Raw genomic sequence first — 115,343 nt, 5'->3', positions numbered from 1 at the left:
GGATTAATAAAGCTATCGAAAAAGCTCAAAAAAAGGTTGAAGCCCGAAATTTTGAAATTCGTAAAAATTTGTTAAAATACGATGATGTGATGAATGATCAGCGCAAAGTTATTTTTGAGCAGCGCATGGAAATCATGAATGCAGATGATTTAACTGAAATGATCGTTGAAATGCGGAATGAAGTAGTTGAAGATTTAGTAGAAACCTACGTTCCATCTGGAACATATTCTGAGAAATGGAATATAAAAGCTCTACAAGAAGAACTTTCTCAGCTTTTCAAGCTTGAACTTCCAATAGAAGAATGGGTAAAAGAAGATGGAATTGCTGAAGAACAAATCTTAGAACGTGTATCAGATGCTATTGTTAAACTTGAAAATGAGCGTACTGAACGTTACTCTCCAGAAATTATGGCTTATTTCCATAAAGCTGTACTGCTTGAAACCATTGATTTGTTATGGCGTGAACATCTGGTAAATTTAGACCATTTACGTTCAGTTGTTGGTTTTCGTGGTTATGCGCAACGAGATCCACTTAATGAATATAAGACGGAATCATTTGAACTTTTTCAAACCATGCTTAGAAATCTTCGCAGAAACGTTACTTCTAAACTTATGTGTTTTGAGATCATTCAGCAACCCACAGAGCCATTAATGCCTGAGCAAACAAATGCTCATAACTTTGTCTTTAATAATCAAGATAAAAAAAATAATCCCGCTTCGTGGTCACGATCACAAGAAAATAGCTTTGTTAATCCGAAAGATCGTAACCCCAACGATTCAACCACATGGGGAAAAGTTGGGCGCAATGAACGGTGCCCTTGCGGTTCAGAAAAAAAATACAAACACTGTCATGGAGCCTTCATCTAAAAAGCAAATAACTAAGATGAATAAAAAGCAAAATTATGAAAAAGAATTGCGTATTGCAGGTTTAAGGGTAACACGTCAAAGACGTGTTATTCTTGACATTTTGACTACCACAAATGATCATCCAAACGCATTTGAAATTTTTCAGCGTGCTAACAAAATAGATTCTAGTATTTCGTTATCAACTGTTTATCGAACTATGAAAATATTGGAAGGAAATGGAAAAATTTATCGTCATACCTTTAGTGGTGGACCTTCTCGTTTTGAGCAAGCAGATGGGCAACACCATGATCATCTCATTGATGTGGATACGGGACAAGTCATTGAATTTCAATCTGATATTATTGAAAATCTACAGGAAGAAATCGCTAAATCCCTTGGTTATGACATCATTCATCATCGTCTTGAAATTTACGGAAAAAAACATAATTCCTAAAATGATTATCTCATATGTATAATTAAGAAATTACTCATGCAAATCAAACTTTATAAAAATTTACCTCAAAATTTTTCAGTTTTCATTGGCAAGAGTATTTTTCTGTTTTATCACCTCCCTTATCGCACGATAGTATAATGCTATCAATTATTAACATTATAATGAAAATTAGGTCGATATTGTCATGGTTTCTTTGCCACAAGACCGTATGAAAAAACTCGAAAAGCGCTTCGAAGTCATTGAAAACCAAATGGCTGGAAGCCCCAATGCTGAAACTTATGTAAAATTAGCTTCTGAATATGCAGAATTAGAGTCAATCGTTACCTCCATAAAAATATTAAATGCTCTCTATAAAGAAAAGGAAGAGCTTAAAATCATGATCCATGATACGAATACAGATATAGAGATGCGTAATCTTGTTCAAGAAGAATTACCACTATTATGTCAAAAAATTGAACACATTGAGCAAGAACTTCAAATTCTTCTTTTACCCAAAGATGTTGCTGATGAAAAAAGTGCTATTGTTGAAATTCGAGCAGGTACGGGTGGATCAGAAGCAGCACTTTTTGCTGGAAATCTTTTCCGCATGTATGAACGTTATGCCAATACTCATAACTGGAAAGTTGAAATTATTTCTCTTAGTGATGGTGAAGTTGGTGGATATAAAGAAATTATTGCTACAATTTCAGGAAAAGGTGTATTTTCTAAGCTTAAATTTGAATCAGGTGTCCATCGCGTACAGCGTATCCCTGAGACGGAAACAAATGGACGTATCCATACATCAGCTGCTACCGTCGCAGTTCTTCCAGAAGCAGAAGAAATTGACATTGAAATTCGCCCTGAAGATATCCGTATCGACACAATGCGTGCATCAGGTGCAGGTGGACAGCACGTTAATACAACTGATTCAGCTGTTCGTATCACACATATTCCAACAGGAATTATGGTTGTACAAGCAGAAAAATCACAACATCAAAATCGAGCACGTGCACTGCAAATTTTACGCGCACGTTTATTCGATATCGAACGACAAAAAGCAGAACGTGAACGCTCAGAATCTCGTAAAAATCAGGTTGGCTCTGGTGATCGATCAGAACGTATTCGTACCTATAATTTTCCACAAGGACGTGTTACTGATCATCGTATTAATCTTACTCTATACAAGCTTGATCGCATTATGGAAGGAGATCTTGATGAGCTTATCAATGCGCTTATATCTGATCACCAAACTGCACTCCTTACTGAAATGGACAGTAATGAATGAACAATTATTCTCTCAACAGCATCATTCGAGAGACGCAAAAAAAATTGCATACTCAAGGAATTTCTGAAGCCAATCTTAACGCAAAAATACTTGTTGAATGGATAACAGGTACCAATGCATCAGACAGAATTTTACGACCAGATATACGCCTATCTTCTAAGCAAATCATACAGTTAGAAAAAGCTATCAAGAGACGTATTGCTGGTGAACCTGTTTACCGTATTATTGGAAAGCGGGAATTTTATGGTATATCCTTCGCACTATCTCAAGACACATTAGAACCACGTCCTGATACAGAAACACTGGTAGACCTTGTTTTACCACTTCTTGTACAACATGTAGAAAAATTTAAAAAAATAACACTGCTTGATATGGGAACAGGAAGTGGTGCCATTGCCATTGCAATTCTTAAAAAAATCCCCCACTCTTATGCAGTAGCTGTCGATATTTCTGAAGATGCTCTCAGAACAGCTACAAAAAATGCAGAAAATGCAGAAGTTATACATCGCTTTACACCTCTTCTCAGTGATTGGTTTGATTCTGTCACAGGTCGATTTGATTTTATTATTTCTAATCCACCCTATATTCCAGAAAAAGATATAAAAAAATTAGCAAAGGAAGTACGACTACATGATCCATTGCGTGCGCTTATCGGTGGAAAAGATGGTCTTGATTTTTATCGAAGACTTTCTCATGAAGCAGCAAACTACTTAAAAGAAAAAGGCTATATAGCTGTCGAGATTGGCTATTCTCAAGAAAAAGAAGTCTGTAACCTATTTAAAAAACATGGCTTCCAGTGCCTAGAAACACGCAGAGATCTAAGTAATATACCGCGCGCACTTCTCTTTACATACAACCCTTAAAATTCCCAATCATCATCCGTGGTAGCAACCGCCTTGCCAATGACATAGGAAGAACCAGCTCCTGAAAAGAAATCATGATTTTCATCAGCACTTGGTGATAAGGCTGCTAAAATAGCTGGATTAACACGACAAACTTCAGGTGGAAAGAGAGGTTCAAATCCCAGATTCATTAAGGCCTTATTCGCATTATAATGAAGAAAAACTTTAACATCCTCTGTTACTCCAATAGAATCATAAAGATCTTCAGTATATTTGCATTCAATATTATAAAGATCAAAGAGCAAGCTAAAAGCAAAATCTTTAATTTCTTGCTTTTTAGCTTTATCAAGCTTTGCAAACCCTAATTGAAATTTATAGCCTATATAATAACCATGTACGGCTTCATCACGGATAATAAGCCGAATTAAATCAGCTGTATTACTTAGCTTAGCGCGACTAGCCCAATACATGGGCAAATAAAAACCTGAATAAAATAAAAAGCTTTCAAGTAAAGTTGAAGCAATCTTTTTCTTTAAAGGATTACTCGCTTCATAGCGCTCAAGCACTAATCTAGCCTTTTTTTGCAAATGAATATTTTCTTCTGACCACCTAAAAGCATCATCAACCTCTGCTGTCGAACATAAAGTTGAAAAAATAGAAGAATAAGAACGTGCATGAACTGCTTCCATAAATGCAATATTCGTTAACACCGCCTCTTCATGCTCTGTTATTGCATCAGCCATAAGAGAAATCGCTCCTACGGTGTTCTGAATTGTATCCAAAAGAGTTAACCCTGTAAAAACACGGATTGTTAGCTTACGCTCCTCCTCTGTCAAGCTCGACCATGAAGGAATATCATTGGAAAGAGGAACTTTCTCTGGTAACCAAAAATTTCCAGTTAAGCGATTCCAAACTTCAAGATCTTTCTCATCATGCAATTTATTCCAATTGACAGCACAAACAATAGGATTTTTGGTTGTAATCTTTGTCATATGGGTATCTCCTACAGACTACACGAAACACAGCCATCCACCTCTGTTCCACTCAATGCCATTTGCCGCAATCGTATATAATAAATACTCTTTATACCCTTTTTCCAAGCATAAATTTGCGCACGGTTAATGTCACGTGTAGTAGCTGTATCAGAAAAAAACAGTGTTAATGAAAGGCCTTGATCAACATGTTGTGTAGCAGCAGCATAGGTATCAATAATTTTTTCAGGGCCAATCTCATAAGCATCTTGGTAAAAATTTAAATTTGTGTTATCCATATAGGGAGCAGGATAGTAGACACGTCCAATTTTTCCCTCTTTACGAATCTCAATCTTTGAGACAATTGGATGAATAGAAGATGTTGCGTGATTAATATAAGAGATAGATCCTGTAGGCGGCACTGCTTGAAGATTGCGATTATAAAGCCCGTATTTAATAACCAATTCCTTAAGTTCTTGCCAATCTTTTTGGTCGGGTATAATGATATTGTTACGTGCAAAAATCTCTTGTACAATTGAAAATTGTGGTTTCCATTCTCTTTCAATATATTTTTTAAAAAAACGACCATCTGCATAAGTTGATTTTTCAAACCCTGCAAACATTGCCTGACGTTCACGTGCAATCAAATTAGAAGCGCGTATTGCATGATACGTTACGGTATAAAAATAAATATTAGTAAAATCAATCGCTTCTGGAGATCCATAATAAATCTGTTCACGCGCCAAAAAACCATGTAAATTCATCTGTCCCAAACCAATCGCATGACTTTCAGCATTTCCTTTCGCAATAGAAGGTACACAAGTAATATTGCTCATATCAGACACAGCAGTAAGAGCACGTACAGCAATTTCCACTGTTTGCCCAAAATCACTACTTTCCATTGCTTTTGCAATATTCATGGAGCCAAGATTACAAGATATATCGCTCCCAACAGTACGATAAGTTAAATCCGTTTCTAATTCACTAGCTTCACTCACTTGCAAAATTTCTGAACATAAATTACTCATACTAATACGGCCCGCTATTGGATTGGTTCTGTTAGCGGTATCTTCAAACAAAATATACGGATAACCTGATTCAAATTGAATCTCTGCTAATGTCTGGAAAAAGACACGTGCACTTATTTTCTTTTTACGAATCTTTGCATTATCAACAAAAGATCGATAATGCTCTGTTAAAGAAATATCGCTAAAAGGTTTACCTGTAACACGCTCAATATCATAGGGTGAAAACAGGTACATATCTTCATTATTGCGTGCAAGTTCAAAAGTAATATCAGGAATAATCACACCAAGTGAAAGGGTTTTGATTCTGACCTTTTCATCAGCATTTTCACGCTTTGTATCCAAAAACTTCATAATATCTAAGTGATGCGCATGTAAATAAACAGCACCCGCACCTTGCCGTGCACCAAGTTGATTCGCATAGGAAAAAGAATCTTCCAATAGCTTCATCACAGGCAGAACACCTGAGGACTGATTTTCTATTTTCTTTATTGGTGCCCCTGCTTCTCGCAAATTAGTCAAGCAAAGTGCTACACCTCCACCACGTTTTGAAAGTTGTAAAGCCGAATTAATCGAACGACCTATCGATTCCATGTTGTCTTCAATCCGCAACAAAAAACACGATACCAATTCACCACGCTGTTTTTTTCCTGCATTTAAAAATGTTGGTGTTGCAGGTTGAAATCGTCCTGTAATAATTTCGTCTACAATACTCTCAGCAAAATCTTTATTCCCTTGTGCTAAATACAAAGCCACAATGCAAACACGATCTTCATAACGTTCAAGGTAGCGCTTTCCATCAAAAGTTTTCAGCGTGTAACTGGTATAGTACTTAAACGCACCTAAAAAAGTAGGAAAGCGAAACTTAAATGTATAAGCACGTTTAAAAAGCTTTTTAATAAAAGGAAAATCATAAAGCTCAAATAAGGCTTTTTCATAATAACCTTCCTCTATTAAGTAATCTATTTTTTCCTTGAGATTATGAAAGAAAACCGTATTTTGATTAACATGTTGAAGAAAATACTGCCGTGTTGCAAATCGATCCATATCAAATTGAATACAACCATCTTCATCATAAAGATTAAGCATTGCATTCAGCGCATGGTAATCTGTTATTTGATCCGGTTTTTTCAGTTGTTCTATACCGATTTTTTCCAAAACTTTTCCAATCCTTTTCTGACACAAATAACATCTTCATGGGTTCCACGCAGTTCAAAACGATAGAGGCAAGGTACAAAACATTTTTCAGCAATAATTTTGCTAGCCAAATTATAATTGCAACCAAAACTACGATTCCCGCCACCAATGACACCGCGAATTAAATTGCGATTCTTTATTTCGTTTAGAAAACGAATAACTGCTTTTGGTACAGCCATTCTACCTTTACCATCTGCATACGTAGGGACAGCTAGCACATAAGGCTCATCAACCAACACAGATGGATTTTTTTTATCAATCTTAAAAATCCGTTGACCAACAAGCTGAGAAACAAAATACTCCGTATTACCCGTCACACTTGAATAATAAACAATAAGTCCCATTAACTACAAAGACCACTAATTATATCTGGTCTAAAACCAGACCAATGATTTTCACCATAAACAACTACAGGAACCTGACGATATCCAAGAGATTGAACAAAACTGAATGCTTGCTCATCACAAGAAATATCAACAACATGGTAATCAATACCTTTTGCATCAAAAGCACGGCATGTAGCATCACATTGGACACAAGACGGCTTGCTATAAATAGTGATTAGCATTTTCTTCAACTTTCACAATTTTAAACAGATCAACCCTACTCTCATTCAAATAACATATAGCTTTCTGAACATAACCTAAATCTCTATATTCTTAGTCAAATAATTAAAAAATAATGACAAGAATAAATAATTCTATAACTTAAATGGCAAATTTCCCTCATTATAAAACAATCGCTTACTTGCATTGTCTTCCCTCTTTTCGCTTAAAAAAACTAACAACTTAAAATAACGCCTTAAACAGCTACTCCTTAAGTATTTTAGCTTTCCTTATTTTACGAAAAATCCAACTCACTCACTCTAAAAAGATATTTTCGGTTGGAATACTGTTCCACTTGGTATCAGCACAGTTATTTTTCTATCACATCATGGAAACAATCTAGGCACCAAGCAAAACACAATGTACCTTGTAACTCGTGCTTAATTCAGAATCGCTAATAACCTCCCCTGATGCTGTTCTTACTATCGTGTCGCTAACATTATTTGACACCTCCAACCATATCCCTAGTACTATATATAGTACTAGGGATATGGTTATATGATAGCTATCGTATACACGAACATTATTTCGTCAAGAAAAATTCAACCACTATTTTTAATTTTCCACGATCTTCTCACTAAGACTTTCATTCCTCTCTCAAGACAAATATAATTGTTTTAACATTTTATTGACATATGTAATTATATAACATTATAGTTATATAATTACATATGGATAAAATATGAAGATAGTACAGATTACATGAGTCTGCATTTTGAAAATACAACCTTAGGCTACATGAACAGAGTAGTAATAAAAAACTTTTCAGCAAGATTGATAGCTGGCTCATTAATTGCAGTAATAGGTGATAATGGTGCTGGGAAATCTACACTGCTTAAATCTATTGCTGGCTTAATTAAGCCTATTAGGGGTAAAATTATAAAGCAAAAGAGAAACCGTATTGCCTATCTTGCTCAGCAATGCGACATAGATCGAACATTTCCAATTGATGTACAAACACTCGTAAAAACAGGATTATGGTCTTTCTGTGGGTTATGGAAAAATCAGCACCCTTATCAACATAAAATCCAAGATGCACTTGAAATGGTTGGACTCACAGCACTTGCTAACCGATCACTTGATACACTATCAAGTGGACAATTACAACGCGCCCTTTTTGCACGTATCATTGTACAAGATGCTGATATCATCTTACTCGATGAACCTTTCAATGGTTTGGATAAAAATACCCAAAAAGATCTTCTTATGTTAATTGCTCATTGGAAACAGCAAGGCCGAACAATTCTTACAGCACTACATGATTTGCTTATTGTGCAAAGTTTTTTTCCCCAAATAATTCAAATTAATAAGCAAAATGCCCTTTATGGAAAAACAACACAGTTTTTTAGTGAAAGTACTCGTCGTATTATGCCAGGTTTTACATACAACTCTTTCCATATCAATTCATTAAAACAATGTTTTCCCATCAATGATTCTAACTACATTGGATCATAATACGTGTACACATTTTTTCTTGCACCTTTTGTTGATTTTCACTTTATGCAAAGCGCCCTTGTCGGTTCAATTTTTTTGTCTATCAGTGCCTGCCCTATTGGGGTATTTTTGATGCTGCGCGGAATGAGCCTAACAGGAGATGCTATATCTCACGCCATTCTTCCTGGTGTTGCCGCTGCTTTTCTCTTTTGTGGTTTTTCCCTAATATCTATGACACTTGGTGGTATTTTGGCTGGAATTATTGTTGCAGCAGCAACTACTTTAATTTCACGAAATACTATCCAAAAAGAAGATGCATCAATGACAGTGTTTTACCTTATTGCACTAGCAACAGGTGTCATTATTATTTCACTAAAAAATTCAGCGATTGAGCTGCTCCATCTCTTATTTGGTTCAGTACTTGCTATTGATACACAAACCCTTTGGCTGATTACCACTATAATGCTGATCACAGTGTGTAATCTATGCATTTTCTGGCGTGCTCTTGTAGTAGAAAGCTTTGATCCTTTATTTTTTAAATCACTCTCTCCATTGAGCAAATATGTTCATATATCATTGCTTGGACTTGTGGTGCTGAATCTGGTCGGTGGTTTTCAATCACTAGGAACATTGCTCTCTGTTGGTATTATGATGATTCCAGCTATTACTGCCCGTTTTTGGCTTTCTCGGCTGGAATCTATCTGTATACTCTCTATCTGTTTAGCAATCATTTCTAATATATGTGGTCTACTTCTTTCTTTTCATCTGTCACTTCCCTCTGGCCCTGCCATTATTATTGTTGCAGGATTCCTCTATCTTCTTTCTTGCCTCATAAGTCCACGCGGTTTTATTGTGGCATGGTTTCCCCATCTACTACACACTTCTCTCCCTACCTTCAGGAAATAATGTGCCTAAATTTATTCAACAATTTGTTTTGCTTGAAGCTTTCTTGTTGCTATTCTTTTCTCCATTTTCTGCTTCTGCACATAATAAGATTAGGGTTGTTACGAGCTTTTCCATTCTTGCGGATTTAGTAAAAAACGTAGGAAAAGATCATATTTCCATAGCTACTTTTGTCGATTCTAATGCTAGTATTCATACTTATGAACCTACCCCTCATGATGTTAAAGTTCTTAAAGATGCTCATGTTATTTTTATCAATGGACTCCATTTAGAAGGTTTCATTGACCGACTCATTACAGCAAGCGGCACAAAAGCACTTCTCGTTGAAGTTAGTACAAATATTTCATCTCTCAAAATTAAAAATCAAGGATATGATGTCAAACAACATCACCACCGCCATAGTAATATTGATCCACATGCTTGGCAAACTATCCCTAATGCCAAAATTTATGTAAAAAATATTGCTGCTACTTTCTGTAAAATTGATCAACAATCCTGCACAAGCTACAATAAAAATGCTGATATTTATATCCAAAAACTCAACGAAATACAGACAATTATTACAACACAGATTGCTACCATTCCAAAAGAAAAGCGTATTATTATCACATCTCATGATGCTTTTGGTTATTTTGCTCAAGAATATGGATTCACCATACTTGCCCCTCAAAGTGCTTCAACAGAATCTGAAGCAACAGCAGCTGATGTTGCCAAACTTATTAAACAAATTAAAACTAATAAAGCAACCGCACTTTTCATTGAAAATATCTCAAACCCTCATCTCATTAAACAAATTTCAAAAGAAACTGGTTTAAAAATTGGTGGAACATTATATTCTGATGCATTGTCGAACAAAAATGGTCCTGCTGCAACTTATCTTGATATGATGAAGCACAATGTTAATACCATCATCGATGCGATACAAAACACTAAGATACATAACTATTAGATGAAATATGAATAACTTTCCTTAAGGCTATCGTTCAAAACCCATAAGATAAATCAACAAAAAATTAAACAATACCTTCCTGAAAATTGTGAATTAAAATACTATAATTTCTCCAACTAAATAATGTTTATTATTTCTATCCTTGATCTTCCTTTTTGCTCTTAATTATTTGAAATATCTTAGTTCTTTTATAGAATATTTACTGAAATCCTGTTACTATACGATAAGCTGTTATTAAAGAGAAAACTGATGCAATTTAAACAAATTTGTTTGACCTTTTTATGCTTCCTGTTTAAATGACCGAAATATTTTTGAAACAAAGCTGTCATGGCATGTTTATGCGTAATACTATAAGGGGGAAATCTGTATTCCATCACTTCAGAAAGGGTGAACCATGAATCGTCTTTATCTTTCCATAACAACATTTATGGTCGCTATTACCGTGGCAACAACAGGTTTTTCGCAAACAAAAATCAACTTTTGGCATTCTATGAGTGGTGAATTAGGAAAACAAACTATAAATCTCATTAACGACTTTAATGCAAGTCAATCTGAATACAAAGTTGTTTCTTCATTTCGCGGTGAATATGAAGAAGGTATGATGGCGCTTATTGCGGCATTTCGTGGAAAACAGCAACCAGTTCTCGCCCAAGTTTATGAAGTTGGTACTGGAACTATGATGGCTGCAAAAAGTGCAATTTATCCAATTTATCAACTTATGGCTGATACAAAACAAGAATTCAATCCTGCAGATTATTTGCCTGCTATTCGTGACTATTACGCTGATACTCAGGGACAAATGTTGTCTATGCCATTTAATGCTTCGACACCAATCCTTTATTACAATAAAGATATCTTTAAAAAAGCAGGACTTGATCCAGAACAACCACCTAAGACATGGCAAGATGTTGAAGATTTTTCAAAAAAAATTCTTGCATCTAAAGTAGCAAGTTGTGGTTTTACAATGGCTTATGCATCTCAATGGATTGGTATAGAAAATTTTTCAGCACTGCACGATATTCCCTTCGGAACAAAAGAAAATGGTTTTATTGGTCTTGATTCGGAGCTTACCTTTAATGGGCCTTTACAAATACGTATGTGGACTGATCTTAAAAGATGGTTTGATCAAGGTATTTTTCACTATGGTGGCCCTTCTGGTGCATTAGATGCAACACCAATGTTTATGGCGCAAAATTGCGCAATTTTTATGCAATCTTCAGGATCACTTGCTGGAATTGTTTCTGAAGCTCCATTTAATGTTGGATTTGGTATGCTTCCCTACTATAATGATGTAAAAAATGCGCCACAAAATTCAATTATTGGAGGAGCTTCTATTTGGGTATTAAAAGGTCACACTCCTAAAGAATATGCAGGAGCAGCAGCTTTCCTTAAATTTCTTTCGAAAGCAGATAATCAAGCAAAGTGGCATCAAAAAACAGGTTACCTTCCAATCACAAAATCTGCTTATGAACTAAGTAAAGAACAGCACTTCTATGATAAAAATCCAGGTGCAGATATAGCTATTAAACAAATTAATCTCAATCCACCAACAGTTAACTCAAAAGGGATAAGATTTGGTAATTTACCACAGATTCGTTCTATTCTGGATCAAGAATTAGAAGCTGTTCTTAGTGGTTCTAAAACACCAAAAGCTGGATTAGATACGACAGTCCAACGTGGTAATAAACTTCTCCGTGAATTTGAAAAAACAAATAATTAAAATTTCATGATTACCATAAAAATTAAAAAGCTCGACCCAAAGATTTAATTTTTTCGGTTCCTCGTATTATTGCCCTCCCAATGCTTTTTATTAAAGAATCTAACAATGCAAGAAAAACATGTATATTTTAAAAATAGTCTACTTCCTTATTGGCTACTTTTTCCTCAGCTTGCAATAACTTTCCTATTTTTTCTACTACCCGCTGCTCAAACGATAAAACTCTCTTTCGAACGCGAAGATCCCTTTGGCTTTACAACAAAATTTATCGGCTTTGAAAATTATATAACAGTGTTTACTGATCCTACTTATATAAAATCAATATTTACAACAATAATATTTTCTATATCTGTCACTGTTGTTGCAATGGCAATATCACTTCTTTTGGCTGTCTCTGTTGATCGTGTTATCCGTACAAAAAAGGTTTATACAACGCTTTTGCTCTGGCCTTATGCAGTTGCCCCTGTATTGGCAGGTATTTTATGGTTGTTTATTTTTCATCCTGCTGTTGGAATTTTTCCTTTTCTCCTTGAAAAAATAGGTATTATGTGGAACCATCGTATTAATGGAATTCAAGCGATGATCCTCATTGTAATTGCTGCTAGTTGGCAACAAATTTCTTACAATTTTCTCTTTTTTCTTGCTAGTCTTCAATCTATTCCACGCTCTCAAATAGAATCAGCTGCAATCGACGGTGCTGGTCCCTTTAAAAGATTTTGGACTGTTGTTTTCCCACAAATTTCACCAACAACCTTTTTTCTTCTTATCATTAACATTCATTATGTCATGTTTGATACATTTGGTATTATAGATAACGTAACCTCTGGAGGACCAGCGCATGCAACAAATACGCTTATCTATAAAATTTATAATGATGGCTTTAGAAATCAAATAATTGGTGCATCCGCAGCACAATCAGCAATATTAATGCTGATGGTTATTGTCTTAACATTTATTCAATTTCGCTGGATTGAACGCCGTATTCAATATTAGGAGAAGAACCATGGTTGAAAATCGCCCTATTTTGAGATTTATGACCCATCTTATCTTAATTATCGGTATTATCACTATTTGTTTTCCAGTTTATGTCGCCATTATTGCTTCAACCCATAGTTCAGCTTCGTTTAGTACAGGAACACTTCCTCTCTTACCAGGAAAATATGCTTTAGAAAACTATACAACAATCTTTGGTGACAAGCTTGTGCAGCTCGGTCTTCCACGATTGGGACCACTTTTAATAAACTCATTCATTATGGCACTTGGTATTAGTATTGGAAAAATTATTATTTCTCTCTTCTCTGCTTATGCGATCGTCTATATGCGCTTTCCTTTTCAAAAAACTGCTTTTGCTCTTATTTTTGTTACATTGATGCTCCCTGTTGAAGTTCGTATCATCCCAACATATGCTGTAGTTGCAAAATTGGGCATGATAAACACTTATAGTGGAATGATTATTCCACTCATTGCTTCAGCAACTGCAACATTTTTGTTTCGGCAATTTTTTCTAACTATTCCTGATGAACTCTTGGAAGCTGCACGCGTTGACGGTGCAGGGCCATTTAAATTTTTTAAGGATATTCTTCTACCTCTCAGCAAAAATAATATTGCTGCTTTATTTATTATTATGTTTATATATGGATGGATACAGTATCTCTGGCCTCTTATTGTTACAACAGATCAAGATCATCAAACCATTCTCGTTATCCTAAAACAGCTTATCGTAGAATCACTTCAACATGATCCTCAATGGAATATCCTTATGGCGATATCAGTCGTTGCCATGATTCCACCTGTTCTAATTGTCATCTTTATGCAGCGGCTTTTTATCAAAGGTCTTATTGAAACGGAGAAATAACTGTGGCCATAATTCAGTTATCAAATATAAAAAAACAATACAACAACGACATTTTGATAATTAATGATTTAAACTTAACTATTGCTGATAGCGAACTTCTTGTCCTTGTTGGTCCTTCAGGATGTGGAAAATCAACCATATTACGTATTATTGCTGGACTTGAACAAGTTACCTCAGGTGATCTTTACATTGATAATGAACGTATCAATGATCGCGAACCAGCTGATCGTGACATTGCTATGGTTTTCCAAAATTATGCACTCTACCCACATATGACAGTTCGTGAAAATTTAGAATATGGCCTAAAAAACCGTAAAACTCCTAAAGAGGAAATTAAGAAGCGAATCGCACATGTTGCAAAACTTTTACAAATAGAGCCATTTCTAGATCGTAAACCACAGCAATTATCAGGAGGTCAACGACAGCGTGTTGCAATGGGACGTGCGATTGTGCGTCAACCGCGAGTCTTTCTCTTTGATGAACCACTTTCAAATCTTGATGCAAAATTGCGCGCGCAAATGTGTATTGAGATTAAAACATTGCAACGTTCTTTAGGAACAACCAGCCTCTATGTCACTCATGATCAATTAGAAGCGATGACACTGGCTGATAGAATAGTTGTCATGAATAAAGGGAATATCGAACAAATTGGAACTCCTATGGAAATTTATGACCATCCTGCAACAGTATTTGTTGCTGAATTTATTGGTTCTCCTCAGATGAATTTTCTTGATCGTCAAGTTCTAGAACAGTACTTAGGTGATTCACTTTCCTGTAATGAAAAGACCGATCTTTTAGCGTTTAGACCAGAAGCAATCCTGTTAGGTGAACATCCAGATAAAGGACCTATTTTTCATACACAAATTGAGCTTATAAAGCCTATTGGAACAGGATGTCACGTTTTAACATGTTGGAATAATACTATCTTTACTATTGAAATCAGAGAACGCCTCACAGATAATAGCTATGGACAAAAATTAAGCTTTACTGTTGCCTACAAGAATTTTCATACTTTTAACAAAGCTACAGGAAAAAGCACATAATACATAGCAAAAACTTTAAGATAACCAATTCTATTTATTAATAAATTTTCCACCACTTCTTCTCAATTTTGTAAAAATTTTTAGCTTTATTTATAAGCTAAGACTATTCTTGTATTTACCAACTCCCAATATTTGATCCTACTCTTACATTTAATAAATGATTTATTAAATACGTGTTTGATTCTTTCTAAAATCACATTTTCAATACACACACTCACCCTTTTATTGACTTATTGCTAAACAATTTTTTTGATTCAAAATAAAAATGCTTAAAACAAAGAAAATACTTCGGTACTCAAAGAGTTTAATTCAATATAAAAATGAATAGTTTATATTTAAAAATCTGTGTATCATTACAAAAATGTACAGATACCACTTCTATTTCTGTGAACGCAGTTGTAAAGCGAGATCAGGTTGATCTGTTGTGATATAATGTACCGGCATATCAAGCCAATGCGATAGCCGAGCTCTTCCATTAATTGTCCACACACCCACAGTAAAGCCAGCATCAAGCGCAAATTCAATAAAATCTCGTGAAGCAATGGAACCATTTAAGCTCAAATCAGAATATCCTAAGTGTTTCCATTCAGAAAAATGACTACATATATCATTTTCAAAGCTATCAAGACATGGGCCAGATGATATTCCTGCCTCAATAAAGGGACGAAGGCTGGTAGGATCAAAACTGATGGCAGAAACCCGTTCAGTTAAATTGCGATTTTTGATCAATGCAAGTGCTTTTTGAGATAAAATATATTCACGCTCAGCTTCACCACATGTTTTAATTTCAAGATGTAGTGCAACCTTAGTTGGTACCAAAAGGTCAAGTAACTCTTCTAATAAAGGAGGAGCTTCAGTGCTTCCTTTTACGCAAAGTTGCTTACGTATTTTATTATCAATATCATGAATATACCCCTTTTTCCCCACTAATTGTTCCAGATGAAAATCATGAAACACAACCACCTCACCACTTTTAAGAAGATGAATATCGCATTCAATTTCATCGACTCCCAACGCAATTGCATGGCGAAATGCAGAAAGTGTATTTTCAGGATAAAGATTAGCTCCACCACGATGAGCAACAATTTTTTTTTCAGACATATAAAACTTCGTACTTCTAAATTCAAAATGATATTGTCTAATACACAATCAAATAATAATTTTGAAAAATTATTATAAATATACAACAATTTTTTTGAAAAAATTACCCTCTTCTACTTATTCCCTCCAATATTAATTCTAAACAGTACTATATTCTTAATTTTTTAAATGCTTATGTTTCATTATAATCATTCCCACTCAATAGTACTAGGAGGTTTTGAAGTTACATCATACACAACACGATTAATACCCTTAACTTCATTTACAATACGTGCTGCTACCTTACTTAAAAATTCCATATTGTATGGATAAAAATCAGCAGTCATACCATCTACAGATGTTACAGCGCGAAGTGCACAAACAAATTCGTAAGTACGTCCATCTCCCATAACACCAACAGTTTGAACAGGAAGAAGAACTGCGAAAGCCTGCCAAATCTCATCATAAAGACCAGCTTTACAGATTTCATCAAGGTAAATAGCATCAGCTTCACGCAAAATTTCTAATTTTTCACGTGTAACCACACCTGGACACCGAATTGCAAGACCTGGGCCTGGAAATGGATGACGGCCAATAAACTGTTCAGGTAATCCCAACTCTCGCCCTAAAGAACGAACTTCATCCTTAAACAACTCACGCAGTGGCTCTATAAGCTTCATATTCATCTTTTCTGGTAACCCACCTACATTATGGTGGCTTTTTATAGTTACAGATTCACCAATAGCTGACACACTCTCAATAACATCTGGGTAAAGAGTTCCCTGTGCTAAAAACTCCACACCTCCTATCTTTTGAGTTTCTTTCTCAAAGACTTCAATAAAAAGATGGCCGATCATTTTACGTTTTTTCTCTGGATCTGTTTCACCTTCTAGAGCATTAATAAACATATCAGCAGCATTAACATGAATAAGCTTTATATTATAATGATCCCGAAATAATGTAAGAACTTCCTCAGCTTCATTTTTTCTCATCAACCCATGATCCACCAAAATGCATGTTAGCTGATCTCCTATTGCTTCATGAAGAAGAATAGCAACAACTGATGAATCAACACCGCCTGAAAGACCACAAATTACGCGGCTTTTTCCAATTTTTTTGCGTATTTCAGCGATTACCCGATCGCGATAAGCCGCCATTGACCAATTACTTTTAAGTCCAGCAATTTTATGAACAAAATTTTGTAATAGCTTTGCACCATCTGGTGTGTGCATAACTTCAGGATGAAACTGCACTGCGTAAAAATGGCGTTTTTCATCAGCAATAGCAGCATAGGGAGCACCTTTTGATGTTCCGATGACATGAAAACCTTTTGGTAAAACTGTTACACGATCACCATGACTCATCCATACTTGATAACAGGATCCTTTTTCCCAAACCCCACTAAATAGCGCGCTCTCTTCTTTTACTTCCAAAAAAGCACGCCCAAATTCGCGTTCATGTCCATCTTCAACTTTTCCCCCAAGCTGAACACACATAATCTGTTCTCCATAACAAATTCCAAGAATTGGAATACCAGCTTCAAAAATTTCCATTGGAGCACGCGGTGATCCATCATCAAGTGTTGAATGAGGACTGCCAGATAAAATAATAGCTTTAGGCTTCGTTTTCTTGACCCACTCTGAAGCCAATTGAAACGGGACAATTTCAGAATAAATACCCATTGCCCGCACCCGCCGCGCAATTAGTTGTGTGACTTGTGAACCAAAATCAATAATAAGAACAGTATCTAAACGTGATGTACTCATAAAAAACCAATCAATAATTACTAGGAATTAGGAAATGAGATTTATTATTCAATCTTTTTCTTTTCACAAGCAACTTAACATGAGAAAAACATTATTCTTATAACTTTCGCAATAAAAATATAAATTAATGCTTTTGTTGTAAAATAGATAAAAAAAAGCCATCTGTTTTCGTTGATGCTGGTGACAAAGTAAGTCCATAATCTGAAAATATAGGTTGCACAGTCGAAAGACTAAAATATTTTTTCCAAAGTTCTCGCATATTTATTGGATAAAACTTGGAATGTTGCTGAAGAAAATATGTAATTTGCTCTTCATTCTCATCAACAAAAAGAGAGCATGTAATATAGACTAAACGGCCACTTGGTTTAAGATAATCCAATACTGCATTCAAAATAGTACGCTGCTCTGTTTGACGCTGCTTCACCTGTTCTGGTGTCAAGCGCCATTTCGCATCCGGACGCCGCCGCCATATTCCTGTACCACTGCATGGAGCATCCAATAAAACAACATCCATCTGACCTATTAACGATTGTAATTCTTCTATATGCCCCCGTATCTGTACATTACGAACACCAGCCCGCCGAAGACGATCGAAAATGGGAGCTAAGCGAACTTTATCTAAGTCATAAGCATAAATTTGTCCCCGATTATTCATATTAGCAGCTAAAGCTAATGTTTTTCCACCAGCTCCAGCACAATAATCCAACACTTGTATATTTGTGTCCGCTTCTATAAGGTGAGCAACAATTTGAGATCCTAAATCCTGTATTTCAAAGTGCCCCTTTTTAAAAGCGGGCTCAACCTGAACATTAGGATGACGACAAAACCTTTTAATTGGAGCAATTCTTAAAGCTTGCCGAAACCATGGCAGAGGCTGAATTTTGATTTTTGCTAATTCCTTAAGTACCTTCTCTGGTGTTGCCTTTAAGTTATTCACACGCAAATCTAAAGAAGGACGTGTTGCTAATGCAGCTGCCTCAATTATCCAATTTTTAGAAAATAAAGGATATAAATGCGCTTGACACCATTGAGGAATATCCCCCCGAATATAATCGGGAGCATCGACTAATTGCCGTTCTTGCCACGATTGACGCTGCTTATCCCCTAATAATTGCGGTGCAAATCGATCTCCTTCTAGCTCGCTATCAATTTGTTCAATTGTCATTTCTCCAGTATCTAATAAGGTACCAAAAACAATGTCCTGAATATCGTCACTATCCATACGCCATTGTAAAGAATAACGTCGTCTTAAAACATCATAAACAATTGTACCAATTGTTGCGCGATCACCTGATCCAGCAAAGCGATGTGAAAGCCCCCAATCTTTTAAAGCTTCACCTACAGGACGATGCCGGATTTCTATCTCTTTTAAAACATCTATTGCAGCCTGCAAACGCCCACCTAATCGCATTTATTGCTCCCATTGAATTTTCATAAAGCTCTAAATAATTCCAGTAATGAACAAAATTATCTTTTTACTACCAATAGAATTTTTTAAAAATTATCCCAAATTTGTATTGGACACTAAATGATTCTGATCATATTTTTTGTAGTATTCAAATTTTTTATCTTGTATCCTACTTCTTCCTATTTTTTATCATTTTAACATGTATCAGATCGTATTTAGTACTAAAAAACAGGCTATTATCCTTCAAGTATTTTTGCCAGATCAGAACAAAAATCATAAAACTCTTATTACTCTACAAAATAGCTGCTTAGTAGCCTTACCTAACAAGCATTCAACATCAGATATCCCATATTCTGAAAATACTATCTCTCTTAAAGTATGAAAAAACATTTTTGCCAAAACTATGCAAATCTATCTCTTGTTGTAAAAAAACATAAGGTAACTTTTTAGAAAATATTTGGAACCACTATTTGGCATAACCGTTTTTACTATACTAGCTATTCCAGATAATTTAAAAGGAGAAAATAATGAATACTTACAATAATGGTAAAACAACTTCATCTAAAAGCCGCCACAATACAATACCCTCAAACAATGGAAAGAAATCCATCCAAGGTGATCAGGCTAACACTCGCCAACGTGCATCAAAAACAGCACGGAAAACTGTAAAAAATTAATCCTTTCAATTTTATATAATCTATAGGATTTATATAATCTCTCGGAAGAATTGGAACGTTAGTCTCCAATTCTTTTCCTTTTATACTTTTAAAATAAAAGCAAAAATGGTAATTTTTATACAAAGGTTTTTATATTTGTATAAAATGAATCGAAGCCTGTATATATCAAACAGGGCCCCGATAATTTGGACTCTCCCGCGTGATAGCAACATCATGGGTATGGCTTTCATGAAGCCCAGCGTTAGTAATACGAACAAACGTGGCTTTTTCGCGAAACTCTGCCAAATCTTTTGCCCCAACATAACCCATCGAAGCACGTAACCCACCTGCAAGCTGGTGTAAAACTGATGCTATAGGCCCCTTATATGCAACCTGACCTTCAACACCCTCAGGAACTAATTTAAGCATATCACGAACTTCATCTTGAAAATAACGGTCTGCAGATCCCCTCGCCATCGCACCAACCGATCCCATACCACGATATGCTTTAAAAGACCGCCCTTGATAAAGATAAACTTCACCAGGACTCTCCTCTGTACCTGCTAAAAGAGAACCAATCATAGCGGCAGAAGCTCCACCCGCTAAAGCTTTAGCAAAATCACCTGAAGCTTTGATTCCACCATCAGCAATCACAGGAATACCTGCTACATCAGCAATTTCTGCAGCACTCATAATGGCTGCGAGCTGAGGTACACCAACACCTGCAACAATTCGCGTTGTACAAATAGAACCAGGACCAATACCAACTTTCACTGCATCTGCACCACTATCAATCAAAGCTTGTGTTGCTTGAGGAGTAGCTACATTACCAGCAATAACGGCTGTAGAAAGTGCCATTTTTTTAATACGTTCAACTGTTTCTAACACACGCTGAGAATGCCCATGAGCTGTATCAATTACCAGCACATCAACGCCTGCATCAATTAATCGTTCAGCTCGCTCAACCCCATCATTCCCTACACTGCTTGCAGCTGCAACACGCAAACGGCCTTGAGAATCTTTGGCAGCATTTGGATTTAATTGTGCTTTTTCAATGTCTTTGACTGTCACCAAACCAACACAACGATTTTTCTCATCGACAACCAATAATTTTTCAATTCGATGATGATGTAAAAGATATTTCGCTTCATCTAGTTGGACATTTTCACGTACTGTGATTAAATTTTCATGTGTCATTAATTCATGAATTTTTTGTTTTGGATTTGATGCAAAACGCACATCTCTATTCGTTAAAATGCCAACAAGCCGTCTAGCCACCTCACCTTTAGCACCATTTTCAACAACTGGAATACCCGAAATACCGTGAGAGCGCATCAAAGCCTTTGCCTCTTCGAGTGTTGCATCTGGTCCGATTGTCACTGGATTGACGACCATACCAGATTCAAATTTTTTTACCTGACGTACTTCTTCAGCCTGCTCTGCAGGAGACATATTACGGTGGATAACACCAAGACCACCAGCCTGAGCCATAGCAATTGCTAAACGCGATTCTGTAACGGTATCCATTGCAGCAGAAAGCAACGGCAAATTCAGCTCAATATCAGCTGCAATACGCGTCTTAAGATCTACTTGGCTAGGCATGACAAGAGAATAACCAGGTTGCAAAAGCACATCATCAAAAGTCAATGCCAACGCACCCGTCCCTGTTTCAACAATTTTTGCCATAACCAAATTCCTTTAATAACAAAACACCGCAAGGAGCTCTAAATACAACTGCGGTTCTCATAAATTGTGGATTGGCGGCGAATTATGCCATGCTACAAACAAAATGAAAAGGGAAATAAAATAATTTTTAAATTTATAATTGCGATTCAATGGGTAACCAACTTATTATTTTTGCAAATACACGACGCCAAACACTACTTTCTGGCTCATAATCAATGCTACACGGTCTGTCGTTTTCGATAAAATCCCAATAAATACGATTTTTATCATCAAGACGGAGATTGTAACTCATTTCACCAGTCGTTTCCTCAGAAAAAAGTAAATCCAATCGAGCGGCAATAGGTGCACATTCAAAAAGAATACCCATTTCTGTATTCAACGAAGCTGACCGAGGGTCAAAATTTAAAGATCCAATAAAAGCAGTTTTACGATCAACTAAAAAAGCTTTGGTATGTAAACTTGCCTTACTCGATCTAAATAATCGTAATCCGTGAGTATCTCCATTCGGTTTTAATTCATAGAGCTTAACACCATTTTTTAATAATACCTTACGATACGGCACATAACCGCCATGTACAAGTGCCACATCAGTAGCTGCTAAAGAATTAGTAAGAATTTTGACATCAATACCTTTTGCAACTAATTTGCTAAAACTCTGTGTACCTATCTTTCCAGGAACAAAGTAAGGTGATGTAATTTGAACTGTTTTTTTAGCATTTATAATAACCTGTGAGAGTGCCTTCATGAGCCAATTTTCTGCATTTTTGCGTAATGCTTTTTCTGGAGGATCAGAAAGAACGACAATTTTATCTGCTAAAAATAACCGCTTTCCCATTTGAATAAAATATTCAAAACCAACATGCTTATCGATGTAATCCAGATAAATCTTTGCAGCTTTAGAATTACGAAATTCTCGTAACTTATCCTTCCAATAGCTAAGATCACTCGCAATTTTAGGAGAAATTAAAGTACGAATCGGCAAAGCTACAGCACTATTCCAAAAATCATCAAAGATGGCTTCCACCTTTTTAACTGATGGACCGATTAACATCAAATCCAAATCTCTGAAATGTGATTCTTTACCTGCATCAAAATAAGAATCTGCCAGATTCCGTCCTCCGACAAAAGCCACTCGACCATCCACAATAAAGGCCTTGTTATGCATTCTACGTGTTACAATAAGTGCCCGCAATATAATCTCTAAACCACGGCGAAACCCACCTTTACGTGACCGCCCTGGATTAAACATTCTTACTTCAATATGAGGGTGTTTATCCAGTGCAATATAAGCTGGATCACGTGCTTGAGCATTAATATCATCTAAAAGAAGACGTACTCGAACACCACGATCAGCTGCTTCCACTACTTCATTTAATAATAAGCGACCTGTTAAATCATCATCCCAAATATAATACATTAAATCAAGGCTGCGCCCTGCTTGAGCTGCTCCTATAGCACGAACACAAAACGCATCTAAATTGCTGATAATGAGTGAAAGAGCATCTTTATCAATCCCCAATCCATTTGTTTTCTCTGCTAATTTGCTCACCATACGATCAAGCTTGGTTTCATTTTTTTTTACAGTAAATGCATAAGAACACTCCCCACGAGCATTCTTAACAAAACGACCATATGTGTAGATAGCTAACATAGATGCAACAAAAAAAAATATAATAAAACCAACAATAATCTGTAACATAATTAAAGAAAATCAACTTTCCATTCTCTTAAGCTACCGCACCATCATAGATGCAAATCGCAATACTAAAATTAGCAATCTTATCTTAAATCATAAAATAGACAGAATACCATCTCCTACTTAAGAGAATATAAATACAACATAGTAAATTTTAGTGATAGCATTAAAAAGTATAAAAATTAACTCTAAAATATGAAAGCTAGTTCCGTCATCCTAAGCATAAATTTAAATAAAATTATGAAAACTTCGATAATAAAAGAGAGCTTATAATGGTTTCATTAAATGAAATTTATACTCGCTGAATTCACAAAGTCATTTTTATTAACTAAGAAATAAATGATACTCTTAAAAAAATCAATCCCCTCTGTTTTCTTTACCAAAAATCACTATCCTACGACTTCTTATGAATGGAGATTTATTTTAGATTTTACTTCTATTCTTGGCTATTTATCGCCTTTATTTCCTCTATTTTGCGATAAAGCGTAGAGCGTCCAATACGAAGACGGCGAGCAATTTCACTCATATGCCCTTTATAATGTTTAACCGCCTTCTCAATAATATCACGTTCCATATCAACAAAAGTGCGAACATGACCATCAGCACCCAAAAACTGTAACGATTCTTTTTCATAATATTCCTGAACATCTCTCTCAATGATGTTTGGATCACTCATTAATGGATTTCCCATTAATTGCGGAAAATCTCGAACAGTTAACAATGGCCCTTCACTAAGTAAAACTGCACGAAATAAGCAATTTTCGAGTTCACCCTGATTACCAGGCCAATCATATTGCATGAGCAATGAAAGAGCTGATCCTGCTAAACCATGCACATGTGAACGACCTGTTTCAGTAATAATGTGATCAATCAAACGTTGTGCAATTTCTGGAAAATCATCCCTTAATTCTCGTAAAGCAGGAACACTAATAGATAATTGGGAAAACTGTTCAAACAAACTACATAAAAAAAAGTCTTCTTTAACCAAATCTGCAAGCCGCGATGTTGAAATAGCAATGATTCGGAAAGAAGAAACTTTGTCCTTTTTAGCTTTTTCTCTATTTTGAAGATAATGTGCAAAGCGTTTTTGCTGTATAGGTTCAAGTCGATCAACATCACAAAGACAAAGTGTTCCTTTTTTAAGAGAAGAAACTAATGGTAAAAATTCTTCAAACCACTGGCGATTTTCTTCTTCTGGATCAACAATCGCTGAACATTGAAATCGAATGAAGTCTCCCCCTGATAACAAACCTTCGTGATGGATAACACGAGCTAATGTTTCACGACCAGTTCCAACTTCACCTTCTATTAAAAGATTCTGTAAAGAAGTTGCTGCTCTCTTCGATTGCTCTAAAACCACCTGCATTGCTTTACTTTTTATGTAAAGATCAGAAAATCCCAAGCTATTTTTATTTTTGCGCTGAATATAATAAACTTCACGTTCTAATGCAGAGATAAAAGCCAGAATATCTAGAGTAGTTCTCAATCGTAGCGGTGTAACTGGATAAATCCAATAATCAATAGCTCCAGCTGTTAAAGCCTTTTTGAGTAATTCTTGATTATCTTGTTGTGCTATCAAAACAACAGGAACAGAAACACCAGCAACTCTAATCATTTTAATTAAATCACTTACATTCAAATCACTCATAACGCTATCAAGGAGTGTAAGCATAATATTTTTACGTCGGTGTAAAAGATCAATCGTACGTAGGCCATTTTCTGCTTCAATGACTCGGTAACCAAGGCTTCGAAGCATAGCAGAAAGCTCTATACGCCTTCCATAATCTTCACTTGCAACAAGAATGGGACCTACCATAGCTTTAATAATCTCCTTTGAGATTATTAAGCTGCTTAATGTAAGAATTATTGTAAACCATAAGAATATATCTCACCTCTTGTGCTTCACGTACAAGCTTCATCAAGCTGTTAATAAAATACAACATTAAGGCATTTTTTTCCATTTTTTTTGCTTTTTCATTGATTTTCATCAAAATTCTCATATTGACTAATGAAATAATTTAACGATGTTATAAAAGTTAAGAAGTAAAGTAGTCCAAATTAGAGCAAAACCAATGAAACAAACCTGCCGTATTTTATGTCTTATGATCACTGCTGTAATATTAGTAGCTTGTGTCTTTTCACAATATTATGGACAAAATATACCAGCTGGAATTGACGGTGAATGGGTTGATGAGAATGGTATCATTTCTTCTTTCCGCAATGGTGCTTTTGAAACACGAGCAGCAGATACACAAGAAAAGCTATCAGAAGGTACCTATAATTACATCAGTATACAACACGTAGAAATTGAAATACACTCAATTCTCCGCGGAACAGTATCTCGAGTAAATTGTTCAATATTGTATAATTCAACACAGCTTCTTTGCACGTCACATTCAGGATCACAGTTTTTTCTTAAGAGAAAAATTTAAATCAAAATCAAAGCTGCTATAGAAACATATAGCGCATATTTATAAAAAGAGGCGAAATTTTTTCTTCTGATAAAATTCTCTTCCCTCAAATATGTAAAAATATTAATATGGTTATTTATTATTGGTGTTTGAAGCATATTATGAGATGTATAAAATAATCGTTTCTCTCCAATAGGTATCTCAATAAATTTACTCAACAACAAAAATGTTATTTTTGTTGTTGAATCTATTTTTTTACCAAACAATAAAATTTTACTTAACAGAAAAACTAATCAATTCAAGCAGCACCAATACGTAAAAGATCATGAAAATGAACGATGCCTATAGGCTTTTTATCTTCAACCACGAAAAAAGCACCGATATGATGCTCATTAATAAAAGCTATTGCAGCACCAACCAGTGTATCCGGATCAACAATTTTGGGATTTTTTGTCATCACCTCATCAACACTAAATTTTGATAAGTTAACGTGAATGTTACGTGCAAGATCACCATCAGTTACAATTCCAATTAATTCACCTTTTTGATTCACAACACCAACACACCCAAAATGTTTTTCAACCAAAATATCCATAGCTTCAGTCATTATCGTACCTTGCATAACCAAAGGAATCTTGTCACCCCAATGCATAATATCACGTACATGTTTAAGGTTTGCACCAAGAGAACCACCAGGATGATAAATTTTAAAATCTCTTGCAGTAAAGCCACGTATTTCTAAAAGAGCAACAGCTAGTGCATCTCCTATCGCTAATTGCATAATTGTTGAAGTTGTAGGAGCAAGACCATGAGGACAAGCCTCTTCTATCTTTGGCAATAATAGTACAATATCAGCTTGTCGTCCTAATATAGAATACTCACCCGATGTCATAGCAATCAGTGGAGTACGAAAACGTGCAGCATGATTTATAATTCCACTTAATTCTAAAGTCTCTCCTGACCATGATAAAGCAAGAATGACATCATCAGATCCAATCATACCAAGATCACCATGATTAGCTTCTGCAGCATGCACAAAAAAGGCAGGTGTCCCTGTTGAAGCTAAGGTTGCAGCAATTTTTGTACCTATATGACCACTCTTACCAAGACCAGTAATTACCACATGACCATTAGCATTTCTAATAGTTTGAACAGCAGCTTCAAAAGAAGAAGCAAGACTTCCCAAAAAAGCTGTTTCAAGGGCTTCAAGTCCCTGTTTTTCACTCGTAATAGTTTTCAGTGCCGATGCAACAGCACTTTGTAAAGTCAACATATGAGAAAACCGTATTGTTATAATAAAATTTGGTAAATGAAATTAAACCTGAGATCTATATCATTTCTCAACTTTAATAGTATCAAGCAAATTTTTTAATGAAGCAAAAACCTGTCCATGCATATCAACACGTCCTAAAGAAAATGCAACGTTGGCTTCAATAAAACCAGTTTTAGAACCACAATCAAAAGTAAGCCCCTCTAACTGAAAGCCAAAAAAATCCTGCTTATCTGAGAGTCTAACCATTGCATCTGTCAACTGAATTTCATTTCCTGCTCCTCGTTCATGACTAGAAAGAATATTAAAAATTTCTGGCTGTAAGATATAACGTCCACTAATGTAAAGATTCGATGGAGCTGTTTCTTTTGTTGGTTTTTCTATCATTTTTGTAATTTTAAAACCATGCGCAATCCTTTTTCCTTTGCCAACGATACCATACCTATGCACTTCTTCAGGATCACACTCTTGAACCGCAATAATATTTCCTCCACCTGTTTTTTCATAAAGACTGATCATCTCAGAAAGGCAACTTTTCTTAGCTTGCATAAGCATATCCGGTAGCAACAAAGCAAAAGGTTCTTTCCCTACTAATTCACGTGCACACCAAAGAGCATGTCCTAGTCCTAAAGGCTGCTGTTGCCGAGTAAAAGAAGTGGTACCTGGTTGAGGCTGTAAATCGCGTAAATGTTCAAGTTCCTCTCTTTTTCCACGTTCGGTAAGTGTTGTATATAATTCAATCTGTGTATCAAAATAATCTTCAATTACTGCTTTATTGCGCCCAGTAACAAAAATAAAATGCTCGATACCAGCTTCGCGTGCTTCATCTACAACATATTGAATAACTGGCTTATCAACAACAGTTAGCATTTCTTTAGGAATTGTTTTTGTTGCAGGAAGAAAACGAGTACCAAGACCAGCTACGGGAAATACTGCCTTCCGGATTTTTTGCACTCTCATTCTCCTAATTAACTATACAATTTCTCTACTTTATTTATCACACGTCTTCACTAAAATATTCAAAAAATATCTTATTATTTTATTATTTTAATTGCCATTATGATGGACAGAACAAGGATGCAATAGTAAGCTAATTTATTAGAAAGTATTTTCTCAAAGTAAATAATCTGTTCTAACTTTTCTTATTTGCTTGAAAACATAATCAATTAAACCAAATACAAAAATGAAATCGCTAAACACTACGATATTTGAATATTAATGGAAGTTGCAAAATGCAAAAAATAGAATCTAAAACTTTTCCTTCTCTCCAAAAAACCATAAATAGGAAAGTTTTTAATATTGGTTTGTCTGCTGTTCTTTCAATTTCTTTAATGTTTTTCGTATCACTTTTACATGCTGAAAATGGCTTTCAACTCTGGATTAAAGAATTTAAAAAAATAGCTCTAGCCAACAATATTTCATCATCTACATTTGATATGGCTTTTAAAACCATCAACACTATTGATCCAGAAGTTTTAAAAAGAGCAGCGTATCAACCAGAATTTGTTGATCCTTCATGGAGTTATTTTGACAACCGCGTCCACGATATTGCTGTTTTTGAAGGACAACTTCAAGCTCAAAAATGGAAAAATTGGCTTATTCAAATTGAAAAACAGTTTGGCGTTGACCGTAACATCCTTCTTGCAATTTGGTCAATAGAAAGCAACTATGGGAAAATTTTAGAAAATAAAAGCGTAATGCATGATATCATTTGCTCACTTGCAACCCTAGCCTATGCTGATCAAAAACGTGCAAAATATGCACGTACACAGCTTATTGCTGCTATGAAAATTTTACAAAGTGGTGAAATTGAGCGCTCTCAGCTAACTGGATCTTGGGCTGGTGCATTAGGACATACACAATTTATTCCAAGCAGTTACCTTGCTTATGCTATTGATATGGATGGAGACGGGCGACGCAATATCTGGACATCTGTTCCAGATGCTCTTGCCACTGCTGCTAATCTTCTTCACATGAATGGTTGGCAGTCTAACCTTCCTTGGGGAGTAGAGGTCAAATTACCAAAGGGAAAAAATCTTCCTAATGACTGGCTTTCCTTTGAACAATGGGAAAAGCTAAATGTTAAAAATGCAAACGGACATCCTTTTCCTTCACCATCTGAATTGGCAATATTGAAATATCCAGATGGTCCAGAGGGACCTATATTCTTAGTCACAAAAAACTTCTTTGTTCTTAAACGCTACAACAATGCAGATCGTTATGCTTTTGCTGTTGCTCTTCTAGCTAATTATATTGCTGGTCATCCTAAATTAGTTCAAGATTGGAAGCGGCCATTTCAGCCTCTCACTTTCAAAGAACGTAAAGAATTACAATCTCGCTTAGCTACACTTGGTTATTATAAAGGAAAAATTGATGGCAAGATCGGTACTGCCTCTAAAAAAGCAATTAAATCCTTTCAATTACACCATAACTTAGAGGAAAATGGCTATCCAAGCTATGAAGTTCTTTTTCTTCTTAGAAAACAATAATCTGGAGTAAAGTACTTGTCCTATTTTCACCCAATATACTTTACTTTCCTATTTTTCTCCACTTTTATCCTTATCGTCATACAGCAGACTCCAAGTAAGGCAGAAAATTTTTTCGAACTGTTATTTAAATATAAAAAACAAGAACAACAACCAAAAATATATAAACTACAAAAAAAAACTATCAGACCAAAACCTGCACAAAAGCTAAAAAAGGAAAATGCAAAACGTATTCTTGTTATAGGTGATTTTGTAGCTTCTGCTGCTGCTAATGAACTCAAAAATTTTTTTACTGATAATGATAATATTGTCATCATAAACAACGCTGTACCATCTTCTGGTTTGGTCCGAACTGATTATTATTCTTGGAAAAACAATACTTCTAAACTCATTGATAAAAATAAACCTGATGCTATTGTTATGATAATAGGCGCAAATGATAATCAACCAATCACAACGCCTCATGGCATTCTCAGCACATCTCAACCAGAATGGATAAATATCTACAAAAAAAAGGTTACCGAAATGGCTGAAATCCTCCATGATTCTGGAAAACCATGGATATGGATGGGTCAACCTTCCTTTGAAAATAACAATTTAACACAAAAAATGCGAATCTTTAACGAGCTTTACAAAAATGCAACAGAAGCAGCAAAAGGATATTTTATTGATATTTGGAGTGACTTTACTGACACACAGGGCCAATTTTCTTTTTCAGGCTATGATATCAATGGAAAAATAGTAAGACTCCGTACCGCTGATGGTATTAACTTTACCTCTGAAGGAAAGCAAAAACTTGCCTCTTATTTTAAAAGCAAATTAGAAATTATTTTAAATTTTCATCTGCCTTCCCATGAAAATATACATTCTACTAATACAGAGACTCTAAAACTCATACAAAAGTCCAATAATATTACACATCAACCTCCAATGAGCCTTGATGATATGGCTCAGCAAAATACCTACTTACTAGACAAAATGGATCCAAGCTTTATACAAAAATCATGGTCACCTTCAAATGGTTACCAGATAGATCGAGCTGATAATTTTTCTTTTCCATGATATTTTTAAAAATGTAGAATGCAATTCCCTACACCAACCAAGAAAAAAATGAAATAAAAAGTTACTTTTCATATAGTTGTAATTAATCGAGAAAGACTCGTGCAAATTTCAACTATAATAATAGAATATGATGGTATGGTAATAAACCATACCATCATATATTAAAGTCCGCGTTTTTTTATCATTGCTTCTGGTGAAGGCAACCGTCCCCGAAAAGCTTTATAAAGCTCTTCTGGATCACGGCTTCCTCCAGCTGAATAAATAAAACGCTTTAACCGATCAGCAAGCTCTAAATTAAAAACATCGCCTGTTTCTTCAAAAGCCTGAAAAGCATCAGCGTCAAGTACTTCCGACCACATATAAGAATAGTAACCAGCAGCATAGCCATCACCTGAAAATATATGTGTAAAATGTGAGGGACGATGACGCATAATAATTGTGTCAGGCATTTTTAGATTTTCTAATTCTTGATGCTCAAACATTATCGGATCAGTTACTGTTTTTCCTTGATGAAAAGCCATATCTACTAGAGCTGATGAAGTGAATTCAACCGTAGAAAATCCAGCATTAAATATCTGTGCTGATATAATCTTATCTATCAATGCTTGTGGCATAGGGAGTCCCGTTTTTGCATGTGTAGCATAAGATTGTAATACCTCTGGTACAGTTAACCAATGTTCATAAAGTTGAGAAGGTAATTCAACAAAATCACGCGAAACTGATGTTCCCGCTACAGATGGCCATGTTACATTAGAAAGTAAACCATGCAATGCATGCCCAAATTCATGAAAAAGCGTGCGTGCATCATCAAGCGATAAAAGAGCAATATCTCCTTTAGGTGGTTTAGCAAAATTACAAATATTATAAATGATAGGCTTTTGTTCTGCATCCAATTTATGCTGCGATTTTAAGCTACTCATCCATGCACCAGACCGTTTTGAAGAACGTGCAAAGTAATCGCCTATAAAATGTCCAAGCAAACTTCCATCAGATTTTTTAACTTCCCATAAACGCGCATCAGGATGCCAAAGTGCAACATCATTTTTTTCTTCAAACGAGATTCCAAAAAGTTTTTTTGCTACTGCAAAACCTGCTTCAATCATGCGATCAAGCTGAAAATAATATTTAATTTCAGCTTCATCAAAACAAAATTTTTCAGTACGCAGTTTTTCAGCATAATAACGCCAATCCCAAGCTGCCAAAGATTCATTGCTGTCATAATTTTTTGCAAAATTTTTCAATTCAACTTGTTCAGCAGTAGCCTTAGCTCTTGCCCGTTCCCATACAGGCATAAGCAAATTCATAACCGCGTCAACACTCTTTGCCATGGTGTTATCAAGTTTCAAATCAGCGAAAGATTTATATCCCAGCAATTTAGCTTTTTCATCTCGAAGTGCAATAATCTCTAAAATAATTGCTCGATTATCATTATCGTTATTATTTTCACCCCGTTTAGACCAAGCTTGAAATACCACTTTACGTAAATCACGACGATGAGAAAATTTCAAAAAAGGTTCAACAATGGAACGTGCCAATGTTAATGCATAAACTCCCTCATTACCCCTTTCATGAGCAATTTCTTTCATTGAAGCAATAAGATCATCAGGCAAACCAGATAAATCTCTTTGTTCTAAAAATAAAACCCACTCAGCTTCATCTCTTAAAACATGCTGGCCAAAAGTGGTACTTAAAAAAGCAAGCTTTTCATTAATTTCAATAAGCCGTTTTTTGCCTTTTTCATCAAGTTTTGCACCATTGTAAACAAATCTTCTCCACCATAAGTCAAGTACACGTGTTGTTTCACGATCATACATACCTTGCTGTGACTGTTTATAGAGCACATCCATTTTTGCGAATATCCGTGCATCCATCATAATTTTCGAAGAATAACGAGAAAGTTTCACAACAAATTCTTGTTCTAACTGCTGAATCAGTGCATTACTACAAGCACCTGAATGCAAGAAAAATATTGAACATACACAATCAAGCGCCTTACCAGAAAGCTCAAAAGGTTGCAAAAAATTCTCAAGCGTTGGTAATTCCTTTACTGTTGCAATTGCTTCTATTTCTTCTTCTGCTTCTTTAAGTGCCTGTTCAAAAGCGGGTTTAAAATCGTCGTCACTTATTAAAGAAAAATCAGGAAGCCCTGAAAATCCTTTCCAGTCCAGTATTGCTGTTTTTGCCATAATATTATATAGTTCCGTTATAAATTTAAGAGGTAATAATTACCTTCATAATACAAATTGATCATACTGTAGAATCATCTAGCCTGCTTTTAAATAGCCTTTCAAACCTATATTTTGATAAAAGAAGTATAAAAATAACTTTATCATAGGAGATAAACGAAAATCCCTACATGCCTAATGTATGAAATTGTTTATAGCCTGCGATCTGTCCTTGACTTTAGTTTAAATATTAACAATTGAAAATATAGCTGGGAGGGATTTTTTTAAGTCTTCCATAATTTTTGATTTATCTTAATCCATATATCTGGATTCATATTCTCCAACCCTTCGTAAGGTACTTTATCATGACTGAAATCAAAACAGCCTTCGACTTCAAAAGCTTTTCTCCTGAAGCTCTCGCTGAAGAATTAAAAAATCGGCATTTTGCTGATTCAATTGATATCATCAATGATCTTGATATTATGGAACGCGTAACTGTTCTCAGTCTATTGCCACTTGATTATACTATTGAACTTTTTGATAAACCAGAACTTGAACAGCCTGCAGCTATTCTTGAACTTCTTCCTGTAAATCGTTCTGTTGAAATTCTTGATGGCATGTCTGCAGACGCTGCCGCAGACGTTTTTCAAGAAATGGATAAAGAAACCCGCACACGACTTTATACTTTACTTAAACCTTTAACACGAGCCGAGCTTAAAAAACTCACCAGTTACCCCAATCATACAGCTGGTGCATTGATGACAACAGAGTTTATAGCAGTTCCAGCAAATTGGACTGTAAAAAAAACTCTAGATCATATTCGTGAAGTCGAACGAACTCGTGAAACAGTTTATACAAGTTATGTTATTGATCCCAAAACAGGCACCCTTCTCAAAGCCGTTTCACTCCGTAATCTTATTCTTTCATCATCCGACCAACAAATCCTTAATGTTCCTACGCGTGATACACCCATTACAATATCACCCTTCACAGATCATGAAGATATTGCCCGTCTTTTCCAACGCCATGATCTTCTTTCTGTACCAGTTGTTGATGAGAGTAACCATGTCATTGGTATTGTAACCGTCGATGATGTACTTGATACTATGGTTGATGAAATGAGCGAAGATGCTTATAAATTTGGTGGTATGGAAGCTCTCAATAAACCATATATGCAGATCAATTTTCTTGGAATGATGAAAAAACGTGGTGGTTGGCTTTCTTTACTCTTTGTTGGTGAAATGTTAACTGCAAGCGCTATGCAATATTTCGAAACAGAGCTTGAAAAAGCTATTATCCTTACACTATTCATTCCTCTTATTATGAGCTCAGGAGGAAATTCTGGCTCACAGGCTACATCTCTTATTATTCGTGCACTAGCTTTACGTGAGCTCACACTTAAGGATTGGTGGAAAGTTATCATTCGTGAAATTCCAACAGGAGTATCTCTTGGTCTTTTACTTGGAATTATCGGAGTTATGCGCATTGTTGTCTGGCAACAACTGGGTATATATAACTATGGTGAACATTGGATTGCTGTTTCCATGACAGTAGGTATAGCTTTAATTGGAATTGTTATGTTCGGTTCTTTATCTGGCTCTATGCTGCCTTTTATTCTCAAAGGCTTGAAATTTGATCCAGCGAGCGCTTCTGCTCCTCTTGTCGCAACTTTAGTGGATGTTATGGGTATTGTAATTTATTTTTCTGTAGCCTCGTTTATTTTGTCTGGAATCTTACTCTAACACGCAAAGAAAAAACATATATCCTGATTATGTAATCTGATATCTTTTCTCTACAAAAAGCAAATTACATTGTTTGTTTTCTTGGTATAATTACATACGAAATACCTTAATTATTAAAAGTTTTTTTCGGGAAATTTTTCTAAATCAATCAAACATTAAAAACCTTTGTAAATACTTTACCATAAAAACAGTCCCTCCTCTTCCCAAATTATAAAAAAACATGTAAAAGATTTCTCTGATAGTAAGGTAAGGGATACAAAGGCTTTACCTCAAATGAAACTTCACTGAATGAAAAGAAGATAATTTATGCAATTGCGTAACATTGCCATTATTGCCCACGTTGACCATGGGAAGACAACACTCGTAGATGAACTTCTCAAACAATCAGGAAATTTCCGCGATAACCAGCGTACCAGTGAGCGTATGATGGACTCAAATGATATTGAAAAAGAACGTGGAATTACAATCTTAGCAAAAGTAACATCTGTTGTTTGGAAAAATACTCGAATTAACATTGTTGATACACCAGGCCATGCCGATTTTGGTGGAGAAGTCGAACGTATTCTAAATATGGTAGACGGAGTAATCGTGCTTGTTGATGCAGCTGAAGGGCCAATGCCACAAACAAAGTTTGTCGTTGGAAAAGCATTAAAGGTAGGGTTACGCCCTATTGTTGCCATTAATAAAATTGATCGATCTGATGCACGTCCTGATGAAGTTATCAACGAAGTTTTTGACCTTTTCGCTGCCCTTGATGCAACAGATGAACAACTTGATTTTCCTATTCTTTATGGATCAGGCCGCGATGGATGGATGGCTGAAACTCCCGAAGGACCAAAAAATCAAGGACTGAACCCTTTGTTTGACCTAGTAACTCGCCATGTACCTTCTCCTACTGTAGCTGAAGGACCATTTCGGATGATCGGAACTATCCTTGAAGCAGATCCATTTCTTGGAAGAATTATTACGGGTCGCATTCATTCTGGCTCTATTAAACCAAATCAAAATGTAAAAGTTCTTGGACAAGATGGAAAACTCTTAGAAACTGGACGTATTTCAAAAATTTTGGCATTTCGTGGATTAGAACGACAACCTATTGAAGAAAGTATTGCTGGTGATATTGTAGCAATTGCAGGTTTACAAAAAGGTACTGTTGCTGATACTTTTTGTGATTTTTCAATCAATGAACCACTCACCGCCCAACCAATCGATCCTCCTACAGTCACTATGAGCTTTCTGGTTAATGATAGCCCCCTTGCTGGAACTGAAGGGGATAAAGTAACAAGCCGTGTCATTCGCGACCGCTTGTTTAAAGAAGCAGAAGGTAATGTAGCTCTTAAAATTGAAGAATCAGCCGATAAAGATTCTTTTTATGTTTCAGGACGAGGAGAATTACAACTTGCAGTTCTCATCGAAAATATGCGCCGTGAAGGATTTGAGCTTAGTGTTTCACGTCCACGGGTTGTTATGAAAAAAGATGAAAATGGAACAATTCTCGAACCAATCGAAGAAGTTATGATTGATGTTGATGAGGAATATTCTGGAATTGTTGTTCAAAAAATGTCTGAACGTAAAGGAGAAATGGTTGAGCTTCGTCCCTCTGGAGGTAATCGTGTACGCCTTGTCTTTTACACACCAACTCGAGGACTTATTGGATATCAGTCCGAACTTTTAACTGACACACGTGGCACAGCAATCATGAATCGCCTTTTTCATGCTTATCAACCTTATAAAGGAGATATTAGTAGTCGTGTCAATGGTGTTATGATTTCAAATGATACTGGTGACTCTGTTGCCTATGCTCTTTTTAATCTTGAAGATCGTGGACCTATGATAATCGATGCTGGTGTCAAGGTCTATCAAGGTATGATCATTGGTATACACTCACGCGATAACGATTTAGAGGTAAATGTCTTAAAAGGAAAAAAGCTAACCAATATGCGTGCTTCTGGAAAAGATGAAGCTGTGAAATTAACCCCTCCTATCAAAATGACATTAGAACGTGCCTTATCATGGATACAAGATGATGAACTTGTAGAAGTAACTCCTAAAAATATTCGTTTACGCAAACTTTATCTTGATCCAAATGAACGTAAACGTTTTGAAAAAACACGCTCATCAATTTTAACATAATTTCATAACTTCCTCAGTAAAATATTTTATTATAATCTGCTTCATCATATTCCGGAAAGGATATTTATATGAATATTAAAGAAATACCCGTTGGTAAAAATCCACCAGAAGATATCAACGTCATCATTGAAGTCCCTCTCGGTGGTCAGCCAATAAAATATGAAATGGACAAAAAATCTGGAGCGTTATTTGTTGACCGTTTTCTTTACACATCAATGGCTTATCCTGGAAATTACGGTTTTGTCCCACATACTCTTTCAGAAGACGGTGATCCAGTTGATGTTCTTATTTGTAATACCCGTCCACTCATTCCTGGTTGTGTTATCAATGTTTATCCAATCGGTGTCCTAATTATGGAAGACGATGGTGGTAAAGATGAAAAAATTATCGCTATCCCAACTTCTAAATTAACACAGCGGTATATCAATATTCATAATTATATGGATCTTCCCGAAATTACATTAAAGCAAATTGAACATTTCTTCGAACATTATAAAGATCTTGAGCCTGGAAAATGGGTCAAAATTGAAGGTTGGAATGATAAAAATTTTGCGCATGAATTGATTAAGAAAGCTATTGAACGTAATAAAAGAACATAGCTATCTTAACATAATAAAGCCTGTTTTCTTAAACAGGCTCTCACTTTTTTCTTATTTTGCATAAAGATATAATCATAAAGATTGTAATATCTTTTTTAGTTCTTCTATATATCTTGAAAAATGAAGTCGTTTATAACGTGATGCTGCGCCACTCTTAAGAGAAATATAAGAAGATGGAATTTTCCATTGTTTCGATAAAAATTTAATTAACGCTTTATTTGCTTTTCCATCTTCAGGAATAGCACGAAGACATATAACTAAATACTGCTTTCCATCATTCTTGTATTCAGCTCCTATTATCCTATCAATTGAAGCTTTGGGAATTAGGTATACCGATAGAATCAAACCACTCGTATCAACTTGATAAAGCATTCTACTCGCCTAATCTCGCATTTCTATAAGTATATACCTACATAAGCGCGCCACATAAAAGTACGAATAAAATAAATGATCATAAACACTACAATAGGCGAAATATCAATCGCTCCAAGATTTGGTAAAATTCGCCGGACACGGCCTAAAACAGGTTCTGTTATGCGATATAGAAAATCTCCTATCAAAATAACAAAGCGATTACGTGTATTTATGATATTAAATGCATAAAGCCAAGAAAAAACAACACTTGCAATTAAAATATAAATATAAATACTGAAAATTAAATCAATTATCTGAAGCAATGCATAAATCATTCTTTTTTCTTCTTTTAATCAATGGAATAGAGGAGCATATACAAGGTATTTATTAAAATAACCCTTTTTATAGAACAATTATTTTACAGTTTTATGCTTTCATACTTCCCTCTGTAAACAGAAAATACAGACATTCTAATTTCTTATCTCTATATCATAGTGAATGGTCAAACCTAATTAGAATAAAAAAATAGCCAGAAAAAATAAAAGCAATAATGAATGACCTCAGAATCTTCAGAAAACTTTAAAGAGTCTTCATATAATGATCTTGCTACTTTAACTTATAAGACTGAGTCAAAAATAACTTTCAACAAAAAACAGCCTTAAAGGCTGCCTTCACTTTATTTAAAATTACTTCTGTAAAGCAGTCAAACGGTTAAGTGCATTACTAAAACCATTTAACTGAACAAATAAATCATTTATAGTTGGCTCACCTGGTGCAGCAACTGTCATAGCCAACTTCAAATGCTTTCCAGTACGCAAAGCTGCTATAGAATTTTTGTCAAAAACTATTGGAACAATACAACCTGATGGCATACAAGTCCGAATACCGGTTTCAATAACAGCCTTTCCCTCATCTACTTGTAAACGAACTGGCTTGGAAACCAAAATACCAAAAGGAACTGTTAAATTACCAGATACAACACCATCAGTATTGAGAACAATATTCATAGCCAAAATGACACGATTCTGATCGTTAACTTCTTGACGATTCATAAAGCAAATTTTTTTTCCATCCTGTATACCGCAGTTAATACTCCACAAGCCATAAGTCTCAGTCAAAGAAGAGGCACCATTCGGTAACATAGCTGCTACAGGCTTTGTTGCAGCTGACTTTTGATCCACTGCAAATGCCGCGGAAGAAATACTCAAAAGAGTAAAAATCGCAAATAAATTGAATAACTTTTTCATTTTATATTCCAGTTCTTTATATAAAAGAGAATCACTTTTATTTTAATAATTATGTATAAATATAAAGCATCTTAAAGAAAAAACAGCTTTTTGCAATTATATAGCTTTTATAAACACCTAAGGCTACCTCGAAATTCGCTGACAACTTTCATATAAACATGCTTTTTAAAAGAGATAACAATTGAAGGTAAAATTTCTATATCAACCCATTTCCACTGGTCAAATTCTGCTTTATTACCATCTGGTGGTGGATTAACTAAAATTTCAGAAAGTTCTCCTGTAAATTGAAAAGCAAACCATTTTTGCATTTGTCCGCGATATTTACTGTTTAGTACATCTCCAACAAATTTTTGTGGAAAATCATAATAGAACCAATCCTGTGCCTCCTTAATCAGCTTTATTGATCGGATACCTGTTTCTTCATAGAGTTCACGACGCGCCGCATCTAATGGCTTTTCATTCTCATCAATCCCTCCTTGAGGAAGTTGCCAACGATTAGATGTTTTAATATGCGCATGAGTATCTGTTACTAAACGGCGCCCAACCCAAACTTTACCTTCATGATTAAACACAAGAATCCCAACACATTTCCGATAAGGAAGAATTTTTAAATTAACAATTGCATCCATTCAATTATCACTCAAAAGCATGAGCTATATATCCCCTTCTTACTTTAAAATATCTTTATTGGGATCTGGTGGAAATGCTGCATTCGCCATTTCACCTCGTAAAAGTTTATAAGCTTCATTCAATTGAACATCATCTTTAGGATCTTGTGGGACAAAAGCAGCTGAACCAGACCCTTTATTATTTTCTAGCTTTCCTTTGATATGCCCTTTTAACTCAGATTCACCAAGCTTTACATCATGACCTTTATATTTCTCAGGTAATGGTTGCTCTACAATAATGTCTGGTGCAATCCCAGTTCCTTGAATCGAAGTACCAGACGGTGTATAATAAAGTGCTGTTGTTAAGCGTAAAGCACCATTTTCACCTAAAGGAATGATGGTTTGAACTGATCCCTTACCAAAGGATTGTGTGCCTAAAATTGTAGCGCGACGATGATCCTGTAATGCACCTGCAACAATTTCAGAAGCACTTGCTGAACCACCATTAATGAGCACAATAAGGGGCTTTCCATTGATAATATCCCCTGGCTTAGCATCAAATCTCATCACATCATTCTTTTTACGCCCACGAGTCGATACAATTTCACCTTTATTGAGAAAAGCACTTGAAACACTAATAGCCTGATCTAAAAGACCACCAGGATTAAGCCGTAAATCAAGAACATATCCCTTCAGTTTAGATTCAGGAATTTTAGACTGAATATCTTTAATTGCAGACTGAAGATTGCTAAAAGTTTGCTCAGAAAATTGAATGAGTCTTAAATACCCAATATCACCCTCAACGCGATATTTAACCGCCTTTACCTTAATGATGTCACGAATAACTTTAATCTCAATTGGCTTATCAACACCAGAACGAATAATTGTTAATGTAATTGGTGTTCCAGCAGCTCCTCGCATCTTATTGACAGCTTCACTCAATGTTTGACCATTCGTCTGTACACCATCAATTTTTGAAATGAGATCCCCTGCCAAAATCCCTGCTTTTGATGCAGGCGTATCATCCATTGGAGAAACAACTTTAATTAAGTTCTTTTCCATGGTTACCTCAATACCAAGACCCCCAAACTCTCCTTTAGTAGAATCTCGCATATCTTTAGCTTCTTCAGCATTCATATAGGATGAATGTGGATCAAGTGATGTAAGCATACCATTGATAGCACTTTCAATGAGCTTTTTATCATCCGGAATCGTCACATATTGCATACGTACCCGCTCAAAGACATCACCAAAGATGGCCAGCTGTTTATAGGTATCACTTTCACTATTTGCAGCAACAGACTGCATCGTAATCATTGAACTGGCGCCGAGTAATACCCCAGCGACCAAAAGAATAATTTTACGAATCATTTTGGTTCCTTCTCGATTTTTCAGTCCGCCACCAAAGAGCTGGATTTATAGGCTTTCCCTGTTTTCTAAACTCAATGTAAAGCATTGGAGCACTTTTGCCTATATCCAGTACAATACTGTTTGCAATAAATTGCATTCCCATCGTACCGAGAGGCTCACCTGAAAGAACAAATTGCCCTTGAGTTACATTAATTTTTGACATCCCAATAAGAACAATATGATAGCCATTTCCAACCTTGAGAATAATTAGCTGTCCGTAAGAACGAAACGGTCCAGCAAAAGCAACAAGAGCATCAGTAGGTGCTATAACAATGGCTGCTGGATCTGCTTCAACTATTTCACCAAAACGGGTAATCTGTGAATTATTATTAACATGTTGAATCTTCTTTCCTGAAACAGGAAAAAGCAAAGAGCCCTTTTGATTTTCAAAATCACGTTGATCTAACAATTGTAAATTTTTCCGTACTGGTATTGATGTATCAAAACTAAGTTGTGATTGACGTTCAAGCTCTAAAATCAACTCTTCCAAAGACTGAGCTTTTTTAGTAAGGGCAATATTTTTTTGTTGCTGCTGTCTAAGTTCTTGTTCTGATCGTTTTTGTAACTTTGCCTTTTTGTCCAATAAAAGCTCTAAATGTTTTCGCTGTTCTGCTTGATTTTGCATTTTAATCTTTAGAGCTGCATATTCTGTAGTAATTGAGTTGCTCAATTTGGTCAACTCCTTGAGACTGACTGTTAAAGCTTGTGTTTTCTCTTGCATTTCAGGAATGATAGCCCCTAATAAAATAGAACTACGCACAGATGCTAACACATCTTCAGGTCGCACCATGAGAGCAGGAGGTGGATTCAACCCCATACGTTTTAAGATAACAAGAACTTCCGCAAAATCTGCTCGACGGATTTTTAAACTCTGATGAACTCGTGCGCGCTCTTTTATCATTTTTTCAAGCTTCTCCTCCCTTTCAGCAACATCATTTGCTGTAGTACGTTCTGCTTTAGCAATCTTTATTAATGCATCAGTTAAAGCACGTTGATCTCTTTTTAAACGCTCAACTTGGTCAACAAGAAAAGTAACACGCTCACGTGAAACAGAGATATTTTGGCGAATTTCCGCCAATGCTTCACGTGTTGCTATATCTTCGGCATGCGATACAGACAAGAAAAAAAATATACTCAACACCAGCACAACAAATATCATATATTTTTCATATGAAAATCGTATCTTTCTATGAAAAACAAGCAGCTTCATTTTCCCAACCATTAAGCCTTATCGCATAAAATAGGGATGCTTTAAATGGTGTGACCTAAAACAATATTAATAAATGCACCAATAGAGATAAAAATTACACAAAAATATTAAACACGGTGATAAGGATGATTATTAGCAATTGTTACTGCTCGGTAAAGTTGCTCTGTAAGTAATATACGTGCAATTTGATGTGGCCATGTCATAAAACCAAAAGACAAAAGAAAATCAGCACGATTTCTTATCCGCTCATTGTGTCCATCAGGTCCCCCCAAAGCAATAACTACATCACGAACACCTTCATCACGATAAAATCCTAATTTTTCAGCAAAAGCAAATGATGAAATCGACTTCCCACGCTCATCTAATACAATTAATTGACACTTTTCAGGCAAAAATTCAATAAGTCTTCGTCCTTCTTCTTCCATACGTTGATATGCTGTTTGAGCACGACTTTCTGATATTTCTTGTAATATTTTAAAATGAAACCCAACAGCTCGAGAACTTTTAGAAAAACGACCTAAATAATGATGAACTAATTTGTGTTCAGCCCCCTTCTTCATGCGACCAACAGCAAAAATAGAAATTTGCATGTCAACGATCTCCAAAAAGAATTGGCTTTATGTTGTTTAAATCTGGAGTTAGAAATATTTTTTCTAAATTATAAAATAGACGAATTTCAGGACGGAAAAGATGAACAATAATATCACCTGTATCAATCAATACCCAATCACCACTAGCAAGCCCCTCTACACTTACTCGACCATACCCGCTATTTTTCCAAGTACATAATAAATGATCAGCGACAGCAGATACATGACGCTGTGAATGTGCCGAAGCTATAACCATGTAATCAGCTAAAGATGATTTACCCTGAATATCAATGGAGATAATATCTTCTGCTTTTGTATCCTCTAAACTGTTGAGAATAATTTTGAGACCATCAGCTACCGAAAAGATTTTTTTTCCTGCCAAAGATACAATATTATGAGAGTATTTTTGTGAAATATTTTCCAGATTAATATCCTTTCTTATCACCTAAAACATAAACAAAGAGAAATTTCTTCAAAGAGATTTGCAAAATCTTATAAAATATTCAAGAAAAATTATTTTCCTTTAAACGAAGATTGGTTGAAGACTGAAAAGATAAAGGTCCATGCAAATAAGTCCAAACTGGTGGTTTTATAAAAGGTAATCGTTTACTTTCTCTCTCATCCAAACGAAAGCAACGGTAAATGTGTGCCATAGGAGAAGAAAGCGCTGACATACATACAGAAGGACGATCGATAACTGCAATAGGAAGCATAGACACAATATCACGCCACCTATACCAGTGATGAATTGTTGCAAAACTATCTGCACCCATAATCCACACAAAATGCACTCCCCTACAATGTGCAAGAATATGAGAAATCGTACTTACTGATACCGTACTTCCTATAGTATGTTCGAAACCCGTTATACGAATCTTTGGATGATCAATAAGTTCAAAACTTGATCTCATTCTCTCATCTAAAGATGGTAATTGTGTACAATTTTTTAAAGGGTTCCCCGGAGTTACCATCCACCATAGCTGATCAAGATGCAAACGCCGAATTGCAGTTTTTGCCACAAGAAGATGTCCTGCATGTGGTGGATTAAATGATCCACCAAAAAGACCAACTACACTGGACTTTTCAACATATGGTATACGGTTTTTCCATGGAAAAAATGGCTTTTTCAAGGCCTAACCTGCCCATTTCCTTTAATATGGTATTGAAATGACGTTAGCTGTTCAACACCTATGGGACCGCGTGCATGCATTCTTCCCGTTGCGATACCAATTTCTGCCCCAAAACCAAATTCACCTCCATCAGCAAATTGTGTGGATGCATTATGAAGCAAAATAGCTGAATCTAAATGATCAAAAAACATCTTCACCACCCTCATATCCTCAGCAATAATTGATTCTGTATGTCCTGATGAATAACGTTTAATATGTGCGATAGCTCCCTCAATACCATCAACTGTTTTAACAGATAGAATTGCATCAAGATATTCGTGTGACCAATCTTCTTCAGATGCCAATTTAGCATCTGGCATAAGAAAAATGATATCTTCTGTTGCACGAATTTCACACCCATTTTCCTGTAAAACTGTCAGAACAGGAAGAAATTTTTTTAAGGATTTTCGGTCAATTAAAACTGTCTCAACAGCTCCACATACACCTGTCCGCCGCAACTTTGCATTCACAACAATATCACACGCCATATCTAAATTTGCCGACTGATCAATATAAATATGGCAGATCCCCTCTAAATGTGCAAAAGTGGGGACACGTGCATCAGATTGAACCCGCGCAACAAGATTTTTCCCACCGCGAGGTATAATCACATCAATTGCACCATCCAACCCCTCAAGCATTTTTCCAACAGCACCACGATCTGTGGTTTTAACCATTTGAATGGCATCTTTAGGAAAATCAGCCTGCTCTAGTCCTTTTACTAATGCCGAATGAAGAGCGTGAGAAGAATGAAAACTAGCTGAACCACCACGTAAAATTACCGCATTTCCAGCTTTTAAGCACAAGACACTTGCATCAATCGTAACATTTGGCCGACTTTCATAAATAACCCCAATTACACCAAGAGGCGTACGCACACGACTTATATGAAGTCCATTTGGACGTGTCCATTCACTTATCACTTGCCCAACGGGATCAGGCAAACAAGCAATTTGGCGAACACTGTCTATAATTGCACGCAAACGCAATTCATCTAACTTGAGCCTGTCAATCATCGCTGCTCTCAAATTATTTTGAACAGCATTCGCTAAATCTTGACGATTAGCACATAAAATCTCATCTGAATAAGATTCAAGATTCAGAGCGATCATTTCCAATGCTTGATTCTTTTGTTCAGAAGAAATAACTGCAAGCAAAGAAGAAACACTACGTGCCCTTTTTCCTATGTTTTTCATCTGTTCTTCTAAGGTCATACAATTATCCATTTTCCAAAAGTAATAAAGAAAATATACGATAAATTTTTTAAGTAGAATCGATCAAGCAGCGTAAAACCATATCATTACGATGCACCATAGAAGAGCGCGCTTCATATCCAAGGATAGATTCAATTTCTTCACTTTTACACCCCATAATGCGTACAGCTTCATCTTTTCCATAACCTACAAGTCCACGAGCAACTTCAGTGCCACTTTTATCAACAATTGCAACTGTATCTCCACGATTAAATATCCCCTCAATTGCAACAACTCCTGCAGCTAATAATGATTTTCCAGATTTAAGTGCCTTAACCGCTCCCTGATCAATAGTCAAAACACCTGATGGATCTAAATGACCAGAAATCCAAATTTTCCAAGCATTAACAGGTTTTTCACTGGCAGCAAAAAAACTTTTACGTTCCCCTTGATCAATTGCTGCAAGAGGATTCATACGCTTGCCTGAAGTAATAACCATAGCTGTTCCAGCGGAATTCGCTATTTTCCCAGCATCAAGTTTAGTCTTCATCCCTCCTCGGGAAATCTCTGAAGTAGAAGTATCAGCCATTTTTTCGATATCACTCGTAATTGACGCAATAAAGGGAATAAATTGAGCTGTTGGATCACGATGAGGAGACTTCGTATAAAGACCATCAATATCCGATAAAAGTATCAAAAGATCTGATCCCATCATCGTTGCAACACGCGCTGCTAAACGGTCATTATCGCCATAGCGAATTTCACTTGTTGCAACAGTATCATTTTCATTAATAACAGGTACCGCCCCAAAACGCAAAAGAACATTAATCGTAGCACGTGCATTTAGATAACGCCGCCGCTCTTCTGTATCAAATAAAGTCAGCAAAATCTGACCAGTTTTTAATCTATGTCGAGCAAGCGCATCACCATATGTTTTAGCTAATTCAATTTGTCCCAACGCAGCACACGCCTGACTTTCCTCTAACTTTAAAGCACCTTTAGGAAAGTTCATCAATGTTCTTCCTAAAGCAATAGCTCCTGAAGACACCAATAAAATCTCAACACCTTTTTGATGCAGCTCAGCAATATCACTTATCAAACTGTTAAGCCATTCAGCTCGTAAACCTTTCTGAGGATCAATCAAAAGTGCAGATCCAATCTTAATCACAATACGTTTATAATGTGCAAGTTTTTGTAATCCAACTGCCATCTTAATCAATCCTGCTACCCTTAACGATATCCTCTTTGCGTGCCATCTCAATAATATGTGCACTAGCACGTAATACATTTTCTAAACCGTCACGACTAAACGCAGAAAACATAATAACAGATTTACCAGTTACTTTTTGCAAAATATTTTGTTTGGCTTTACGCTCCTCAATAGAAAGGGTATCTATTTGACTTAAAGCTACAATTTCAGTCTTATCACTCAAATTATTTCCATATGCTTCAAGTTCATTACGAACAATCTGGTATGCCTTTGCCACATCTTCTTCTTGAGCAGAAATCAAATGAAGTAACACACGACAACGTTCTACATGTCCTAAAAAACGATCTCCAATCCCCACACCTTCATGTGCCCCTTCAATTAAGCCAGGAATATCTGCAAAAATAAATTCACGAGCGTCAATGCGTGCAACACCAAGATGAGGATGTAGGGTAGTAAAAGGATAATTTGCAATTTTTGGTTTTGCAGCTGTTATTGACGCTAAAAAGGTTGACTTTCCAGCATTGGGCAAACCAATAATTCCCCCATCAGCAATTAATTTCAAACGTAACCATAGCGTACGCTCTTCCCCAGCTAAACCTGGATTTGCATGACGAGGTGCTCGATTCGTAGATGTTGTAAAATGAAGATTTCCAAAACCACCATTACCTCCTTTTGCAAGACGGTAACGTTGTCCAACTTCCGTTAAATCACAAATCAATGTCGCATTATCTTCTTCAAAAATCTGTGTCCCAACCGGAACTTTAAGGATGATATCATCACCTTTTTCACCTGTCATATTACGCCCCTTGCCATGTCCTCCTGTTTTTGCTCTAAAATGCTGCTGATATCGATAATCAATCAGTGTATTGAGACCATCAACAACAAGAGCCCAAACATCACCCCCACGTCCCCCATTACCTCCATCAGGACCTCCAAATTCTATGAATTTTTCACGACGAAATGATACTGCTCCTGCTCCTCCATTACCGGAACGAATGTAGACTTTAGCTTGATCAAGAAATTTCATGAAAGTACTCACTGAGGAATCAAATTCCTCTATTTATAAATAATGTATTAATTTTATCAATTTTTTATCATCTACAAAAAAACGTACATAATATCACTGATAATCACTTGGAAATATCTTCATGTTAAAATATATTGAAAGCTCAAGGCTTTTTTAAAAAAGAAGCTATTTTTTTGTTACTATTTTTCCCTTAAATTCAAGAGCTAAAAGATAAAGCTCAACTGATTCTACTCTACTTGCAGGGGGTTTTACATGATGAACTATTTTAAAATTCTGTTTTAATGCAGTGAGAAGAGTGCTTTCTGTTCCTCCTTGAAAAGCTTTTGCTAAAAAATGTCCTCCAGGTTTGAGAACTGAAAGAGCAAAATCAGCAGCAGCTTCACACAAATAAATTGTCCTTAAATGATCTGTGTGACGATGACCTGTTGTCGGTGCAGCCATATCAGAAAGAATTATATCTGGCTTTTTGCCTAAAGCCTCAATTAATTTCTGCGGTGCATCTGCATGTAAAAAATCCATTTCCAGCATAACAACCCCAGGTAATGGGTCAACATGTAAATAATCAATACCAACCACATTAGGCCTTTGAGTATTTGATGCTGCTATACGTGCAGCTACCTGACACCATCCACCAGGTGCTGCTCCTAGATCAATAATTCTTTGACCTTTTTTAAGAAATTTATAACGCTCATTAATTTCAATTAGCTTATAAGCAGCACGCGAACGATAGCCATCCACTTTTGACTGATGGACGTAAGGATCATTTAAATGTCTTTCTAACCATCGTCGTGATGATGATTTAATGGCTCCAGCTTTTTTTCTTACGTGCTGATATAATTTATGTGATCCTGAACCACCATACCCACCCATTGGCGTTTTTGTCTTTTTTTTCATAATTATTTGTTGTCTCCATATTCTGACAGCTACTAACGCCTAAAGCCTCTCTTCTTATGATAACACCACACACCATCGCGTAGCATAAGATCTATCAAAATTCCTTCTCTTAATCCACGATCAGCAACTCTCAATCGTGGACTGGGCCAAACTTCTCGAATAGCATCTAAGATCGCACACCCAGCCAAAATTAAATCTGCTCTCTCTCGCCCGATACAAGGATTGGTTATTCGTTTTTTTATATCCCATGATAATAGGCGTTTCATCATAAGAGTAATATCTGCGTTATTCATCCAAATACCATCAACTTGATTCCGATCATAACGCTCTAAGTTAAGGTATATTCCTGCTAAAGTCGTAATCGTTCCAGAGGTTCCCAAAAGATGAAATCGCGACCCTTGAGCTAAAGCCCCTAATTTATAACGATCTGAAAAATTATTTAAGAAACCCTGCACATAATTTTTCATCTTTTCAAAATCCTCTAAACTAACATCATTCCCTCCAAAACATTCTGCAAGTGTAACGACACCAACAGGAAGAGAAGTCCAAGCTATAATCTGCTCAGATAAGCACAAAGAACGCTTTTTAGAAACATCAAGGAGTGCAATTTCTGATGATCCTCCTCCAATATCAAATAGCACAAGTGCATCAGTATCTGGCTCAATTAGCGTACCACACCCTGAAACAGCAAAACGTGCTTCTGTTTCACGATCAACAATTTCCAATTTAAGGCCAGTCTCATCCAAAACGCGCTGAATAAAATATTCACCATTTTTAGCTGAACGACAAGCCTCTGTCGCGACAAAGCGATAACGCTTAATATGTTTTTGTTTTAGCTTGAAATGACAAATTTTTAACGCTTCAATTGCTCGATCCATAGCTTGTGTATTAAGAAAACCACTACTTACTAAGCCTTCTCCCAGCCGTACAATACGTGAAAAAGTATCAACAACTCGAAAATGCCCTGGTTTACTAGGCGATGCAATAAGAAGACGGCAATTATTCGTTCCTAAATCAAGTGCTGCATAAAGAGATGAAGATTGTAATTGAGAGAACCGTGAAGAGAAGGATGTTTTTTTACTTTTTATTTTACTATCTACCATTATTTGACCATGAGTCCCACAAGTTTTATCTGATCGAATAAGCACCTGTTTTTGTTGACAATATCTTTTTCTCGATTGTTTCTCTATATTGACAGGAATAGAACACACTCCTTTCTGTAACAACGCAGAATGATTATTTTGACTAGCATCATGGTGATCACATAATCGTTTTATTCTGGTATTACACACCCTCCTTCGCTTTGGCTCTTTTGAACCACAATCTAACGGAGCCATTTTTCCTTATCCTCTAAGCGTTTTCCCCTCAAAATAAGTAAATACAAAAACTATTTTTTAATTATTAAAGCTAAACATAACAATGCTGCATTAGATTAACAATATCAAGGATACATTACCTATTTTTCTGCCATAAAAATTTTTTATGGTATCATCATTAAAGCTTGAACTAATGAAAAATATTTTAGTATTAAAAAAATAAAAATTTTCCGTACTAGCACGCTTTTCTTTATAGATTTGGAACTATAGATTGACCATTTATGATTGCGTCTTTTTATGATCTGCCAATCTATCTTTGTATAACATACATTGAGTAAGCCTATGAAAAATCAATGATAAAAATATTGAGTTTACATAATGGAAAAATAGAATATTAAAGATTTTTCTTTAAAAGCTATCTTATTTCAATAAAGACAAACTTAATAATATCAAAAATTCCTTGAAATATTATTTTTTCTTATTTTCATAACGTAACAACATTATAATAGCATCTTGAGTAAGAGATTAAACTTTGATGCGACTATCATCAAAACTACTACAATACCTAAATTGACATTGGTCATGTTATCTTAAGAATTATCTAAAATTTTTCAAAAATTGAGCTATACCTCATATAAAAAAGTAAGCATTTCCAATTATTTTAATCTCAGTTAAATTGGTTATTCTCAATAGTTTCTTTACTGTTAATTGGCTATTATAACTTATTTTATAAACTCTATAAAAAATTCTATCATTAATTTTCTACTACATATAAAATAGCTAACTGTATTTTATGTTTGCAAAATATTTTCCAAGTTTAACAAATTACTTCTATATATTACTTTCAGGTTTCTCACTTATATTTAAATTCAAAAATGAAATACAATGATTTATACGATAGTAAGATTACTAAAAATTACCTATCATCCTATCTCTGTAAGGAGTAAAGTGCTTCATTAAGTCCTTTGAATGGTACAGTAAAAGAAAATATTTTTCCTCCTTTAACCTTATAGAAAATACGCACATTTTTATTCTGCTCTATTTGTTTACTTAAAATTGGCCCTACAGGTAATTGCGCTAAACAAATTGCTTGATTGCACTGTGTATAACGAATCAAAATGGGTTTCTTAACACCATCTAAAAACATTTTAATAGGAATATCTGTATCAGCTTGTGGTAATGTTCGGAAAAGCATTACTGCTTCACCATTTTGCGTAGCAACAAGAGACCAACTAAAAATAGTATTATCCTCTTGATCATGAACAGTCTGCGTTACATTACATATACCTTGTTTAAGTTTTTGTTTTTCATCGCAGATTAAAGTCCAATTATAAAATTGTGTAATAACTCGACGTATTTCACCAGGAGCTCCACCAGGAACAGATAATCGTGGTGGATGCACTGTATAAACAGTATTTTTTTCATCAGCAAAGCCTTTATCCCTACCTAAGAAGATAGAGATGAAAAGAAGCTTTATTATAATTGCACTGTTTTTTTTTATCTTCATTTTAATCTTAGACTAATTCCTGCTCCCACACCCCAGTAACCTCCAGTGCTCGTTACAGATAAGTTAGAGCGAACATTTCCATTTTCAGATGTATAACCAGCACCAAAAGCAAATGCAGATTGACTACGCCATAAACCACTACCCAATGAAATACTCAAAGATCCAGGTACATTATGATAATGTAAATTAGATACTGCCAAACCAACAGCTGCAGCCTGCCTTGCCTCTTTTCGAGTATCTTCAATGCCATAACTTAGTGCTTCAAACTTCATATCTGTATACGATTTAGCTTCATTTACAACATTATTAATCTGCGTATCTGTATACTTTTTCGCATCTTTAAGAACAAGATCCTTTTGTTTTTGAGTGTAATCGTATAATTGCCCGCCATTTATTGCTTCTTTTGAACCTGACGCGATGCTACCATCAGCAACATTATCAATCAAAACAGGCTCACTTTCATTACCACCTTTTAAAGTAATCTTATTGGTTTTCTTCCCATCTTCACCTTTATCGTAGTTAACAGCACCATACATAACTGTATTTTCAACATTCTGTACCTTTTTATCAAGAGTGTCTACTTTTTCATCAATGGTGTTTACCTTATTCTCAACTTCGGTAATCTTATTATTTGTTGCCCAAAGCTGCCCGCCAGTTACAGGTTCGTGTGAGTCTTGTTCAATTTTACCATCAGGAATCTGGATATTTCCATTTTGATCAGATCCAAAAATATTTGGAATTATATTTGTCTCAATATGACGAATACGATCATTGATAATTAATAAATTCTGATTGATACCATCAAAAGCATCAGAAACAGTATTATAATTTTCATTACCAATACCACCATTATGCTTGAATTGTATAATATGAAATTTAGGAGCAACCCATTGACCATCCGTATAGTTAGCACCACCCCCTAAATATGCTGCTAGAGTATTACCCATAGAATAGAGCTGAGCACCATTTACTGCTTCTGTTGATTTTTCTGTAATTGCTCCTGCATGTACACCAGAAAGAATCCGCGCCATGTCTTTATTGTTTGCAATACTGATACCAGTGCCTTCCTTTTCTCCACCTATTTGGATAAAATGTGTATTCTTATCTTGCTTAATAAGGTTATTATCCGAAAATTTGATAATTTCATCCTTCATCTTATTATGAATGTTCTTAACAGAATTACTCATACCTTCAAAAGCATCTACAACATTCTTATAGACTTTTTCTTCACCTACACTACCATCAGAATTAACAGTTTTAATCTTGAAACCTGGAGCAATCCATTGTCCGTTTTCATATTTAGCATCACCACCAAAATACTTAGCCAATGTATTACCTATTGAATAAAGCTGAGCGCCATTTATTACCTCAGTTGAAGTCGCTGAAAGTGTTCCAGCCTTTACTCCAGAAAGAGTTCTTGCTTCACCATCACTGTTTGCAATACTAATGTTAGTACCACCTTTCTTTCCACCTATCGTGATAAGGTGCGTTTTGTCATCTTGCTGAACAAGGCTATCACCTACAACTTTAGTGATCTCATTTTTAATCTCTTTATGAATATTTGTGACAGAACTACTTACATTAGCTAATGCATCCGCAACAGTATTATAAGTCTTCTCTTGGCCTTCATTACCATCAGCATTAATCGTTTTAATCTTGAAACTTGGAGCAGTCCACTCACCATTCTCATATTTAGCATTACCACCTAAATACTGAGCAAGCTTATTACCCATTGAATAGAGCTGATTACCCGTTATGGCTTCAGTTGATCCATTAGAAATAGACCCATCTTGAAGATACTTAATTTTACTATTTGCTTTTTCTGCTCCATGCCGTGCAACAAAAGCCTTTTCGTCTTCGCTCCACAATAGTGCATTCTGGCTAATATTTCCGGTAATCTGATTTTGCACATCTGCAATAGATTTATTAACATCTGTGAGAGATTTATCAACTCCAGTAAAAGCAGAACCAAAATCATTATATGTTTTACCATCAACTGTATAAGTCGGCGCGGTACCATCAAGTACATTCGCGCCACCACCTAAATATTTTGATGTATTTTCAGCAATCTTTTGCAAATTACCTGTTACAGTAGCCACACTATTCGTTACAGTAGTCACATTCTGATTAGTCGCAAAAAGCTGAGCACCATTTACTGCTTCAGTTGAAGTCGCTGAAAGCGTTCCAGCTTTTATTCCAGAAAGAGTCCTTGCTGCACCATCACTGTTTGCAATACTAATGTTAGTACCACCTTTCTTTCCACCTATCGTGATAAGGTGCGTTTTGTCATCTTGCTGAACAAGGCTATCACCTACAACTTTAGTGATCTCATTTTTAATCTCTTTATTGATCTCATTATGAATATTTTTAACAGAATCACTCACACCTGTAAAAGCTTCAGCAATGGTTTTATAACTCTGTTCTTCATCATTACCGTTAGCATTAACAGTTTTAAATGTGAAACTTGGAGCAGTCCACTCACCATTCTCATATTTAGCATTACCACCTAAATACTGAGCAAGCTGATTGCTCATTGAATAGAGCTGTGCACCATTAATAGCATCTGTTGAGTCTTTAGTAATATCACCAGCTTGAAGATGCGTAATTTTGCTATCACTTTCTTTACTTCCTTCTTTATGAAGAGCAGTAAAAGCCTTTTTGTCTTCGCTCCACAACAGTGCATTCTGGCTAATATTTCCGGTAATCTGATTTTGCACATCTGCAATAGATTTATTAACATCTGTGAGAGATTTATCAACTCCAGTAAAAGCAGAACCAAAATCATTATATGTTTTACCATCAACTGTATAAGTCGGCGCGGTACCATCAAGTACATTCGCGCCACCACCTAAATATTTTGATGTATTTTCAGCAATCTTTTGCAAATTACCTGTTACGGTAGCCACACTATTCGTTACAGTAGTCACATTCTGATTAGTCGCAAAAAGCTGAGCACCATTTACTGCTTCAGTTGATTCCGCTGAAAGTGTTCCAGCTTTTATTCCAGAAAGAACCCGCTCTTTCTTATCTTTATTTAAAATACTGATTTCAGTACCATCTTTTTCTGCACCAATCGTAATATATTGTGTTTCCTTATTCTGCTGAACAAGGCTATCACCTACAACTTTAGTGATCTCATTTTTAATCTCTTTATGAATATTTGTGACAGAACTACTTACATTAGCTAATGCATCCGCAACAGTATTATAAGTCTTCTCTTGGCCTTCATTACCATCAGCATTAATCGTTTTAATCTTGAAACTTGGAGCAGTCCACTCACCATTCTCATATTTAGCATTACCACCTAAATACTGAGCAAGCTTATTACCCATTGAATAGAGCTGATTACCCGTTATGGCTTCAGTTGATCCATTAGAAATAGACCCATCTTGAAGATACTTAATTTTACTATTTGCTTTTTCTGCTCCATGCCGTGCAACAAAAGCCTTTTCGTCTTCGCTCCACAATAGTGCATTCTGGCTAATATTTCCGGTAATCTGATTTTGCACATCTGTAATAGATTTATTAACATCTGTAATAGATTTATTAACATCTGTAATAGATTTATTAACCTCTGTGAGAGATTTATTAACTCCAGTAAAAGCAGAACCAAAATCATTATATGTTTTACCATCAACTGTATAAGTCGGCGCAGTACCATTAAGTACATCTGCATTACCACCTAAATATTTTGATGTATTTTCAGCAATCTTTTGCAAATTACCTGTTACAGTAGCCACACTATTCGTTACAGTAGTCACATTCTGATTAGTCGCAAAAAGCTGAGCACCATTTACTGCTTCAGTTGAAGTCGCTGAAAGCGTTCCAGCTTTTATTCCAGAAAGAGTCCTTGCTGCACCATCACTGTTTGCAATACTAATGTTAGTACCACCTTTCTTTCCACCTATCGTGATAAGGTGCGTTTTGTCATCTTGCTGAACAAGGCTATCACCTACAACTTTAGTGATCTCATTTTTAATCTCTTTATTGATCTCATTATGAATATTTTTAACAGAATCACTCACACCTGTAAAAGCTTCAGCAATGGTTTTATAACTCTGTTCTTCATCATTACCGTTAGCATTAACAGTTTTAAATGTGAAACTTGGAGCAGTCCACTCACCATTCTCATATTTAGCATTACCACCTAAATACTGAGCAAGCTGATTGCTCATTGAATAGAGCTGTGCACCATTAATAGCATCTGTTGAGTCTTTAGTAATATCACCAGCTTGAAGATGCGTAATTTTGCTATCACTTTCTTTACTTCCTTCTTTATGAAGAGCAGTAAAAGCCTTTTTGTCTTCGCTCCACAACAGTGCATTCTGGCTAATATTTCCGGTAATCTGATTTTGCACATCTGCAATAGATTTATTAACATCTGTGAGAGATTTATCAACTCCAGTAAAAGCAGAACCAAAATCATTATATGTTTTACCATCAACTGTATAAGTCGGCGCGGTACCATCAAGTACATTCGCGCCACCACCTAAATATTTTGATGTATTTTCAGCAATCTTTTGCAAATTACCTGTTACGGTAGCCACACTATTCGTTACAGTAGTCACATTCTGATTAGTCGCAAAAAGCTGAGCACCATTTACTGCTTCAGTTGATTCCGCTGAAAGTGTTCCAGCTTTTATTCCAGAAAGAACCCGCTCTTTCTTATCTTTATTTAAAATACTGATTTCAGTACCATCTTTTTCTGCACCAATCGTAATATATTGTGTTTCCTTATTCTGCTGAACAAGGCTATCACCTACAACTTTAGTGATCTCATTTTTAATCTCTTTATGAATATTTGTGACAGAACTACTTACATTAGCTAATGCATCCGCAACAGTATTATAAGTCTTCTCTTGGCCTTCATTACCATCAGCATTAATCGTTTTAATCTTGAAACTTGGAGCAGTCCACTCACCATTCTCATATTTAGCATTACCACCTAAATACTGAGCAAGCTTATTACCCATTGAATAGAGCTGATTACCCGTTATGGCTTCAGTTGATCCATTAGAAATAGACCCATCTTGAAGATACTTAATTTTACTATTTGCTTTTTCTGCTCCATGCCGTGCAACAAAAGCCTTTTCGTCTTCGCTCCACAATAGTGCATTCTGGCTAATATTTCCGGTAATCTGATTTTGCACATCTGTAATAGATTTATTAACATCTGTAATAGATTTATTAACCTCTGTGAGAGATTTATTAACTCCAGTAAAAGCAGAACCAAAATCATTATATGTTTTACCATCAACTGTATAAGTCGGCGCAGTACCATTAAGTACATCTGCATTACCACCTAAATATTTTGATGTATTTTCAGCAATCTTTTGCAAATTACCTGTTACAGTAGCCACACTATTCGTTACAGTAGTCACATTCTGATTAGTCGCAAAAAGCTGAGCACCATTTACTGCTTCAGTTGAAGTCGCTGAAAGCGTTCCAGCTTTTATTCCAGAAAGAGTCCTTGCTGCACCATCACTGTTTGCAATACTAATGTTAGTACCACCTTTCTTTCCACCTATCGTGATAAGGTGCGTTTTGTCATCTTGCTGAACAAGGCTATCACCTACAACTTTAGTGATCTCATTTTTAATCTCTTTATTGATCTCATTATGAATATTTTTAACAGAATCACTCACACCTGTAAAAGCTTCAGCAATGGTTTTATAACTCTGTTCTTCATCATTACCGTTAGCATTAACAGTTTTAAATGTGAAACTTGGAGCAGTCCACTCACCATTCTCATATTTAGCATTACCACCTAAATACTGAGCAAGCTGATTGCTCATTGAATAGAGCTGTGCACCATTAATAGCATCTGTTGAGTCTTTAGTAATATCACCAGCTTGAAGATGCGTAATTTTGCTATCACTTTCTTTACTTCCTTCTTTATGAAGAGCAGTAAAAGCCTTTTTGTCTTCGCTCCACAACAGTGCATTCTGGCTAATATTTCCGGTAATCTGATTTTGCACATCTGCAATAGATTTATTAACATCTGTGAGAGATTTATCAACTCCAGTAAAAGCAGAACCAAAATCATTATATGTTTTACCATCAACTGTATAAGTCGGCGCGGTACCATCAAGTACATTCGCGCCACCACCTAAATATTTTGATGTATTTTCAGCAATCTTTTGCAAATTACCTGTTACGGTAGCCACACTATTCGTTACAGTAGTCACATTCTGATTAGTCGCAAAAAGCTGAGCACCATTTACTGCTTCAGTTGATTCCGCTGAAAGTGTTCCAGCTTTTATTCCAGAAAGAACCCGCTCTTTCTTATCTTTATTTAAAATACTGATTTCAGTACCATCTTTTTCTGCACCAATCGTAATATATTGTGTTTCCTTATTCTGCTGAACAAGGCTATCACCTACAACTTTAGTGATCTCATTTTTAATCTCTTTATGAATATTTGTGACAGAACTACTTACATTAGCTAATGCATCCGCAACAGTATTATAAGTCTTCTCTTGGCCTTCATTACCATCAGCATTAATCGTTTTAATCTTGAAACTTGGAGCAGTCCACTCACCATTCTCATATTTAGCATTACCACCTAAATACTGAGCAAGCTTATTACCCATTGAATAGAGCTGATTACCCGTTATGGCTTCAGTTGATCCATTAGAAATAGACCCATCTTGAAGATACTTAATTTTACTATTTGCTTTTTCTGCTCCATGCCGTGCAACAAAAGCCTTTTCGTCTTCGCTCCACAATAGTGCATTCTGGCTAATATTTCCGGTAATCTGATTTTGCACATCTGTAATAGATTTATTAACATCTGTAATAGATTTATTAACCTCTGTGAGAGATTTATTAACTCCAGTAAAAGCAGAACCAAAATCATTATATGTTTTACCATCAACTGTATAAGTCGGCGCAGTACCATTAAGTACATCTGCATTACCACCTAAATATTTTGATGTATTTTCAGCAATCTTTTGCAAATCGCTTGTTACAGTAGTCACATTCTGATTGGTTGCAAAAAGCTGAGCACCATTTACTGCTTCAGTTGATTCCGCTGAAAGTGTTCCAGCTTTTATTCCAGAAAGAGTCCTTGCTGCACCATCACTGTTTGCAATACTAATGTTAGTACCACCTTTCTTTCCACCTATCGTGATAAGGTGCGTTTTGTCATCTTGCTGAACAAGGCTATCACCTACAACTTTAGTGATCTCATTTTTAATCTCTTTATTGATCTCATTATGAATATTTTTAACAGAATCACTCACACCTGTAAAAGCTTCAGCAATGGTTTTATAACTCTGTTCTTCATCATTACCGTTAGCATTAACAGTTTTAAATGTGAAACTTGGAGCAGTCCACTCACCATTCTCATATTTAGCATTACCACCTAAATACTGAGCAAGCTGATTGCTCATTGAATAGAGCTGTGCACCATTAATAGCATCTGTTGAGTCTTTAGTAATATCACCAGCTTGAAGATGCGTAATTTTGCTATCACTTTCTTTACTTCCTTCTTTATGAAGAGCAGTAAAAGCCTTTTTGTCTTCGCTCCACAACAGTGCATTCTGGCTAATATTTCCGGTAATCTGATTTTGCACATCTGCAATAGATTTATTAACATCTGTGAGAGATTTATCAACTCCAGTAAAAGCAGAACCAAAATCATTATATGTTTTACCATCAACTGTATAAGTCGGCGCGGTACCATCAAGTACATTCGCGCCACCACCTAAATATTTTGATGTATTTTCAGCAATCTTTTGCAAATTACCTGTTACGGTAGCCACACTATTCGTTACAGTAGTCACATTCTGATTAGTCGCAAAAAGCTGAGCACCATTTACTGCTTCAGTTGATTCCGCTGAAAGTGTTCCAGCTTTTATTCCAGAAAGAACCCGCTCTTTCTTATCTTTATTTAAAATACTGATTTCAGTACCATCTTTTTCTGCACCAATCGTAATATATTGTGTTTCCTTATTCTGCTGAACAAGGCTATCACCTACAACTTTAGTGATCTCATTTTTAATCTCTTTATGAATATTTGTGACAGAACTACTTACATTAGCTAATGCATCCGCAACAGTATTATAAGTCTTCTCTTGGCCTTCATTACCATCAGCATTAATCGTTTTAATCTTGAAACTTGGAGCAGTCCACTCACCATTCTCATATTTAGCATTACCACCTAAATACTGAGCAAGCTTATTACCCATTGAATAGAGCTGATTACCCGTTATGGCTTCAGTTGATCCATTAGAAATAGACCCATCTTGAAGATACTTAATTTTACTATTTGCTTTTTCTGCTCCATGCCGTGCAACAAAAGCCTTTTCGTCTTCGCTCCACAATAGTGCATTCTGGCTAATATTTCCGGTAATCTGATTTTGCACATCTGTAATAGATTTATTAACATCTGTAATAGATTTATTAACATCTGTAATAGATTTATTAACCTCTGTGAGAGATTTATTAACTCCAGTAAAAGCAGAACCAAAATCATTATATGTTTTACCATCAACTGTATAAGTCGGCGCAGTACCATTAAGTACATCTGCATTACCACCTAAATATTTTGATGTATTTTCAGCAATCTTTTGCAAATCGCTTGTTACAGTAGTCACATTCTGATTGGTTGCAAAAAGCTGAGCACCATTTACTGCATCTCGTGAATTTTCTCCAATTGTACCATCAGCGACATTAACAATCTTACTAGCCATACCATCATAAATAGCGTTATAAGCTTTTTTAGTTTTATCCCAATTTAAACCATAAGATGAAATATTTTTTTCGACATTTATAATGCGATCGCTTAGCTTCGATATACCACTATCAATACCTTTAAAAGCGGAAGCAACATTGTTATAGATCGTTTTAACAGCAGTGCCATCAGCATTGAATTCATGAGTTACCTCAAATCTAGGAGCTACCCATTGTCCATTATTATATTCAGCACTACTATCTAAATACGTAGCAAACTGATTACCCATGATATAAAGTTGCTGACCACTCACTGCTTCCATTGAATCAGCAGAAAGTAAACCGTTCTTAACTCCCTTTATCTCCTTACCACCAGCATTAATTCCCTTAAATTCTACACTCGGACCACTTGTAATCACTAAACCATCGTTAGTTAAACTACTTCTTCCCGCTGTTACACTCTGAACTTTTATATTATTAGATAAATCAAATATTATACTAGTTCTATCTGAACCTTTTGTAATCTTAAGGTTTTGATTTGAACTCGCTAAAAATCTTAAGACATCATCTTTCTCAAACTCTAGAGAAGTCGCACCAGTTTCACTACCAATAGACAACCTCCAACCTTTTTTTGCATATTCTCTTAATGCTTTTAGCTGTGCAACATTTACTGCATCGGTATCTTCACTACCGGCTGCCACTGCAGTAATTTGCCGTGTTTTTTGTTTATCAACATCACCTACACTGGCTGCACTTAATGTGCTTTTCCACACATAATTATTTTTTTCTGTTAAAGCACCTTTTCCAGGATGATATCCGTTTTTACCAGCATGAGTATTAGCTAAAGAATGAGAACCTATAGCTACACTATTGTCATGTTGTGCTTTTGAACGGTAACCAAAAGCAACACTCTCTCCACCTATTGACGCTGCAAGCCCACCAAAAGCAACTGAAGAATCTCCCTTTGCTTCCGATCCAATACCAAAAGCAATACTTGCCTTACCCCTTGCAAGCGCAGAAACACCAAAAGCTTGCGCCCCCCCAGCTTTTGCGGTTGCTCCTGCACCAAACGCAGTTGAATAATTACCCGATGCATAAGCCCCACAACCAGTCACAAAAGAATAGATACCATAAGCTCTGGGTAAAATATTCATTCCACCACCAGTCGACCCTCCCATATAACCACCATTCTCACTTGTCTGTCCATTACCAGTCCAAACAGCCCGTTTATCCATAATACCATAAGGACTATATTGAGAGAATTTTTTTGTAGTAATAAATCTATTATATTGCTCTTCTGCACTTATTTTTTGATCTCTATTCTGTATAGATAAATCGCCACGGTCTGAAACATAATCTACACCACAATAATCATCATCACCAGACAAAACAATACTTCCATGGCTACCATAGTCATAAGCTACACCAGGACTATTTGTACTTCTGCGGCTTTCTCCTGTTATAGCAAGATTTGAAGCAAAAATAGGCGAAACACTCGATAAAAGCATAGCCATTACTGTCCCAAATGAAATAGTTTTATTCAAATTTTGCTTATAAGAGAAATGATAATTCTTCAGCTTATTTTCTTTTAAATTAGAATATACTCTTTTCATAATAAGATTCCCCTCATAAAAACATATTTAAGACATTAAAAAAACATAATTTAACTCTAAAGTACCGTTATTCAGTTTTGTCACAGTATTTGTTATTAAAACTTTGCATCATTGAACTGTGCATTTCCAAATTAATGCGCTAGAAAAATTGGTTATTAGAAACATAAAAAAGGCATATTTTATAAGAGAACGTATGAAAAAGAGGTATTTGCTAATTTTTATGTATTAATAGAAAAATGAATTATATGATTTAGATAAAAAATAGAGATGAGATTTGGATTTACCAGAGAAGGGGAGTGTTTTTTGATGCAGCAGATCTCATATATCATGGATTTTCTCTGTGTTTAGTTCTAGAGAAGGGATTTTTCTCTGTTGAAATGTGTCTAAATTGTGGTCATTTCCTTTACGTATAAGATATTAAATGAAATAGCAAGAAGAAAATGATAGCATTTTAGCTATCTTCATGAAGAATATTTATAGAAATTGGAGAGATTTTCTTATAAAGTCTACTGTAAATTATGCTTTTTATGGAGATTTTAGTTTAAATTATATTATTGGAATAATTTGTTATTCTTATATTTCACAGAATAAAACTTCCGCTTTTGTTCTGTTTTAACACAAAAGCGGAAGCTTTAATAAAGATATGATATTTTCTTATTAATTCAATGTCAGATTAAATCCCGCACCTATACCCCAATGTCCTCCTGAGCCAGTAATAGACAAATTAGAACGAACATTTCCACTTTCAGATGTATAACCAGCACCAAAAGCAAGTGCAGACTGGCTACGCCATATACCACTACCCAATGCAATACTTAATTTCCCAGGTGTGTCATTGTAACGTAAATTAGATACTGCCAATCCAATAGCAGCAGCTTGTTTTGCTTCTTTCTGTACATTTTCTATACTATAATTTAAAGTGTTAAACTTCATATCTGTATATCTTTTAGACTGGTCAACAGCATCATCTATAGCATCAACAACGATATTTTTTACCCGTTGATCCGTATAATGCTTTGAATTATCAAGAATAATTTGCATTTGTTGCGCAGTATAATCATGCAACTGTCCACCATTTACGGCTTCTTTCGAACCTGACGCGATACTACCGTTAGCAACATTATCAATCAAAACAGGCTCACTTTCATCACCACCCTTTAGAGTGATTTTATTGGTTTTTCTGCCATTTACATCTTTATCGTAGGAAACAACCCCATCAACAAGATTGATGTACTGATTCTCGATATTATCAACTTTGTTTTCAATATTGGTAATTTGAGCTCCAACATCAGCAATTGTATTTGAAATATTGTCAACTCTTTTTTCAATATTATTAACCTGCTTTTCAACATTTGTAACACGCTCATTCGTTTCCCAAAGCTGTCCACCATTCACTGCATCGGTGGAATCCTGTTGAATTTTACCATTAGCCACGTTAGTAATCTTACTCATTCTACCATTATGACTAGCATCATAAGCTCCTTTGTTATTATTCCAACGTAAAACATCCGCATCCACTTTATCTTTTATTTCAGCAATACGATTATTTACATTCAATATACTATTGTTGACACCACCAAATGCTTCAGCAACATTGGAATAATCTCTCTTATCACCAGATGTACCATTAGGATTAATCTGTACAATCTGGAAATTAGGATTTGTCCATTGCCCCCCATTATAGTTAGCACCACCACCAAAATACTTAGCAATCTGATCACCCATACGATAAAGTTGATTACCTGTAATAGCATCAGTGGAATTGAGAGCAATTCTACCATCTTTTACATTATGAAGAGCGACTGGTACTTGCGCTTTAGAACCACCTAAAGTTATACTCTCATAATTAACACGACCGTCTGGTTTTTTATCGTAAAGAACTGCAAAAGTACTTCCTTCCTTAATAACCTCAATACTATTATTGATATTCGTAATATGACCATCAAGTTGTTTTTTATTAACAGCCTCATCATCTTCTGTTGCAGCTTTCACGCCAGAAATTGTACGAGCCTCACCCGATTTATTGGCTATCTTAATTGTAGTACCACCTGTTTCTTTACCAATAGTTATATCACTACTCTCCCCTCCTTCCTGCTTAACAAGAACATTATTTGTTATGGTATTTTTGAATGCATTCAGCTGTGCAACATTTACTGCATCAGTATCTCTTTCCCCTTCTGCCACTCCTGTAAGCTGTTTACCTCCAGCATGAATACCACCAGTTGTCATCCTCGGACCACCAGTAATTATAAAACCATTACTACCCATATTGCTTGATCCTGTTATCACACGATCAACTTGAATAAGCTGAGCTAAATCAAATGTAACATCATTATTACCATTTTTTACAATTTCAATATTGCTGTGATTGTAATTATCAACTGATGCTAAATTTACTATACCATTCGGACCGATGGTCATAGCATCTGTACCATTAATCCTGAGCTGCCACTCACTTGTTGCCGCATCTTCTGCAATTACATCTCTCATAGCATTCAGCTGTGCAACATTTACTGCATCAGTATCTCTTTTCCCTTCTGCCACTCCTGTAAGCTGTTTACCTCCAGCATGAATACCACCAGTTGTCATACTCGGACCATTAGTAATTATAAAACCATTACTACTCATATTGCTTGATCCTGTTATCACACGATCAACTTTAATAAGCCGAGCTAAATCAAATGTAACATCATTATCACTATCTTTTACAATTTCAATATTACTATGATTGTCCTTATTAGCTGATGTCAAATTTACTATACCATCCGGACCGATGGTCATAGCATCTGCACCATTAATCTTGAGCTGCCACTCACTTGTTGCCACATCTTCTGCAATTACATCTCTCATAGCTTTCAGCTGTGCAACATTTACTGCATCAGTATCTTTTTTCCCTTCTGCCACTCCTGTAAGCTGTTTACCTCCAGCATGAATACCACCAGTTGTCATACTCGGACCACCAGTAATTATAAAACCATTACTACCCATATTGCTTGATCCTGTTATCACACGATCAACTTTAATAAGCTGAGCTAAATCAAATGTAACATCATTATCACTATCTTTTACAATTTCAATATTGCTGTGATTGTCCTTATTGGCTGATGTCAAATTTACTATACCATTCGGACCGATGGTCATAGCATCTGTACCATTAATCTTGAGCTGCCACTCACTTGTTGCCGCATTTCCTACAATTACATCTCTCATAGCATTCAGCTGTGCAACATTTACTGCATCAGTATCTCTTTCCCCTTCTGCCACTCCTGTAAGCTGTTTACCTCCAGCATGAATACCACCAGTTGTCATCCTCGGACCACCAGTAATTATAAAACCATTACTACCCATATTGCTTGATCCTGTTATCACACGATCAACTTGAATAAGCTGAGCTAAATCAAATGTAACATCATTATTACCATTTTTTACAATTTCAATATTTCTGTGATTGCCATTATCAACTGATGCTAAATTTACTATACCGTTCGGACCGATGGTCATAGCATCTGTACCATTAATCTTGAGCTGCCACTCACTTGTTGCCGCATCTCCTGCAATTACATCTCTCATAGCTTTCAGCTGTGCAACATTTACCGCATCGGTATCTTCCTTCCCGGCTGCCACCCCTGTAATCTGTCGTGTTACCCTAAGTGTAGTATCACCAACACTAAAAGCACCTGAAGTGCTTTTCCATGCGATATTTTCATTTTTTGTTACACCGCCCGTTATAGGATCATAACCAAAAATATGACGGTCAATACGAGAGATAGACCCCCCACCCACAGCAACACCATCATTCACAAGTACCTGTGCATTCGCACCAATTGCGACTGAATGGTGCTTCTCAGCATAGGTATGGAAACCTATAGCAATTGCATTTTCAGCTTTCGCTATAACTTGCCTTGTTTGCCCACTCTCTTCCACAGGCTTACTGCTACCTATTGCAATAGCACCTGCTGCTTGAGCTAGAGCATTTGAACCTATAGCAATTGTGTAATCTTTAGTTGCCTCTGTAAGCCCCCCGATAGCAACTGCAGACTTCCCTGATGCTTCTGACCCAACACCCATAGCAATACTTACTATCCCACTCGCAAGTGCAGAAACACCAAGAGCTTGCGCCCCCCCAGCCTTTGTGGTTGCTCCTGCACCAAATGCTGTTGAATAATTACCTGATGCATAAGCCCCACAACCAGTCACAAAAGAATAAATACCATAAGCTTCAGGTAGAACATTCGTTGCACCACCAGTAGTCTGCACCCCCATATAACCACTATCTTGACTCGTTGCACCATCAGCAATCCACTCTGCTTTCTGCGTCATCGTACCATAAGGATGACGATCATTAAAAGCTTGATCATTAATAAATCTATCATATTGTACTTTTGCAGTTATTTTAGCGGCTGTATTTGATAAACCGCCACGACCAATAACGTGATCTACACCACAATAATCATCATCACCAGCAAAAACAATACTTCCATGACTTCCCTTAGGATAAACTACATTAGTACCACTAGAATTTTGGACATTTGCTCCTGTTATAGCAAGATTTGCAGAAAAAATAGGAGATGTACTCGATAAAAATATAGCCATTGCTGTTCCAAATGAAATGGCTTTAGACAAATTTTGTGTTGAATATAATTTCATAAGAACCTCCTCCAATAGAGTTCAACATTATCAAAGTGCGCAAAAACCCTCACAGCAAAACCTCACGTTCGCGCATTCCAAAAAAACCAAAAATAAAGATAAAACTCACCCCTCGCTGATACTGATATTTACTATAGTATCACCTTAAAATCCCTGAAAATATTGAATTTAGAAAAGGCCCCAACCCTTTTAGCTAAAGGAATTTAAGCTAAAAAATACACTACTTTTAAAATATTACACAACCCTCATTCAAAAACACAGCTATTCATCACCCTAACAAAATAACTCTCATTAAAGAGTAATTTCCTCCTTCAGATAAAGCGCAGCAACAGAATGGCAAGAGTATAAAAATAATTTTTTATTAATTTATAAAAATACATCCCAAGAAACATACAAATATATTTTAAAATAAGTGATATACTACAGCATATTTCCATGAAATTCATAGACACCACTCAAAACTCCGTATTGCTGATCCACCCTTTTCCATCGAACTAATTCTCAAGATTATTTTAAAAAAATAAGAGTATATGTGAAAGGATTGTTATTTTTGAAATAGCAATCAATATAATTCAGAAAAGAAAATACAAATTCTCTTCACAGATAATTTACCCAGTTTTAGGGTATTAGATACGCTCATATTTTTTATTTTGAATCAAACAATTTATATGTATTATAAAGACAAATATTCTTATTCATATAGGAAATGAAAATACATTCACCCCGCCCACCTAAGAAATGCTATGCAGAATACATTTTACAAAATACATTCGTGATGCCCAGAGAAAAAATATTCAATTACAGCACTAAAATAGTTTCACAACAAATTATTCAAATTACACAAGAAATTATCAATTTTCCTTAAGTTACACCAATTTTACTCTCTTTATTTTTGATAAAAATAATACTTTTTAAAAATGAAAATATTGTTTTTTGCTAACAAGAAAGATTTTACCGGAGCCATTCTATTTTTATGTATCAGATCAAACAAAAAATTACTTTGATTAATCAAAATAAAGGAGCTCTTTAGCTTCACGCTAATATAACTATCAGATATCACAAAAAAAATATAAAATAGCATTAATTAATCACCTCCCTTGCTAAAGACGATAATTAGCTGTTACGTGCATTCAAAATACTGCAGGAATGAAGATGCTAATAAAAATATTTTGTACTTTATTAAACATGATTGTCACAACCTATTATCGCTTTAAAAGATAGTAAAAAAGTACACTTAATAATTGCAATTTTCTCACTAAAACATGTACAAATAGTGTTTTATCTATCTATATCTTTTTAGTTTTTACCTTTTTACCATAGGTATGAATACTCAGAACAATCATAAAGCCCAATAAACTAAAGAGAAGATTAGCATATTTTTATCAACTTAAGCGTACCTTATAACAAAGGATACAAAACACCAACAAGCAGGATCACTTCTTGGCAACGATCTCACCAATTTAATAAATTAATAAAAAGTAAAGGTACACGTTACCTTAATGAATAATAATATTAATCAAGGTATTACATACTAAAATAGCCAATTTGATTACTTCTATATGTTGAATCAAATTAGCCTTTTGAACCTTATAAATCTAATAATACAAAATTGTCTTCTAAAATTGGAAGAAATTATGATATTGCTGATTTAAATACAAAATAAGCTAATCATTTTCTTGAAACGGCACAAAAACTATCTAATAGAGCAGTATTTTAGCTTTTATGTAAATAAAAATGATATACTAGATTCTGTAATACCATACCAGATTTTCATAACCCCAACTGAAATAATAGAAATTAATTTTATGTAAACCTTACTCTTCATTTAGAATGATATTTGATAATAAATCATTTTGAAAAATTAATGAGATAAATTAAAGTTAACAATAGTTTATTATTCATGAAAACCCAAACTCAGCTAATTGGATCTTAATTCCATGACTGTATATGATCCAACTTTATTATATAATCACATACAAAAAGCTATGCTTATTCATATATCTCTAATCTGATAAAACACTTTGTCTTACTAAAATCTAAAATTATCAGAATACTCAAATCTGATATGAGTACATAATTTTTAAAAATAAACGCAAAACTAAGTACCATATCTTACTTGTTAGCGTTAGTGGTGAAAACAAGAGGCATTTTTTATTTGTCACAGTATACTATCTAAGCAAGAGGAAATAATTGAATTTAAAAAACCCAAAACTATCCTTCACTATCTAGAATTTCATGAAATCTGAAAAGACTATAGAAAATTTTAAAAACTAAGATATAACAATTACTAATTTAATAAATTCATCGACATGGATTTATATTTGCTTAAAACAGATAATATTTTATCTTTATCATTTCCCAGGGATGATAATGCTCGAGAAATTGTTGGAATAATATTTTTTGTCACAGAGCGAGCGTATAAATCCTCCATCGTAGCACCCTGACTACCAATACCTGGACTAAGCAACAATGCACTGCTAAGTGTCTCATAAAAATCATCAGACAAATTCGCCTGTGTTGCACCAACCACAGCACCGCAAGGTTTAACCTCAGGATAAAGTTCTGTATTAATTTTTTTTATATCATTCGCTAAATATTGGTATAAAGTTATATTATTAACAAGAGCGTTTTGTAAATATCTTCCCTCTGGATTTGAGGAAGCTGTTACAACAAAAACATAAGCGCCATTTTTTGCGGCTTCATCTATCAAGGGCAAAAGAGTATCAAATCCCAAAAAAGGAGTTACTGTTATTGCATCCACCCTTAACTTACTTTTCATACTAAAATATGCTTGAGCATATCCATACATTGTCGTACTTATATCACTGCGCTTAGCATCTAAGAGAATTAAAATATTATTATTGCGACAGATATTGATAACTTTTTCCAGTACTTTAAATCCTTCAGCTCCAAATCTTTCAAAAAAAGCAAGTTGAGGTTTTATGATAGCTAATTTTCCAACTAAAATATTAAGATACTCAATGCAATATTTTTCCAAAGCATCTAAATTATCATAACCACACCATGCTTCTAGAGCTTCAGATGTAGGATCTAAACCAACACATAAAGGGGAATATACCGCAGATAGTTTTTTAAATTTATCAAAAAATGGTATATTTTTACTCATAGTCAAAACAAGCCTTATCTATATGATATCACATTTGATTATAGATTCAAGAAACAGAGACAATTCTATCAATTACAATAAATTACTTATTCATTTTTGACAAAAGATGATACATTTTATCGACTTTTTTAATAAAAAATATTTTTTCTTTGTATTTTTAAATTGAATTATTCCTTTTCTGCAACCATTCTATAATAGCAATGAACAGTAAATAAAAGTGGAATATAGTATTAGGCCTTAGAATAAATTGATTTAGTTTCGACACACTTTTCAATAAACTTTTCCCTGAACATAGAAATAAGTGAGACTAAAATAAACATATCAATAACTGATTAATAAATTTTGCGACAACCTTAAAGAAGGTTTGATAATTTTAGACGTATATTTTCATCTATCTTCTGCAGCTAAGAATACTAAAATAATGAATCAATTTTTGTTTTTCATTATCTAAATAAATTCTATCTCTGATTTATTTCTATACTAATTTCTGGATTAAAAAATTTATATTATATGTTTCCCCTGTGCATAATAGCGAAAGGTCCCTTTTGTTTGAGTTGTCTTTTCACCCCCATTGAACCCACACAGAGCAATAAACAAATAGAATATTTCTTTAAAAACCCTATAAAATCATAAATATCTTTTTTAAGATACATTTGATCTGTTACACGATGTATAATTTAAGTAATTTTATGTTTCAAATCTCTTTGTTCAAATATAATATATTTTTTTAAGATTTATCTTTAGATACCAAAAACAACATCAAGGATCTCAAATTCTTTCAATGTAAGAACCTGAATTTTTTGTAAATTATTTATAACTAAAATGGTAATTTTAGTCTTAAATTAATTTAAGATTACTAAGACCATAAAATGTTTTTTACAATCATATTCCAATTCCATATTTTTAAAAACTTCCGCAAAGATTAAGCCTTTTTATTTAATGATAAAAATAGAATCCACTTTATCAAAAATACCTATCCCTACTACTCCGCTTGTAAAGGTAAATAAAAATTTATTTCTAACTGATTTTTATGAATAGGATTAAACACTTCATCTAATGGCCACTTAACAATCATATTGTAAATCTCCAAATATCTTATTTATTAGATATGCTGAATCTATTCTTATGAAATAAGTATTTAAATATACCACGGTAATATTGTCTATTACATTATCTCAACTAATAACTTTAAATATATGAAGATAAAAATTGCCTATGTTATTTTAAATTTTACAACGATTAAAAATTACTAATTTAATCTCTTCAAAAGAATCTTCGATAAGTAAATTCTAAAATTGATAAGTATAAAAAATATATCTGATATCCTTCCCATACCAAACTGATAGCCTTTTAATGATGCTATCATAGCAAATGATCTTGTTTTTTCAGATCCCCTTCTTCCCCAAACTGTATATATCACCATCTTTCCTGCAAAAATTGGAACAAACTTTTGTATAGTATTAACCTATCTGATTATCATCCACTGTAGTAATTATTTATAAAGAACATACAAAAAAAATAATAATAAATTTATTAATTATTAATATTTATAACTTTTTTTACATTTATGTACGATTTTTTATAAACTGATAATTTTTATTGTTTTTGTGTTAACAATGGCATAGGCATTGAACGTCATTTTTAATATACCTCCTATTGTGAATAGCAGTAGGAAGTTTAAAAAAATTAAAATATTTTCCTTGTTAAATTTCCCCCAAAAATAAAAAAAGAAACGATTTCAACACGCCCTACCATCCTCTCCTGTCTCTTATAGAAATAAAATCTTACTACACAGTAATAAATAATTCTCTGGGCATTTGAACACCTGTTTTTCAAAATATGAAATCAAATTTATTGTTATGAATTAGTTCAAGAATGATTGGAGCCTAAGAATCTAAAGATGAAGAATCAGAACCTTAGCGAATTTATATCCTAATGGACATTGTAGCAATTCTAACCACAATAAGTGATAACATCTATTGGCAGAATCAAAATATCATTGGTAGAATTAAAAAATAAAAGCAGAAATTAGCCAACAAGCTTAAACAAATATTTAGCTTTTCGAAAGATCCGGTACCTTGGAATGAGGGTGAAAAAACATACAAAACAAGGTTCGTTATAAAAGCCACCGATAATATGCTGCGTCAACTCACTGGTTGACAATAATAGGCATAGACTTGTGCAAACTGGTCAATTGCTAAACCATTGATTTCCCGTGAATAAAAGCTCCGTACTTCGCTTTTCCAAGTACAGTGTTTTTCAGGAAAGGAACATATATAGGAGAAAAAATAGAGAAAAACGCCGCATTTTTAAGAAAAGTCAGTTAATTGAAAATAGCAAAAAAGCCTGCAATACTTGGGCTGTAGCGGGCAAGCAATTTTTCAAATAGGAAAGTTCGAAAAATGTTAATGGCGGAGAGAGAGGGATTCGAACCCTCGATATGGTTTCCCATATACACGCGTTCCAGGCGTGCGCCTTCAACCACTCGGCCACCTCTCCAGAAGAATCGCAATATACCCAGAAAGAAATAACGTGCAAGCTTAAACTGCATACCTAAAATTCAAAAATAACTTTGTTTACTAAAGTAAGGTATAGTATTCACTAAACAATACCGTATCCTCCGTTTCAAGAAGCAACTTTTTCCGTGGATAAACACCAAAAATACAATAACTAAATCGTCAGAAAATTAACAATTTTAATTCGTCCACACGATTCCTCATTAATAAACAAAATGAGCTTAAAATCGATATGCTCCCCACACTTCAAGAATCACCTGATCAAATATTGTCACTAGCCTATCAAAACTAATTTTATCCAACAAAATAATCAGTCAGTTAACTGTTATATTAATGTCTTTTTTCCCAATCTTAGAACATACTTCACAAAGATAATAAACCCCATCCCAACAAAAATGATCTAAATGTAATTGTTTCACAAAATTATAAAATTAACTAGAATCTAACTCTGCTGAAATTACCTTGTCATCTTATATCGTTACTGAGAGCACGTACAGCTCGTGCAGTTTCGCACTGTAAAGCTTTCTTTGCTAAAATTTTCATATCTTCAAAACTATGCGCCTGCAAACATGATTTTACCGATGAAATATCACAAGATATCATAGAAAGTTCATTAATTCCCAATCCAGTCAAAATCATTGCTGCAAAAGGATCCCCAGCCATACCACCACACACACTAACCCAACACTCATGTTTTGCTGCCCCCTTGATAGTTTGATGGATCATACGCAAAACTGCCGGATCAAGGCTATCAGCTTCAGATACAAGATAAGGATTTTTCCGATCAACCGCCATTGTATACTGAGTTAAATCATTAGTTCCAATCGAAAAAAAATCAACATAAGCACTCAAAATATCTGCCATAATAGCTGCTGCCGGAACTTCAATCATAATACCAAATTTCAATTTTGGTGCACCGATATCATTCCGAATTTCTTCTGCAATCTTTTTCATCACAAAAATCTCTGAAACAGACATGACCATCGGAAACAGAATCCATAGATCTCCTCCCTCTTTTGCTGCTCGATATAGAGCACGCAATTGAGGAACCAAAAGATCACGCCGACGTAACAAAAGCCGTGTTCCTCGAACACCTAAAAAAGGATTATCTTCTTTAGATAAATGTAAATGCGTAACTTGTTTATCTCCACCAATATCAAGTGCACGAATAATCAATGGCTTATCTCCAACAGATGCAATCATCGACCGATATGCATCAAATTGTACTTCCTCATCTGGAACATCTAAACTATCCAAAAACAAAAATTCTGTACGCATTAATCCAATACCTTCAGCTCCTAAATCCAGCGCAGCAGGAACCTGATGTGCGTAATTAACATTAGCCATGATACGAATTCTTTGGCCATCTATCGTTTGTACTGGCAATTTACATACACGTACTTCACTGCCACGCCTTTTCGCAACAATGCTTATCTGTTTTTGAGCATCTTCAATATCTTTAGAAGCAGGATCAAAATAAATAAACCCATTATCACCATCAATAATAGCTTGAATATTGCAATCAACTGCTAAAACATCAACACCTAAAGCTACAACCATTGGAATACCAAGAGTACGCGCTAAAATAGCTGTATGCGACATGGGTCCTCCCCATGCTGTTGCTAATCCCCGTACTTTTTTACAATCCAGCTGAGCTGCATCAGAGGGAGATAAATCATCTGTAACAAGAATAATACCATGCGGGATATCATTTAAAAAGAATGATTTATAAGACGGATTAATTTCACCTAAAACACGACGACCGATATCAACTAAATTAACAGCACGTGCTGCTAATAAAGGGTTATCTACCTTAGAAAACATATCTACAAACTGTCGAACTGCTCTATCCCAAGACCACGCCACACCGTGACCTTCAGCTATAAAACGATAAGCTTGAGCTATCAAATTTTCATCTTCAAGCAAAACCATTTGTGCAGAAAAAATCGCAGCAGAATCTGATCCCATACGAGCCGTAATATCATCAATAATTGATGCCATTTTATGCTTTGTTTTTTTAAGAGCATTCTCAAGACATGCAGCACCAGTTACAAAATTAACTGGCTGATCTGTGATAGAAACACTATCTTGCCTTAAAACAAAAATCTTACCAAGAGATAATCCTGGACTTGCTCCAATACCAGAAATACTTTTTTGTCTAAAACGTGGATACCAACCATGAAAAGCTTTAGTTTGAGCTTCCATTTCTCTCATTACACATTTTTCACTTATGCTCACTTTTTTGGCAACAGAAATCGCATCCTTAAGTAGCTGTATACCTTCTACAGCATCTGTTGAAAAAATTAAAATATCACCGTTTTTTGCTCCCAATTGCAATAAACCAACCAAGTTTTTCATTTCGACAGCATATCGCCCATGGCGAACTCTAATAGGGCTCGGAGCTTTTTTTGCAAAATCAACCCAAAGGGAAGCCGGTCGCGCATGAAGACCACTTGGATAATCTAAAATCCATTCTTGACACACCGAAAGATCACCAATAAAAGTCTTCCCCATCTTCGTATCTTTACCAAAAAAATTGTAACAATTTGCTGTTTATTTACGGTTGTTGAAAGTATTTCAAGTTGTTCTTTATCAAATACAAAATGTGTCAGTTTTTTGCAAATCTCTATACAGTTACCTAAGAAAGCTATAATGGCAATAATCGAATGTACCTTATCTCCATTTCACCACTCAATACCAGCAGGAATTTATATAACAAAAACAGCATCCCTTATAATGAAATTATAACTTTCATCCATTTCACGAGGAACTGCGATATCGTTCCCAAATCAAATATTCGTTATTGCCTCATGTGTAAGCATGCTTGCTAGATAACATCTGTCAACTACACCAACCTACACAAGAAATTCCGCAACAATTGTAAGTTGGACAGATTCTATAGACAAGATTTCTATCTCCTTACATCTTATAATAAATTAAAATATTTTGTTATAAATTTCATTCCAAAGTTGCATTTCCTAAAATATAAAGATAAACAACTACATAATTCTCTTTTGTTTTATAAAGTATTATCAAGTAAAAAGCTCAAATACCCTAACTTAATTTACCAAATAATTAGATACGACTGTTCAATAAATTATTCAAAGTGATCAAAAGAAAACTTGATTTCATTCTTTGCTTCACTAGAATAATTACTTAAATTTTTACATATCTAATCAACCAAAAGCTATTTTTAAAAACTTTATTATTGCTCAAAATTATTTAACATAAACCGCAATCATTTCTTATGCAAGAAAGTATAAAATTTCCCTACTCACCTATAACTGTAACCTACATTTTATTATTCTTCCCCTAAAAAACTGAGTAGCTTACTATTGCTCATCTCTAACTAATTACAAATCTCTATACGCAAGTTACTTTTTTAAGATTCTTCACGGCTAAATATCTCACGACACACAATCCTAAATATGCAAACTTAACCACTATTATAGATTCCCCTTTTTTAAATAAGTATCGCAACTGCACAATTCCACTTATCTGTGTATCCAAAAAATATATACACAAAAAAACAATACTCTCCGACGGCTAAAATTAAGTAAAGCTTTGCAAGTAACTGTGATTTCTAAACATTTTGAAAAACAAGATAAATAAGGCTATAAAATGGAAAAGTGAAGTTTCCTTAAATTGATCCTTGCTATTGCATGAAAGAGTTTCATTTCCACAATGCTCGACAGTAGGTGGATAAAAGAGTAACCTATGATATTGCTAATTATACCTTAATTATTTCGATACCTTTGAACTCAGTTTCCTAAATATCAATAGCTTTACTATAAATTTATCGAAAATCTCCTCAGTACTCATCACTCTTGAAGCAGCTTTAACCAATGCTTCTGCAATTTTTATGATCTATATCTCTTTTTTAAATGGTTAGCCAATGAATCTTCACCACCGACTAAAGAATATTATAGGCTCTTACAAACACCACAAGCATTAATGAACTGATCTGTTTTTATCAAAATAACCATCAAAATAGCTTAATTAAATTTTCCTATAATAACCCGAAAATAAATTGTCTAGTATCTTTTAATGGATAAAAAGTATGTGAGCTCTCATTAGTATTATCATACGCCAATTTACCAGTATTATCATACGCCAATTTACCGGTAAGACTTAGCATTATGTCAATATCCTTGGCACAAAAATAATATGCAATAGATCTTTTAATTATTTAAAAAAATATTCCTCTCCCCAAATTCTGCTCTTCTAGTTTCACGCATACCCCCTCTGCTTCTATTATAGAGTACAAAAAGGAAAGATAATACCCCATCTTCCCTTCCAATACTAAAAAGCTTAAAAACTGAAACCCAATAAATTACTCGTTTATAATTATTGGGTTATGTAATCACATTACAGTTTATTCTGCTGCTTCTACTATAGGAATGACCGAAACATATGAACGATTGTTAGCCTTCTTACGAAAAGAAACTGCTCCCTTTGATAAAGCAAAAAGAGTATGATCCTTCCCAATACCAACATTGTCACCAGGATGCCAACGCGTACCACGCTGGCGGATAATGATATTTCCAGCAATAACGACTTCACCGCCAAATTTCTTAACACCAAGACGCTTCGATTCTGAATCACGACCATTACGTGAGGAACCACCAGCTTTTTTATGTGCCATGGATATTCTCCTTTAATCTTTTTCACTGCTCGATGCTGTATCCGCTACCTTCTGAGACTCAGCCTCTTTTTTAGTAATTTTTTTGGTAGTTTTCTTGACAGAAGCAACAGATTTTGTTTCACTTTTTGTTTCTTTTGCTACAATAGCTTCTTTTTTAACTGGCTTTGTAACTTCTTTTTTAGATTTTAAACCATCAGTTAAAATTTCTAAAATACGAAGTATTGTTATTTCTTGGCGATGACCACGAGTACGTTTTGAATTTTGACGACGGCGCTTCTTAAATGCAATAACCTTACGTGCACGTGTTTGCTCTACAATCTCAGCCATAACCACAGCACCAGCAACAACAGGTGTACCGATAATCACATTATCCCCTTCTCCAATCATCAATACATCATTGACCTCAATAACATCACCGGTATTTCCAATAATTTTTTCAACTCTGACCAACTGATTAGCAAAAATACGGTATTGCTTACCACCGGTTTTAATGACTGCGAACATTTCTTATCCTTTCGTTCAATCCAGCTCTTATTTCGATTTCTGCCTTATTAATTAAGGGAAATAGGCTGCTTTTTATCAGTCGTAACAGGCTTTAAAAGAAGGGTAAAAACCCTCCAAACAAAAACATGCACAGATATCACTCCACGCTTGTATTCTTTGTATATATGACGGAATTTCTAGTCACTGTCAATAAAATCCCATAAAAAGTAAAAAATAGTTGTACTAAAAGTAATTGAAGGGTATCTACCCATCTACACTCAAATAAGATAAAATTTTTATTTCATTTTAATGTGGAGAGATGGCTGAGTGGTTGAAAGCACCGCACTCGAAATGCGGCATAGAGATAAACTCTATCGGGGGTTCAAATCCCTCTCTCTCCGCCAAATTATCAGTTAAAATAATATTTAAACAATGTTTTTTTATTCTAAGCGTCTTGACTGAATATGTGCTAATAATCCTAATGTAGAATTATCACGGTTATTAGCTTTGTTTTCTCCACGGATAATTGATAACAATTCATTTGCTAATTCTTTACCAAGCTCCACACCCCATTGATCAAATGAATTAATATTCATCAAAACACCTTCAACAAAAATACGATGCTCATAAAGTGCGATAAGGCGTCCCAGAGAAAAGGGAGTTAATAAATCCTGAATCAACATAATGCTAGGGCGGTTTCCTTCAAAGCTTTTATGAAATGCTAAATTATCTGCTTCACACTCATCAATTCCATTGTTTACAAGGATACGTCGGGCATCTTCAACACTACAGCCTTTCATTAAAGCCTTTGCTTGCGCTAAGCAATTTGCTACCAGCATATCATGCATAGGACGTAAATTTCGCTCATGACCGTTCACAAATAAAATAAATTCTACAGGAATAACATCTGTTCCTTGATGTAAAAACTGAAAAAAAGCATGTTGCCCATTGGTTCCTGAATCGCCCCAAACAACCGGACCACTAGAAAAATTCAATGGACTCCCATCTAAAGAAACTTGCTTACCATTTGATTCCATATCAAGTTGTTGTAAATAAGCTGGAAAACGTGCCAAACGCTGCGCATAAGGAATGATAGCACGTGATGAATAACCGCAAATAACGCGATGCCAGAACCCTAAAAGAGCAAATCGAATAGGAATATTTTTATGTAAAGGTGCAGTTTTAAAATGTTGATCCATCTGCTGAGCACCTTTGAGAAACTGGCGGAAATTCTTATCACCTATTGCCAACATGACAACAAGGCCAATAGCTGACCAAATTGAATAACGCCCTCCAACCCAATTCCAAAACTCAAAAACTCTCGAAGGATCTATACCAAATTCTGCTACTTTATCGAGTGCATTCGAAACAGCAGCAAAATGCGTACAAACAGCTTTTTCTCCTAAATGCGAACTAATCCATTGGCGCGCAACTTGAGCATTTGCCATTGTTTCAGCTGTAGTAAAAGTTTTAGAAGCAATGATAAACAACGTTGTTGCCGGATTCAAAACAGAAAGAACATCAGAAATATGTGCACCATCAGCATTAGAGATAAAATGACAACGCGGACCATCATGATAAGGTTTTAAAGCACTAGTAACCATAGCTGGCCCAAGACCAGATCCACCAATACCAATATTCACAATATCGACTATCCTTTCACCACTATTTCCCTTATAGCTACCATCACGAATCATTTCAGAAAATTTTTTCATATGAGAAAGGACAGCTTGAACAGCTTGAACAAGATCACAATTGTCTAACATGAAAACTTTATTAGCAGGCAAACGTAATACAATATGAAGGACCGAGCGCTTTTCAGTCGTATTAATAGCCTTACCAGAAAACATTGCCTCACGCCTACCCAACACATCTGCCGCGATGGCAAGATCATCTAAAAGTTGTAACGTTTTAAATGTTACACCACATTTTGAAAAATCAAAAAGGAGATCATCAAGCCTTAAGGAAAAACGAGAAAAACGCTGTTCATCCTCTAAAAAATGCTGACGAATATCACTAACCCCATCCTTTGTAATATGTTTTTTTAAAGCTTTCAAAGCTGTCTCAAAAGCTTTTTCATTTCGAATTAATAAAACATCTTCCATGGACATATCCTCCATGGTTATTGATAATGAAATTTACACAAAAACACTAACAAGATAGAAAATTCTTCCTTTATCTTAACTAATTTTTACTGCTTTCATAAAAAATGAAGTAGGGTAGAATTAGAGAGATAAAATTCAAAAACGACATTTTTAAAACAAAAATAAAAAAACCATCAAATTCCTATACTAGATAAATCATTCAACCTAGCTAAATTCTCCTATTAAACATGTGTCTTTTCTACTTTGTGTTTCACAAAACGTCCCAAAAAGAGGTAAAGAACCGGTGTTACATAAAGGGTGCAAACAGTTGCTAATCCCAAACCACCGACAATAACCCAACCTAAAGCTATACGTGCTTCTGCACCAGCTCCTTTTGCTAAAATCAAAGGAACTCCCCCTAAAACAGCACAAATCATTGTCATACAAACTGGACGAAGGCGAATATTAGCCGCTTCCTCTATAGCTTCACGTACGCTTTTACCTTGACTACGCAACTGATCTGCAAACTCAACAATCAAAATACCATTTTTAGCCATAACACCAATCAACAAAATTAAGCCAATTTGGCTATAAACATTGAGACTAACACCGCTCAAAAGCATAGCAATTACTGCACATCCAAGCCCCAATGGCACAGTAGCCATTATAATAAATCCCGAAATAAAACTTTCAAATTGTGCAGCTAAAATCAATAAAATGATTAAAAAAGCAATCCCAAAAACAATCATAAAATTAGAAGATGTTTCATTAAAAGTCGCAGCTTCTCCTAAAGGAACAATATAATTTTCATCCAATAACAAAGGAGCAGCAATTTCCTGTACAATCCGATAAGCACTCCCTAAAGTGATACCTTCAGAAAGATTTGTACTTAAAATAACAGCACGCATACGTTCCTCCCGTTTCAATTGAGGTGCAGTCGCTTTTTCGTACATGTTTGCAACAGTTGACAAGGGGACATATCGGTTATCATTTGTTTTTAAAAAAACATTTTCTAGATCAGTAGGATTATTGATAGGATTTTTACGTGATGTAAGTTTGACATCATAAGAATGATTATCTATGTAAATAGAACCAATTTTTTTCCCATCTAACATTGCCTGCAACGTATTGCCCAAATTGATAATATCAACGCCTAAATTAGAAGCTTTTTCTCGATCAATTTCGACAAAAAACTGCGATTGCGTTGCATCCACAATAAGTCGGGGACGAATAAAACGTTGGTCAGCTTGCAAAGAATTTAAAAGCTTGTCAGCAACCGACTGTAATTTTATATAATTATCTCCTAGAATTGCAAATTGTAATCCTTGGCCAGTCCCACGGACACCTAAAGAGTTTCCCTGTGCAACAAATACGAATACTGCTGGAAACTGCTTTACTTTTTTATTAATATCTTTCACAATTTCTTGTTGGCTACGAGAACGTTTTTCCCAAGATGAAAGTAATAAAATAAGGAAAGCTTTACTGGATGAACCACCGATTCCTGCAATGGAGTAGCTATTAATAATTTCACCAGAATTACGCAATGGTTGTAAACTTTTTTCAATTTTCTCTACCTGCTCATTTAGATATTGTGTTGAAATCCCCTGTGGTCCATTAATAACTAATAGAACGGCTGCCCTATCTTCTTCTGGCGTTAATTCATGCTGTAATTTCATATAACCCCCAATACAGATACAAAAAAATACAAGTGAAATGAAAACAACCATCCAAGGCCGTTCCAAGCACCTATGCAAATTACGAGCATAATTTTCACTAAAAAAAGCAGCTAATTTGTTCAAAAAAACAAGATAACGCATACGCTCTCCATTATCTTCAACATATTCTTGAAGAAAACGCGAAGCAAGCATAGGACAAAGAGTCAAAGCAACAACCGAAGAAAGTAAAACAGAAACCGCTAATACAAAACCGAACTCTCTAAAAAGTCCTCCAATTTGTCCAGGAAGAAAAGAAATAGGTATAAAGACAGCTACTAGAGTTAATGTTGTCGCTAAAACAGCAAAAAATACTTCTCGTGTTCCTAACACTGACGATGCTACAGGATCAAATCCCATATTGCGTCGTCGAACAATATTTTCAAGAACGACAATTGCATCATCCACAACAAGACCAGTTGCCAAAACAAGCCCTAAAAACGTAAGAATATTCAAAGAAAAGCCTACAAGATAAATCGCAGCAACTGTTCCAATTAAAGCTACCGGAATGGATAAAGCAGGAATAAGTGTTACACGAATGTCTCTAAGGAAAAGAAAAATAACCACAATCACAATGAGCACAGCAATAGCTAATGCAATTTCAACTTCGTAAAGAGCACTCTTGATAAAAATAGCATCATCACTAATAATACTTATTTGCACAGAAGTAGGCAGCATAATTTTGAGGTTATCAAGAGCCTTTTGAATACCTTTGGAAATATCAAGAACATTAGATTGCGCCTTACGCACAATACCTAACCCAATTCCTGTCTTTCCATTAACGCGGAGAATAACTGTTTCTACATCAGGAGACAAAGTCACATGTGCAACATCGCCAATCCTTACATGAGGTTTTAATATAACCTGTTCAAAAGCTTCTGGTGTAGTCAATCGAGCAGCAGCACGAACAATTAGTATCTCTTTAGAATTACGTAACGATCCCACAGGTACATCTATAGACATGTCAGAAAGGATACGCACAATATCTGTTACAGTTAATCCATAGCCAGCAAGCTTTGCTTGATCGATATCAATTTGAAAAATTTTCTTACGCGCATTATCAACCTGCACATCACCAACACCATCAACAGAAGATAGTACATCAACGATTTGATCATCTACAACCATTGTCAAATCATCAATACTCATTGTTGGTGAAGTTACTACCAAATACATCATCGCAGCAGCATTTGAATCTGCTTTAATAATTTGAGGAGAATCGGCTTCTTTTGGTAAATAATTGGCAATGCGAGAGATAGCATCACGAATATCAGAAGAAGCAACATTCAGATCAACACCAACATTAAACTTAATCTCAATACGAGAACGGCCAAAAGAAGACGTCGAAGAAATCGTCTTAATCCCTGAAACTCGAGAAACAGCATCCTCTATAGTTTTTGTAATTTCACGATCAATTGTTTCCGCTGAGGCACCGTAAAAATTCGTCATAACTGTTACCACTGGGATATCTACATCCGGTAATTCACGTACCTCGACGCTCAGCCATGCAACAATCCCCGCAATTACAATCATGGCATTAAAAACAAAAGTAAAAACCGGCCTTCGAATAAAGAATGCAATTATACTGCTTTTCTCTACCTGATTCATAGGTCGCTTCGTGCTACATCCTTGATTCATTGCACATCCTATCTCTGAATTGCTAAAAATTTCTATTGATGGGATTCTGGATTATCAATAATAATCTTACTTCCTGAATGAAGCGTTTGTACCCCCTGAATAACAACTTGATCACCATTTTCTAAAGGAGCCTTAACAAACACTTGATCTGCTTGATGCTGAATAATCGATACTGGTATGGGCTCTACTTTTCCTTCCCTTACTCGCCAAACAAATGATCCTTTATTGTTCCATTGAACTGCAAGAGGATTAATGACAGGGAAAGAACCACCATGAAATTTAAACATAACAGAAAAAGACATCCCAGACATGAGTACATCTTTTTCATTCTCAACTTCAACCTGAACATGCAATGTACGGCTTGCTACATCAACTATATTATCAAGTGCATAAATATGACCAACAAATGCTTTATCTGGCTGTGTTGTTAACATCACCATCACTTCATCTCCCTTATGAAGGAGCGATGCGTAGCGTTCGGGTACCCATACATCAACCAAAATATGTTCTCTGTTTTCGATACGGCCTATAACAGTATTGAGAGTAACAGTATTACCCACATCAATAGGCAAAATACCAACAACCCCACTAATTGGAGCACGAATTGTTCGTCGATCAAGTGCTAAATTAGCTTCACGTACAGCCAAATTTGCATTATCTAACTCTAATCGTGCTGTGATTTCCTGAACTTCCGTTGCTGTTTTGCTAGCACGTAATTTTAGAATACGAGAAAGTGTTAATTCACTATTATCACTCTGAACCTTTGCTCTTAAAGCTGCTATTTCTTCTTTCTTAGAATCAAGTTTGGCAATCAAATCACCCACTTTCACTTTTGTTCCAGCCGACACAAAAAATTTATCAATAACACCTGATGACCAAGGAGTTAATTCGACTGCAGCAAGTGCTCGCCCATTGCCAAGAGCATTAAGCTGTTCATAAAAATCTTGGACTTTAACAAAATCAACAACAACCTTTACAGGAGGAATTTTCGTTTGATTTTCTGATATTTCACGCGATATATTTGTTATTTTATCTGTTGTAGAAATAGATTTTTCTGGGCTGTATTTTGATACAAAATAAAAAATCACCAAAATGATAGCTAAAAGCACCAATAAAACATTTTTTTTCAGCAATTCCATACATCTATCCTTACCTCATAATTAATATAAAAAACTTACAGTCAATATAAAAAATATTTTAAAATAACCTTAAACTGATTTATATAAATAATAAGCTATGGGTAGTGTATTTTTAACTCTACTGTACAAAGTATATCCTATGTATACCTAATTATTATTCATAAATAAAATCGTATAATGTACTGTTATTGATATTGAAATTTCTATTATTAGACTAACAGATTAAGATTCATGTAATATATGAAAGCATTGCAGATAATGTAACACTTTTATTATTTTTAAATAAAAATGTGTAATCTTCCAATAGATAAAATCCTCATTTGAGCAAGTTTTACTTGCAATTTGCTGGCGAAACGATTAGGAACCCAATATCTTAAAGATAAACAATGAGAATGTGCACCCGTAGCTCAGCTGGATAGAGCACCAGACTACGAATCTGGGGGTCAGGAGTTCGAATCTCTTCGGGTGCGCCATTGTTTTTAAAATAATGATGTATAATCAGTATGTTACTATTTTGTCTTTATTAATCTATTTGTTGATTTACTTTTTTCTACACAATTGGAAGTACATATTTTGGAGTGTTTCTTACATCACAATCTAAAAAATATTTCCCTCAAAAATCTTAAACCAGACAGTGATTCTTGATCAAAGCGAATATGCAGCTAGCTTTTTATCACCATATCTAGCCAGAATTTTAAATTATTAAAACCTTTTTAAATACCTAATTAGAGATTTTAGATGTTTTAAAAATGCCTATTTCAAGATATTTCGAAAGCCTTTGAACAGCTTTTATTATCTTTTTTCAAAATTCCTCTTTTATTTTTCCATAAAATGTAATTTTAAGAAAATATCTCCCCACATATACACTAAAAATAAAATGAAAGATGAAAACAGTATTTTCTATATAATAAATGCAGCATTCAACCTGATATTTTTGAAAATATAGAAAAATTAATAGCTTATGGTTCTAATAATTCTGACAGAAATGGTAATAAAATTTTACCTAATCGACTAAATAAGAATACTAAATTAGCACAACAGAAAGATGTGCTAAATAAAATAAAAATTTTAATAAAGTAAAGGATTTATCCAACAAAGGAAAAAAACCATAGATGAGAATCTAGACCTACTGCATCTGATAATAAGATATCATAGGTTTTAAAAGCATTAACTAGCAATAGCTCAATAAATTACTCTCCAAAAAGATAACATAATAAAATTATTGATACATCAAAATAAGCAAAACAATAACTTACCTACTTAAAGAGTATGAAATACCTTATTTTTAAAAAATATAATGTATTACAAATAAATCTCTGAATACGTAATTTTCTTTCAGGCTCCAATAAGCTTCATAATAACGGATATAAGTTCACATACCCACTAAAATGTATTGTAAAGAATTATTTATATTGACTTACATTTTAGAAATACACTGTTTAGCATTCCACTTATTGTTTATCTGTACCGATAATAAATATCTGTGCTCTTAATTTTTGTTTTCTTCCTTTGGTACCCCCTCCCACAGCATATTCAATCGATATTGATACGGTATGAAATGTTATGTTATATTTTCATGTACCATATTTTATTATTCGATCCTAACAACAGATGACCTGAGTGTCCCAAAAACCAAATTTAAAGAATTGCTTTATATGCTTAAGACAGATATTGAAATTGCACATGCTGCTCATAAACGTCCCATTACTGAAATTGCACAAAAAATTGGTATCTTGCATGAAGATCTTATCCCTTATGGACATGACAAAGCTAAAATTTCTTCTGCATACATAAAATCACTCAATAAAAATCCAAATGGTAGACTTATCCTAGTCACTGCCATTAATCCAACACCTGCAGGAGAAGGTAAAACAACAACAACTATTGGGTTAAATGATGCATTTAATCTCATTGGTAAAAAAACAATAGCAACCCTGCGAGAACCATCTTTAGGACCTTGTTTTGGTATAAAAGGCGGTGCTGCTGGAGGTGGTTATGCTCAAATTATACCAATGGATGATCTTAATTTACATTTCACGGGTGATTTTCATGCAATTACCGCTGCTCATAATCTTCTTGCAGCGATGATAGACAATCATATCTACTGGGGAAACAGTTTAAATATTGATCCACGTCGCATTATTTGGAAGCGTGTCGTTGATATGAATGACCGAGCATTGCGTGATATCGTTATTTCATTAGGTGGAATTACAAATGGTTTTCCACGTCAAACAGGATTTGATATTACTGTTGCATCAGAAATTATGGCTATTTTTTGCCTTGCTGAAGATCTAGAAGATCTCACGCAAAGACTAAAGAAAATTATTGTTGCTTATCGTTATGATACAACACCCGTTACGGTTGCTGATCTCAACGCAGAAGGCGCTATGACCGCTCTTCTCAAAGATGCAATACAACCCAATCTTGTACAAACAATTGAAAATAATCCTGTTCTTGTCCATGGGGGACCTTTTGCTAATATTGCTCATGGCTGCAATTCAGTTATCGCAACCAAAACAGCCTTAAAGCTTGCAGACTATGTTATTACTGAAGCAGGATTTGGAGCTGATCTTGGTGCTGAAAAATTTTTTAATATTAAATGCCGTCAAGCTAACATTGTACCAGATGCTGCAGTAATTGTAGTAACGATTCGTGCATTAAAAATGAATGGTGGTATTACTAAAAATGATTTAGCAATCGAAAATGTCGCTGCTTTACAAAAAGGAGCAGCCAATCTTTTACGGCATATTAAAAACATGGAATACTACAATATGCCTTGTGTCATTGCTATTAACCATTTTAAAACTGATAGTGATGCTGAAATAAACACATTACAAAAAATAGTTGCTGCAACCGGACATAAGGCTGTTCTCTGTAAACATTGGAAACAGGGTGGAAAAGGTGCCATAGAGCTTGCACAAATACTGATTACCCTTATTGAAGAAAAAAAAGCACACTTCAAAGTTCTTTATCCCAATAACCTTCCACTCGTTCAAAAAATAAGCTGCATTGTAGAAAAATTATATGGTGGACGTAGAGCAATAATCCCAGATCAAATTGTAAAGCAACTTGAGAATTGGGAAAAAGAGGGCTATGGTGAATACCCCGTGTGTATAGCAAAAACACCTTATTCTTTTTCTGCTGATCCTAAAAAATATGGTGCTCCTGTCGATTTTGAAATTCCTGTACGAGAAGTGCACCTCTCAGCAGGAGCAGGATTCGTTGTTGTCATTTGTGGCAATGTCATGACTATGCCTGGCTTACCACGCGTACCCATCGCTGAGAAAATTTATCTTGGTAAGAATAATGAAATTTATGGACTTTCATAAGCTCCCCCGTACACTCGATTATCAATTATAAAAAGTTATTTACCATAAAAAGAATATAGTTTTAAAAAAGCGATATAGACAAGCACCCTATACATGTGATATGCGTCTTTCGTATGTTGTTTAATTATAATAAGTAAGCAACAGAAACGATAGTGTGCGTTTTTAATACATTTTTTTAAAATGTGCATTTGAAAAAATGGGGTTTTTACCCGATATTTATGGCGTTGAAGCAAAGCAGGATAGGTCGTGCAAGTACTCGTTCGTGATAATAATGTTGATCAAGCACTACGTGCGTTGAAGAAAAAGATGCAACGTGAAGGCATTTTTCGTGAGATGAAAATGCGTGGATATTATGAAAAACCATCAGAAAAGCGTGCTCGTGAAAAAGCTGAAGCTGTTCGTCGCACACGCAAGCTCGCCCGTAAGCGTGCACAAAGAGAAGGTCTTCTCAGCAATGGGCGATCTTCTGCTATAAGGTAGTGTGGCTTTTGTTAATGTATCATAGAATTGCGTTAGCAATAGGTTAGTTATAATATCAGAAAATTTTTGCTTATATAGATGTTGTGGATGGAGTTTTCATCGTCGCTACAAGTTTTTTTGTCTATTCTTAGGGATAGAAAGAAGCAATTTCACATAAATATTTTTCTTTTTATTTTGCCTTAATTGGTTTCAATATCTAAAATGAGCCCTAGGGATAATAAAATATCTACAGCGGAGAATGCAAAGAATAACAAAAGATTATTTTAGTAACTTGCTTGTTTATACGGCTTGTAACGGAGTTAAAATTTTAAAATTAATATCCATAAATTAAGAAAACACGTTAAAAATTTAAGTGTAATAGTGCTACAACCAAAATACTTTTAGGACAAGCAAAAGATAAAATAATACCTCTTTATGCGGCAATTGTTAATTGCAGAAGCACACCAGTTTTTAAATTGAGATAAACGCTAATAAAAAGAAAATAAAATTTCAAAATGTTGGAAAATAATATTAGAAGTAAGCAAAAGTACTTCTTTAAAGCGTCAATTTATTAATTAACTGTATAGAATGTGGATTTATTTGTAATGAATTATGATCCTATTAAGATTTTTTCTGAATTAAAATTTTAATAAGCATACTCTAAAAATACTGGCTCTACAGACTCATTCCAAATAGAATAATAACAAGATAAAAATTTATTGGCATCTGTTTGACCTGTTGTAATCACCTCTTCTAAGGGAACCAGAAAATTTGTCTCATCAATACCATTTTCATTATACTGCCTGCGATTTTTTAAGCCTTTGTATGAAATAGCAACAGCCTGACGTGCTAATTCTAAAATTATAGTCTGGCGAAAGGGCGTCCTTAATCCTTCTTTAGGAACCCGTTTGCGCATATCCAAAACTTCTTCAAAATCCCAATCCTTTGTCAAAGCTTCTGCTTCATTAAGTGCTTCACTATCATATAGAAGCCCCACCCAAAAAGATGACAACGCACAAATACGCTTCCAGGAACCACAATCAGCACCTCTCATCTCTAAAAACTGTTTTAAACGCACTTCAGGAAATAAAGTTGATAAATGATTAATCCAATCTCCCATATTAGGCATTGAATTTTTAATCTTCCCTCTTAATGCTCCATTCATAAATTGCCGAAAAGTTATATGTGTACAATCGTAATAGTGGCCATCACGTACAATAAAATACATTGGTACATCAAGTGCCCACTCAACATAATCCAAAAATCCAAAATGCTCAGAAAATACAAAAGGAAGAATCCCAGATCTCTGATTATCAGTATCACACCAAATTTCAGAACGCCAAGATAAAAAGCCATTTGGGCGACCTTCAGTAAAAGGTGAACTAGCAAATAATGCTGTTGCAATAGACTGTAGCTTCATTGATACTTGCATTTTTCGTCGCATATCAGTTTCAGATGAAAAATCAAGATTAACCTGAATGGTCGATGTTCTGTGCATCATATCAAGACCGCTGTGACCAACTTTTGGCATATAATTGGCCATAATATGATAACGTGACTTAGGCATTCTCGGAGTTTCAGCTAATGTCCACTTTGGGCTAGCACCAATACCAAGAAAACCAATGCCCAATGGCTCTGAAACTTTCTTGAGCAAAGTTAAATGCTCCATCACCTCGCGATAAGTATGGTCAACCGTTTTCAATGGCGCACCAGATAATTCGAACTGCCCTCCAGGTTCTAAAGAAATAGCACCTTGACCAATTGATCCTACGAGTCCAATAATATTCCCTTCATCGTAAATAGATTTCCATCCTAAAACTCTCTGCATTCTCTCTAACAGTACGCGAATTCCTCTCTTACCTTCATATGGAACAGGATGAAGACTATCTATATAGAACGGAAATTTTTCATGTTCTGTACCAATACACCACTCATTTGCTGCTTTACACCCCCCTTGGAAATAGCTAACCAAGGAATCTAAGTTATAAATTTCACTTTCATTAGTTATATCAAGAGCCATAAATTATTTTATCCTATCATTGATTCCATTATTTTATATGAATCGTTTATAATTATTTTACAAATTTCTCAATCAACTGACCAATCCCCCACAGTAGCATTAAGAAGAGCCAAAGCAGCAACAGCTGCAGTATCCGCACGTAAAATACGTGGACCTAATGATATCGGAATCACAAAAGAATGCTTCTTTAAAAATCTTCGCTCCTCTTCACTAAATCCACCTTCTGGTCCAACCAAAATACCTGGAACAGTAATTCCACATTGTTTAAAAGAAGGTAATGGATTATGTGATTCGTGTGCTTCATCACAAAAAAACAAAGGCTGCACCTTATTCCAACGTGCTAAAAGTTCTGTTAACGACACTGCAGATACACATTCAGGTAAAGATAAAATACCACACTGTTCAGATGCTTCAACAACATTAGCATTCATACGTGCCATATTAATACGAGTAACTTGTGTATAATGTGTTACAACAGGTTGCAAAACCGATACCCCCATTTCTACAGCTTTTTGCACCATATAATCCAAACGCGCATTTTTGAGTGGAGCAAAACAGTAAATAAGATTCGAAGGTACCGTTTGTAATCTTTCTTGATGAATAAGCTGAACTACAACAAATTTTTTTTTAATGATGATAAGTTTAGCAAGCCACTCACCATCCTGTCCATTAAAAAGTAAAATTTTAGCTCCTTCTTGCATACGTAATACATGTATCAGGTAAGAAGCTTGTGAACCTTCTATCTTTATTTCTTCATTCAAAGCAAGTGGCTGTCGAATAAATAATCTTTTAAGTTTATAATTTATACGCATAAAAAATTTGTGCCAGAGATGATGACAATCGTCAAGAAAATGAAAAAAATAAATGATAATAAAATCATGCCTATAGAAACTATAATGTAATAAAAGATTATAGAATTTTTTAGTTTTATGAGATAATAATGGAACCAATGGAATATTAAGTGATTTTGTCCTCAGATAAATTTATGATGATATATCATTCAGCGATTTATTGTATAATTGGAGGGAAAATATGTCTGCTAAAAAAGCCACAATTATTACTGTCGCCACCATTCTAGCTTTTGTTCTACTCACCATAGGAATTGGCTCTGTTGGAGCAGATAGAAAGCATACAATCACTGAAGACGGCTATGGAATTTCTTCTCAGATTCAATAAATACGTACCACCATATTCTCAAAATACAGCATTTTTAGCAATTTTCTAAGCTCTTCACCAATAATAAAAAAACAAAGATCAATCTGTATTGATATCTTTTAAAATCGTAAATACCATAGACCGTATTCCCTCCGTGTAAAGCTATGAGAAAAGATAAAAACACAAAAAAACTATTCAATAAGATACTGAATAGATTTATTATTTTTTTGCAGTTGTAGTATATGTAATATAAATTTATCTTACTGATTCTTAACAAGAGAAGATACAATTGCTTCCTAAATAAACATGCTTCAATCTGCTGTATACATCAATAATTCTAACACCATTCATTATACCATCTGAAAATCTTTTTTATATATCTCAGCAATTAAGTTCTTTTCATAGAGCATCTTCACTTAATTAAAAGAAATTATCTTTTAATACCTTATCTGAATGTGATTCAAATCACACTTTAACAGCCAGATAGAAGATATGTTTGATACTAACTCACCCTATATTTGCTGATCAACAATCGACAAATGTTCATATTGTCATAGTAAAGCCGAATTTAGCTTTCATCAACAGTATAACACTATAAATTTTTGATGTTCAAACAATGTCTAAAAGCAGCACTTTAGGATAAGTAAGGAGGTTAAACAATATGAACTATATATAATTGCATATTATAGCTCATTTATATACTCTAATCCTATACTCAATAAATACTGTATTTTTTACATAAGATGGTAAAATGAGCACACCAATTCTAAATAAAGAACTACTCAAAAATTTGCTATTCCGGTTATACAATCCTTCTCTATACTTGTGCTTCTAGAAAAGATTAAAAATAAAGGTGAAATACCATTAAAAAAATTTTTATAATCATAAAATTAACTATATATTATTTAATAATCCAACTATTTTTTGTTCTTATCCAAAGTTTATTGGGACGGCAATATTGCTGCTTCCTAACAAAACAATTATTCTAAAGTCTTCTAAAAAATACGCAATACTATAAAACCAATTTACCATTTTCAAAGCAATATTATTACAAAATTCTATGGGATTGTTAGTAAATGCTTTACAAAAAACCGATAGCCCTATCGAAAGGATCTTTCCCATGAACAATATTATAGATGGAAAAAAACTTGCTGAAGAGATTATTATAAAGGTTAAAGCTGAAACAAAAAAACTCCGCAACAACTATAATATACAACCTGGTATCGCTGTTATTATTGTTGGAGATGATCCTGCAAGCCATGTGTATGTCTCATCAAAAAGTAAAAAAGCCAAAGAATGTGGTTTTTTTTCAATAAAACATATGGTTTCCAAAGATATACAAGAAAAAGAACTCCTTCAACTCATTGCGACATTGAATTCTGATCCTAAAATCCATGGTATTTTGGTACAGCTTCCCTTACCTGCCCATATTAATACAAGTCACATAACACAAGCTATCGCTTTCCAAAAAGATGTTGATGGTTTTCATTATATCAATATAGGGAAACTCGCAGCTAATGCACTTGAAGACGCTATCATTCCCTGCACACCAGCTGGTGCTATGATAATGATTGAAAGACAATGTGGGCGAGATTTATCTGGTCTTGATGCCATTGTTGTTGGGCGTTCTAATATTGTTGGAAAACCTATGGCAGCCCTCTTAACAGCAGCTAATGCCACTGTGACGATCGCCCATAGTCATACCCATGATCTTGATGATGTGTGTCGTAGTGCCGATATTTTAGTAGCTGCTGTAGGCAAACCGCAAATGATTAAAAAAGACTGGGTTAAAAATGGTGCTGTTGTTATTGATATTGGTATTAACCGCATTGCTGCACCAGAAAAAGGTGCAGGCAAAACACGTCTTGTCGGTGATGTCGATTTTGAAGAAATAAAAGAAAAAACTGCTGCTATCACTCCTGTTCCAGGAGGCGTTGGACCTATGACGATTGCTATGCTTATGGTTAATACACTCAAAGCTGCTACTCGATTCCATAATTTACCCACACCCAAATTCTAAAGATTATACACGCTTTCATCACATTTCATTCTTCTACTCTTTGCACTTTATTCATGTCATAATAACAGATAGCCTTTGATTTATATAATTAACTAATTAAAGAAAAATATGAAAAATCTTATGCCAAACACTGTATTCATTATTGGAAATGATCAAAAATCATAATCCCCCCATATGTTAAATTTTACTATGCTTCCTCAAATAGATGCCTTACTCGCATACATATCAAAATAAACGATGTCACCATACTACAAACATGCAATGGAACTATTATCCAAAATCCAGTATCACATAGCCTGCAGCAGAGATTTTTCTTGATATATCTGGTATACAACCATCTATTACTAATATCACCTTTTGCCTTCAATCTTGTAAATTACTTAAAATTATCATTAACTTATGCAACTCTGACAAACCATTTACTTTTTACTCCTTATAACAAATAGGCTGTTATAAGGTCTTTACCATTTAATATTTCACACCCCAGCTTCAAAAATCTTTTTCAGTTTTGCCTAATCATTAAATACCAAAACTGAAGATTTACTTTGCCAACGTGTAAATTTAATAAGTGAAACTGTAATAATAGCTGTACCCAAGTTTTTCAATAAAACACAAATACCGTCATCAAATTAAAATGGCTTTCTTTTCCTCTTATAAACACTGTATTTATGATTACCACTTTCATTTATAGTAGGAACAAACCTACACCACACCGTTGTTAGTCAAAGATTTGCTTCAATGGTGTAAGTATTGAATTTTTTACCAAAAACTGTGCGAATATCTTTATGAACTAAACTCTATAAACCCACGAATAACGAATCTTTATAATCAGTTGCATGAAAATGATTTATGTAAGCCAAATTATTTGAATAAATCCACACTAAAAGTTGATACAAAATTCTTTATATAGCTGAAACAATTATTTTTGAAAATATTATACTCATTCCTTATTTATGTGTTCATCCCATTATCAAAGGGGGACTGAACATCTACCATACCTGCACTATTTTCTACTTTACCTATTTCATTTTCTGCAGGCGACCAATAAACTTGAACAAGATGATGCGCATGACGCAAAACCGCTCTAATAGGCATTTCTATCTCAGATTCATCTCGACACACCTCTTCAAAACAATCACGTTTTTGCAAACCTTCAAAATGGAGAATAATAGAGCGAGACTGTATTATAACTGGCAAAGTTAGCGTAAGTCTTGGCTCAAGAGCACTCTTTGCATGAATAGGTAAAACAAGTGCTTGTGTCTGAAGATCAAGTGCTTGCTTTAAACGATCAGCATCAGAAAAAAAAGAAGCAGTATGTCCATCAATACCCATTCCCAAAACAATAATATCAAATGGTTTAGGTAAAGTATTTATACGATTAGCTGCTGAAAAAGCAGCAAGCTCAACAGTAATTGCTTTATGATAAAGCCCTACAAAACGTGCTTTCGCTGCAAAATTTTGTAATAAATAGCGCCGCACGATATGCTCATTTGAACGCTCATGATTAACAGGTACAAAACGTTCATCAACCAAAGTAATTATGATATTTTGCCAATCAATGTCAGCTTTTGATAAATAATAAAAAAATAATTCTGGTGTTTTTCCACCAGAAACTGCTAAAATTGCTTGCTTACGTTCAAGAATAGATACACTCAACTCTGCAGCGACTCGATCTGCTAACGCCAAAGCTAAAGCAGTAGGTGTTTCAAAATTTAAACGATCGATATTCATTCTATGCATTATAATTACTCTAAACTAAATTATTCCATGCACGTCTGTCACGTTCCATTAAAACAGCCGAAGCAGACGGCCCCCATGAACCAGCACTATATCCATAAATAGGTTGCTTTATTGCATCCCATCCTTCAAGAATTGGATCAATCCAACGCCAAGAAGCATCAATTTCATCACGACACATAAACAGCGTTTGGTCTCCACGAATAACATCCATCAATAAGCGTTCATAAGCATCAAGGTTACACTCAGAAAATGTAGGTGCAAACCCCATACCCAATGGAATATGGTGAAACTGTATACCACCAGAACATTGATCCTTAATCATCAACCACTGTCTCACACCCTCGTTAGGCTGGATACGAAAGATTAACCAATTAGAAAAAGTTTTACCCGAATCTATACTTAAAATATTATGAGGAATAGATTTAAAAACTACAACAATTTCAGACATACGTGTAAACATGCGTTTGCCAGTTCGTAAATAAAAAGGTGTATTTGCCCAACGCCAATTATCGATATTAATCTTAAGCGCTACAAATGTCTCACTCTTACTGGCTTTTTTACCTAAATCATCTAGATAAGATCTTACAGGAATACCCTCCAATGTACCAGCAAGATACTGCCCACGTACAGTATTTTGCGCTACATTATAGACATTAAGAGGTATTAAAGAATGTAAAACTTTAAGTTTTTCACCACGCACAGCATTTGTGCTATTGATAAATGGTATTTCCATAGCAACTAAACAAAGCAATTGCAGCATATGGTTTTGTACCATATCACGTAAAGCACCTGCATTATCATAATACTCTGTACGTCCCTCCACTCCTAAAGACTCAGCAACCGTTATCTGAACATGATCAATATAATTAGAATTCCATAATGGCTCATAAAGCGTATTAACAAACCGTAATGCCATCAAATTTTGAACAGTTCTCTTACCAAGATAATGATCAATACGAAAAATTTGATCTTCATCAAATACTTCTGCAAATGTATCATGCAATTTGACTGCTGTTTTTACATCACGTCCAATCGGTTTTTCAATAATAATTCGTGTTTTTTGTGTTACCAAGTCATTTTGTTTTAATCTTATAACGGTATCACCAAAAAGCACCGAATCAACTGCTAAATAAAAAGCTCGAATATCAGCTGAATCTTGTGATAACAGCAAAGCTAAATCTTCCCATCCCTTGTTTGATTTAATATCGACAGCAACATAGGTTAAACGTGCAAGAAAACGATTGAGTTCAATTTTATTGAGATCTTTTGGGTAAATATATTTCTCTAAAGAAGCATAAACGAAATTTTGATACTCTTCACAACTCAATAAAGAATGCGAAGTTCCAATGATGCGCGTTGGCTCACTAAATTGACCGATACACTGACAATGATACAAAGCAGGTATAAGTTTGCGGAATGCTAAGTCGCTATTACCACCAAAAATAATATAATCAAAAGGAGAGACTGGAGTAATTTTATTAACCATGATCTTGTCTATTTTCCTATTCGATTACAGAAATTTAATTAAAAATGATCCATTAAAGAAAACCAATGCATTGCTAAAAATACAAGCGGATAACGTAAAACTCTTCCCCCTGGAAAAGATGAAATCTTTAAGTCTTGAAAACACTTAAAACGTTCACGCTTCCCAGTTAGCCATTCAGCGTACAATTTACCCATAAAAGGAGCAAGCATAACTCCATGCCCTGAATAACCACCACAATAAGTAATACCCGGTGAAAATTGGCGAACATAGGGCATACGTTCAACTGTTATAGCAACCGTTGCTCCCCAACAATGAGTCAAATTTATAGATTGTAAATGAGGATAAATTTCAGCAATCTGCCATCGTATACGTTCATCTAAATTTGCAGGGTGCTTATTATCGTAGCTTTCTACTCCACCAAATAATAACCGATTATCAATACTTTTACGAAAATAGCGAACCATAAAACGAGAATCATCCACTGATTCGCTTCCCAAAAGAATCGGATTATTCTTTGATAATGGTTCAGTTGCCCCAATATAAGAACGAATAGAAACAATTTTTTTTTCAACAAAATGCTGAAGCCCAAGCTTATATGCATTGGTCGCCAATAAAATATGCTCAGCGATTACATTACCTTGTTCTGTTATCACTAAATGGTGGCTACCATTGCATTCTATCGCAGTTACAGGGGTTTTTTCATAAAGTTTAGCTCCAGCATTTTTTGCTTTTTTCGCTAACCAAACAACTAATTTTAAAGGATTTATATGACCAGTGTCCGCATCATAAATACCGCCACAATAAAAAGACGAGCCAAGCCGTTTAGCAACTTCATCTCTATCCATAAAAGTGAGACCATTATAACCATAACGCTGCATCATCTCAACATGTCGTTGATAAGATACTACTTCACGTTTTTTATAAATAACGGAAAGCTGTCCGGCCATAAAGTCGATATGACAATCAGGCATAACACACCAAGATAAGATATCTTCTTTGGCTTCTTCAGCTAAATCAAACAGCGTCTTACTTCTCTCAAAACCATACGTTTTCTCTAACATTTCTACCCATTGTCGCTGACCTGTTCCCAATTGGCCACCATTTCGCCCTGAAGCACCATCTCCAAAACGCGAAGCTTCTAACAAAACAACACTAACTCCAGCCTTAGCCAAATGATAAGCAGCCGAAAGCCCTGTAAATCCACCTCCAACGATAACCACATCGCACTGTATCTGTTCGCAAAAAAATGGATAAGAAGGCCGCTCTTTTAAAGTATCTTCATACCAAGAAATTCCTGGAGAAATGGGATTATAATCAATCATTGTGATAAAGCTTAAACATTAAGTAAGAGATATTCACGTTCCCATGAACTAATTACTTCCATAAAAGTTTCAAACTCTTGTCGTTTGATCGCAGCATAAGTACTTACAAACATATCTCCTAAAATAGCACGCACTGCTGTATCTTGTTCAAATAAATTAACAGCCTCAATAAGCCCACGCGGTAATTCAATGTTATCAGCATTCACATTATTTGTTGTTGGCTCATCTGGCTCAAGTTTTTGCTGTAAACCAATAAGACCACAAGCTAAAGAAGCCGCAATTGCTAAATAAGGGTTAGCATCTGATGAAGGTAGCCTATTCTCAACACGCCGTCCTTGTGGAGCAGAACGTGGCACACGAAAAGCTGTAGTACGATTATCATAACCCCATCGTAAATTAACAGGTGCTGAAACATTAGGCATGAGACGTCGATAAGAATTTACATAAGGAGCAAGCATCACAAGTACCCCAGCCATATATCTTTGTAATCCACCAATAAAATGACGAAAATAGACACTTTCTTCACCATCCTTATCCGTAAAAATATTAGAATTTGTTTTTTCATCAATGACTGATTGGTGAATATGCATAGCAGAACCAGGCTGTCCTTGAATAGGTTTTGCCATAAAAGTTGCATACATATTATGCTTAAGTGCCGCTTCACGAATTGTTCGTTTAAACATAAAAACTTGATCAGCCAGTTCAATCGGATCGCCGTGGCGTAGATTGATTTCAAATTGACCAGCCCCTTCTTCATGAATAAGCGTATCAATTTCCAACCCTTGTGCTTCCGAAAAATGATAAATATCATCAATCAAATCATCAAATTCATTCACACCAGCAATTGAATAGCCCTGTCCACCACCAATTGAACGCCCAGAACGTCCGACTGGAGGGATTAAAGGATAATCAGGGTCAGGATTCTTTTGAACTAAATAAAACTCAATTTCTGGTGAAACAACAGGCTTTAAACCCATTTGAGTATAACAATCTATCACTTTTCGTAAAACATTTCGTGGTGTATAATCAACAACCTGACCATTTTGATACACAAGATCACAAATTACTTGTGCAGTAGGAGCATCTTCCCATGGAACAATGCTCAATGTTGAAAGATCAGGTTCAAGACGTAAATCACCATCTGTTTTTGGATACTCAAAACCGCGACCATCTTCAGGATAATCACCTGAAATTGTTGTCATAAAAACTGCTGAAGGTAATGCTAATGATGTCTCTGATATAAATTTTTTAGAAAGCATCATCTTCCCACGTGCTACACCTGCTTGATCAGGTGTAATACACTCAATATCCTCTACATTTCGGTAAGCAAGCCACTGCGAAACTTGCTCCCAACTATTTACACCACGTAAATTTTTAAGAAAATCAGAAACAGGCTTAGAGCCTTTGCTTTTTATTTGTTTATAATTTTTTATAGCCATAGCTACACCAACTCAAAAAAACAATCAAGCTTCATTCCTATGGTACCACTCCATGTATGAACGCTAAAAAAATTTTATCAGCTTAGTTTTTAAAAATAGCACAGCTCTTGGTTAAGGCAAATTATACTTTGCAATCATTGTAAGCTGCTCGTCGCATCCAAACATAGTGGAAAACTGGTACGGTTGGTGGGATTTGAACCTACGACCTCTGGTGCCACAAACCAGCGCTCTAACCAACTGAGCTACAACCGCGTAAAATAGATGTCTAATAATTATCCGCTATTTAATAAATATTCAATCCTTTGCTTGTGTGACATAAGGAAGATCAGAAAAGTTTGCAAGCCCCTTAAAAAAAATCCTGCATTTTTTGTCAAAAAAAATCATTTTATCACAAAGAAAGTGAACGTTTTACCCAATGCTCAACATGATGATCACGATAAGCGCGTATGTTATCAATACCATCTTGCTGCATAAGCTGCAAAACTTCTTTCAGAATAGTTACTATAAGGCCCGGTCCTTCATAAACCATACCACTATACAATTGAACTAAATCTGCACCAGCTTTAATTTTTTCCAAAGCTGTTTGTGCATTTTTTACACCACCAACACCAATGATTGCAATCTCTTTACCTAATTTTTGACGCATTTTTGCAAGCATAATAGTAGATCTCTCAAAAAGTGGACACCCAGAAAGCCCTCCTTCCTCATTAATCCATGCACTATCTGTCAAACCTTGACGTGAAAGAGTGGTATTGGAAATGATTAGACCATCAAAATCAGAACTTTTTATTTCTTCAGCCACATCATCCAATTCCTTATCTGATAAATCTGGTGCAATTTTCAGAAAAATTGGAATAGAAAATCCATGCTTTTTCTTTTGTTCACTGCGCGCTTGTGAAATCGTTTTAATCAAAAGATGCAAACTATCACGAGCTTGTAAAGCGCGTAACCCCGGCGTATTGGGTGAGGAAATATTAACTGTAAAATAATCAGCAACATCATAAAAACAGGCAATACCAGCAGTATAATCGTCAATTTTATTGACAGTATCCTTATTAGCGCCGATATTGATCCCTATAATGCCAAGCCTTTTACACGCGTGAATCCTGCTGTAAATAATTTGATGTCCATCGTTATTGAAGCCCATTCTGTTAATAATCGCTTCATCTTCTTTTAACCGAAAAAGCCTTGGTTTAGGATTTCCAACCTGAAATTCTGGTGTAACTGTACCAATTTCAGTAAAACCAAATCCTAAACGAAAAACAGCATCAACAATCTCTGCATTCTTATCAAAACCTGCAGCAAGACCGATAAAATTTTCAAACTTAAGACCCGCAACAGTCACATACAAACACCTATCAACAACCTTCTCACAATTGCTCAATCCACTTCTTAGCCCGATAATCGCTAAACGGTGCGCATGCTCCGGATCTAACATAAATAAAGCGGAACGACCAATACAACGAAAGAAACTCATCAATCTTTCTCCAAAACATCAAAACGATCCATTTCATCTTATGTAAAGCTTTTTAATACAAAAAACCACAAACAAAGGATAACATATTATCCAAACAAAAACACAAACCCTAACTATGAAAATATTCATAATATAATCACTAATCACATTTGTATTTTTTAACACTGATCAAAAAAAAAATTCTACTCTTAAAAAACTTTTTTACTTTTTTATAATTATTCAAATATTGAAGCAATCTACCAACCAGGTAGACAGGTAATCTATCAAATAGATATTTCTTTACAAAACTTTATTATAACAGCTTGAGAATATTTCATAAATCAAGAACATTTTTTGTTTTTTAATTAAAAAAAGAACAGATAATATTCTTTATCAAACAAATTTTTATTATTATAAAAGCTATACGAAACTCATGTAATTAAGCTAGACAAGATTTATAGTTAATCTCTTTAACATGTTATAATATTCTTAGAAGGGTATTTTAATATATATAATATAATGAGGTAAGAAACCGAAAACTGCTCTTTCCTTTTTTATTAAAAGCGATAATTTAGAACTACCATATGTTGCATACATAAACAGGAAAAAGTAATGCTTAAAGAATTCAAAGAATTTGCCTTAAAAGGTAATATGATTGATCTTGCCATCGGTGTAATTATAGGCGGTGCTTTTGGAAGCTTAGTCAATTCAATTGTTAATGATATTTTTATGCCAATCATTGGCCTTATCACAGGTGGGATTGACTTTTCTAACATGTTTTTTCAACTTGCTGGTGAAAAACAAGCTACATTGAGTGCTGCTAAAGAAGCTGGAGCGACTATTAGTTATGGTAATTTTATAACTTTACTTATCAATTTTCTTATTATTGCCTGGATTCTTTTCCTATTTGTTAAAGGCATAAATAAAATACGCAGAAAACAAGAAGAACAGAAAATCCCAAAAGAAATGTCCCTAGAAGAGAAATTACTCTCAGAAATAAGAGATTTATTAGCCAAGAAAAAATAAATTTATATTTAACTTTACTCATGAAATACAGGAAAGAACATTTCCACTGTTGTTCCATGATTTGGTTTTGAAAATAATAAAAATTGGCCACCACTCTCTTCTACCATCGCCTTACATATCGGTAGTCCTAAACCAGTTCCTATGAAAGCACTATCACCAAATCGACCATCTTTACGCTTTACCTGACCATAAGGCTGCATAGCTTGTGTAATCTCTTTATCGCTCATGCCTATACCATTGTCACTTACTGAAATCTTCACTCGCTCTTTTCTTTTATGAGAAACATGAACAATAATTTGCCCCCCCGACGGCGTAAAACGAATGGCATTGGAAAGAAGATTCCACATAATTTGCCGCAATATCTGTTGTGATACACAAATAAACGGCACATGAACCGGTGCAACAATCCGCATGATAATACCATTATGATTAGCTTGTGTTTCAAGAAAAGCCATACTGGCTCGCAAACAAGATGTTACATCAAATACTTCAGCCATAAAGGATGCATGTATTTGAGTATTTGCATTAGAATAATTTTCTTTTGAACACTCTAGTAGTTGATTAACCAACGATAATATATGTTTTCCAGATGAGATAATATCATGTAAATATCTATGATAACGCTCATTTTCTATCAAACCAAAACGGCCATCCCTCATAATTTCTGCAAAACCGATGAGAGCATTCAAAGGTGTCCTCATTTCATGAACAACTCTAACCATTTTATGTTCTTTTATTTTTTTATCTAAAGGTACCTCTCCTGTCATATCATACAGCATAACGGCATAATTATTTTTTTGTGCTAAAGGTAAAATCGTCATAGAAACTGTTATATTCTTACGACTTTTTGTTACTAAATCAGCTACCTCATTACGATTCAAAATTTGATTTTTACCCTTTATACGGATTAGTTGAAAATATTTTTCAACTAAAAATTGGCTTTGTGAAGTAAATAACGATGATAATGGCTGAGACAGTAATTCATGTATTTCATAACCAGTTAATACCAAAGCAGCACTGCTAACCGATTGAATGAAGCCCTGTTCATCCAACCACAAAACACCGCTCGTAGTTGTATTTAATAATGATAAAACAGCTGTCGGCTCTTTTATAAGGGCTTGTTCTATAGTGTCTATAGGTAATGTCTGTGCACACGGTAACTGAACCGCTGTTTTTTCAACTAAATGCTCATACCCTGAAGATGAATGCAACTCACCACGTAACCGCTCCGCAATCTCGCGAAAAGCTGAACGCTCTATCTCTGATAGACTCAACTTTTTTGTATCTGAGTTTTCATCTCTTACCTCTTGCATTTTCTCTTGCATCTTCAAAACACCAAAGCTACGCCCCCTAAGCTGCTGTTTTGCAATAAAAACTAGCAAAACAGAAAATTCAATATCAATCTCCTCTAAACAACCATCAACAGTCTGTTCATTTTAAGGTAAAGCTACTTTAATGCAACTATTAAGTACCTGATACCACTTATTATTAAATTGATTAATAAATTCATGAAAATCAAATCCTAAAATACAGAAAAATATCAGCTTAACACTTCATTAACTTGATTGAAACATCATAAAATCAGTTGTTTTTCCTATTCTGCATTTATCCGCATTTAACATCGTTTATAAAATTCAAAAATTTACTGATTTTACTTTCAAACAAACGATGCCAACTTATGGACTAATACCTGCTATAAGTAAAATAGTTTTAACAAATATCTCATTGTCAATCATCAACAGCAGAATTTTAATTATTTTAATAAAAAAATAAAAAAAAAAGCAGCCTCTAATACAAGCGCATATTCATCGAATACTACAATGAACATTATTGCATAATCTAAACCAATGATAAAAAAGTACCCTCTTTAAGAAAAAGAGCCTTACCTATTCAATAATATTAATAAAATTTATAAAAAATTAAGTATAGCGTTTCAAATTACCCAATACGATAAAACCTACTCTATTACTCTTTATCCAACCTTTTCATATTTTTCAGTAAAAAAACAAGTTTAACCTCTAAAATAACTGCTATCACATATCCTTCAGATTATATTGATTATTGTTATCTTCATTGAGCAAAATTTCACGTTTACCAACGTGATTAGCAGCTCCGACAATACCTTGTTCTTCCATCCGTTCAACAAGAGAAGCAGCCTTATTGTAACCGATCGAAAGCCGTCGCTGGATATAAGATATCGAACATTTTTTATCACGCATAACAATCTTAACAGCTTGCATATAAAGTTCTTCACTATCCCCGCTAGAACTTTCTTCCGCAGTATTTCCAATAACTAAATCAACAGATTCCATATCTTTGTTATCGTCTCCACTATCTGTTACTGTTGCTAAATAATCAGGTTTTCCTTGTATTTTTAGATGTGCAACTACAGATTCAACCTCTTCATCAGAAACAAAAGGACCATGAACACGAACAATACGCCCACCACCAGCCATATGAAGCATATCTCCTTGACCCAAAAGTGTTTCAGCACCCTGTTCTCCCAAGATTGTACGACTGTCAATTTTCGATGTTACTTGAAAAGAAATACGGGTAGGAAAATTTGCTTTAATCGTACCTGTGATTACATCAACAGAAGGACGCTGTGTTGCCATAATAAGATGAATACCTGCAGCACGCGCCATTTGCGCTAAACGTTGAATAGCATTCTCAATCTCTTTACCAGCCACCATCATTAGATCAGCCATTTCATCAACAATGACCACAATATAAGGAAGTTGTGTCAAATCCATTGCTTCTTCATGATAAAGCATTTCTCCACTTTCTTTATCAAACCCCGATTGCACAGTACACACAATCGTTTCACCTTTTTCTGCCGCAAGTGCAACTCGTGCATTAAAACCATCAATATTACGCACACCTAATTTAGCCATTTTGCGGTAACGCTCTTCCATTTCACGAACTGCCCATTTTAAAGCTGTTACAGCTTTCTTTGGATCTGTCACAACAGGCGTTAAAAGATGCGGGATACCATCATAAACAGAAAGTTCTAACATTTTGGGATCAACCATAATCAAACGACACTGCTTCGGTGTCATTCGATAAAGAATCGATAAGATCATTGTATTAATTGCAACAGATTTACCTGATCCTGTTGTTCCAGCAACCAGTAAATGTGGCATTTTAGCTAATTCTACAATTACAGGCTGACCATTAATTTCTTTCCCCAACGCAAGAGCTAATTTAAATTGGCTTTCACAAAAAGAGCTTGATTGGATTAATTCACGTAAATAAACTGTTTCACGGACTGTATTTGGCAACTCAATCCCAATAACATTGCGCCCAGGAATTACTGCAACACGTGTAGAAATAGCAGACATAGAACGAGCAATATCATCAGAAAGACCAATGACCCGTGATGATTTTACGCCAGCTGCAGGTTTAAATTCATACATTGTCACTACTGGCCCTGGATGAACATTAATGATTTCACCCTTAATACCAAAATCTGCTAAAACATTTTCCAAAAGTTTAATACTGTGTTCCAATATTTCATGCGTAACAATCGTACTCTTATGAAATACTGGTTTCTGTAATAAATCAATCGGAGGGAATTCATAAGTATCATAATTAAGAAATTGAAAATTAGGCATAAAAGAAGAATTACAATTGCCTAACGATGGGCTTGTAACTCGCAATGTTTTACCTTCTTCTTTCATCATTGAAAAATTTACTGAACTCTTTGCTACACTCCCTGTTACACAACCAGCAACACTGCCAGAATTATTAGTTTCCGTAGCAACTTCTACATCGCTTAATGTACAAGAAGAGTCTTTAGCAATAGGCTCAGAATTACATATTTGAGCGTCTTTAATAATATTACTCTTTTCGTGTATTAAATTAGAAATTTGTTCGCATCTCCGCATATCATTAGCTGAAGATTCTGATATAATTGAATCATAAAATTTTGGAAAACGGTATTCAAGAACACGATAAAGAGCAACGATTGATTCATCAAAGGCAGAAGTAATATCTGGTACAACCATATCACTCACAAAATCAAGAGATGTTGTATTTTTTTCTGAAATTTTAGTATTGGCCTGTTCTAATATAAAGGATTCGCATTCAAAAAATGCGTCATCAGAAAGGTGAAAAGCAGGCTTTATCTTTTGTGTTGCATTTTTTACTTTTAATTTATGCTTCTCTGTATCTTCCTCAGCCATAGTGATAACAGTCTGCTGTGATGATTGCCTTAAAACTGTTGAATGACAAAATGACTCCTTATTCTCAACTGATCGATCATGAATTTCTTTTTTAGTCGATTGGGAATTTATTGTTCTCTTATTACAGCACTTAATGTCCGTAAGCTTTTTCCGACTTTGATCTGAAAAAATTTTAAACTGTTTCGCAAAAATAGGATCTGTTTCTATACGACGACGCAAAATCTCAACTTCTGGTGTTCGCGTAAAACGCACATTTTGTCCAAGAGCGAATGCTTTTTTCCATACTTCCGGATAGGGAAATATCTCAGTAATCTTATTAAACGAATTTTTTCCTGATGCATCTCCCACACCTTCATCAGAAAAAGCCGCCGTAGAAACGGATTTTGTTTTCGAATTATGCATGATACCCAACAAAATTATAGTAATGAGAACAATTTCTTCTTTAAAAAAGATACATAGAGATTATAGTATGAAGGTTAATAACCTTTTGCTGTAAGCTACTTTTTAACAAAAAAATGATATCTATAAATGATACTTCCTCTCCACACTTGCTATGTAAATTAAAAGATTCATATTGCTCATCTAGTTGTATTTCATCATAAAAATGACAAAAACATTACCAATTATTTCCCTCTTTCGTATGTTATACAAATAGTACTTCTTCAGCATTCCATTTCAGCTTCCCATAGATTCATTGCCACAAAATAATCCACTTTCCTCACTTTTTTAAGGTTATCCTTGTTATTAAAGGCTTAAATGGTATACAAGATTAATAGAAAAAAATGGGAGGTGAACTATGCTTAATAAGCGCAAATTTTACATCAATGGTCTATGGGATAATCCTAGTACTCCCCATGATCTACATGTCATTAATCCATCAACAGAAGAATCCTGTGCCGTTATTAGCCTTGGTAGCACAAAAGATGCAGATAAAGCGATTAGTGCCGCTAAAAAAGCTTTTCCATGCTGGAAAAAAACCTTACCAAGTGAACGTTTGAGCTTTGTTGAAAAAATTTTAGAGATCTATGAAAAACGCTCTGAAGATATGGCCAAAACCATTTCAATGGAAATGGGAGCACCTATTGACATGGCACGTAATGCACAAACTGCAACCGGCAGCTATCACATTCGCAATTTTATTAAAGTTTTTAAAGAATTTTTGTTCCAAGACACTTTGATCGAGGGCAATGAACAAGCAGTCCTTCACTATGACCCTATCGGCGTTGTAGGATTGATTACTCCATGGAACTGGCCAATGAATCAGATAACTCTTAAAGTTATCCCTGCTCTATTAGCTGGCTGCACTATGGTCTTAAAACCCTCTGAAATTGCACCTCTTTCTGCTATCCTTTTTGCTGAAATTTTAGATGAAGCTGCCCTTCCTGATGGTGTTTTTAATTTAATCAATGGAGATGGTGCTAATGTCGGTTCTTACCTATCTAACCATCCAGAGCTGCAAATGATCAGCTTTACTGGATCAACCAGAGCAGGAAAAGATATTTCTAAAAATGCTAGTAACACGTTAAAAAAAGTCTGTTTAGAACTTGGAGGTAAGGGAGCTAACATTATATTCGCCGATGCTGATAGTGATGCTGTTAGACGTGGTGTGCAGCATTGCTTTTATAATAGTGGGCAAAGCTGTAATGCCCCAACGCGCATGCTTGTGGAGCAATCTATTTATGACAAAGCTGTAAAAATAGCCAAAGATGTTGTTGAAAAAACAAAAGTTGGCCCAAGCTATCAAGCAGGTAACCATATTGGTCCTGTCGTCTCAAAACAACAATATGATAAAATTCAAATGCTTATCCAATCCGGAATTGATGAAGGTGCAACTCTTGTCGCAGGTGGGACGGGTTTACCAATTGGAATAGAGCGTGGTTATTATGTCCGCCCAACAGTCTTTGCAAATGTAAAACCTGAGATGCGTATTTTTCAAGAAGAAATATTTGGTCCAGTCCTCTCGATTCTTCCCTTTAATACAGAAGATGAAGCTGTAGCCTTGGCCAATAAAACAGAATATGGTCTCACAAATTATATACAATCGCAAGATCGAAACAGATGTCGTCGTATTGCTGCACAAGTACGGTCTGGTATGGTAGAAGTTAATGGACACCATTTACCTGCTGGAAGTTACTTTGGAGGAGTAAGATTTTCTGGGCGTGCTCGCGAAGGTGGGCTATGGGGTATTAAAGAATTTTTAGATACTAAAGCAATTTCATACTGGTAAAAAAATCTTATTAAAAACTTAATAGGAATTGTAAAGTGATACAATGGATAACGGATGAGGATGCTCTTGGGCAACGACTAGATCAGTGGCTTACTAGACAATATAATCATGAGCTGTCACGTTCACGTTTGCAAAGCCTCATCCGTGAAGGCTACCTTATAATTGATGATCAATTAATAAAAGAACCAAAAACAAAATTAAAACCCAATCAAACAATTAAATTGACAATACCTGCACTTAATAATGCAGAACTTAATGGTGAAGCCATTGCATTAGATATTCTATTTGAAGATGATCATGTCATTGTTATTAATAAACCAGCTGGTCTTGTTGTTCATCCTGGCAATGGCAATTCGTCTGGCACATTAGTCAATGCCCTTATCTATCACTGTAGCGGTAGTTTATCTGGTATCGGTGGCGTTAAACGTCCTGGTATTGTTCATCGTCTTGATAAAAATACAAGTGGAGTCATGATTGTTGCCAAAAATGATCCCGCCCATAAAAGCCTTAGTGCTCAATTTGCTGATCATGGACGTACCAGTGCATTGGATCGACGCTATCTCGCCTTGATTTGGGGATCTCCCAGCCGTAATATTTTGACAATCAGTGCATCTCTTGGTCGCTCTCCCTATAATCGAACAAAGCAAGCTGTTGTTCATGACCAAAATCCTTACGCCCGCCACGCTGTTACACATCTTTCTTTGCTTGAAAAATATGGAATCTGTGCAGATACAACATCTTGTGCTAGCCTTCTGGAATGTCGCCTAGAAACTGGTCGTACACACCAAATCCGTGTTCATATGGCTCATATTGGACACCCACTCATAGGAGATGCTGTTTATGGAAGTGCTTTTAAAACAAAATCAAATACACTCAATCCTATAATTCAGAATGCAATTGATCAATTTAATCGACAGGCGCTTCATGCCGCCAGTCTTACCTTTGAGCATCCTATTACAGGTAAAATTATGTCTTTTTCTTCACCATTACCCCAAGATATGGCTGAACTCATCAATCATTTAAAAAAAATTAATTGAAACTTTTGGCTTTCTCATGATTTCATCATAAAATATCTCTTTTTAAAATATCTCTTTTTGAACAAAATTAAAAACTATGGTAATGTAAATAATGCAAAAGATAGTTATGTAATGTCTAAAATAGAATTTGCCTTATCAGGGAATTCATGCAAAAGGAGGGTGCTTTATGACCCATATGAATTTACTATCAGTTACAATCGGTGATGGAGGACTAAATCATTACTTAGAAGAAGTGCATCGTTTTCCGATACTTCAACCAAAGGAAGAATATATGCTAGCTAAACGTTATCGTGAACATCACGATCTAAAAGCTGCACATAGATTAGTCACTAGTCATCTGCGCCTCGTATCTAAAATTGCAATGGGATATCGAGGTTATGGATTACCTATTGGAGAAGTTATTTCAGAAGGTAATGTCGGACTTATGCAAGCTGTTAAGCGTTTCGAACCAGAGCGAGGATTCCGTCTTGCAACCTATGCAATATGGTGGATTAAGGCATCAATCCAAGAATATGTATTGCGCTCTTGGAGTTTGGTAAAAATGGGGACAACAGCTAATCAAAAGCGCTTATTTTTTAATCTTCGTAAATTAAAAAGTAGACTTCAAGCGCTTGATAGCGGTGATCTTAATGCAGAACAGGTTAAAGAAATTGCAACTCGATTGAATGTTACTGAAAATGAAGTTGTATCGATGAATCGCCGACTGGGTGGTGATACATCACTCAATGCACCTTTACGTACAGTCGAAGGTGAAAACAGTGAATGGCAGGATTGGTTAATTGATGACTCTGACAACCAAGAACAAATTTTGATCGAACAAGATGAATTGGAAAGTCGCCGTTCCATGTTAGCACGTGCTATGAATAATTTGAATGAGCGTGAAAAGCGCATATTCGAAGCACGTCGTTTAAGCGATGACCCACTAACACTAGAAGAGCTCTCAAGTGAATTTAACATTAGTCGGGAACGAGTAAGACAAATCGAAATGCGTGCATTTGAAAAAGTGCAGCAATCCGTTAAGGCTTCTGCTTTATCCCAAAAGCAGGCAGTATTTGCGCATTCTTGATATTAATAAATAGCTAATAAACATCAACTTTATGCTGCTAATCTAGGATTGAGAGGTTTTTTTTACAGGGGGGGGGTACCTTGTTTATAGCCTTTTATTTCACTCTATATCAGTATTTTTTATTTTTGACCAAGAACTGTTAATTTATCTGGGTGTGTCAGCCATTGCCCAATAACTTCATTAAAAATAGCTTCACCTGTTGATCCTTTTGCAAAGGTTAATTCGTTTATACGCCCATTTTTATCGGTTAATACTAAACGTATCCAATCTAATTCTCGCATCAATTGTAAATTTTGATCAAGAAATGGATTATTACCACTTAATGCAATAAGAAAAAAATTATCGTTAATCTTTGCCGTAACAGTCCTTGCTAAAGCTTGCCCGATTGATTGTTCACTCGCCTTAAAAGTCAATGCCTGAACATTACTTATAGCTTGACCTGAAAATTTATCAGAAAGAATAAAAATAAGATCCATAATATATGCAGCAGGAAAAGATAGATCGGTATTACGGCGTAAAATTAGCCGAAGTAATAGCCCTTCATCCGGAATTGTTATATCACCTCGTATAACTGACTCTCCTAGAGCACCCTTAACATCAAACTCTTTTACAAGCGACCACTGTACACTACCTATTGCCACTTTTTCTGCATCATAATTCGTACGTGTCTGATAAAAAATAGCTTCACCTAATTGCTCAATTGACTGCAAATTAGTAGTAACAACAGTTGAGGTTCCTTCTTCATTTGAAGCGTCTACCATTTGATCTAAACCGACATCAACTTCACTTCCATCCTCTAATAAGCGTTGTGTTAATTTGCGATTAACCGAAAGTGATTTTGATAACACATTAGAAACTTGAATATTTTTCTCTAGCAATTTATTATTATTTAATAAAAATACTTGTTTACCAACAAGATAAATACCAATAATTAATGCCATAAAACTGATAAAAGCAGCAACACCTATTGCAATACGCTTATACATTAATGGCCGATTAGAACGACGCAAGGCCTGAGAAAAAATATGTGAAACAATGTGAAAATTATCTGATTGTAAAGCAGAATCCTTTAATATACTTTTATCAACATGCTGAGAAGTGAAATGAGGATTAATATTAATGGGCTCCGCATTTGGCACATCTAATGCAGAAGATTCATCTAATATCTCGCTATCTTTTAAATTTGTGACAGAAAGATCTTGTCTTTTTCTTGTTGCTAAAACTGAAATATCACCATCTTGTAGTAATACAGGATTTTGCGTATTTTCACCATTTTCAACTATATCCATATGCTTCCAGCCAATCGCTGAAGAAAGTAGCTTCTTTTCAACTGCTAGATATTCTGTTTCAACATTTGCAATAGCAGTTTGCAAAATCTGTCTTTGCTCATTTGCCATTGATTGTGGGATTGTTGCTGCTATAAACTGATGTTCTAATGTTTCGATAGCTCGTTTATAAATTCGCTCACGCACTTGTGGTGTAATATTACTTTGCGCATTAATCGCTTTTTTTAAAATTCTAACGAAATCTACCATATCTTATATAATCTTTCTGAAACTAAGGAAAACCTCCAGTTCCAAGACTAAAACATCTTCACTTTAACCTTCTAAATTGATTATTATTTAATATTGATATAACTGTTATCGTAATCTAAAGTGAATATAAAAAATAAACAATATTATTTTGTATTTAATAGCCATCAGCTTTCGAACTCTATTCGTATGAAAAATATATAGATAATATGGAAATCTAAAGATGATCCTTAATTTGCAAAGGGATTAGTAATGAGAATAGTATCGTCACGTTCAGGGCTAGTGGATAATAAAGCTACCGGTGTATTGGTTAATTTTTCAATATATCGTATATATTTTACAGCCTGAAGCGGTAACTCTTCCCATCTTGACGTATGTGCTGTTGTCGCTTTCCAACCTTCCAATGTCTCATAAACTGGCTGTACACGAGCTTGAGCTCCTATAGAGGAAGGTAAATAATCAATTCTTCTACCATCAAGTTCATAGCCAATACAAACCTTAATTTCATCTAACTCATCCAAAACATCAAGCTTTGTCAATGCTATACCCTGAACACCACAAATTACTGCCATCTGACGTACTAAGACAGCATCAAACCAACCACATCGACGTTTCCGACCGGTTACAACACCAAACTCATTCCCACGTATCCCAAGAAATTCACCAATATCGTTCATCTGCTCTGTTGGGAACGGTCCTTCTCCAACACGTGTTGTATAAGCTTTTGCGATGCCCAAAACATAATGAATTGATCCAGACCCTATACCTGAGCCAGTGAAAGCTTGACCAGAAACTGTACTAGATGATGTCACATAAGGGTAAGTTCCAAAATCATTATCCAGTAATGCACCTTGTGCACCTTCAAAAAGAATATTCTTCCCCATCCGATAACTTTCATTTAAAAGACGCCATGTACAATCCATAAAAGGTAAAATTTCATCTGCTACTTGCATCAATTCATCATAAAGTGCTTGAGAAGCAAGCTCTGCAACACCTATCCCACGACGTAAAGCATTATGATACCCCAAAAGACGTTCAATCTTAGCCATAAGTGTATCAGTTTCCACTAAATCCATAACTCTGATGGCACGACGCCCCACCTTATCTTCATAAGCTGGACCAATTCCACGCTTTGTCGTCCCAATTTTTAAACCTGAAAGACTATTTTCCCAAGTTGTATCAAGATCACGATGTACAGAAAGAATCAAAGGAGCATTTTCAGCAATACGTAAAATTTCTGGTGTGATCTTCACACCCTGCTCACGTAGTTTTTTCAATTCTGCAACAAAATGATGAGGATCTACGACAACACCATTACCGATAATTGATAATTTACCACGAACTACCCCAGATGGTAAAAGCGATAATTTATAACTAATTCCATCAACAACTAATGTATGGCCTGCATTATGCCCACCCTGATATCTCACTACGATATCTGCCTGCTCAGATAACCAATCTACAATTTTACCTTTGCCTTCATCGCCCCATTGTGTACCGACAACTACTACATTGGCCATAATTTTCTCCACCATATTTGGTTAAATAAAACCAGCATTTAAAAACAAACGCCTCTTTATAACGAAACCTTAAGGCAAGTGCGACTCTTCATTTAAACTTTTTTCCAATCTTAATGTTATTAAATTCACAGATTCACAATAACAAAAGTAAACAACACTGGAATATAAAATGTGCTCTCATCCCAAATTAGATATTTCTGCTATAAAAAAACAAAAAATTTAAACCTCTTGGCTATTATTTTTATCAACATCTGACAAATAATGAATACTTATTCTGCAATTTTACATAATCTATGCGATATTTGAAGTAAGTTTTTCTAATACAGAAATATGAGATGCTACCATAATTTTCTACATTTTAAAGAAAACCCGTGTTATAAAAATCACCAAAAGTTATTTAAAGCTGAGCTTTTTCAATCTGAAATGCCCATTCAAGCCATTCCGTTAAAATTTCAAGGTCAGAAGCCTCAATTGTTATACCTGTCCAAATCCGAAAACCTAAAGGAGCATTTCGATAAGAACTAATATCATAAGCAACACCCGCTTCATCAAGACGATTTACTATTTCTTTTACAAATAATGCCTGCTTTTCACTATCTAAAGCAGTAATAACGGGATCCACGATTATTAGACAAGCAACTGTATTAGAACGTATTTTAGGATCTTTTGCTAAATATTCTAACCAAGGTGTTCTTTGAATAAAATCATCAAATACAGCAAAATTTTTATCAACTCGCGCCTTTAATGCCTGCAAACCACCTATTGATTTTGCCCATTTCAATGCATCTAGATAATCTTCAACACACAGCAAAGAGGGAGTATTGATAACCTTCCCCTTAAAGATATCTTCATTTAGTTTTCCATTTTTCGTCATACAGAAAATTTGAGGTATGGGCCAAACTGGAACATAATTTTCAAGCCGCTCAACAGCACGAGGACTTAAAATTAACATACCATGTGCTGCCTCACTTCCCAAAACTTTTTGCCATGAAAAAGTAACAACATCCAATTTTGAAAAATCAAGATTTTGTGCAAAAGCTGCTGATGTTGCATCACAAATCGTCAATCCTAACCGCTTATCTGGAATAAAATCTGCATTAGGAATACGCACACCAGAAGTCGTTCCATTCCATATGAAAACAACATCACGATCAAAATCAATTTGTGTTAAGTCCGGCAATTCGCCATAAGGAGCTTCAAAGCGACGCACATCAGAAAGCTTTAATTGCCCAACAACATCAGAAATCCAACCTGAACCAAAGCTTTCCCATGCTGCTATATCAATACCACGTGCACCTAATAAAGACCATAGAGACATCTCAACAGCGCCAGTATCTGAAGCAGGAACAATACCTATACGATAATCAGAAGGTACTTCAAGAACCTCACGAGTTAAATCAATGGTTTCAGTAAGTCTTAATTGCGCTATTTTAGAACGGTGTGAACGCCCACATAATGCCTTTTTGAGAACTTCAATAGTCCAACCAGGTCGCTTACTACAAGGACCTGAAGAAAAATTAGGATTATTTGGACGACGACTTGGTTCCTTCAGCAGCATCATTGTGCTTCCCTTTTAGGTGGTTTGTTTTTCTTTAAAGAAAAATGAATTATTATAAATAATTATACAAACTGTCTTTTTTATAAATATTTAAAAATATTTTCCATTCATCTGGTCAGCTTAAAATTTATGCAATCTTTATAAAAAAGATTCCAATCAATCATACTTTTTGATTAATCTTTTAAAAGACAATTGCCTGTATCATCTACCATGATCAAACAATACTTTGATGATCATAAATACTAAAACATCATCATATACCTATCAAGTTGATTTTACAGAAAAAGTAATTACAATACTTAGAGTACAGAGATAAAATTACAAAAAATCAATTATTTTTCTTTTAAAGGCTGGACAGAGAAAATTTTAATGTTATAACCGCACACGATTCACGTATTTTGCGCAGTGTGCCCAGATAGCTCAGTTGGTAGAGCAGCGGACTGAAAATCCGCGTGTCCGTGGTTCGAATCCGCGTCTGGGCACCATTTTATTTCTAATAATGCAATATAATCAATAATTTAGTCATTTTTATTATTTTTTAATCCACCTAACAATCCACCTCTTATTGCTTGATTAAAAGCGCTAAGCAGAACTCTAAACAAGCTATTGGAAATCTACAACTATGCTCTCTAAAAAACAATTGCTGGCGTAAAAGAAAGCCTTCCACACCAAAGATTCAAAATCTAATAATAATCCCATAAATAAAATATCAAATTTGCAAATCTGTATAACCGTATAGATAATTATTAAAAAATATCTGTTTTGGCTAAAATAAAAACCCTTTTGTCTAGAATACGAACCCTCAAAACCTTCAAAACTACTCTAAAAGGAGTTTTGAGAGTTTTGAAGGTTGCACTTTCAAAAATTTTTATAATTTTTTTGCACATCAAAGCAATTCTAAACAATAACATTTCGTGGATTCATTGATCTTTCTGCTTCAGCACAGCGGTTTTTCTTACTAGTGACAAACCATGTAGACTCACAGCTACTTTTCTTTCAAGTTTTAACATTACCTTATGAATAAAGGCATTGCTGAGAATCATTGAATCATTTCATGATCAAAAATATTAACAATTTTGCCATTTTAGCTACTTCTATAGAAATGGCACAAATTGAAAAGGAGCATTGTACTGTGCTTTCATTCACAGCAACAGAATTCTTCAGTAATCCAGGGCGACGCAATCAAGAAGTGCAAAGTGAACCAATTGAAGTAAAGAGTTATGGTAGGATAGTTGGCTATTACCTGTCACCATCAGAATATAATCGTTTAGTCAATGCAGCATGTCGTGCATCTGAGCCAGGGGCTTATAATTCGATCAAGGATCTTGTTCATGCACGCCGTCATGACATTCTATCTCTCGCCAAAAAATATGGAATAACCCGTATCCGATTATTTGGATCGGTTGCAAGCAGCGAAGATCAGCCACACAGCGATATTGACTTTTTGGTTGAATTTCCTGAAAACAAACCTTTTTCTGAAGATGATTT

Annotated in this window: 75 protein-coding genes, 5 tRNA genes and 1 pseudogene (2 of these 81 running past the window's edge); 30 read left to right on the top strand and 51 right to left on the bottom strand. The window is 35.0% G+C overall.

Features of this window, described 5'->3' with window-relative positions; all coding sequences use genetic code 11:
• The 4 genes from secA to prmC all read left to right on the top strand — a co-directional run.
• Nucleotides 1-866 carry the 3' portion of a preprotein translocase subunit SecA gene (gene secA, locus V4P56_RS00910; protein WP_455482227.1) on the top strand. 1,852 nt of this gene lie to the left of the window's left edge, so the window shows 866 of its 2,718 coding nt (coding positions 1,853-2,718); its start codon lies off the left edge, out of view; it ends in the stop codon at nt 864-866.
• A complete protein-coding gene (locus V4P56_RS00905; RefSeq protein WP_455482226.1) occupies nt 805-1,299 on the top strand; it encodes a Fur family transcriptional regulator in 495 nt (164 codons plus the stop codon). Before secA ends, V4P56_RS00905 begins: the two co-directional genes overlap by 62 nt.
• 184 nt (nt 1,300-1,483) lie before the next feature.
• On the top strand, nt 1,484-2,563 hold the full coding sequence (gene prfA, locus V4P56_RS00900) for a peptide chain release factor 1 (RefSeq protein WP_455482225.1): 1,080 nt from the start codon (nt 1,484-1,486) through the stop codon (nt 2,561-2,563).
• The gene (prmC, locus tag V4P56_RS00895) at nt 2,560-3,426 is read left to right on the top strand and encodes a peptide chain release factor N(5)-glutamine methyltransferase (protein WP_455482224.1); all 867 of its coding nucleotides are present in this window, start codon (nt 2,560-2,562) and stop codon (nt 3,424-3,426) included. The genes prfA and prmC overlap by 4 nt, the downstream gene beginning before the upstream one ends.
• On the opposite strand, the gene nrdF is transcribed toward prmC, so the two are convergent.
• From nrdF to nrdH, 4 genes are read right to left on the bottom strand one after another with little or no spacing between them, the layout of a single operon-like run.
• Entirely contained in the window at nt 3,423-4,397 is a 975-nt protein-coding gene (nrdF, locus tag V4P56_RS00890; protein WP_455482223.1) for a class 1b ribonucleoside-diphosphate reductase subunit beta, read from the bottom strand. The two genes, prmC and nrdF, sit on opposite strands and share 4 nt — an antisense overlap.
• A gap of 11 nt (nt 4,398-4,408) precedes the next feature.
• On the bottom strand, nt 4,409-6,559 hold the full coding sequence (gene nrdE / locus V4P56_RS00885) for a class 1b ribonucleoside-diphosphate reductase subunit alpha (RefSeq protein ID WP_455482222.1): 2,151 nt from the start codon (nt 6,557-6,559) through the stop codon (nt 4,409-4,411).
• Nucleotides 6,541-6,942, bottom strand: coding sequence for a class Ib ribonucleoside-diphosphate reductase assembly flavoprotein NrdI (nrdI, locus tag V4P56_RS00880; protein WP_455482221.1), 402 nt, complete (start codon nt 6,940-6,942; stop codon nt 6,541-6,543). The genes nrdE and nrdI overlap by 19 nt, the downstream gene beginning before the upstream one ends.
• Nucleotides 6,942-7,166, bottom strand: coding sequence for a glutaredoxin-like protein NrdH (gene nrdH / locus V4P56_RS00875; protein WP_455482220.1), 225 nt, complete (start codon nt 7,164-7,166; stop codon nt 6,942-6,944). Before nrdH ends, nrdI begins: the two co-directional genes overlap by 1 nt.
• A 739-nt stretch (nt 7,167-7,905) precedes the next feature.
• Between nrdH and V4P56_RS00870 the strand changes: the two genes are divergently transcribed.
• The 7 genes from V4P56_RS00870 (at nt 7,906) to V4P56_RS00840 (ending at nt 15,104) form a co-directional block, all read left to right on the top strand.
• Nucleotides 7,906-8,658: an ABC transporter ATP-binding protein gene (locus V4P56_RS00870; protein ID WP_455482219.1), complete on the top strand. Its 753-nt coding sequence runs from the start codon at nt 7,906-7,908 to the stop codon at nt 8,656-8,658.
• Nucleotides 8,659-8,661: 3 nt separating this feature from the next.
• Nucleotides 8,662-9,543, top strand: coding sequence for a metal ABC transporter permease (locus V4P56_RS00865; RefSeq protein ID WP_455482218.1), 882 nt, complete (start codon nt 8,662-8,664; stop codon nt 9,541-9,543).
• 1 nt (nt 9,544) lies between these two features.
• Nucleotides 9,545-10,489, top strand: coding sequence for a metal ABC transporter solute-binding protein, Zn/Mn family (locus tag V4P56_RS00860; RefSeq protein WP_455482217.1), 945 nt, complete (start codon nt 9,545-9,547; stop codon nt 10,487-10,489).
• Nucleotides 10,490-10,883: 394 nt separating this feature from the next.
• Nucleotides 10,884-12,209 (top strand): sn-glycerol-3-phosphate ABC transporter substrate-binding protein UgpB, encoded by a 1,326-nt coding sequence (gene ugpB, locus V4P56_RS00855; protein ID WP_455482216.1) that lies wholly within the window; start codon nt 10,884-10,886, stop codon nt 12,207-12,209.
• A gap of 105 nt (nt 12,210-12,314) precedes the next feature.
• Nucleotides 12,315-13,199, top strand: a complete 885-nt coding sequence (ugpA, locus tag V4P56_RS00850) for a sn-glycerol-3-phosphate ABC transporter permease UgpA (RefSeq protein ID WP_455482215.1) — start codon at nt 12,315-12,317, stop codon at nt 13,197-13,199.
• Between the two features lie 10 nt (nt 13,200-13,209).
• Nucleotides 13,210-14,061 (top strand): sn-glycerol-3-phosphate ABC transporter permease UgpE, encoded by an 852-nt coding sequence (ugpE, locus tag V4P56_RS00845; protein ID WP_455482214.1) that lies wholly within the window; start codon nt 13,210-13,212, stop codon nt 14,059-14,061.
• A 2-nt stretch (nt 14,062-14,063) separates the two neighbouring features.
• Entirely contained in the window at nt 14,064-15,104 is a 1,041-nt protein-coding gene (locus V4P56_RS00840) for a sn-glycerol-3-phosphate import ATP-binding protein UgpC (protein WP_455482213.1), read from the top strand.
• Nucleotides 15,105-15,482: 378 nt separating this feature from the next.
• Here V4P56_RS00840 and V4P56_RS00835 read toward each other — a convergent pair whose 3' ends face one another.
• The 3 genes from V4P56_RS00835 to V4P56_RS00825 form a co-directional block, all read right to left on the bottom strand.
• Nucleotides 15,483-16,205, bottom strand: a complete 723-nt coding sequence (locus tag V4P56_RS00835; RefSeq protein ID WP_455482212.1) for a glycerophosphodiester phosphodiesterase — start codon at nt 16,203-16,205, stop codon at nt 15,483-15,485.
• Nucleotides 16,206-16,393: 188 nt separating this feature from the next.
• Complete coding sequence (guaA, locus tag V4P56_RS00830; RefSeq protein WP_455482211.1) at nt 16,394-17,950, bottom strand: glutamine-hydrolyzing GMP synthase; 1,557 nt, start codon at nt 17,948-17,950, stop codon at nt 16,394-16,396.
• A gap of 124 nt (nt 17,951-18,074) precedes the next feature.
• On the bottom strand, nt 18,075-19,361 hold the full coding sequence (locus V4P56_RS00825) for an RsmB/NOP family class I SAM-dependent RNA methyltransferase (RefSeq protein WP_455482210.1): 1,287 nt from the start codon (nt 19,359-19,361) through the stop codon (nt 18,075-18,077).
• A gap of 524 nt (nt 19,362-19,885) precedes the next feature.
• Here V4P56_RS00825 and V4P56_RS00820 point away from each other — a divergent pair.
• Nucleotides 19,886-20,035 (top strand): hypothetical protein, encoded by a 150-nt coding sequence (locus V4P56_RS00820; protein ID WP_455482209.1) that lies wholly within the window; start codon nt 19,886-19,888, stop codon nt 20,033-20,035.
• Between the two features lie 165 nt (nt 20,036-20,200).
• On the opposite strand, the gene guaB is transcribed toward V4P56_RS00820, so the two are convergent.
• From guaB to V4P56_RS00805, 3 genes are all read right to left on the bottom strand, one after another.
• Nucleotides 20,201-21,700: an IMP dehydrogenase gene (gene guaB / locus V4P56_RS00815; RefSeq protein ID WP_455482208.1), complete on the bottom strand. Its 1,500-nt coding sequence runs from the start codon at nt 21,698-21,700 to the stop codon at nt 20,201-20,203.
• A gap of 133 nt (nt 21,701-21,833) precedes the next feature.
• A complete protein-coding gene (locus V4P56_RS00810; protein WP_455482207.1) occupies nt 21,834-23,399 on the bottom strand; it encodes a phospholipase D family protein in 1,566 nt (521 codons plus the stop codon).
• A 433-nt stretch (nt 23,400-23,832) separates the two neighbouring features.
• The gene (locus V4P56_RS00805) at nt 23,833-25,212 is read right to left on the bottom strand and encodes a sigma-54-dependent transcriptional regulator (RefSeq protein WP_455482206.1); all 1,380 of its coding nucleotides are present in this window, start codon (nt 25,210-25,212) and stop codon (nt 23,833-23,835) included.
• A 256-nt stretch (nt 25,213-25,468) separates the two neighbouring features.
• Here V4P56_RS00805 and V4P56_RS00800 point away from each other — a divergent pair, with 256 nt between their 5' ends.
• Nucleotides 25,469-25,828, top strand: coding sequence for a hypothetical protein (locus V4P56_RS00800; RefSeq protein ID WP_455482205.1), 360 nt, complete (start codon nt 25,469-25,471; stop codon nt 25,826-25,828).
• 277 nt (nt 25,829-26,105) lie between these two features.
• On the opposite strand, the gene V4P56_RS00795 is transcribed toward V4P56_RS00800, so the two are convergent.
• Both V4P56_RS00795 and galU read right to left on the bottom strand, forming a co-directional pair.
• The gene (locus V4P56_RS00795; protein ID WP_455482621.1) at nt 26,106-27,101 is read right to left on the bottom strand and encodes a KpsF/GutQ family sugar-phosphate isomerase; all 996 of its coding nucleotides are present in this window, start codon (nt 27,099-27,101) and stop codon (nt 26,106-26,108) included.
• A gap of 39 nt (nt 27,102-27,140) precedes the next feature.
• Nucleotides 27,141-28,031 (bottom strand): UTP--glucose-1-phosphate uridylyltransferase GalU, encoded by an 891-nt coding sequence (gene galU / locus V4P56_RS00790; protein ID WP_455482204.1) that lies wholly within the window; start codon nt 28,029-28,031, stop codon nt 27,141-27,143.
• A 278-nt stretch (nt 28,032-28,309) separates the two neighbouring features.
• On the opposite strand from galU, the gene V4P56_RS00785 reads away from it, so the two are divergent.
• Together V4P56_RS00785 and V4P56_RS00780 are read left to right on the top strand one after the other, a co-directional pair.
• On the top strand, nt 28,310-29,566 hold the full coding sequence (locus tag V4P56_RS00785; RefSeq protein WP_455482203.1) for a lytic murein transglycosylase: 1,257 nt from the start codon (nt 28,310-28,312) through the stop codon (nt 29,564-29,566).
• A gap of 15 nt (nt 29,567-29,581) precedes the next feature.
• On the top strand, nt 29,582-30,625 hold the full coding sequence (locus V4P56_RS00780) for an SGNH/GDSL hydrolase family protein (RefSeq protein ID WP_455482202.1): 1,044 nt from the start codon (nt 29,582-29,584) through the stop codon (nt 30,623-30,625).
• 161 nt (nt 30,626-30,786) lie between these two features.
• Here the strand turns inward: V4P56_RS00780 and V4P56_RS00775 are convergent, their stop codons facing one another.
• Nucleotides 30,787-32,811: a M3 family metallopeptidase gene (locus V4P56_RS00775; protein ID WP_455482201.1), complete on the bottom strand. Its 2,025-nt coding sequence runs from the start codon at nt 32,809-32,811 to the stop codon at nt 30,787-30,789.
• A gap of 344 nt (nt 32,812-33,155) precedes the next feature.
• Between V4P56_RS00775 and mgtE the strand changes: the two genes are divergently transcribed.
• The 3 genes from mgtE to ppa all read left to right on the top strand — a co-directional run bounded on the left by mgtE (nt 33,156) and on the right by ppa (nt 37,264).
• On the top strand, nt 33,156-34,532 hold the full coding sequence (gene mgtE / locus V4P56_RS00770; protein ID WP_455482200.1) for a magnesium transporter: 1,377 nt from the start codon (nt 33,156-33,158) through the stop codon (nt 34,530-34,532).
• Nucleotides 34,533-34,838: 306 nt separating this feature from the next.
• On the top strand, nt 34,839-36,665 hold the full coding sequence (typA, locus tag V4P56_RS00765; protein ID WP_455482199.1) for a translational GTPase TypA: 1,827 nt from the start codon (nt 34,839-34,841) through the stop codon (nt 36,663-36,665).
• A 68-nt stretch (nt 36,666-36,733) separates the two neighbouring features.
• Nucleotides 36,734-37,264 (top strand): inorganic diphosphatase, encoded by a 531-nt coding sequence (ppa, locus tag V4P56_RS00760; RefSeq protein ID WP_455482198.1) that lies wholly within the window; start codon nt 36,734-36,736, stop codon nt 37,262-37,264.
• A gap of 72 nt (nt 37,265-37,336) precedes the next feature.
• Here the strand turns inward: ppa and V4P56_RS00755 are convergent, their stop codons facing one another.
• The 22 genes and pseudogenes from V4P56_RS00755 to rplU all read right to left on the bottom strand — a co-directional run bounded on the left by V4P56_RS00755 (nt 37,337) and on the right by rplU (nt 76,727).
• Nucleotides 37,337-37,636 carry a DUF167 domain-containing protein gene (locus tag V4P56_RS00755; protein ID WP_455482197.1) on the bottom strand — a complete coding sequence of 100 codons (300 nt, stop codon included), beginning with the start codon at nt 37,634-37,636 and terminating at the stop codon, nt 37,337-37,339.
• 23 nt (nt 37,637-37,659) lie between these two features.
• Complete coding sequence (locus V4P56_RS00750; protein WP_455482196.1) at nt 37,660-37,953, bottom strand: YggT family protein; 294 nt, start codon at nt 37,951-37,953, stop codon at nt 37,660-37,662.
• A 351-nt stretch (nt 37,954-38,304) separates the two neighbouring features.
• On the bottom strand, nt 38,305-38,865 hold the full coding sequence (locus V4P56_RS00745) for an invasion associated locus B family protein (protein WP_455482195.1): 561 nt from the start codon (nt 38,863-38,865) through the stop codon (nt 38,305-38,307).
• Between the two features lie 107 nt (nt 38,866-38,972).
• Nucleotides 38,973-39,494, bottom strand: coding sequence for an RNA pyrophosphohydrolase (locus V4P56_RS00740; RefSeq protein WP_455482194.1), 522 nt, complete (start codon nt 39,492-39,494; stop codon nt 38,973-38,975).
• A gap of 39 nt (nt 39,495-39,533) precedes the next feature.
• Nucleotides 39,534-40,844: a S41 family peptidase gene (locus V4P56_RS00735; RefSeq protein ID WP_455482193.1), complete on the bottom strand. Its 1,311-nt coding sequence runs from the start codon at nt 40,842-40,844 to the stop codon at nt 39,534-39,536.
• Complete coding sequence (locus V4P56_RS00730; protein WP_455482192.1) at nt 40,834-42,105, bottom strand: murein hydrolase activator EnvC family protein; 1,272 nt, start codon at nt 42,103-42,105, stop codon at nt 40,834-40,836. Before V4P56_RS00730 ends, V4P56_RS00735 begins: the two co-directional genes overlap by 11 nt.
• Before the next feature lie 95 nt (nt 42,106-42,200).
• On the bottom strand, nt 42,201-42,683 hold the full coding sequence (gene rlmH / locus V4P56_RS00725) for a 23S rRNA (pseudouridine(1915)-N(3))-methyltransferase RlmH (RefSeq protein ID WP_455482191.1): 483 nt from the start codon (nt 42,681-42,683) through the stop codon (nt 42,201-42,203).
• A gap of 1 nt (nt 42,684) precedes the next feature.
• Nucleotides 42,685-43,128, bottom strand: a complete 444-nt coding sequence (gene rsfS / locus V4P56_RS00720) for a ribosome silencing factor (RefSeq protein WP_455482190.1) — start codon at nt 43,126-43,128, stop codon at nt 42,685-42,687.
• Nucleotides 43,129-43,186: 58 nt separating this feature from the next.
• On the bottom strand, nt 43,187-43,780 hold the full coding sequence (locus V4P56_RS00715; RefSeq protein ID WP_455482620.1) for a nicotinate-nucleotide adenylyltransferase: 594 nt from the start codon (nt 43,778-43,780) through the stop codon (nt 43,187-43,189).
• Between the two features lie 29 nt (nt 43,781-43,809).
• Nucleotides 43,810-45,066, bottom strand: coding sequence for a glutamate-5-semialdehyde dehydrogenase (locus V4P56_RS00710; protein ID WP_455482189.1), 1,257 nt, complete (start codon nt 45,064-45,066; stop codon nt 43,810-43,812).
• A gap of 49 nt (nt 45,067-45,115) precedes the next feature.
• A complete protein-coding gene (gene proB / locus V4P56_RS00705; protein ID WP_455482188.1) occupies nt 45,116-46,255 on the bottom strand; it encodes a glutamate 5-kinase in 1,140 nt (379 codons plus the stop codon).
• Between the two features lies 1 nt (nt 46,256).
• A complete protein-coding gene (gene obgE, locus V4P56_RS00700) occupies nt 46,257-47,282 on the bottom strand; it encodes a GTPase ObgE (protein WP_455482187.1) in 1,026 nt (341 codons plus the stop codon).
• Nucleotides 47,283-47,447: 165 nt separating this feature from the next.
• Nucleotides 47,448-48,176 (bottom strand): RlmE family RNA methyltransferase, encoded by a 729-nt coding sequence (locus V4P56_RS00695; RefSeq protein WP_455482186.1) that lies wholly within the window; start codon nt 48,174-48,176, stop codon nt 47,448-47,450.
• Nucleotides 48,177-48,208: 32 nt separating this feature from the next.
• Nucleotides 48,209-49,513, bottom strand: a complete 1,305-nt coding sequence (locus V4P56_RS00690) for a Ppx/GppA phosphatase family protein (protein WP_455482185.1) — start codon at nt 49,511-49,513, stop codon at nt 48,209-48,211.
• 907 nt (nt 49,514-50,420) lie between these two features.
• Entirely contained in the window at nt 50,421-50,999 is a 579-nt protein-coding gene (locus V4P56_RS00685; protein ID WP_455482184.1) for an invasion associated locus B family protein, read from the bottom strand.
• Entirely contained in the window at nt 50,996-61,189 is a 10,194-nt protein-coding gene (locus V4P56_RS00680; RefSeq protein ID WP_455482619.1) for a YadA-like family protein, read from the bottom strand. The genes V4P56_RS00685 and V4P56_RS00680 overlap by 4 nt, the downstream gene beginning before the upstream one ends.
• A gap of 756 nt (nt 61,190-61,945) precedes the next feature.
• Nucleotides 61,946-65,935, bottom strand: coding sequence for a Vomp family autotransporter (locus V4P56_RS00675; RefSeq protein ID WP_455482183.1), 3,990 nt, complete (start codon nt 65,933-65,935; stop codon nt 61,946-61,948).
• A gap of 2,287 nt (nt 65,936-68,222) precedes the next feature.
• Nucleotides 68,223-69,062: an orotidine-5'-phosphate decarboxylase gene (pyrF, locus tag V4P56_RS00670; RefSeq protein WP_455482182.1), complete on the bottom strand. Its 840-nt coding sequence runs from the start codon at nt 69,060-69,062 to the stop codon at nt 68,223-68,225.
• A 2,409-nt stretch (nt 69,063-71,471) separates the two neighbouring features.
• Nucleotides 71,472-71,561, bottom strand: a tRNA-Ser gene (locus tag V4P56_RS00665).
• A gap of 482 nt (nt 71,562-72,043) precedes the next feature.
• Nucleotides 72,044-74,508: pseudogene (ptsP, locus tag V4P56_RS00660) on the bottom strand (phosphoenolpyruvate--protein phosphotransferase).
• A gap of 1,445 nt (nt 74,509-75,953) precedes the next feature.
• Nucleotides 75,954-76,223 carry a 50S ribosomal protein L27 gene (rpmA, locus tag V4P56_RS00655; RefSeq protein ID WP_455482181.1) on the bottom strand — a complete coding sequence of 90 codons (270 nt, stop codon included), beginning with the start codon at nt 76,221-76,223 and terminating at the stop codon, nt 75,954-75,956.
• Between the two features lie 12 nt (nt 76,224-76,235).
• Entirely contained in the window at nt 76,236-76,727 is a 492-nt protein-coding gene (rplU, locus tag V4P56_RS00650; RefSeq protein ID WP_455482180.1) for a 50S ribosomal protein L21, read from the bottom strand.
• Between the two features lie 292 nt (nt 76,728-77,019).
• On the opposite strand from rplU, the gene V4P56_RS00645 reads away from it, so the two are divergent.
• Nucleotides 77,020-77,110 (top strand) — tRNA-Ser (locus V4P56_RS00645).
• 36 nt (nt 77,111-77,146) lie between these two features.
• On the opposite strand, the gene pgi is transcribed toward V4P56_RS00645, so the two are convergent.
• The 3 genes from pgi to V4P56_RS00630 all read right to left on the bottom strand — a co-directional run bounded on the left by pgi (nt 77,147) and on the right by V4P56_RS00630 (nt 83,279).
• Complete coding sequence (pgi, locus tag V4P56_RS00640; protein ID WP_455482179.1) at nt 77,147-78,811, bottom strand: glucose-6-phosphate isomerase; 1,665 nt, start codon at nt 78,809-78,811, stop codon at nt 77,147-77,149.
• A gap of 221 nt (nt 78,812-79,032) precedes the next feature.
• Nucleotides 79,033-82,140, bottom strand: coding sequence for an efflux RND transporter permease subunit (locus V4P56_RS00635; protein WP_455482178.1), 3,108 nt, complete (start codon nt 82,138-82,140; stop codon nt 79,033-79,035).
• A gap of 32 nt (nt 82,141-82,172) precedes the next feature.
• Complete coding sequence (locus tag V4P56_RS00630; RefSeq protein ID WP_455482177.1) at nt 82,173-83,279, bottom strand: efflux RND transporter periplasmic adaptor subunit; 1,107 nt, start codon at nt 83,277-83,279, stop codon at nt 82,173-82,175.
• A gap of 396 nt (nt 83,280-83,675) precedes the next feature.
• On the opposite strand from V4P56_RS00630, the gene V4P56_RS00625 reads away from it, so the two are divergent.
• The 3 genes from V4P56_RS00625 (at nt 83,676) to rpsU (ending at nt 87,088) form a co-directional block, all read left to right on the top strand.
• A tRNA-Arg gene (locus tag V4P56_RS00625) sits at nt 83,676-83,752 on the top strand.
• A 1,182-nt stretch (nt 83,753-84,934) separates the two neighbouring features.
• On the top strand, nt 84,935-86,608 hold the full coding sequence (locus V4P56_RS00620; RefSeq protein ID WP_455482176.1) for a formate--tetrahydrofolate ligase: 1,674 nt from the start codon (nt 84,935-84,937) through the stop codon (nt 86,606-86,608).
• A gap of 246 nt (nt 86,609-86,854) precedes the next feature.
• Nucleotides 86,855-87,088 carry a 30S ribosomal protein S21 gene (gene rpsU, locus V4P56_RS00615; protein WP_455482175.1) on the top strand — a complete coding sequence of 78 codons (234 nt, stop codon included), beginning with the start codon at nt 86,855-86,857 and terminating at the stop codon, nt 87,086-87,088.
• A 625-nt stretch (nt 87,089-87,713) separates the two neighbouring features.
• On the opposite strand, the gene V4P56_RS00610 is transcribed toward rpsU, so the two are convergent.
• Both V4P56_RS00610 and V4P56_RS00605 read right to left on the bottom strand, forming a co-directional pair.
• Complete coding sequence (locus tag V4P56_RS00610; protein ID WP_455482174.1) at nt 87,714-89,087, bottom strand: glutamate--cysteine ligase; 1,374 nt, start codon at nt 89,085-89,087, stop codon at nt 87,714-87,716.
• Between the two features lie 68 nt (nt 89,088-89,155).
• Entirely contained in the window at nt 89,156-89,899 is a 744-nt protein-coding gene (locus V4P56_RS00605) for a 16S rRNA (uracil(1498)-N(3))-methyltransferase (protein ID WP_455482173.1), read from the bottom strand.
• Nucleotides 89,900-90,119: 220 nt separating this feature from the next.
• Here V4P56_RS00605 and V4P56_RS00600 point away from each other — a divergent pair, with 220 nt between their 5' ends.
• The gene (locus V4P56_RS00600; RefSeq protein ID WP_455482172.1) at nt 90,120-90,263 is read left to right on the top strand and encodes a hypothetical protein; all 144 of its coding nucleotides are present in this window, start codon (nt 90,120-90,122) and stop codon (nt 90,261-90,263) included.
• Nucleotides 90,264-91,362: 1,099 nt separating this feature from the next.
• Entirely contained in the window at nt 91,363-92,262 is a 900-nt protein-coding gene (gene folD, locus V4P56_RS00595) for a bifunctional methylenetetrahydrofolate dehydrogenase/methenyltetrahydrofolate cyclohydrolase FolD (RefSeq protein WP_455482171.1), read from the top strand.
• Nucleotides 92,263-93,213: 951 nt separating this feature from the next.
• Here the strand turns inward: folD and pgl are convergent.
• From pgl to V4P56_RS00565, 6 genes are all read right to left on the bottom strand, one after another.
• Nucleotides 93,214-94,002, bottom strand: a complete 789-nt coding sequence (pgl, locus tag V4P56_RS00590) for a 6-phosphogluconolactonase (protein WP_455482170.1) — start codon at nt 94,000-94,002, stop codon at nt 93,214-93,216.
• A 10-nt stretch (nt 94,003-94,012) separates the two neighbouring features.
• A complete protein-coding gene (gene zwf, locus V4P56_RS00585) occupies nt 94,013-95,488 on the bottom strand; it encodes a glucose-6-phosphate dehydrogenase (RefSeq protein WP_455482169.1) in 1,476 nt (491 codons plus the stop codon).
• A gap of 38 nt (nt 95,489-95,526) precedes the next feature.
• On the bottom strand, nt 95,527-96,810 hold the full coding sequence (locus tag V4P56_RS00580) for an NAD(P)/FAD-dependent oxidoreductase (RefSeq protein ID WP_455482168.1): 1,284 nt from the start codon (nt 96,808-96,810) through the stop codon (nt 95,527-95,529).
• Between the two features lie 11 nt (nt 96,811-96,821).
• The gene (locus V4P56_RS00575) at nt 96,822-98,249 is read right to left on the bottom strand and encodes a glutamine synthetase family protein (RefSeq protein ID WP_455482167.1); all 1,428 of its coding nucleotides are present in this window, start codon (nt 98,247-98,249) and stop codon (nt 96,822-96,824) included.
• Nucleotides 98,250-98,424: 175 nt separating this feature from the next.
• Nucleotides 98,425-98,501, bottom strand: a tRNA-His gene (locus tag V4P56_RS00570).
• A 136-nt stretch (nt 98,502-98,637) separates the two neighbouring features.
• Nucleotides 98,638-99,726 (bottom strand): quinone-dependent dihydroorotate dehydrogenase, encoded by a 1,089-nt coding sequence (locus V4P56_RS00565; RefSeq protein ID WP_455482166.1) that lies wholly within the window; start codon nt 99,724-99,726, stop codon nt 98,638-98,640.
• A gap of 591 nt (nt 99,727-100,317) precedes the next feature.
• Between V4P56_RS00565 and mscL the strand changes: the two genes are divergently transcribed.
• Nucleotides 100,318-100,731: a large conductance mechanosensitive channel protein MscL gene (gene mscL, locus V4P56_RS00560; RefSeq protein WP_455482165.1), complete on the top strand. Its 414-nt coding sequence runs from the start codon at nt 100,318-100,320 to the stop codon at nt 100,729-100,731.
• 14 nt (nt 100,732-100,745) lie between these two features.
• Here mscL and V4P56_RS00555 read toward each other — a convergent pair whose 3' ends face one another.
• Both V4P56_RS00555 and V4P56_RS00550 read right to left on the bottom strand, forming a co-directional pair.
• Nucleotides 100,746-102,113 (bottom strand): PAS domain-containing sensor histidine kinase, encoded by a 1,368-nt coding sequence (locus tag V4P56_RS00555; protein ID WP_455482164.1) that lies wholly within the window; start codon nt 102,111-102,113, stop codon nt 100,746-100,748.
• Between the two features lie 651 nt (nt 102,114-102,764).
• Nucleotides 102,765-105,317, bottom strand: a complete 2,553-nt coding sequence (locus V4P56_RS00550; RefSeq protein ID WP_455482163.1) for a DNA translocase FtsK — start codon at nt 105,315-105,317, stop codon at nt 102,765-102,767.
• Between the two features lie 394 nt (nt 105,318-105,711).
• Here V4P56_RS00550 and V4P56_RS00545 point away from each other — a divergent pair, with 394 nt between their 5' ends.
• From V4P56_RS00545 to rpoH, 3 genes are all read left to right on the top strand, one after another.
• The gene (locus tag V4P56_RS00545; RefSeq protein WP_455482162.1) at nt 105,712-107,142 is read left to right on the top strand and encodes an aldehyde dehydrogenase family protein; all 1,431 of its coding nucleotides are present in this window, start codon (nt 105,712-105,714) and stop codon (nt 107,140-107,142) included.
• A gap of 35 nt (nt 107,143-107,177) precedes the next feature.
• Nucleotides 107,178-108,179, top strand: a complete 1,002-nt coding sequence (locus V4P56_RS00540) for an RluA family pseudouridine synthase (RefSeq protein ID WP_455482161.1) — start codon at nt 107,178-107,180, stop codon at nt 108,177-108,179.
• 166 nt (nt 108,180-108,345) lie between these two features.
• On the top strand, nt 108,346-109,245 hold the full coding sequence (gene rpoH / locus V4P56_RS00535) for an RNA polymerase sigma factor RpoH (RefSeq protein ID WP_455482160.1): 900 nt from the start codon (nt 108,346-108,348) through the stop codon (nt 109,243-109,245).
• A 119-nt stretch (nt 109,246-109,364) separates the two neighbouring features.
• Here rpoH and V4P56_RS00530 read toward each other — a convergent pair whose 3' ends face one another.
• The 3 genes from V4P56_RS00530 to V4P56_RS00520 all read right to left on the bottom strand — a co-directional run bounded on the left by V4P56_RS00530 (nt 109,365) and on the right by V4P56_RS00520 (nt 113,858).
• Nucleotides 109,365-110,780 carry a hypothetical protein gene (locus V4P56_RS00530; protein ID WP_455482159.1) on the bottom strand — a complete coding sequence of 472 codons (1,416 nt, stop codon included), beginning with the start codon at nt 110,778-110,780 and terminating at the stop codon, nt 109,365-109,367.
• A 227-nt stretch (nt 110,781-111,007) separates the two neighbouring features.
• Nucleotides 111,008-112,297, bottom strand: a complete 1,290-nt coding sequence (locus V4P56_RS00525) for an adenylosuccinate synthase (protein ID WP_455482158.1) — start codon at nt 112,295-112,297, stop codon at nt 111,008-111,010.
• A 397-nt stretch (nt 112,298-112,694) separates the two neighbouring features.
• Nucleotides 112,695-113,858, bottom strand: coding sequence for a phosphoserine transaminase (locus V4P56_RS00520; RefSeq protein WP_455482157.1), 1,164 nt, complete (start codon nt 113,856-113,858; stop codon nt 112,695-112,697).
• Nucleotides 113,859-114,264: 406 nt separating this feature from the next.
• Here V4P56_RS00520 and V4P56_RS00515 point away from each other — a divergent pair.
• Both V4P56_RS00515 and V4P56_RS00510 read left to right on the top strand, forming a co-directional pair.
• Nucleotides 114,265-114,340, top strand: a tRNA-Phe gene (locus V4P56_RS00515).
• Between the two features lie 569 nt (nt 114,341-114,909).
• Nucleotides 114,910-115,343, top strand: the 5' portion of a protein-coding gene (locus V4P56_RS00510; RefSeq protein WP_455482148.1) for a nucleotidyltransferase family protein. The gene runs 118 nt beyond the window's last position; only the first 434 of its 552 coding nucleotides appear in the window; it begins with the start codon at nt 114,910-114,912; its stop codon lies off the right edge, out of view.

This window comes from Bartonella sp. B35(2025) (assembly GCF_053794465.1).
Note: the sequence above shows the minus strand (reverse complement) of the source record. Positions and strands in the feature narration are given on the sequence as shown.

Coding starts and splice junctions, on each gene's coding strand:
- V4P56_RS00905 (WP_455482226.1), top strand. CDS start 805: ATGAACGGTGCCCTTGCGGTTCAGAAAAAAAATACAAACACTGTCATG.
- prfA (WP_455482225.1), top strand. CDS start 1,484: ATGGTTTCTTTGCCACAAGACCGTATGAAAAAACTCGAAAAGCGCTTC.
- prmC (WP_455482224.1), top strand. CDS start 2,560: ATGAACAATTATTCTCTCAACAGCATCATTCGAGAGACGCAAAAAAAA.
- nrdF (WP_455482223.1), bottom strand. CDS start 4,397: ATGACAAAGATTACAACCAAAAATCCTATTGTTTGTGCTGTCAATTGG.
- nrdI (WP_455482221.1), bottom strand. CDS start 6,942: ATGGGACTTATTGTTTATTATTCAAGTGTGACGGGTAATACGGAGTAT.
- nrdH (WP_455482220.1), bottom strand. CDS start 7,166: ATGCTAATCACTATTTATAGCAAGCCGTCTTGTGTCCAATGTGATGCT.
- V4P56_RS00870 (WP_455482219.1), top strand. CDS start 7,906: ATGAGTCTGCATTTTGAAAATACAACCTTAGGCTACATGAACAGAGTA.
- ugpB (WP_455482216.1), top strand. CDS start 10,884: ATGAATCGTCTTTATCTTTCCATAACAACATTTATGGTCGCTATTACC.
- ugpA (WP_455482215.1), top strand. CDS start 12,315: ATGCAAGAAAAACATGTATATTTTAAAAATAGTCTACTTCCTTATTGG.
- ugpE (WP_455482214.1), top strand. CDS start 13,210: ATGGTTGAAAATCGCCCTATTTTGAGATTTATGACCCATCTTATCTTA.
- V4P56_RS00835 (WP_455482212.1), bottom strand. CDS start 16,205: ATGTCTGAAAAAAAAATTGTTGCTCATCGTGGTGGAGCTAATCTTTAT.
- guaA (WP_455482211.1), bottom strand. CDS start 17,950: ATGAGTACATCACGTTTAGATACTGTTCTTATTATTGATTTTGGTTCA.
- V4P56_RS00825 (WP_455482210.1), bottom strand. CDS start 19,361: ATGCGATTAGGTGGGCGTTTGCAGGCTGCAATAGATGTTTTAAAAGAG.
- V4P56_RS00820 (WP_455482209.1), top strand. CDS start 19,886: ATGAATACTTACAATAATGGTAAAACAACTTCATCTAAAAGCCGCCAC.
- guaB (WP_455482208.1), bottom strand. CDS start 21,700: ATGGCAAAAATTGTTGAAACAGGGACGGGTGCGTTGGCATTGACTTTT.
- V4P56_RS00810 (WP_455482207.1), bottom strand. CDS start 23,399: ATGTTACAGATTATTGTTGGTTTTATTATATTTTTTTTTGTTGCATCT.
- V4P56_RS00805 (WP_455482206.1), bottom strand. CDS start 25,212: ATGGTAGGTCCCATTCTTGTTGCAAGTGAAGATTATGGAAGGCGTATA.
- V4P56_RS00800 (WP_455482205.1), top strand. CDS start 25,469: ATGAAACAAACCTGCCGTATTTTATGTCTTATGATCACTGCTGTAATA.
- V4P56_RS00785 (WP_455482203.1), top strand. CDS start 28,310: ATGCAAAAAATAGAATCTAAAACTTTTCCTTCTCTCCAAAAAACCATA.
- V4P56_RS00775 (WP_455482201.1), bottom strand. CDS start 32,811: ATGGCAAAAACAGCAATACTGGACTGGAAAGGATTTTCAGGGCTTCCT.
- mgtE (WP_455482200.1), top strand. CDS start 33,156: ATGACTGAAATCAAAACAGCCTTCGACTTCAAAAGCTTTTCTCCTGAA.
- typA (WP_455482199.1), top strand. CDS start 34,839: ATGCAATTGCGTAACATTGCCATTATTGCCCACGTTGACCATGGGAAG.
- ppa (WP_455482198.1), top strand. CDS start 36,734: ATGAATATTAAAGAAATACCCGTTGGTAAAAATCCACCAGAAGATATC.
- V4P56_RS00755 (WP_455482197.1), bottom strand. CDS start 37,636: ATGCTTTATCAAGTTGATACGAGTGGTTTGATTCTATCGGTATACCTA.
- V4P56_RS00750 (WP_455482196.1), bottom strand. CDS start 37,953: ATGATTTATGCATTGCTTCAGATAATTGATTTAATTTTCAGTATTTAT.
- V4P56_RS00745 (WP_455482195.1), bottom strand. CDS start 38,865: ATGAAAAAGTTATTCAATTTATTTGCGATTTTTACTCTTTTGAGTATT.
- V4P56_RS00740 (WP_455482194.1), bottom strand. CDS start 39,494: ATGGATGCAATTGTTAATTTAAAAATTCTTCCTTATCGGAAATGTGTT.
- V4P56_RS00735 (WP_455482193.1), bottom strand. CDS start 40,844: ATGATTCGTAAAATTATTCTTTTGGTCGCTGGGGTATTACTCGGCGCC.
- V4P56_RS00730 (WP_455482192.1), bottom strand. CDS start 42,105: ATGGTTGGGAAAATGAAGCTGCTTGTTTTTCATAGAAAGATACGATTT.
- rlmH (WP_455482191.1), bottom strand. CDS start 42,683: ATGCAAATTTCTATTTTTGCTGTTGGTCGCATGAAGAAGGGGGCTGAA.
- V4P56_RS00710 (WP_455482189.1), bottom strand. CDS start 45,066: ATGACCTTAGAAGAACAGATGAAAAACATAGGAAAAAGGGCACGTAGT.
- proB (WP_455482188.1), bottom strand. CDS start 46,255: ATGGCAGTTGGATTACAAAAACTTGCACATTATAAACGTATTGTGATT.
- obgE (WP_455482187.1), bottom strand. CDS start 47,282: ATGAAATTTCTTGATCAAGCTAAAGTCTACATTCGTTCCGGTAATGGA.
- V4P56_RS00695 (WP_455482186.1), bottom strand. CDS start 48,176: ATGAAAAAAAAGACAAAAACGCCAATGGGTGGGTATGGTGGTTCAGGA.
- V4P56_RS00690 (WP_455482185.1), bottom strand. CDS start 49,513: ATGGCTCCGTTAGATTGTGGTTCAAAAGAGCCAAAGCGAAGGAGGGTG.
- V4P56_RS00685 (WP_455482184.1), bottom strand. CDS start 50,999: ATGAAGATAAAAAAAAACAGTGCAATTATAATAAAGCTTCTTTTCATC.
- V4P56_RS00680 (WP_455482619.1), bottom strand. CDS start 61,189: ATGGCTATGCTTTTATCGAGTGTTTCGCCTATTTTTGCTTCAAATCTT.
- V4P56_RS00675 (WP_455482183.1), bottom strand. CDS start 65,935: ATGAAATTATATTCAACACAAAATTTGTCTAAAGCCATTTCATTTGGA.
- pyrF (WP_455482182.1), bottom strand. CDS start 69,062: ATGAGTAAAAATATACCATTTTTTGATAAATTTAAAAAACTATCTGCG.
- rpmA (WP_455482181.1), bottom strand. CDS start 76,223: ATGGCACATAAAAAAGCTGGTGGTTCCTCACGTAATGGTCGTGATTCA.
- rplU (WP_455482180.1), bottom strand. CDS start 76,727: ATGTTCGCAGTCATTAAAACCGGTGGTAAGCAATACCGTATTTTTGCT.
- pgi (WP_455482179.1), bottom strand. CDS start 78,811: ATGGAAGATGTTTTATTAATTCGAAATGAAAAAGCTTTTGAGACAGCT.
- V4P56_RS00635 (WP_455482178.1), bottom strand. CDS start 82,140: ATGAATCAAGGATGTAGCACGAAGCGACCTATGAATCAGGTAGAGAAA.
- V4P56_RS00630 (WP_455482177.1), bottom strand. CDS start 83,279: ATGGAATTGCTGAAAAAAAATGTTTTATTGGTGCTTTTAGCTATCATT.
- V4P56_RS00620 (WP_455482176.1), top strand. CDS start 84,935: ATGCTTAAGACAGATATTGAAATTGCACATGCTGCTCATAAACGTCCC.
- V4P56_RS00610 (WP_455482174.1), bottom strand. CDS start 89,087: ATGGCTCTTGATATAACTAATGAAAGTGAAATTTATAACTTAGATTCC.
- V4P56_RS00605 (WP_455482173.1), bottom strand. CDS start 89,899: ATGCGTATAAATTATAAACTTAAAAGATTATTTATTCGACAGCCACTT.
- V4P56_RS00600 (WP_455482172.1), top strand. CDS start 90,120: ATGTCTGCTAAAAAAGCCACAATTATTACTGTCGCCACCATTCTAGCT.
- folD (WP_455482171.1), top strand. CDS start 91,363: ATGAACAATATTATAGATGGAAAAAAACTTGCTGAAGAGATTATTATA.
- pgl (WP_455482170.1), bottom strand. CDS start 94,002: ATGCATAGAATGAATATCGATCGTTTAAATTTTGAAACACCTACTGCT.
- zwf (WP_455482169.1), bottom strand. CDS start 95,488: ATGGTTAATAAAATTACTCCAGTCTCTCCTTTTGATTATATTATTTTT.
- V4P56_RS00580 (WP_455482168.1), bottom strand. CDS start 96,810: ATGATTGATTATAATCCCATTTCTCCAGGAATTTCTTGGTATGAAGAT.
- V4P56_RS00575 (WP_455482167.1), bottom strand. CDS start 98,249: ATGGCTATAAAAAATTATAAACAAATAAAAAGCAAAGGCTCTAAGCCT.
- V4P56_RS00565 (WP_455482166.1), bottom strand. CDS start 99,726: ATGAGTTTCTTTCGTTGTATTGGTCGTTCCGCTTTATTTATGTTAGAT.
- mscL (WP_455482165.1), top strand. CDS start 100,318: ATGCTTAAAGAATTCAAAGAATTTGCCTTAAAAGGTAATATGATTGAT.
- V4P56_RS00550 (WP_455482163.1), bottom strand. CDS start 105,317: ATGCATAATTCGAAAACAAAATCCGTTTCTACGGCGGCTTTTTCTGAT.
- V4P56_RS00545 (WP_455482162.1), top strand. CDS start 105,712: ATGCTTAATAAGCGCAAATTTTACATCAATGGTCTATGGGATAATCCT.
- rpoH (WP_455482160.1), top strand. CDS start 108,346: ATGACCCATATGAATTTACTATCAGTTACAATCGGTGATGGAGGACTA.
- V4P56_RS00530 (WP_455482159.1), bottom strand. CDS start 110,780: ATGGTAGATTTCGTTAGAATTTTAAAAAAAGCGATTAATGCGCAAAGT.
- V4P56_RS00525 (WP_455482158.1), bottom strand. CDS start 112,297: ATGGCCAATGTAGTAGTTGTCGGTACACAATGGGGCGATGAAGGCAAA.
- V4P56_RS00520 (WP_455482157.1), bottom strand. CDS start 113,858: ATGATGCTGCTGAAGGAACCAAGTCGTCGTCCAAATAATCCTAATTTT.